The organism is Sellimonas intestinalis (genome assembly GCF_001280875.1).
Lineage (GTDB): Bacteria > Bacillota > Clostridia > Lachnospirales > Lachnospiraceae > Sellimonas > Sellimonas intestinalis.
Genome location: NZ_LGAJ01000003.1, coordinates 403,340 through 518,682, shown reverse-complemented (window position 1 = coordinate 518,682; position 115,343 = coordinate 403,340). Strand labels below are relative to the sequence as shown.

The window sequence follows — 115,343 nt, the reverse complement described above, 5'->3', positions numbered from 1 at the left end:
CATAAAAAATACACTCAGATAGTAGATGATCGGCGCCGTGAAAATCACGCTGTCAAACCGGTCCAAAATCCCGCCGTGTCCCGGAATCAGTTTTCCATAATCCTTGATTTCATGATTTCTCTTGATGGCGGACGCCGCCAGGTCTCCGACCATAGAGATCAGTCCTCCGGCTCCACAGATCACCGCATACACTACGGGACTTGCAGACGCATCCCCGAAATGGCTGACTGCCGCCGCATACACTGCTCCCAGAAGCGCTGCTCCCACAACGCCTCCGACAGCGCCCTCCACAGATTTCTTCGGACTCAGTTTCGGAGACATCTTATGCTTTCCAATCAACATACCCACACAGTAAGCACAGGTGTCGCATCCCCAGGAAGAAAGAAATACCAGCCACACCAGATAGACACCTTCTTCCGGAATCATTCGTGTCTGATAAACATAGGACAACATCAGCGCCACATAGAAAATCCCAAAAAAGACGAGCATCATTTCTTCCGCCACATATTTAGGATAGGAAAAGACATAGACTGCCATCAAGATGATCAAAATCGCAATCACCAAAAGCCCAAGTCCCTGTCTGTCAAAAAAAGCAAGTACTTCGCTCTCTCCTGATCCTTTCACCTGGAGACGGATCAGCACGTAACAGGCGGCGGCAGCAGCATATCCCACAATACCAGGAAGCGAGACGTGCAGATTCCGTACTTTATAAAGCTCGCTCATTCCGATCAGGCTGACCAGAAGAAGTAGAGCAAGCAATATATCATTCCCGGGAATAATCGTGGCAAGAGCAATCACCACAAGCAGAATCCCACTCAAAAGCCTTGTCTTAAACATCCGCCTCTTCCTCCTTTACCTTTCCGTATCTACGCTCTCTTTTATTATATTGCAGAATTGCCTTTTCTAATTCCTCTTTTGTAAAATCCGGCCACAGAACGTCCGTAAAATAAAATTCCGTGTACGCCATCTGCCAGAGAAGATAGTTGGACAGCCGAAGCTCTCCGCTTGTACGGATTAGAAGATCCGGATCCGGAATCCCATGAGTATCCAGATACGTCTCAAACAGTGTCTCATCAATCTCCTCAGGATTCACTGTTCCCTCTCGAACGTCTGACGCCATCCGTCTGATGGCACGCACCATCTCATCCCGGCTGCCGTAATTGATGGCGATCTGGAAATTCAGCCCATCATTTCCGGCAGAAGCCTCCTCAAGCTCCTCGATCCGCGTCCGGATATCATCATCCAGCCCGGTCTTATCTCCGATGACCCGAACCCGCATCCGGTTTTTCTCTGCGGTCTTCAGACAGGTCTTCATATAATTTCGCAGAAGCTTCATCAACGCATTGACCTCGTCCGACGGGCGGCTCCAGTTCTCCGTGGAGAATGCATAGACCGTCAAATATTTGATCCCCATCTTGTAGGCAATCTCACAGATCCTCTCCACGTTCTTGCTCCCCTGGGCATGTCCGTAATTGCGAGGCATATTTTTCTTTTTCGCCCATCTCCCGTTTCCGTCCAGAATAATGGCGACGTGCTGCGGTATCTTCATCCTTTCTCCTCCTTGACACATACATAAGAGCAAGAAGGAATTCCCTCCTTGCTCTGCTCTTGTTATCTTCTTATACGGTCATAACTTCTTTCGTCTTGGCTTCTACTGCACTGTCGACTTCTTTGATGTACTTATCCGTCATTTTCTGAAGTTCGTCTTCCATATCTTTGATCTCGTCCTCCGAGATTTCTGTGCCTTTTAACTTCTTACATGCGTCGTTACCATCTCTGCGGATATTGCGGATCGCAACCTTCGCCTGCTCACCTTTTTTCTTTACATCTTTTGCAAGCTCTTTACGCCGGTCCTCTGTCAGCTCTGGAAATACAAGGCGTATCACCTGTCCGTCATTGGTCGGATTGATTCCGATATCCGACGTCTGGATCGCTTTGGTAATCTCCTTTAACATACTCTTCTCCCACGGCTGAATCTGAATCATCCGCGCCTCCGGTACGGATACATTCGCCACCTGCTGAATCGGAGTCGGTATCCCATAGTAATCCACCGTCAGCCTGTCCAGAATGTGAGGATTCGCTCTCCCGGCACGAATTGCCGCCAAGTCGCTGTCCAGACTCTTCATGGTCTTCTGCATCTTCTCTTCGTATACTTTTAATTGTTCATGCATAAATCGTTCCTCCTGTCCTCTCTCTTAAACAGTCACTTTCGTTCCTGTAAATTTCCCGCTCATAGTATTGACAATACTATTCTCCTCATTCAAACCGAACACCAGCATCGGCATCTTATGCTCCAGGCACATGATGGACGCTGTCAGATCGACTGCCATCAGCTTCTTGTCAATGATCTCCTGAATGGAAATCTCATCGTACTTCTTCGCCTCTGGATTCACTTTCGGGTCACTGTCATAGATGCCGTCAATCGCTTTGGCAAGCAGCATCGCATCTGCCTCAATCTCAATCGCTCTGAGTACAGCTCCGGTATCTGTGGAGAAATACGGATGTCCGGTTCCTCCCGCAAAGAAAATAACCTTGCCCGTCTCAAGCGCCTTCACTGCTGCGTCCTTGGAAAAAAGTGTTGTAAATGCACCGCAGGTAAATGGTGTGAACACTTCGGTATCCATCCCCGCATAACGAAAAATCTCAGAAACATAAATGCAGTTCATTACCGTGGCAAGCATACCGATCTGGTCTGCCTTCACCCGGTCAATCGTCTCACTTGTACGTCCTCTCCAGAAATTTCCGCCGCCTGTCACAATGGCAATCTGAATACCCTGATCCACCAGCTTTTTCACCTGGCCTGCCACTTCAAGGCAAGTCGCCTCGTCAAAGCCTGTCTTTTTATCGCCTGCAAGAGCCTCTCCGCTCAGTTTTAGCAATACTCTTTTCATGGTATGAACTCCTTCTCCCGAGCCGTTTCCCCCGGCCCGTATTCTATCTTTTATTATATCTGGATCACTACCTTGTGTCAATTTGCATTTTCCACCGGAATCCGGACACACTTTAACGGAACGCTCCGCCTTTTTGTTTTTCCGACTATTCTTCTGTCAATGCAGCAAAGGAAGTATCCGCAAAAAACGTGTCCGCACTGTACAGATACAGAACCTCATTGATTTCTTCTGTATCCATCAACTCCTGAATATCACCATAATAATACCGCGGATCCACCACTACGATCTCCCTGTAGTACGGAGCCAGAAACGGGAGGAAACAGTTGGCGTAAGAATCCTTGAATACAAGCAGACGCTTGTTTTCTGTCGTTGGTGTCTTGATCTTTAACAAGCCATGGTTTCCGCCGAAAAAGACTTCGTACGCATTTTTTTGATCCAGCTTATCGGTATTATAAAAGCTGCCCGTCTTTTTCTGCTCATCCGTATATTCCACAATGGACGAAACCTGTTCCTGTGTCGTATTTTCATTCTTCTTCGGAAGAAATACATCTATTTTCTCTTTCATACCCGTTCGACAGCCGCTCTTTGCGGAAAGCGTCCCCTGGAACTGATCCGTCACCGGGATCTTTTCATATGTCAGAGCGGACGTGTCAAGCTCGGCAAGCTCGGCAAATTTCTGGAATGCAAGATATGCAGCGGACGTCGTCCAGTGGTGATCCGTCTTATAATATAGCTGCTGTTCCGTGTTTTTCCGAAACGTACTTTCTACGTCCACTGTCGTCAATCCTGCCCCTGTCAGTGTCTGGTATGCCTGATCGATATAGGAACCCTGATCCGCTGTCAGAGCCAAAGCCGGAAGCTTGTCCTTTAAAATCTCGGAAGCTGTCGGAACAATCATTACATAATGGTGGATGTCCTTATAAGACTTCTGAAATTTCTCCATTGCTTTCAATGTCTGGTTCACTACCGACTGCTGCGGACGGTCAAATTTTTCAATCAGATAGCCGCTCTTTCCGATATAAACTCCGTTTTCTTCTACTTTCCCGAGAAGACGGTCAAATCCAGTCTTCAATTTGATCCAGGAATCCCGAAACACAAACTGATCGTTAAAGTATTCCTGATATTGCTGTGCATAACTTCCATTCCCCACGGCTTCTGCTGTCAGCTCCGGCTTCTGCGCCAGCTCTCTGTTCTCCGTCTCCGAAATCTTCTTCGTCCCGGAAAAGAGATTGACAAGGGAAAGAATAAGAACCAAAATGGCAAACATAAATCCCACAAAATATGCAGTTGGAAATGCTGGTTTCTTCATGTCTGACACCTCCCTTAAAACTGCATGTACAGGAACGGCTGGTAGGAATTAAATACCAGTCCTCCAATACTGAGTAAAAATAAAATCAGATATACAACAACCGTGGTGATTGCGGAAGACTCCACAAACCGCTCGGAAAACTTTTTCAAAACCGGTCTCGCTGAAAGAATACAGACTGCAAACAGGAGAAATCCTGTCTTTAAATAGTAGCCTGCTGTCAGGTCAATGAAAGAAGAGGCACCAAATCCAAGTAATGCTCCAAGGATTTTGCCCACTGCATCCAGGGATGAGTTCATAAAAATCAACCATCCGAACATTACAAGAAGCATGGTATATAGATTGGCCGCCCATCCCGGAAGTCTTGAAAGCAGGTTCTTCCATACATATTTCTCAAAAATCAGAATGACACCGTAATAAAGTCCCCAGAGCGGAAAATTAAACGTTCCACCGTGCCAGATTCCTGTCAGACACCAAACAATCAGAATATTTCTGAGATGTCCGGGAACAGATACACGGTTCCCCCCAAGCGGAATATAAACATAATCCCGGAACCATGAACTCAACGACATGTGCCACCTTCTCCAGAACTCTGTCACACTTTTTGCAATATACGGATAATCAAAGTTCTCCTGAAAATCAAATCCAAGCATCTTGCCGACCCCGATTGCCATATCCGAGTAACCGGAAAAATCGAAGAAAATCTGCATCGTATAGGCAAACAGATAAATCCAAGCCGTCATCATAGACATCGGCGTCCCTGCATCCTGAATCTGAGAAATCATCATAGAGAGTTGATCTGCCAGGAGCACCTTCTTTGCCAGTCCCAGAATAAAACGCCTCGCTCCTTCTCCAAGTCTGGACATGTAGACATTGTGTGTATATAAATCTTCCCGAATATCCGCATACCGGACAATCGGCCCTGCGGACATACAGGCAAACAACGACGCATAAGCAAGAAACGCAATCGGATCCCTCTCCGGCTCACATTTCTTCTTGTAAACATCAATAATATAAGAAAGATTCTTAAAGGAATAGAACGAAAGACCGATCGGCAGCGACAAAGCGGACGTAGAAAATCCGGTTCCAAGCCACTCATTGACAGCCCCGCTTAAAAAACCATAGTACTTAAAGAATCCCAGAATAAACACGTCTATCACGACAACGAATACAAGGGATGGAACCGCACTTTGGTTCCTCTTTCTCTTTCTTCCGATATCGATACCCATCATATAATGCAGTACCGCGCTAAACAGCATGAGCACCACATATACCGGCTCACCCCAGGCATAGAAAAAAATACTGGAAAGGGCAAGCACGACATTTTTCCATTTCCCAGGTACAACATAAAACAAAATCAAAACGACCGGAAGAAACGCAAATATAAAATTCAGACTGTTTAAAAGCATGTCATTTTCCCTCCACCAATTATTTTATCGCACTTTCAAAAGCGGCTTTCCAGTCGTCCGCCCTGTCTCCAGCCATATAGATCACATAGACTCCCTCCGTCTGTGCGTACGCCTTCTTCAACTGTGCGCTCTGCGTGACCCCATATCCTTCAAAACTCTCCAGTTGATTATCCAGGCGGGTATCCACAGCCTCCCCGAACTGCTCGGCATCATGGGCACTCTTGGCTTTCAGAACAAGGAGCTCATCCACTGCCATCGGTGACTCCGCTTTATAATAGAAATATCCATCACACTCCTTACCATCTATTCCAAAGTATCTCCGCAGATCCTTGTCTTTTCCCTCATCCATTCCATCCAGAAGCTTTGCACTTTCAAACTCCTTGTGCATTGCGCCAATGGATACGTCCTTTGCGTATCCCCTCATACAGAGAATTCCCAGATATACAAGAAGAAATGCGGCAAAGCAGACTTTGATAATCATCCCGTTCCAATCTCTTCTTTTCTTTTTCATAAGTTAAAGCCCCGCCTTTTCTACAATATAAGATAGCCACTGTTCATAGTAGGCCTTTTTCATATGGATTCCGTCCTGCTCATAAAGGCTACTGTCAGCCTCTACAATGAAACAACTGTCGATGTAAAGATATCCCTCATCTTCACACATCTTCTGAATTGCCTCATTATACTGCGGCTGCTTCTCGCGGCCGGCTTTTTCCTTTATGCTTGCTTCCGTCATCGGAAGAATGGAATTCACACAGATCATCGTATCCGGAAGCGCGTCCTTAATCTTCCGGATCTGAGACTTATATTTTTCAATAAATCCATCGATGTCGGAATTATACATCTGCAAATCATTGCAGCCAAACTCCATAATGACAGTAGACGGTTTCATAGAGATGACTTTTTCGATCAGCTCATCAATCCCGTTGACAGAAGCTCCACGCTTATAAACAACAGATCCTGCATCCAGTATCCCATACACATCCAGTGCCTCAGAGAAAGAATCTCCCACGACCAGAACACCTTCAAAGGCCTTCTTGAGCGTCGCACTGTCAAGCTCCACAACTCCATATTGATTTCGCTTAGATGCATCAATCTCCGTCTTTTGATTTGCTCCTTCCAGAGCCTCCCATTGCTTCTCTGTATCGGAGATATCTACTTGCTCCAGTTTTTCCAGTTGCTTACGATTCTTCTTATATTCGTCCGGGCGGCTTTTCTTTATCTGAACACAGACAATGATCCCGATTATAATGGCAATCACACAAAGAGCCACAATCAGGATCCGTCGTCTTAAAATTTTTTCTCTTGCACTTTTCATGTATTTATCCCCTTAGTATTGTCGTAAACTCTATTTGTATTATAAGAGGTTTCTCCCTCTTTCGCAACACAAGGATTGGAAATAACGCTCCAGCGCTTCCAGATTCTCATCCGAGTGTTCGATCTCCCTGGCGTAGCGCCAACTAGACTCCCAAACATCCGCTTTTTCTAATCTTCCCCCCTGTCGAAGCCATCTTGCCATACACAGGTCATAAATCATAGCAGTACTATAGATACCAAAGCTGACTTTCGTATCGATCCTACCGTCATAAACTGCTCCGCAAAAATAGGTATAGAAGAAAAACATCATCAAATTCTCCCCGTACTGTTCCCACTTCTTAAACAGAAAAGATTCCACAATCTTCCGGTAGGATGCCTCTCCATCCTTATAGAGAATTTCAGCCACTTTAGAAAGCTCGTCTTCCCAGCTCTGATGCAGAAATTCCATCCGAAGAAGCTCGTCCAAAAACCTTGTCCTTTCTATGAATTCCAGACTGTCTCCTGAACAGGCGGCACTTTGAATCTCTGCAAGCCTCCCATCAACCGCAAACAGATTTCCCTCCTCCAGCGCCCTCTGGCATACCTGCCCCGCTATCAGACATCGTTCCATGCGGACAGAAACAGGCTCCTTCCGGTTCTGTACGGTCGCGAACAGCCAATCCCGGATCTCGTTTAATATCGAATACATCAGGAAGTCAAAGTTCTCATCCGGTTCCGGCTCCTTCTCTTTTGTCTCTTCGCTTAGGAAGATAAGCGGCTCCGTACATTCCAAAATAATCCTGGCCGCTTCCGGACAAGAAAGGGACAGGGAAAGCTCCCTCACATTCTCAAACTCCTCCGTATGTCTTGGATACTCCCGACAGGTTCGGCAAAGAAACTCCTCTCCCATCTCCTCGTAGAGATCACAGAGCTTCTCCTCATTCAGGAAGCTGCACCTCCTGTCAAACTGCAAGAACGCACCCTCCTCCCAGTCAATGGATGTCAACATCCGGTTTCCAAATCCACCCTCGATGCTGCTGTACTTTTCAAGAGATTCCTCATCAATCAGAATCTGCCATCCAGCGCAGCAGGTGTCCGGGCATCGGTCTGCAATACAGTGAAATTGATCGTAAAAATGTGGCTTGATATAAAGCATACGTTCCCCTCTTTTTACTTTATTCGACATTTATTTATCTTACCGGATTTCTGACCCATTGTAAAGCTTTGACAGGAAAAACCGGGTGCAACTTTTGTCACACCCGGTAACTTCAAATCGTTCTCTATGCCTGCGGTCCTGCACTGACAAGTGCTTTTCCCGCTTCGTTTCCTTCGTATTTCTGGAAATTTTGGATAAATCTCTGTGCAAGATCCTTTGCCTTTGTCTCCCATTCTGAAACATCTGCATAGGTATCTCTCGGATCCAAAATATTGGTATCTACACCCGGAAGCTCTGTCGGTACTTCAATATTAAAGTACGGAATCTTCTTTGTCGGTGCGTTCAGAATATCACCGTTTAAAATTGCGTCAATGATACCACGTGTATCTTTAATTGAGATACGCTTTCCTGTGCCGTTCCATCCGGTATTGACAAGGTATGCCTTCGCTCCGCTCTGCTCCATTCTCTTAACAAGCTCTTCCGCATATTTTGTCGGATGCAGCTCCAGGAATGCCTGTCCGAAACATGCGGAAAAGGTCGGCGTCGGCTCCGTGATACCACGCTCTGTACCCGCAAGCTTTGCCGTAAATCCGGAAAGGAAGTAATACTGTGTCTGTTCCGGAGTCAAAATGGAAACCGGAGGAAGTACACCAAACGCATCTGCTGACAGGAAGATTACTTCCTTTGCTGCCGGCGCTGCGGAGACCGGACGTACAATCTTCTCAATGTGATCGATCGGATAAGAAACACGAGTATTTTCTGTCACACTCTTATCCGCAAAATCAATCTTACCCTCTGCATCAAGAGTAACATTCTCAAGAAGCGCATTTCTCTTGATCGCATTGTAAATATCCGGCTCGGATTCCTTGTCCAGATTGATGACCTTCGCATAGCATCCACCTTCAAAATTGAAGATTCCATTATCATCCCATCCATGCTCGTCGTCACCGATCAAAAGACGCTTAGGATCGGTAGAAAGAGTTGTCTTTCCTGTTCCGGAAAGTCCGAAGAAAATCGCTGTATTTTCACCATTCATATCTGTATTTGCAGAACAATGCATGGAGGCAATTCCCTTAAGCGGCAGATAGTAATTCATCATGGAGAACATCCCTTTTTTCATCTCTCCGCCGTACCATGTGTTGACAATAACCTGCTCACGGCTTGTGATATTAAACATAACGGCCGTCTCAGAATTCAGCCCAAGCTCTTTATAATTTTCCACTTTCGCCTTGGACGCATTATATACGATGAAATCTGGCTCGAACTCTTCAAGCTCCTCTTTCGTAGGCTGGATAAACATATTGGTAACGAAATGTGCCTGCCATGCAACTTCCATAATGAAGCGGATCGCCATACGGGTATCCTTGTTTGCTCCGCAGAATGCGTCCACAACGTAAAGCTTCTTTCCAGAAAGCTCATCCAGGGCAATCTTCTTTACTGTCTCCCACGCTTCCTGTGTAGCAGGATGATTATCATTTTTATATTCGTCAGAGGTCCACCATACTGTATCTTTGGAATTCTCATCAATTACAATGAACTTGTCTTTCGGGGAACGCCCGGTGTACTCACCAGTCATAACATTGACTGCGCCAAGCTCGCTCACCTGTCCTTTTTCAAACCCTTCCAGACCCGGTTTTGTCTCCTCTTCGAATAGCAATTCATAAGAAGGATTATGCACAATCTCTGTGGTTCCAGTAATGCCGTACTTGCTTAAATTCATTTCTGCCATCTTACATCAAACCTCTTTTCTTTCATTTTTTGCGGGAAATCTTATCCAACGACTCCCTTTTACCATTATACATGATAAGTCAATGAAATCAACTAAAAATTTTTCTATTTTAACGCAGGAAAGCGCGTTTTATCGATATGCACAGATTTTGCCCGAAAAATGATTTGATATTTAGTCATTTTTTTAACAATCCATGCCATCCTCCTAAAATTCTCTGCTCACACACTTTCTTCTGAAATCATCTTATAGGTGATTTTCCTGGCAGATCCATGCAAGCAACGCTTCGCAGCCTTCTCTTACGTCCCGGTATGTAGTATCAAAATCACCTGTATACCACGGATCCGCAATATCCTCGCCTTTACGCTCCGTGAAATCCAGGAGCCGGAATACCTTTCTCTCCGGATCGCTGTTTCCGATAATCCGTCCAATATTACGAATATTCCAGGAATCCATTCCAATGATATAGTCAAATGCATCGTAATCTTCTCTTCTCATCTGACGTGCCCGGTGATCCCCACACGGGATCCCGACTTCCTTTAATTTATGGCGAGTGCCGTGGTGAACCGGATTGCCAATCTCCTCCCGGCTGGTAGCGGCAGAATCAATGTAAAATGAATCAGTTAAGTTTATTTTATGAACCATGTCCTGAAAAACGTACTGGGACATAGTACTACGACAAATATTGCCGTGGCAGATGAATAGTATTTTAATCATATCTCAAAAACTCCTTATATTTGCTGTATTTCCTTGATTTATCGGCTTTTCCTGTCGTCTATTGGTATCCTCTGTTCTTGGCATATCTTTTACCTCAAAAGTAGTAAATTAAGAGAGATTATGCCATTTTACTACTCGACTTTTGTCATCCGTTCCAACTCCTCTTTCGCATCATCGTAACCGATGTGCGTATAGGTATTCATTGTCACTCCAATATCAGAATGTCCCATAAGGTATTGGAGCGTTTTCGGATTCATACCGCTTTTTGCCATGTTAAAACAAAATGTATGCCTACATACATGAGGTGTAACTTTAGGCATCTGCACTTTGTAGATACTGTTGTACTTCTTGCAAATATGTTGAAAGTATTTCTCCCAATGCAGAGCTACCATCGGCATATCATTTTTATCCAGATACAGGAATCCACATTTACCATCTATCATAGGCTCAGTTTTCACTTTCTTCCTGTTTTCGATAATTCGCTGAAAACAAGCATATACCTCGTCTGACATAGGAATTTCTCTTGTACCGCTTGTGGTCTTTGTGTTCTCAATCACATACTCCATATTCCTTTTTCTCTGTAATTGATGGTTGACATTGATTTTTCTATTCTGCATATCAATGTCATTCAGCGTTAATCCTACAAATTCAGAAATCCGAAGCCCTGTTTAAAATAAAATATAGATTCCATCATAGTATCTGCAAAAATGCTTGTCCTGTGCTACAAATTCAAGGAAAGCTCGCTCCTGTTTTCTTGTAATAGCTTCTCTTGTCACGCTGTCATTCACGACAACGGTGGCAAGCTGAAACTCAAACGGATTCTTGCGTATCAAATCATCGTCAACTGCCATCTGGAATGCAGGTCTTATAACACCCCTTATAGAATGAATGGAACTGTAACCTCTCCCATCTCGCTGCATTTTGATAAGCCAGCATTTTGCGTCCGACAGTTTCACCTTGTCGATTCGCTTCTTACCAAACACTTCTTTTTTTATAATATTAACTACAAATTTATAGTTGGCTTCTGTATTGTGCCGCACGCCTGTTTTCTGTAAGAAATACTTTTTCACCAGTTCCAGAACGGTCATTTCTCCACCACGGGGAACTATCTCATCATCAATATCTTTCAATATCAGTTTTTCTTTCTCTCTTAATGAAATATCATCCCTTTTTCCCTGTGGTGTCTTATCCGTCTTTTCCAGTTTCCAACTGTACACAAACTGCTGTTTTCCTGTGGCATCAATGTATTTGAATGCGTATCGTCCGTCTTGACGTTGGCTCTCTCCGTTGCGGAGAATACGATTTTTGCTGTCCCTTCTTTTTCCGCTCATATTCATGCTCCTTTCATACAAAAAGAGCCCCGTCACGATATAGCGTAGTATATCATAGGCGAAGCCCTTTTTCCATCTTAAAAATAAAAGTAACATTTAAAATAAAGTATCCTTTGTATTCATCCGCAAGGCTACCTGCATTGTAATTTATTCAAAAATATTCAAATAGCCGTTAAACCCTCTAAAAAACTTCAAACTGTTTTCTCTTGATTAAAAACTTCACCCCATTCTGAATAATAAATCCTGTATCTATATTATCTGCAACAATCTTTCTTAATTTCTTTTCTCCTATATTAAAATAGACAGATGCCTCATCAATCGTAAGACAGAATTTATCTTTTATTTCAACCTGTGTCTGCTCTATCATTGCTTTTCCTTCATAAATTTAAAGCAGATTACTATGGGAAATTTTAATACTAATGACAAGAGCCTTATCAACCCTTGCCATTGCATTGTCAGGTATTTTACCTATCTAATTCCTAAGTCGCTGTTTATCAATTGTTCGTATCTGTTCAAGTAGAATAACAGAATCCCTGTCAAGTCCTTCAACATTTTTTACTTCAGTATGTGTTGGTAATTTTGCTTTTGTCTGTGTTTTCCCCGTAATTGCCGCCACAATAACCGTAGGGCTGTGTTTATTGCCTATGTCGTTTGAAATGATAAGTACAGGTCGTTTACCTCCTTGCTCCGAACCGATAACGGGATTTAAGTCTGCGTAGTAAATATCGCCACGCTTAATCGTTTTTTCCATTGTGTTTGACCTCCTATCTAAATTTAGGCAGGAGTGTTCCACCTATGTAGGCAGCCAAACACAAGGAAGTATTTAGGTCGGGAGAGCATAAAACAAAACTCTGTTTCCATAAGTCGCCTTGTGTTTGGCTTTATGATAGAAGCATCTCTATTTGTCCTCGACACCCCGAAGATGCAATGCGTTGTATCACGCAGGGAAGTCACCAAACGGTCAGCAGCGAACTGACGCCACGGGAGTTTCACCCCCAACTGTCTCGTTCTGACAGAGCCGCCCTCATTGCCTGCGGTGGACTGGCTACCACTCGGACTGTGACTGGACGGGAGTATCATTATCCTCTTTGTGGGTTACGGCGAAATCGGGAGCTGCCCGATATTTTGAGTCGGTAACGAATGGCTCACCACCTTTCATATCGCTCACTGCTTTTTAGCAAGTCTTGGCGTACCGCTGCACACGCTTATGCTCATCACAATCACAAAGAGAAAATATTTGGCGAATGATTATTCGGTTGTCAAGGAGCCATCCCGTTTTCGCCACACAAAGGAAAACAGGTGAAGGGGGAGTGATGCCCCTTCACCTGTTTGCTCACTAAAAAAGAATTCGTGTAGTGTAAAATTTAAAAAGTCCCAAAATCTTTTTTCAACTTCTCAATAGCAATATCAACACTAAATTTGACTGCTCTTTTCGTACAGCCCTCTATGGCTGCAATTTGCTCATAGGTCATTTCACCGAAAAAGTACAGTAACAATCTACGCCGTTGTACTTCGGGCAGTTTTTCGATTACTCTATGTAACAACTCGTATTCCATATTTCTTGATACTTCTTCCTCAATACTTTCCGGCTTGCAGAACGCACGTTCATTCAATGACGCTTCTGTCAGCTCCGAATGTTCAATATGCCTACTTAGCTTGTTGAAATATGATATATCCTCAAGCTCAAAGCGATTAAACAACTCATACAGTACTTCATCAATCTCAATGCTCTGCAATGCACCTCGACTGTCCTTAAACGAGAGGTAATAACGCCCGTCTAAAATAATCAATGTATATGGATTGTACTTGTCCTTTTTACGATTTTGATGCTTTTCATCCATTGTCTGTTCCTCCTATCAATCTGAAATTTGAAAAATCCAGATTGATAGGGCGGCGAACGGCAACCAACGCCAGAAGCTGACTTATTCTGCGTTCCAGTAAAAAAGGCACAAAAAAATCCGCAAAGATTTTGTAATCTAAGCGGATATAAGAATATTCAATTCTATAATATAGAAATATAACCTCTATTTTTCGGCTATACGAGTACCGTAAGCACGCAAGGATTTTTTTAACGAGATGTCCTTGCAGATTGCTGAAGTATTATATGTAATTGCCGCTTCTGATAAGCAGCAGTGCCGTCATTTCAGACCAACACATAAAAACCCTCCAAACCTTAAACGGGTTTAGAGGGTCAAATTTTCATCTGAGCGTAACAAAACAGCCCACCCAAAACACCGTTTTTTTATTAGGTGGGCTATCTTACCTACAGATTCTCTTTCAAAATACGAGTTTTAATCTATATTTTCTTTTCTACATTTATAACCTTTTGAACCCAATCACGATAAAACGCTTCTTCATGTGATACTAATATTACTGTACCTTCAAATTCTAAAAGTGCAGTTCTTAACGCCTCCTTCGCCAGTGTATCAAGATGATTTGTCGGCTCATCCATAATTAGGAAGTTACATGGTTTCATCATAAGCAAACATATTTTAACTTTTGCCTGTTCACCACCACTTAAAGTACTAATTTCCTGCATAGCATGTTTGCTTGAAATACCACAACCTGCAAGGCGCTTTCTTACATCTTTTATAACAAGTGATGGATAAGCATCAGAAACAATTTGTATCGGTGTTTTCGTAGTATCTGACCATGTTAAATCTTGTTCAAAATACCCTATCTTTACTTGCTCCGAAAAATGAAAATTACCTCCTAACGATGGAATTTGATTTACAAGAGTTTTAAACATTGTAGACTTCCCTATACCATTAAATCCCGTAATAACAACTTTTTCTCCACCTTTTACGGAAAAATTGATATCAGACAAGACAGGATAATGATAACCAACATCCAGATGTTTCACCCTTAAATGCTCCGTTGTAGTTAGGGGAGCGGCAGGAAATTTGAAATGTGGCTTGATTTCTTTTTGTTCCATCGCTTCCATCTTGTCCATTCGGTCAAGTTGCTTCTGTCTGCCACGAGCCATTTTTGATTTTCTCCCTGCAATATTTTTGCGAATAAACTCCTCTGTCTTTTTTATTGTTTTCTGTTGTGCCACATACTGTCTAATGTAATCTTCTCGAAGTAACGCTTTTTTTCTTCTAAACTCATAATATGTTCCAAAATATTTTGTAATTTTCTGATTATCAATGTCACAAATCCTTGTGGATATTTTTTCTAAAAACTCATAATCATGTGAAACTACCATAAAGGCATTTTGCAAACTTGAGAGATACTCTGCAAGCCATACAACATGTTCCTTATCTAAGAAGTTTGTTGGTTCATCCAGAAGCAAAATGTCTGGTTTTTCTAATAATAATTTTGCTAATATGACCTTTGCTCTCTGCCCGCCACTCATCTGCTCTATAGGTCTATCCAGTCCAATAGCCATTAAGCCCAATCCTGTCGTCACTTGTTCTATCTTTGTATCAATCAAATAAAATTCATTACGTTCTAACTCCTCCTGATACCTTGCAGCCATATCTAATTTTGACATATTCCCATCTACAGACTGACAATACAACTGATTCATCCTATTTTCCATCTCATATAATTCAGAAAATGCTGATTGCAGAAATACCCTCATAATTGTACTTTTTTCAATTTGAGCATATTGGTCGAGATATCCTATTTTTGTGTTTGGTTGCCATACTATCCTGCCAGAATCAGGGATAAGTTGCTCTGTACAAAATTTTATAAATGTACTTTTTCCTGCTCCATTTTGACCGACAATCCCTATATGTTCCCCTTTATTTAATGAAAAATCTGCATTTTTAAACAGATAATTATCACCAAAAGAATGTGTTAATCCTGTAACTTCTAACTAAACTCATAAATAAAACCTCTCTTTTTTACATCTAATTTTCTAAAATAGGCAAAAAAATAGCAGAAGTTAGATACTCATAGTATCAGTCCTTCTGCTATATACATTTCATTATAAACTTCTTAAATGAAATAACCCATATACAACAAAAGGCTACAGACAAAACATTGCCCATAGCCTGCTGCACAAAAATTTGTACGAGAAAAGAAACAATATATGAAAGAAAAAACTCTCATGTATTGCTACGTTTCCCGATGAAATCTTTACGTGTTATATTATGCTATACTCTGCACAATGTTTCATCGGATTTGATTGTACAGAGCTGATTTTCTTTTTAGGTGGTAGTTCATTCGTTATATAAAAACTCATAAAACCATTCTCCTTCAAGTTATGATTTTTTAGAGTACCACAAAATCAGCCCTTTGTCAAATCAGCTTTTTATTAAGTTTTTAGTCTTTTGCTTAAAAAATTTGTTATTGCAAAAAGAGAGGTTTTATATGCAATAAAATCCAACATATAAAAAAGTAAGCCGACAAACTGTGATTGCTCACAAGTTCATCGGCTCTGCGTCTAAAGCGTCTGGCTCTTTGATAACGACTATATGTAAATTTTTTGCATTGATTAAAGTTTCCTGTTTGCATTTGGAGCAGTAAAGAGGATAGTTCTTCAAAATTGTATCCTCTCTCAGTCTGTCACGGGTTTTGCTCCCGCAGATAGGACATCGTATCCAATCAACGCTCATTACTCTCACTTCGCTGCTTTGTACAGTAAGCCTCGATTGCCTTACTAAAAAACATTGCTAAATTTTCACCGCCAAAACGATTGATAAACTCTGAAAATCTTTCGTCAGTAATATATAAATTTCCTAAATAGGAGAGCATCTGACTATCGCATTGATAAAAATGCTCGGATATATATTCTTGCCATTTCTGCACAATCTGTTGAACCTCTAAACAGCTTGGAGTCTTTCCTTCATACGTTGCTAATTTTTCAAAGAGTTCCTGTGCCGTACAATAGAATGAGCTTATCTGCTCATTTTGTATTTTGCGACTTTGTGATGAGAAGATTTCCTCAAATTGTCTAAAGCTTTCCGTATTGCCCCAACGCTCGATGATTTCATCTCGAAATTGTGTTTGCAGTTCAATCACTTTAGATTGCGAAAAAGCAGTAAAAGCAAGATTTTTTCCTCCATTAATTTCATTTTTTATAAGAGCAATAATTGCGTCAATACGCTCTTTCTGTGCCTCTAAAATGGAAAGATGTCTTTCTAAGGCTTCGCTGCGATTATAATGTGGGGCATCTAACAGTTTTTTTATTTCTTTTAACGCAAACCCAACTTCCCGAAAAAACAATATTTCTTGTAGTCTAATTAAATCTTCCTCGGTATATAATCTATATCTTGCTTCTGTAACAATCGAAGGTTTTAAAAGCCCTATCTCATCATAGTAATGAAGTGTTCTTGCAGTAATTCCTGTCAAATTTACGACTTCGTGTACTGTCATAGGTTTTTTATTCATTCCAAAAATCCTCCGTGGCTTTCAAAATCTCATTTGCAGGCAATAATGTTGCTTCTACAATACTTTTCCCTGTTTTTTTCAAATAGTGTTTTACTAAGTGATACCCACAAGCGTATCCGGCACAATAGGGCAGTCCAACAGCAGGATAATTTTGTAATGCTGCCATTTCATCACCATACAAATAAGCATTAAGCTTTTCAAGTCCTTGTACGCTCAAGCCATCAAAGATAATTGGTTTAATATATTCGTTTAAGGTTTGCATATCGGTTTTTGTAACCCACGGGCCTGCTTTATCCTCCCCATACAAATGCGTTGCAAAATTTTCGGCAAGTCCCTCGCTGACCATCATTTCACCAAGAGTAATATCGTTTTTCCACTTTATAAATTGGAAACGCACATTGTGATTGACTTCATGGGCAAGTGCAACATGTAAATGCGTTAATGTGTATTCATTAGGAATAAGCCAAGAAAAAATATATCCAGGTATTCCTCCATCACCACAATACCCCTCATTCATTTTGATATAAGGACTTTCAGAATTCGCTAATAAAATGGTGAATAGATAATCTTTGACAGGCAATTGTATTCCTTTATCAATAAAACAGTTTAAAGAGTTTTCTATTGATAGCTTACAATCACTCCAGAGCTCATTTGACGATAATGCCTCGATATTGGCTCGTTGACTCTCATCAACTTTTGTAGGAGCAATGTGACCAAGCATACAGCTTGCCATTATAACATCATATCCATTAGGAGTAGTAGCTTTCATCGGTACGCTGTAACATGCCCACTTTTTTTCAAAAGGCATCATCATTTCATAACGGTAAATATCATTTTTCTTTTCAGACGGTGCTTTCATTATTTTTTTGTAAATTCCGTCTGAGCGAATTGGAATTACTTTCATTTTCTCTCTTCCTTTCTCGTTTTTCTAAATCTTACACTATGACGCAACGTGAAAGTCAAGAGAACAAGTAAATATTTTTATGGCAGGTCAATTAAAAATCTTATTGATACTGTGCCTTTGCGTCTGGCTCTTTGATGACGGTTATCTGCAATTCTTTTGCGTTTATCAAAGTTTCCTGTTTACATTTCGGGCAGTAAAGAGGATAGTTTTTCAAAACTGTATCTTGTCTAAGTCTATCACGAGTTTTACTGCCACAAACAGGACATATAATCCATTGAGATTCATCCATTTTATTCACTCCAGCGATTTTCTTAAAGAAGCAATCCATTCTTCTATCGCCCCTGCCAGTATATATTGCTGTTGTAAAACTGCCATACCAGTAGTCGGAATGTCATCATCACTTTTTTTCAAAGCGATATTTTCTTCCAGATATGTTTTTAAAACTGCCATACTGCTTTCAATATTATCCAGACATTCTTGTTGTCTTTCTTTTGGCATACTGTCCAAATTTACGATAACAGCATTAAAGTCTAAAAAAATGTTGATAGGCTTACAAGATATTTCAATCATCAGTTTCTCAAACTGCTGTTTTCCTTTTTCCGTCAAAGTATAAACTGACTTTTCTGGCATTTTACCTTCTTTTTCAATATGACTTGAAATGTATCCTTTTTCCTCCAACTGAATAACCTTTTTATAAATAGAAGGGGTGCTGATTTTTACCCACTTTGAAATATTACGGTACTCTACCAACTTTTGAATGTCATATGCACTCAAGGGTTCTTTCTTTAATATTCCCAAAACAATCAGGTCAATGGTCGCCATATCATCTTCCTCCTTTACTCTCTTGACAACTACTATAAATTATAGTAGAATACCTCTTGCGTTTCAATTACTGTAATTTATAGTAGTATATTTTATTTCATTAGTCAAGTGAAAGGAGAAACAGTACAATGGACAAGCAAAACAAAAAACTGGAGTTACTGGGCAATGCTCCAATTCCAAAAGCCCTTTTAGCTATGGGTATTCCTACAATGATTGGTATGCTTATCAATGCTTTATACAATCTTGTTGATGCCTATTTTGTCGGTGGGTTGGGGGAAAGCCAAATGGCTGCTATCTCGGTAGTATACCCACTCGGTCAAGTAGTTGTCGGCTTAGGATTACTTTTCGGTAACGGAGCAGCATCTTATATTTCCCGATTATTAGGGCAAAGGAACAGAGAACAAGCAAACAGGGTTGCAAGCACTGCACTGTACAGCAGCCTTGTTGTAGGCACAATTATGATAGTTCTCTCAATCATCTTTTTGGAACCCATTTTAAAACTGTTGGGTGCAACAGAAAGTATTCTTCCTTATGCTGCCACCTATGCGGGTATTTATATCATTTCCTGTATTTTCAATGTTTTTAATGTAACAATGAATAATATCGTAACAAGTGAGGGGGCAGCGAAAACTACAATGTGCGCTTTGCTGTTAGGGGCTGTTCTCAATATAGGGTTAGACCCTTTATTTATATATACTTTTCATTTAGATGTTGCAGGAGCAGCTATTGCAACAGCAATCTCTCAGATAGTATCGACTATGGTGTATTTGCTTTATATCTTCAGAAGGAAAAGTGCTTTTCAATTCAAGATAAAAGACTGCACTTTTTCTAAGGAAGTTCTTTCTGAAATTTTTAAAATCGGCATTTCGACACTTGTATTTCAGCTATTGACAAGTATTTCTATTTCCTTGATAAATAACGCAGCAGGTAATTACAGCGATGCAGCCATAGCAGGAATGGGAGTTGTAACTCGTCTTATATCTATGGGCAGCTTAACAGTATTTGGTTTCATCAAAGGATTTCAGCCCATTGCAGGATATAGTTATGGTGCAAAGAAATTTGACCGTCTGCGTACCGCAATCAAAACCTCTGTTTTATGGTCAACCATTTTCTGTGTAATTGTAGGTTTATTGTTCAGCCTGTTTTCTGCAACTATTGTTTCACAGTTTACAACTGGAAATGTAGAGATGATTAAAATCGGAGCTTCCTCATTAAGAATAAATGGTATTACCTTTATGCTGTTTGGATTCTATACGGTATATTCCTCTTTATTCCTTGCTCTTGGAAAAGGAAAAGAGGGATTTATTCTTGGAGCTTGCCGACAAGGTATCTGCTTTATTCCTGTTATCTTAATCTTACCCTTTGTATGGGGATTAAATGGTATTTTGTACGCACAGCCGATTGCTGATGTCCTCTCCGCACTTATCACGGTATTTATGGCAATCCCTTTGCACAAAAGCCTGACTGTTGAAGAGCGAATAATGAAAGGAACATCTTCTATCTCCTGTGATGAACAATCGCACTAAACATACTATTACAAGCAGAGCCGATGAGCTGTGGGATAACCCACAAGTCCATCGGCTCTGCGTCTATGCGTCTGGCTCTTTAATGACAGCTATGTGCAATCTTTTGCGTTAATTAAAGTTTCCTGCTTACATTTCGGACAGTAAAGAGGATAGTTTATCAAAACTGTATCCTCTCTAAGTCTGTCACGAGTTTTACCTCCACAAACAGGGCATAAGACCCATTCGCTTTTTGCTATCATACACTTATTTCTTCTCCCATCTTTTCAATCTCCTTCTGCAAATTCTTCAGAAATTTGCCTGCGTGTGCACCATCCATCTGCGTATGATGGAATTGAAAAGAGATTGATAAAAGAGCCTTATCGCCATCAATGCGATACTTCCCCCATATCATAAAAGGATTGTTGAAAATTCCGCTATTCATACCCACAGCACCGTCCAGTTCTACATTTACAATAGCAGAAGTACCTATAACCATATATTTTTCCGATAGGTCGTGGTCAATACAAGTGTTGTGTACTGCTGTTGTATATTTCAGGTAATCTGCATTGAACTTTTCAAGACTGTCCGTATATGCAATATCACAGGAACTAACTTCACCATCTTTGTTCGCAACAATAGTGTTGACAGCAAGTTTATCATATTGCATTAGCTTATTTCCTACAGGCAATAAATAAAATTCTTTTACAGAAGCAGCAGCTTTTCCTATACAAAAGTCAAGAAGCATATTGAATTTCATACCACGATTTTTACTTACTTTAATCAATGGAATTACATCGTATGTCTTGAAAAAGGTGACCATAGGATTAGGAGCTTTCATCCAAAGCCCAAACGCCGATGCTCTTGCAGTTTCTTTAGGATTGATTTCTCTTACGCACATTGTTATTACCTCACACTATTTGCAAATCAGATTTCTGTTTTATTTGAACTCAGTCGTTTATCATTTGTTTCTGAACATTTTGCAGTAAGCACAAAGCGTTGTGTAGGATAACCAAATTCTATTAGAAGTTCTCGTTCTGCAAAACCAAGTTTTTGTAGTTCTTTACGGTATCCTGTATCGGCTCTATCACCCTTCCTATAAGTTGTTATACAAATATCTTGTTCTGGATAATAATCTTCTATTAACGCATCCAGAAAAAGTTTTTGAATGCCTCTTTTGCGATATTGAGGATGTATACCCAAAAACTCAATGCAGCATGGTGGAATGCTGAAAGCCAGAGCACCAATTAACAAATCCCCATCTTTCAAAACCAATGCCTGTTTATTTTGGATACATATTTTTAATTTATGTAAGTAGTCTGTTTCATCTAAAACAGGGTATCCATCAACCACTAATCGAAGTAGCTCCATCCAAGAAGGAATATCCTCTATCGTAGCAAACCGTATATCGTTCTTTGTCAATGTAGTATTTACCTTTTTATTATGTATAACAACCTGCAACAACAATGGATAAAACTCTTGTTTATCACGATACTGTGCAGGTGAGGTCTTATACATAGCTGTAAAAGCAGTAGTAAAAGATTGTTGACTTTCATATCCACAGATAAAAGCAATTTCAATGATTGGTTTATCTGAAAACACCAATAACTTTGCCGCTTCCGTGAGTTGCCTTCGTTGCACATAATCGTGAATTGTCAGCCCGACTGTTTCGGTGAACATTCGATGTAAATGATATTTTGAGTAGTTGACCGTCGTAGAAACTGTTTCAAGGTCAATCTTTTCGCTAAGATGATTTTCGATGTAATCAATAACCTGTTCAATACTAATAACTGCATTATTTTCCATACAAAACGCCTCCTTTCTACTACAATATAAATTGGTTAATATACTTAACAACCAGTTAGGTTGTTAGCCATCTTATTGCTTAAGCTGTATAATGATGGGGCAATCGGTATATCGGCTTCCTTTCTTGGACTTACACGTCCGTTTTTAAGACTGATAACCAGCTCCTCATTCGCAGCGTTCGTTTTATGCAGGTTGAACCACTTTCAGTGCGTTCGTGTCACACCACAGTAGCTTGAATAGGCAATGAGTAAAGTTGGTATTTATCTTTTGCACTATAAATCTTAAGGAGTGACAAATTTATGAACATGAACGCAGTTGGTATTGATGTTTCTAAAGGTAAAAGTATGGTTGCCATCCTTCGTCCTTTTGGTGAAATTGTTTCCACACCATTTGAAGTCAAGCATACAGTCAGCGGTATTCGCTCTCTTATCGGGCATATCAAAGCCATTGATGGTGAGTCACGCATTGTAATGGAACATACGGGGCGTTATTACGAACCCCTTGTCCGTGAACTCTCACAGGCTGACCTTTTTGTATCTGCCGTAAATCCCAAACTTATCAAAGACTTTGGAGATAATTCCCTCCGCAAAGTGAAGTCTGACAAAGCAGATGCTGTAAAAATTGCTCGCTATACTCTTGACAGTTGGACAGAACTCAGACAGTATAGTCTCATGGACGAAATTCGTAATCAGCTTAAAACCATGAACCGCCAGTTTGATTTTTACATGAAACACAAAACCGCCATGAAGAACAACCTTATCGGCGTTCTTGACCAGACTTATCCCGGTGCAAATACCTATTTTGACAGTCCCGCCCGTGAGGACGGAAGCCAGAAGTGGGTTGATTTTGCAACAACCTATTGGCATGTGGATTGTGTTCGCAAACTGTCTCTTAACGCATTTATCAACCACTATCAAAAGTGGTGCAAACGTAGAAAGTACAACTTCAGCCAGTCAAAAGCTGTTGAAATCTATGAGGCATCTAAGGAGATCGTTTCTGTACTTCCAAAAGACGATTTGACAAAACTAATTATCAAACAGGCTGTAGAGCAATTAAATATGGCTTCTCAGACCGTGGAACAGCTTCGTACCATGATGAATGACGCTGCTTCCAAACTGCCTGAATACCCTGTTGTAATGGCTATGAAAGGTGTCGGTAAATCACTTGGTCCCCAGCTTATGGCTGAGATTGGTGATGTTTCCCGCTTCACTCACAAAGGGGCTATCACCGCCTTCGCTGGTGTCGACCCCGGCGTAAATGAATCCGGTTCTTACGAACAGAAAAGTGTTCCTGCTTCCAAAAGAGGTTCTGGCACTCTTCGTAAAACCTTATTTCAGGTAATGGATGCTCTTATCAAAACCAAACCGCAGGATGACCCCGTATATCTGTTTATGGATAAGAAACGATCACAAGGCAAACCTTACTATGTCTACATGACTGCCGGTGCGAATAAGTTTCTTCGCATCTACTATGGACGGGTAAAAGAATATCTTTCATCGCTTCCGAAATAACCATCTCATACTTACCTTTATTTTAGACCAGCGAATATCGGTGGTCTTATTTCAATGTTCAAAATCCTACATAAACCTTTTTGCCTGAAATAATCAATTTACTATTGACTTTTTATTTGCAGGCTTACAATTATAGTAGCAAAAAAATTTGCCCGTGTTTTCACAATTCTTGCTATCTTTTAGAGATGTCCTTTTAGCCTTACCGTTCACTTCCATTTGCTTATTTTTCGCTGTTTATATACCGTAATGTCATTTTTGACATTAGCTTGCCCATCTTGATTGGAAAAAGATAGCAGGCAATCGTCTGGATTTTTTGCACGAAACCATGGCAAATAATAAATCTTTTAGATGTGATATGCTTTGCAAGTCCATATCCTACTTTTTGTGGGTCAGCCATAAATTCTTTTGGAACAGGTAACGGCTCTGCCGACTTTGTTCGAGTTAATGGCGGGTGAATAATATGGAAGGTAACACCGACAGAAGCATATTCTAAATTAAGGCACTTTGCCAATGCTTCCAATGCGCCTTTAGTCGAAGCATAGGGAGATATTCCTATAAAACCTGTTACTCCTACACCAGAGCTTGTAAAAATGACTTTTCCGTATTTTTGTGCCTGCATATACGGCAATACACTTTTTACTAAACGAAGTGCGCCATAATAATTCACATCAAAAGCCCGTTCATATATATTGAAATCAGTAGTCGTTTCTTTACCAAAGGTACAAAGGCAGGCATTATGAATAGCAATATCTATTCGTTGAAATTTTTTAATAATATCTGCAATGGCGATGCGTATCTGCATCTCATCACATACATCTGCCTTATAATAGAAAAGTTTATTCGGAAATAACTGTGCCAATCTTTCAAGGCTTTCTGTATCAACATCTAACACAGCTACTTTGTTTCCATCCTTTAGAGCCTGCTCAATAAAATAATATCCAATTCCTTGATTTGCACCAGTAATTACAATGTTAGACATTATTCCACCTCCATCTCTGCAAAAAATTTCTTGATATGTTGATAAGCAGCATTCCGAAAAGAATTTTTTTGTTCTTCCGATAATTCTCCGCTGAATAACCATCTTTGAGCAAAGAAATAAATGGGTGCATAGTATTTAACAGCTAGATATCCACTATCTGATTTTGGAATTATTCCTATTTCCATTAGCGTACCAAAAACCTTACTTTGAAATTCAAGTGGCTCTGCAAACATCCAACGGTCATATATCTTTTGGACTTCCGAATTACCAAATTGCTCAATCAGAAGAAGCCTCATTATTTTGTTGCAAAAATCGTCCATAAAATAGCTTTCAAAAAAGGTATCGCAAACAGTTTGGTAAAATGGCTTCTCCATTGAACAGGATTGGACTGACAAAGATTGTTCTAACCGTACCATCATATCGGTCGCCACTTGCTCAAAGTGATAAAGCAACTCATCAAAAATAGCTTGTTTATTTTTAAAATGATAATAGACAGAACTTTCTTTAATCATTACCTGAGCACAAATATCTCTAATAGAAACTGCTGAAAATCCCTTTCGAGAAAAGAGGTCTAAAGATACATCTAATATTTTCTGCTTTGTATTACTCATCATTTACGCCAACCTTTCTAACGACTGTTAGATAAATTATACCTAACAATCGTTAGAAAGTCAATGCTACTGAAATATGGATAGGTAATTTAATAGAAAACGCAGAATAAATGACTGTGATTGCTCACAAGTTCATCGGCTCTGCGTCTGTGCGTCTGGCTCTTTGATGACAGACATATTAAATTGTTTTATACTAATCAAAACTTCTTGTTTGCATTTCGGATAAAATAAAGGAAAATTTTTCAATTCTGTATCTTCACGAATTTTCAACCTTGTTTTATTTCCACATATTGGACATAGTAACCATTCTTCTTTTTGCACAACACCACTTCCATTCTTCGTAACTACTTCAGGCTTTTTTCTACTAATGCTTTAATTTCTTCTTCAAGTATTTTTGGTTCAGTAAATCCCTCATTAAATCCGTCTATTTTTTTCAATGACTGAAACAATCTTCTATAAAGAAAATTCATCTTATCATAGTTCATTTCCCCACCTATACAAGTTACATAAAATGCGTGATTTAACAATTCTAATGGAAATAGTGTTTCAAAAAATCCATTTATTCCATTCGGAGTATAGCAACATACAAATAATCCTACTCGCTTTTTCAATAGCTGCTTTAAGTTATGTTTACAAAAACGAGTTATTTCTTTTTGAATTTTTCCCATATAGACCGAACCACCTATTAAAATGGTATCATATTGTGATACATCAATTTTGGAATTTTTAGCAGAAAATACTTTTACGTCACTTTGTAAATAAGATTTTAAGATTTCCACACACTTTTTTGTGCAGCCATATTTAGTGGCATAAATGATTGCAATTTTCATTTTATTTCCCCCTCACGATAAATCTTGTCAAACTGTTCAATATGTTTTCCCAAAATTTCTATTGCCTCCGCTTCCTTCTCGGCAATACCGTCATATCTGTTCAGCAAAAGAAAAATGGGAGCGAAAAATTGTAATGCCATAATTTTAGGGTCTGCTTTCCGCATATAACCTTGCTTTATCATTTCTTCAAAAATTTGAGCTTGATTAGAAATCGCAGTATCAATATACACTTCCCGATAGATACGGTCTATTTCCTTGCTTTTATATTTTTCAATAGAAAGCATCTTTCGGAATTGAGAAGCATAGGGGTCTTTTAAGTAAACAGGCTATCAAAAAGGCTCGATTGGCAAAAGGGATGACCAGAGATGACTTTTTCAAATATTAGTTCAATTTCTTCCATGATAGATTGGCTGTCATTTTTCATACATAATAGCATAGCCAAGCAAGCTTGCATATCTGACATATTATCTAAATTAAAAGAAGATTTTCCATTTTCAATATCCGGAAAATGCTTTAAAATAATTTGACGTATTTGCTCCAATTCTTCCTTAAAACATTCCCAAGGGGTACTAAACACCCTGGCCCTATAATAAACTTCATCAGCATGTATTTCATGAACTGCATATTTCTGTATTCTTTTCAATTCATCTAATATCTGACTTTTAGGAAAATACCGATTATTATATTTAATTTCTGTTTCAAATTCTCTCCATTGTCTTTCTGTTTGGTGAAACAGGAAAAGTAAAAGCATCATCCACTTATTATTTTCATCCATAAATTTACTGTTCTCTCCTCATCCATTGCTTTCCTTAGTATATCAAAATATTCCCTCTTTTACTAGCTTCTACATGCTAGATTATAAGAAAAACGCCCTGCCAAAAGGCAGAGGAGCATAAAGAAGTATTGTAAAAATACTGACCTATGCCAAGTGAACGGGAAATAAGAAAACTCTATGTGAATGGATTAACCATTTGTATAGAGTTTTTCTTTTGTTATGGAAAAATTTTCAGCGTCCGCAGGACGCGCAGCCGTCACCGCAGGTGGCGATCTTGGGGGCTTGGGGGATTATCCCTCAACAAGCGTTTTGACGGGTAGAAAACCCGCCAAAATCGCAAACATGTACATGTTTGCATTGCTTGCCAGTATGTGAAATCAAATATTCGCAAACCATTCGGAGTATTTTCAAACTATTCAGAGTAGCGCACCCGATCGGAGTATGATAAATTAAATACATGCGAATTTCATGTCGCTATTTTTTAGCGGCACAGGTTAGCTATAACTAACAATATCATGGAGGAACTAAGCTATGGAAGTAAAAAGTAAACGGCTGCAAGCCAAAGACCTTATCAATGTGGGGATTTTTACCGCAATCTACTTTGTCATTTTCTTTGCCGGTATGATGTTAGGATATATCCCCATCTTCATTCCACTGCTGGGGCTTGTATGCCCGATTTTGTGCGGGATCCCATTTATGCTGTACTTAACGAAAGTCAAAAAATTTGGAATGGTTACTTTGACGGGCGTTATTCTTGGCCTGCTTAATCTAATCATGGGAAGCGGCGTTTTGGTACTGGTTGGCGGTATAATCTTCGGTGTTGTAAGCGATCTGATTTTAAGAGCTGGTAAATATCAAAGCTGGAAATGCGTCTTGCTCGGAAATGGTGTTTTTTCTCTTTGGATTATGGGATATGTAAGCCGCATGTTTTTGACCCGGGACGATTTCTTTTCCTCTCTTGTGAGCAGTTACGGGCAGGAATATGTGAATACGCTGATGTCCTATACTCCCGGCTGGATGTTCCCTGTTCTATTCGTCGTGACCTTCATCGGTGGCATCTTGGGAGCCTTGCTTGGAAAAGCCGTATTGAAGAAGCATTTTGAAAAAGCGGGGATTGCTTAATGGATGCGGCGCTTTCATTAAAATTTGAGAAGAAAGCCATTCTCCCTGCTGACCCTCGAACGAAACTTTTTTTAACGATTACAGTTAGCACTATTATGATAACCGGAGGCACGGGCGGGTTTATGAATTTTGTCCGTCCGTGTCTGATGGCTTGTCCTATCGTTTTTCTATTGCTTTCAAAGAAATGGAAAGCGGCTGCCAGATTTACGGTTACATATGCTATCTTGTTTGCCTTGGAATTGACGGTACTGCCTTTCCTTGCGGGTACATGGAACTTTATCTTAGGCGCTGCTGTTGGAATTTATACGCACATGCTTCCCGGATTTATTATGGGATATTATTTAGTAAGCACCACAACAGTAAGCGAATTTGTAGCGGCTATGGAACGAATGAGAATCCCGCAAAAGATTGTTATTCCTGTATCGGTAGTGTTTCGTTTCTTTCCTACGGTAAAGGAAGAATACGCAGCAATTCGAGACGCAATGAAAATGAGAGGCATTACGACGCTGCGCAGCCCGATGAAAATGCTCGAATACCGTGTTGTACCCTTGATAATGTCTATAGCAAAAATTGGGGAGGAACTATCTGCTGCTGCTTTAACCCGCGGCCTTGGCGCACCGCAAAAGCGGACAAATATTTGCACAATCAAATTCGGCCTGCTGGATGTATTTTTCTTTCTGCTGGCTATTCCTTGCTGGGTAGGATTTTTTATCTGTTAAAAAAGGGGGTGGCTCTTGATTGAATTGAAAAATATCAATTTTCGTTATACCGGTGGAACGGATGCCGGTGGTTTGGAAAACATTGATCTTACTCTCCCAAACGGGCAAGTGATTCTTTTATGCGGACAATCCGGCTGTGGAAAAACCACCTTGACCCGTCTTATTAACGGTCTTATCCCCAATTATTATGACGGTGAATTGACGGGGGAAGTCTTATTAAATGGAGAGAATATCAGCCAGCTTCCCCTTTATGAAACCGCTAAATACGTTGGCAGCGTATTTCAAAATCCACGGACACAATTTTTTACAGTGGATTCTACAAGTGAGCTGGCTTTCGGATGCGAAAACCAAGGTTTATCAGAAAATGAAATTGTAGAGCGCATTAAGTTTACCGCCGAGCAATTCGGTATTGAGGCGCTGATGGGCAAAAACATATTCTGTCTATCCGGTGGAGAGAAGCAGAAAATAGCTTGTGCCTCCGTATCGGTAAGTGACCCGCCGATTATAGTTTTAGACGAGCCTTCTTCTAATTTGGATATATCTGCGACCGAGGATTTACGCCGTATGATTCAGCTTTGGAAAAAACAAGGCAAAACGGTTGTTATTGCAGAGCATCGACTGTATTATCTACGCAATCTGATCGACCGAGTGTTATATCTTAAAGATGGAAAAATTGAAAAGGATTTTTCGGCACCGGAAGCTCTCGCTCTGTCCGCTGAACAGCAGATTAAAATGGGGTTACGCCCTTTTAATATTTTTGAATTTCCGGTATCTATCCATCCTTGTGCAGATCAACAGTGCTTTGAGTGTACGAGTTTTCGTTTTTCTTATATAAAGCAGCATGACGCTCTCCATATTGATTCCCTTTCATTACCACAAGGCGGTATTATTGCTGTGATTGGCCACAATGGAGCTGGAAAATCTACTTTTGCCCGTTGCCTTTGTGGACTGGAAAAGCACTGCAAAGGCATTGTGAATATTAACGGAGGACAGTATAATAGAAAGCAAAGATTATCACGGTGCTACATGGTTATGCAGGATGTGAATCATCAGTTATTTACAGAAAGCACCGAAGAAGAAATGCTTTTGAGTATGAAAGAGCCGGAGCCTTCCAAAGCTGAACAGATGCTAAAACGGTTGGATTTACTTCCATTCAAAGACCGCCATCCAATGGCCTTATCCGGCGGTCAAAAACAGAGGGTAGCGATTGCCACCGCTTTAATTTCCAATAGAGAAATTTTAGTGTTCGACGAACCGACCAGCGGTTTGGATTTACAGCACATGAAAGAAGTGGCGAAAGAGTTGACCGCCATACAAGATATGGGAAAAACCTCTCTCGTAATTACTCATGACTATGAATTGATCGTTAGCTGCTGTACTTATGTTTTACACTTAGAGCATGGTGAAATTCAGGAACAGTATATATTGGACGAAAAAGGGCTCCAGCGGCTAAAGGAGTTTTTTATGGAAACGAGGTGAAACAGCATGAATGGGAACGATCATTTTTTTATGCAGCAGAATATGAATCTGATTTGCCGTGACGAATCTTGTTCCGTCTATCAGATGAAAAATGATACCGGAGATGGAACCAGTACATTTTATGAGGTCTATCCCGGCATTGGCGTAATGTATAATGATTTCCATATGGAAAGCTGCCCTTCAAGAAAGTTTGAAAATAGCACTCATACTTTTGCTATCCACCATTGCAGGGAAGGACGAATTGAATGGGAAGTGAGCAACGGCGCTTATCTTTATCTCGCTTCTGGTGATATTATGCTGGACAGTTCCACTACCGAAAATAAGTATTGCAGTTTTCCGGTAAGCCATTATCACGGGATTACTATAACCATCTCTGTGCCGAAGGCTATTGCGGAAATCAGCGAATTACTTTCTATGTTTTCGATTGATCTCGAGCAGTTAGAACAGCTATTTGCGTTGAAAAACCGGCCTTTTATTATGCACGGCGATTCTGTTTCCGATCATGTGATTTCGGAACTTTATCACATTCCCGATTCTATTCGGCTTGAATATTTGAGGGTGAAGGTGCTGGAGCTGCTTGTCACCTTAAAAACAATCGACCCTTGCGCCCTTGGAGAGGAACGACCTTATTTTTATAAAACACAGGTAGAAAAAGTCAAGGCGATTATGGCTTTTATGACAAGTAATCCAGATCGCCGCTTCACAATGGAGGAACTTTCTGCAAAATATGATATATCTGTTTCGGCCTTGAAGCAATGCTTCAAGGGTGTTTACGGAACAGCCATTTATACTTATATGCGGAATTATCGGATGGATTTAGCAGCCTCCCTTCTCGCACAGACGGACGAGCCAATTACGGTTATTGCAGGTAAGGTAGGATATACCAACACCAGCAAATTTTCCGAAGCGTTCAAAAATGTTAAGGGAAAAACCCCTTTGGAATATAGAAAAGTTAAAATCTAAATGGAGCAAAACCCACCTTTCCAGAGTGGCAGCCGCCTTAAAAAATTGCAATAATTAGAGAGTGTCTAATGTAAGATACTCTCTAATTTTTTATTTAAGGAGGAAGCAAAATGAAGCAAAAAAGCTGGATTTCTATTGTATTCTCCTTTGCTTCACAGTGCCGGATAAAAATTATCTTATCCGTGCTTTGTGCAATCATCAGCGTTGTTGCCGGTCTGATACCCTATTGGAGTGTTTATCAGATTATATCCCTCTTTATCGGCGGCTCTCCTGTGATGGCAGAGGTTTGGAAGTGGTGCCTGATTGGACTTGCTGCATATGCAGTGCGGTTCCTGCTCTACGGGATTTCAACCAGCCTATCCCATTTTTCAGCATATACCATTCTGGAGAATATACGGCTCGGCCTTGCAAAAAGATTGATGAAAGCGCCCCTTGGTACTGTGTTGGGGGAATCCGTTGGGAAGTTAAAGAGCGTTCTTGTAGATCGTGTGGAAACAATAGAGCTTCCCTTAGCTCATATGATACCTGAATGTATCTCCAATCTTCTTCTGTCAATCAGCGTGTTTATCTATTTGGCTTTTATTGATTGGAGAATGGCATTAGCCATGCTGGTAACAGTTCCCTTAGCATTTATTGCCTTCGCCATAATGATGAAGAATTTTAATAAACTGTATGCGGACTATATGGAGTCAAGCAATTATGTGAATGGTGTTATTGTGGAATATGTGGAAGGGATTGAGGTCATTAAAGCATTTAACCAGTCATCCACTTCCTATGAAAAATTTTCAAAGGCAGTGCAGTCATTTAAGGATTACACTTTGAAATGGTATCAGAGTTCATGGAAACTAATGAATTTTATTTCCGCTGTGCTACCTTCCACTTTTTTGGGAACACTGCCGATTGGCATGTATTTGTATTTAACCGGAAGTCTTGCGCCGCAGGATCTTGTGATATGCTTGATTCTTTCTCTCGGCATTGTAGGACCGTTGATGAATTTTACCACCTATGTAAATGAAACAAAAGCCATAGAATATGCGGTGCATGATGTTGACAAGCTGCTCCATGCAGAAGAATTACCGGACGTACAGCAGATGGTACAAGTGAAATCACAAAATATTGAATTGAAAAACATATCGTTCTCTTACGACAAAGAGAATGGGAAGCAGGTACTTTCCCATATCAATCTTAAAATTCCAGAAGGAAAATTTACCGCCCTTGTCGGCCCCTCTGGTGGTGGAAAATCTACGATTGCCCGTCTCATTGCCCGATTTTGGGATGTAAATGAAGGTTCCATTCAAATTGGTGGTATAGATATTCGCACGATACCATTAACCCAGCTTGCCGATCTTGTAAGTTTTGTTACACAGGATAATTTCTTGTTTAACTGTTCCATCAAAGAAAATATTCGACTTGGAAATCCGCAGGCCACCGATGATGAAGTCTATGCTGCGGCGAAAGCGGCTTGCTGCGATGAATTTATAGAGAAGCTGGAAGATGGATACGACACGGCAGCCGGTGATGCTGGAAACCGTTTATCCGGCGGTGAGAAGCAGCGTATTTCCATTGCCCGTATGATTTTGAAAAATGCTCCCATTGTAATTTTAGACGAAGCTACCGCGTTCACCGACCAAGAGAACGAAGAAAAAATACAACGGTCTATTGCGGCTTTAACAAAAGGTAAAACTTTACTGGTAATTGCCCATCGTCTTTCAACCATTAAAAATGCCGATCAGATTATCGTGTTAAAAGACGGACAGATAGAAAATACAGGTACCCATGAACAGCTTTTAAGTAAAGATGCTTTGTATAGAGATATGTGGGAAGCTCATATTGGAGCGCAGAATTGGTCTGCCGGCTCCAGCGAAAGGAGGTAAAAGATATGTTTCGTATTGTAAAGCGTTTAATCCATTGGACGGGAAAATATAGAAAACGTATTTATATTGGGTTTGTTTATGCTTTTTTTCACAGCATTTTTACTGCAATTCCAATTATGCTGGCGGCTAAAGGATTGAGCGCCGTTTTAGACGATTTTCATGGAGCGGCCGTTTTACAGGCGCAGGATATATGGTTTCTGCTTGGTGCTATGGTATTGGCCGTGTTAGGCAGATATATATTCTCCTACCTGCGTGCTAAAACACAGGAAAGCGTAGGTTATGAGGCTACGGCTGATGAAAGGATCCGGCTTGGCGATATTATGAAAAGAGTGTCGTTAGGCTTCTTTAGTAAAAATAATATAGGAGAACTCTCCGCTGCCGCGACAACAGATTTGTCTTTTTTAGAAATGTATGCAATGAATATGGTGAACACAGTAGTCAACGGCTATATCACTGTGATCGTCCTGATTCTGTTTCTTGCCTTTTATAGTCCGCTTGCAGGTATTGTTGCGCTGGCTGGGGTTTTGCTTTCCGCACTCTTTCTGCACCTATTGGAAAAGCAAAGCCGGAAAAACGCCCCTGTTCATCAGAAAGCACAGGACGATATGGTGGAAAGCTCGATTGAATATTTGCGTGGTATGCAAATTGTGAAAGCCTTTAAGCAGGAAGGCGTTTCGATTGCGGGAATCCAAAAGGCTTATAGGGACAGTAAAAAAATCAATATCAAAATCGAATTAGAGTATATGCCCTTCAACTGTCTGCACCTATTTTCCCTAAAAGCCGCTTCGATTGTCATTGTAGCGGTTGCCGCCCTTCTTACCTTTAACGGAAGTATGGATTTGCCGACTATGCTCATGCTGGATATGTTCTCGTTTATGCTGTTCGGCAGTGTGGAAACCATGAACAATGCGGCGCATGTGTTAGAGGTGATTGACGCAACACTGGATAAGCTGGAACACATTGAACACGCTGAAATTATTGATAAGAATGGCAAAGATATTGCACTAAAAAATGCGGACATTGAATTTCAAAATGTCACATTTTCCTATGACAAAACTCCGGTCCTTAGAAATATCAGCTTTTCTATTCCACAGGGCAGCACAACGGCTATTGTAGGACCCTCCGGCAGCGGCAAAACTACAATTTGCAACCTGATTGCCCGTTTCTATGATATAGACAGTGGAAAGGTTCTCGTCGGCGGTGAAAATGTAAGAGATATGACCTGCGACAGCCTGCTTCGCAATATTTCAATGGTTTTTCAAAAGGTTTATTTGTTCCATGATACGATTGAAAACAATATCCGCTTTGGAAATCCCAACGCTTCACAGGAAGAAGTGATTGCAGCCGCTAAAAAGGCTCGCTGCCATGATTTCATCATGGCGCTTCCAGATGGGTATCAAACCGTTATCGGAGAAGGCGGCTCTACACTTTCTGGCGGTGAAAAGCAAAGAATATCTATCGCCCGTGCCATTCTGAAAAATGCGGACATTGTTATCCTTGATGAAGCTACTGCAAGTATCGACCCGGAAAATGAGCATTTGATTCAACAAGCAATCAGCGAATTAACTGTAGGAAAAACGGTAATTGTTATTGCCCACCGTTTGGCTACGATTGAACATGCAGATCAAATTTTGGTAGTAGATAACGGTCAAATCGTACAAAAAGGTACTCATGGGCAACTTATCCGGCAAGAAGGAATTTATAGGAAATTTATCAATATTCGTGAGCAGGCCGAAGGCTGGAGTATTGCTTAAAAGGAGGTGTGTCAATGGCTTTAACACCAGCGATGGAGGATTATCTGGAGGCTATCTTAATGATAAAACAGCAGCACGGTTATGTTCGATGCGTAGATGTTGCAGAGCAGTTAGGGGGAAAAAAGCCTTCCGTAAGCCGGGCAGTCAAGGAATTGTCCAAATCCGGCCATCTTGTTAAAAACGCTGACGGTACACTTTCCTTAACAGAAACAGGATTGCAGCTTTCCGAACAGATTTATGAAAAGCATCGTTTTTTTACAGAACGGCTCATAGCGGCAGGTGTAGACCCCAAAATAGCAGAAAAAGACGCTTGCAGTATTGAACATGCAGTTAGTGCGGAATCCTTTCAAAAATTAAAGAAAGCATTTAATGAAGGCTAAGGAGGTGGTGATATGGGAAATTAGCTGTACTTGATTTAGCCGAAAGCGGCTGGCAGATTGGAGAAAAGTTGTTTGCCCTGCTATCCGCAGATCAGCAACGGGAGTTGACACAGTTTGTTCTCAAAGGTACAACAGATCATGTCAACATAAACGACATACCATATCAGGCCATCTTTCGAGGCAGATATTCTATCCCCAAAAAGTCTAATCATCCCCTAACGGAAGTTCAGGCAGGAGATTTATACTTCTGCTTAGAACAGAGACTTGTTACAATCCGGGAACAGCCAATAGAACTAACCGTCAAGGAATTTGAAATCTTCTCCCTGCTTATCTTAAATCCGAAGCGGGTATTCACCTATGAGATGCTAATGGATTTGATATGGGAAGAAGATTACACGTATTACTCTCGTAAGGCGGTCAACAACCATGTAAGCAATCTGCGAAAAAAGCTTAGGGTTGCTCCTGACCTGCCGGATTATATCAAAAGCGTCTACGGTATCGGCTACAAGTTTGAAATATGAAAGGCAGAAATGCCGTCATGATTTTCATATCATGGCGGCGTTTTTTAATTCCCTAAAATTTTTCCACTTACCCATGCAACAATCCCCCGAAAAATGTACTGGTATATGAAAGGTGTTTTTTGACTGCCACAAATTTATTTTCAAAAAGGGGTGTCATTTTGCTTTCAAAATGTGCAGATAGATAGAGTTTTTTAACAGCCTGAAAGGAGGCGATGAAAATTAAAGAAAAAATCCCCATCATGACTTATTCCCAGTACCGCAGGGCAAGAAAGCTGGTCCATCAGTGCTGCAACTATGAGAGCGGGAACTGCCTTGTCCTTGACGATGGAGAAGAATGCGTGTGCGTGCAAAGCATTTCCTACTCCCTGCTGTGCAGATGGTTTTGCGCCGCTGTCCTGCCTTTGGATGAGCCTTTGGCGGCTGCTTTGCTTTATCGGAAGAAACACAAACGGTGTGCTGTCTGCGGCCAGCCCTTTCTTCCCGGTTCCAACCGGGCGAAATACTGTAAGTCCTGCGCCACTACCATCCACCGCAGGCAGAAAACTTTAAGCGACCGGAAAATGAGGGCTGCCTGCGGACAATTAGAGACGAAAAACCCATGATTCTATAGGCTTTGTAAACGCCGGTCAACGGGATAGAGGGATAAATCCCTTATACCCGCCCAAAACGGGCTTCTAACCGTCCGCACAGGCCTTTAACCTAAACGGGATTTTCCCGAACAGGCGGCAGGTTGAGTACATATAGGTTCCCGCTATATTTTGTCCGCCTAAACGGAAATATCCAGGATTGGTTTTTCAGGACATGGCAAAGCTGACGCTCTGGAGCGCCCATATCCTGTATTTCAACCCGTGGCTTTCCCGTCTCTCTGACAGCCCGGATTTAGACGGTAGTTAATAAGAAAGAGTTAATGTTAAGACAGTCAATATCAATCAATCTATCATGTCGATGGATAGGAAGGAGAATTTATGATTCCATACAAGACAGATACCGAAATTTCATCTTACATCATTTTCCCACGTTTCCTAATCCCCCTGGACTTATCCAATGACGCCAAGGTGCTGTACGCCTTGCTTCTGGACCGGGCGGGGATTTCCAAAAAGAAAGGTTATATCGAAGCGGACGGGACTATCCGCATGTACTTCACTGTGGAGGACGCCAAAGCGAAACTCCGCCGAAGCAGACAGGTAACGACGCGGGTGTTTCACGAACTGGAATCCTGCGGTCTGATCGTCCGCCGGAAACAGGGCCTCGGCAGGCCAGCTATTATCACGTTGAATTTGCCTGTTGACAAAAGGAGGGGCGCCCATGATTGATGAGCAAAAACTGTATGAACTGCTAAAAGATTTTGACCCCGCTGTGGGGGAACGAATGGAAAAGCATTTCAAGGACGGTGCGTATCACTTTGATTTGGGAAACAGCAAATATACATACTTTGAAGGTGCCTCCGTCTACACGGTCATTCCCTATTTTGCGGAAAAAGGCTCGGAAGGGATTGTGAAGAAATTAAAGCGGCTGATGGAAAAGGATTTACAGGAAAAAGATTCAGAGACATAGCTGAAAAATCTAAGTCGGAGCGTTATAATAAGGGCAACCGTTTACTTGGCTGCCTGAACAGAAAGGAGAAGCAAATGAACCAGCAGCCAGAGAAAATCACCGCATTATACTGCCGCTTGAGCCAGGACGACGCCCTGGATGGGGAAAGCAATTCCATTACTAACCAGAAAGCCCTGCTGAGCAAATACGCGGCCGACCATGGATTCCGGAACATCCGGTTCTTCGTGGACGATGGATTCTCAGGGACCAGCTTCCAGAGGCCGGGGTTTCAGGAGATGATGCGATATGTTGAGGATTACAGCGTATCCGCTGTGATTGTCAAAGACCTGTCCCGGCTGGGCAGGGAGTATTCCTATATGGGGCGGCTTCAGGATTTCATCTTTCCTGCCTATGACGTCCGCTTTATCGCTATCAACGACGATGTAGACAGCGCCAAGGGGGAAAATGATTTTGCGGTGTTCAAAAATGTATTCAACGACTACTACGCCAAGGATACCAGCAAGAAAATCCGGGCGGTGGTAAAAATGCGGGGCGAAGTCGGGGAGCATCTCGCCAGCAACCCGCCTTATGGGTACATAAAAGACCCGCAGGACAAAAAGAAATGGATTGTGGATGAAGAAGCGGCAAAGGTGGTGCAGCGTATCTTCAACCTCTGCATTGCGGGGAAAGGCCCCATGCAGATCGCAAAAATCCTCACAGCCGACAAGGTGCTGACCGTGACCGCCTATCACGCAAGGCAAAAAGGCTGGGCCATGCCAGACAACCTCTATCAGTGGTGCGCTAAATCCGTCGCCGGGATATTGGAACGGCGGGAATATACCGGCTGTACCGTGAACTTCAAGACCTATACCAAGTCTTTGAAATTCAAAAAGCGGATGGAAAACCCGGTTGAGAACCAGAAAGTCTTTGAGGACACTCAGCCTGCCATCATTGAGAAAGTCCAGTGGGAACGGGTACAGGAGCTCCGGAAGAACAAGCGCAGGCCAACAAAAACAGGAAGGACCAGCATTTTCTCCGGCCTTCTCTACTGTGCCGACTGCGGAGCCAAGCTGTATTTCTGCGCCTGCAACACTTACAAGGACGACAGCCAGAACCATTTCGTCTGCTCCAATTACAAGAGCAACACCGGCTCCTGTAAAATCCATTATATCCGGGAACAGGTGCTTTACCGGATCGTGCTGGAGACTATCCAGCGGACATTGGTTTACGTCCGTATGTTCCGAAAGGACTTTAAACTGGAAATGTTAGCACAGGACGAGGAAAGCCGCAAGGCGGAGCTGGCGGAAAAGCAGAAAGCCCTCTCCGGGGCGAAGAAGCGGATGGAGGATTTGGACAGGATTATCCAGCACATCTATGAGGACAATGTGCTTGGCAGGCTGTCCGACAGCCGGTACTTAAAATTATCCCGCCAATATGAGAAGGAGCAGGCGGAGATTGAGCAGCTTGCCGCCGTATTGGAACGGGAAATTGAAACACAGGCCGGGCAGGTTTCCGATGTGAACAAGTTTCTGAAGCTGGTGGACAAGTACCTGGATATTCCGGAACTTGACGCTGCCATTCTCAATGAGCTTGTAAGCAAGATCGTGGTGCACAGCCCGGTAAGGGAGAACGGGAGGAAGCATGTACAGATCGATTTGTATTTTACCTATGTGGGGCAAATCCGCATCCCTTTGAAGATTGGAAGGGAATCCTTAAACGAATCGGAACCGGCGTGACTTAACACACCGGTTCCGACACCGATTTTTTTACTTCCTTATGGGACACTGTCTAAGCAGAGCGCCTTCATCCTTTCCATATTATACTATCCGAAACATTTTCTGTGAAACTGTCCCTTCTCCATTTATCTTTTACATTTCCTTCCTGGCATTCTCCAGTTCTTCCACCCGCTTTAACTCATATACGGCGTCCTCCAGCCCCAGATGGGTATAGGTGTTCAGCGTTACTCCGATATCGCTATGCCCCATCAGATACTGGAGCGTCTTTGGATTCATACCTGACTTCGCCATATTACTGCAGTAAGTATGGCGGCAGACATGGGGTGTAATATTCGGCATCTGAACCCGGTAAATGGCGTTGTATCGTTTTACCATATGGTTAAACCGATGCTCCCAATGCATTGCCACCAGGGGAAGCCCCTCTTTATCTGTAAACAGGAATCCTGTGTATTCGTCCACCACTCTCTCATACCTTGGTGCTTCCCGGTCCTCGATGATGGCCTGGAAACACCGGAATACGTCTTCGGACATCGGCAGCTTCCTGGTTCCAGCATTGGTTTTCGTTGACTCGATAACCAGCCACATATCAGAAGTTGTCGCCTACTACCACCGCAGCAAACTCAAAACATCTGCGCCAATCCGTCAATGATGCTGTTTCTTCGCCCGCTGATACTTAAACTCCAGTTGTTCACCAAATACAGCCTAAAAGTAAGTAATCGTAGCCGTATTCGCCAAAGTTTTCTCGCATTATTTTACAAAAAGGGGAATCCCTATTTAATTTTCTATTTTTGTTCATTTGTTCCCATGCTTATCATTTCACTGTTTCTTACTAAAAATTTTGAACTCCCCTTTCTATATTTTTTCGAAAATAGGTTGAATTTATCCTATTATTGGATATAATAAAAGTAAATAGCAAAGGAGGTCTCGTTATGAATATCAACACAAAAAATCTAGTTTCCATCACTGATGCCAATCAAAATTTCTCTAAAGTAGCCCGCCTCGTAGATGAGAACGGTTCTGTTATCATATTAAAAAACAACGTCCCCCGATATCTAGTCATGGAATTCAGTTCTGCTGAAGAAGAACAACTTGCCGCCGATGAAGATGTCATGTCTATTTCCAAACGTCTCATTGAAAAGAACCGGCAGGCTTACGAGGTACTTGCCAAATGATCCGATTATCCAAGCCACAGATACTTTTGCTGCATGAACAACTCATTGCAGAAACCGGAGGGTCATCGGGCCTGCGCGATGAAGGAATGCTGGACTCTGCACTGAATACCCCCTTCCAAACCTTTGCTGGAAAAGATGTCTACCCATCACTCCAGCAAAAGGTAGCCCGTCTTTGCTTTGGCCTGGTAAAAAATCATCCCTTTGTAGACGGGAACAAACGTATCGGCGCACATGTTATGCTGGTGTTCCTCGCCTTAAATGGGATCGAATTACAGCATACGCAGACAGAACTGTCCGAGGTCATCCTGCAATTAGCGGCAGGCACCCTTCAATCCACTGATTTACTGGACTGGATACTCTCACATCAGATATAGTAACAAGCGATGATACTCTTTTTTAAGAATATCATCGCTTTATTGTATCATCTATAAAAACTTGTCACATCAAGGCTCTTTCGAAAATGGTGTAGTAGTGGTGTAGTAAGCGCCTTTCTGTTTCGTAAACCCATTGATTTTACTGGCTTTTCCGGGACTTTTCAAGATACTGCCGTGGCAGATGAATAATACTTTTATCATGTTCGCATTTCTCCTTATATGTTGGTTTTTTTCTGAGAAATTATATACTTCATTTCGCTATGTTACACTGAACTACATTTTTTACAATTTACCGAAAGCATTATAATGTAAACTCTATGATTACTTTTCCTTTTCATATACAATTTTACACTGTTGGCAAACTTTCTTTGTTAGTAACAGATTCCATGCATGCATTCTACTATGCCAGCGTTTATTCTTCAGAAATGTATTCCAATCCATTTCTAATACTGTTTGTAACTCATAGTTATCATCAAACTTACATACAATAACATACTCAAACTTCTGATTATCTGGTATATTTGATTCTGGTTCTTCTAATCCATAAAACACACTTGTTGTATTGCTACTCGTTGATTTTATACTGTATCTATCACCTTTTCTGCTAATCGCATCAATATTTTCTGTTCCTACTGGTGCGGGTGAAAGATTAGGCAAACCAGGTGTATTATTATATAGTTCTATTGCCAAATATTCGCCAAGTTCTCCAACTACATTATTTGTTCTAATAACCCCACGGTGTTTTAATTCTTTTATGGCCATACTATACAGTTGAATTATTTCTTTAGTTTCTTTTTCTTGCAAATTAATCATTTTATCCTCTGTTCCTTTTAATATTCAATCTTTACCATATTCTCTTTTCAAAATGACTATCTATTCTAAAATCTATTCTTTATTCTCATGTAAAGTTGGATGTTGCATGTAAAAGATTTTTTTCTGCCGTTCAATTTCTGTTTTTAACTGCTCTTTTGTAGGCAGATAAGTCAAATATTTTGACATAAACAGTCGGTCGTTGTCATGAAGTACCGAATATCTGGCAATATCCTCATCTGTTTCTGAACACAGCAGAATCCCAATGGTAGGGTTATCTCCCTGCCCTCGCTTTAAATCATCATACATACGCACATACATATCAATCTGTCCTACGTCTTGATGAGTAATTTTGCCCATCTTCAAATCGATTAGGACATAACACTTAAGTTCAATATTATAAAAAACGAGATCAAGATAGTAATCCGAGGTTTCCGTTACAATGTGCTGTTGACGAGCCACAAAGGCAAATCCTCTCCCCAGTTCCATCAAAAAATCTCTAATATGTGAAAGAATGGAGGACTCTAAATCTCCCTCTAAATAGGTATCTTCATTTTTAAAACCGAGAAATTCCGCAATCATTGGACTTTTAATCAATTCAAATTGATTTTTCTGAAATTCCGCAGTTTTCTGTTTCATTTCTTCAATTACAGCCTCTTTTTTCGGCGTCTGAAGAAGTCTGTAATAATATTGCGTACTAATATTACGGTCTAACGTTCTTGAGCTCCAACTCTCGTCAACCGCCTCTTTCATATACCAATAGCGTGCATTTTCATCTGTAACACGAAGAAGACTCCTAATATGCGTCCAGTTAAGATTGTGAACGCATGCGTTCATAATCTGCTCATCGGGAAAGTACTGATAAAATTTGATGTAATAATGCAAGTTTCTTTTGGAATAATTTTTACCAAACTCCTTTGTCAAATCCTCTGCCAAGGCAGAAATCAAACCTCTACCGTACTCTGCACGTTCACTGCCACCCAGTTCTTGCTCTACAATTCGTTTACCTATATTCCAATAGGTAAGCAGCATTGCCTTACTGGAAGCACTATAGGCAGCCTCTTGTCCAGAGGAAATAATGCTTTTAATTTCTGTAATAACTGACTGGTATGGAGTCAAATGTTTTTCCATCATGTCACCTCGATTCCCCATAATAATTATATTTTAACTTGCTTTTCCTGTCGTATCAAGGCTCTTTCGAAAATGGTGTAGTAGTGGTGTAGTAAGCGCCTTTCTGTTTCGTAAACCCATTGATTTTACTGGCTTTTCCGGGACTTTTCAAGATACTGCCGTGGCAGATGAATAGTATCTTTATCATCTATTTTCTACCTCTTTCTTTTGAAATGATATGCTGGTTTTTACCCTATTTTATGCGGATGTTTGAGGTTTTTGGATATTTCTTTCTTCACTATATCTTTGGCAAATCATAGCATAAGTTTGCATACTTTTTCTTTCAATCATGCTAAAATGTCATGTTAAATTAGTGTTTTAACATTATCGATTTCTGCTTGATATATCGCTCAACTGATTACTACTACTTTTTTCAATTCCTCTTTCGCATCTTCGAGTCCCAGATGTGTATGTATTAAGAGGACACCAATATCGGAGTGCTTCATCAGATACCGAAGAGTCTTGGAATTCATACTAGATCTCGTCATATTAACTACAATATGTATGCCTGCATACATGTTGTGTTACTTTCGGCATCTCTGCTTTGTATATCCTGTTGTATTTTTCTCTTATATGCTGAAAGTATTTTCCCCAGTGTAAAGCAACCGTAGGTTTATCATTTTACAACAAATAAAAAAGCCTTAGTTGAGGCCTTTTTCTATTGCACTATTGCATACAAGAGAGATAATTTTTTGCCAATACTGTCCACAATCCTTTCTTGCTCTGCTACAGGAGGAAGGGGAGCAGAGCCCTCTTTAACATATCCTGGGTTAGCTGATTAATGGATGTTGAATTTCCATCGTCAAATATACCTCGGAATTGGCTTGAACGCAGATAGTGCAGAACATATTTGTAATAGCTCGTTTTATAAACAGCCATAAATACACCAAATGATGCAGGTTCTTTCAAATTACCAATAAGTGCACATTTTCCAACCATTAGGCAATTCAAATGGCAACTCATCTTCAATACAACGATATTTACCATCAGAGTACATCTCATAATAAAATATTATCGGAACATTCTTGTTAAAATTAAAATCCTATTCGAGCTCTAATGTCATTTAACCACTCGCCTTTATATTTAAAGAACCTTGGTCCTGCAATCGAATATTTCTTTCCAGATATAAGCTTTGCAGCAGCTGTCAATGACATTTCCTTCCCCTTATATTCCACTTTTCTATCACCGACAACCTTGCACTTAATACTCGGATCATCATAATATTCGATTTCTTCTCCTACTGAAATCTGACATTTAATAAAAGAAAAATTCTCCGCTTTTTCATGGCTTTCTGTGTCAATTTCCTGTGCCAACTGTTCCTCCAGTGCCTCTACATCACTTGGAACAACTAATTTCAGATTTTCTTTGCAATCGTGGATTTCTGCCATTGCTTCCAAAATTGCATAGGCTTCTTCCGGCTTCATTGCGTAGAATTCACGAATCCTTTTCTGACCATTAAAGTCATCAATAGAGCGCAATTCTGGATTTAGCTTATCGATAATTGTATGAAGCTTTAAGTCCGATAGTCTTGAGTTCACTTCGTACGTCGCATATACTCGGAATGCAAACGGAATACACTCGCTGCGATTTAATTGCTTCAATCGCTTGTCTATATCATCTGCATATCCTATTTTCACATAATCTGGGAAAGAAGGATTTGTGAGAATGTATATTACACCTTTTTTATCACTCATATACTTTTTCTCCGTTTAATTTAAAATATTTTTAGCTTTCCCAAAATGCAAATTTTGCCCTTTGGCTTTGCACTTTGAAAAATCACTTTAATAAGCAATCCTAAAATAATCCAAATACGCTTTATATTTATCCTGTGCCGTCAAGCATGTATTTGTCAGATTTCCTTTTTCGTTACTCCACTCTTTTAATCCACGATAATAGAACATCTTTAGATTATCCTCTATGATGAATGGAACAATATTATATTTCAGACATTCTTTAAACATAATCAGTCTGCCAACACGACCATTTCCGTCCTGGAACGGATGAATACGTTCAAACTTCACGTGGAAGTCCAATATATTTTCAAAAGTCTTTTCTTCTTTTCCATTATACTCCGTCAGCAGACCTTTCATTTTATCGGCAACTTCTTCCGGAAGTGCTGTATCCATTCCACCTACTTCGTTCGGTATCTTTTTATAATCACCTACAGCAAACCAATCTTTTCTGGAATCACTAGTACCATTCTTCAGAATCAAATGTAACTCTTTGATGAACTTCTCTGTCAGCGCTGCCTTTGCATTATCAATGATCACATCAATACAGCGAAAATGATTGGCTGTTTCAATCACATCATCCACATTCAGCACTTCTTTTTCTACACCTATGGTATTGGTTTCAAAGATATATCTGGTCTGATCATGTGTCAGGCGGCTGCCTTCGATATGATTGGAGTTGTATGTTAAATCAATCTGTGTCTTATGGTAAATCCCGCCAGAATACTTATTTTTTTTCTGCTCCTGCAAAATTTCCAGCAATGTTATCGGCCGTTCTTTCTTCTTGTTGGAACGCTCAGGTTTTTCTGCATTTTCAGGAATTTTCCAAGTCTTTCCGGTAAGAAATGCACCGTTCACTCGTCCCTGAGCACAATAATTTCTAACACTACGCTCTGATATATTCCACTTTTTTGCTATTTCAATAACTGAACGGTATCTCATCTGCTATCCTCCGTCATAAATCAAATCAAAAAAACAACACTCATCTACTGCTTAGTATATCACATTATCGGCAAAAATATCAATCCTTATCTCTGCCACAGTTCTGTTTTTCAGCCGATAAGCAATGTCTTATTTTACTCCACTTCAATAAAAAAATAGTATTTTTATCATATCTTTTATATCCCTTCATAAGCCTTCAAACCTTAATACAATCGAACATTAGCAGTTCGATTGCCATGTATTACGGGCTTTCCGGCACTTTTTCGATTTTTGTTAATAAAGTTGAGCTCGATTTTAGCACCACAAACAAGACAGTACATATAAAGAACGCCATCCGCTGAGGCTATTCATTCCATTTTAGGCTATTCATTCCATTTTGCATGTCAGAAGTCTTCTAACTTTTTCAATTTAGCATTTTACAGAGTCTTTTTTAACATTATGTAATCATCCGTTCGGTATTCTTCGTAAAATCCGTTTTTTAGGAAAAGAGAAACTGCAGGATTGTCAATTACAATATCATCAAACATAAATTCAATTCCATTTTGCTTTGCACATTCACACAGGAGGTTAAGGCCTAGGGAACCGTAACCTTTCCCACGATACTTTGCCATAACAATTATATCCGCAATATATATTTGCCTGCTCTCGTCAAGGTGATATGCTATCTCACCAACAAACATATTATTATCATCGAGAATATATCTATAAAACCTTTTACCATCAGGATTTCTTACCCAGTAATCATACCAACTTTCCCATTTATCTTTTGGAAAGTGAATTGTACCACCCCACTTTTTATTAAATTCTATGGTTTTTTCATCATTTATTAATTGCTCCCGAAACCACATGTCTTCTAATGAAGGAACAACCAATTTAATCATGTTTTTATCTCCTTCTTAACAATTTTTACAATATACATTTTATCAAGAAACCATGAATACTTCCTCCATTCGATAAATTGTATAACCCTTCACACCCACTATGAGAACTGCTACCCTTTTAGAGTATCCTTTTTCTTCTATTCATCTGATAAAAGTTCCGTAAAATCACGCATTACTATCTGTGATAGTAAGAGCAAGTTTTGACTATTGTGAATGTACCGACCCTTACACAAACTGGAAGCTATCGCTACAGGCAGCTACAGATCTCAATAATATTCTTAACAATATAATCTGGCTTTTCATCATCTCCAGTTATTTGCCAATAACCGCCAAAGCCTTGTTTTATCCATATTGTTCGCATTCCCATTTTTTTAGCGGGCATAATATCATTATCTATTCTATCTCCAATCATTATTGCCTTATTAGCCTCACACTTAGCCCTTTGCAAAGCAATTTCAAAAATTTTAGGATTTGGTTTTGACACACCTTCTTCTGCCGAAGCAATAACTAAATCAATATATTTCATAATCCCCCATTTTTCTAATCTGCTTTTTGTTCCCAATGATTGATTAGCTATGACACCAATACGATACTTTTTATTTAATATCTCAAGGCAATAGGGGACATCTTTGTATAAAATTTCATCTTCGATATACCATTTCCTTTTAGGAAGATGATATTTTATTCCTAATTCAATATCGCCTTTTTTATTCTGTTTATAAAATTCTAATGCTTCATCATAAATAAAAGTATAATCTAACTTTGTAAATTCTGCTATATCACGAAAAATGTGTTTATAAACCAAATGCTCATCAACAAGAGTTGAGCCAACATCAAAAAATATCCATTCTATAATTCCAAACATAAATTTTACCTCTCAAATTTGTTTATTGAATGCTTTTCGTAGTTCATTACTTTTTGACAGCACAAACTCAAATACCATTTTTTAAATTTTATCCCAAACCCACGTGATTCTTAGTAAATCTACGCAAATTCACGAGAAAATGGTATAGTAAGATTACTTAGCGTCATTCCTTTTTCAGAATAGCATACTGAGATGCATAGATACGCCTTGCTTGTTTCTTGTTGAAAAAATAACCAAAAAAAGCGTGCGCCGCTTCAAAAGTATAGCCTATCCCCTGATAATCAACATCCAACAAGGACTACATGTATCACAAACTGAACTTTCATCATCCGGCTCTTCTGTTCTTGAATATGCATCTAACTCACTAATCACTTTACCTGCGTGTTGAAGTATAATTGCGGAATAATACTATGTTTCATTTATACGTTTTTCATTTCTTCTTTCACTTCATTCACCATGTACAACTTCAAAAGAGATTTAGTTAATATGTTGGCTTATGAAATTTTTTATCAGCGCTGCGGCTTCTTCCGCATTGGAAAAGAGAGAAGGGTGGCCTCCTTTTGGGAAAAGATATATGGAAGATTCAGAAAGCATAGAAGCCATTTCTCTATACTCTTCTTCAATATTGTTTCGGCAACTTTCATCTTCTCTACTTCCCATGAATAGGATAGGCGTTTTTAATTCTTTCAACGGCTTATGGAATAGCGGACGCTTTTCCTCCGCACACTTCAATAAAGCTTCTGTATCAAGGTCAACTACCTTTTCCCAGTCTGCGCCCTGACACCATTCGTAAAACTGTCTTGACTGTATATCTTCTTTTGCCATTTTCCTTTCAGATAAAAGATTGGTGGAAAAATCCTCATTAAGAGTACGTCCATCAAAGCTGTCCGCAATAACTACATGAAACAAGTCAGGGCGTTCCAGTGCCGCATTAACAGCCGCCCACGCTCCACCGCTTGTTCCGATAAGGCTGGCCTTTCCACATTGTAAATGTTCCGTAAGCGCGACTGTCTGCAAAGCTTCGTCATGCCACATATCCGGTGTAAAGCTTTCTACTCGGTCGGACTGGCCGTTCCCTAAAAAATCAATCAGAATACATCTGAAATTTTCTTCATATAGTGGCATAAGGAGTTCAGACATTTTCGAAGAGGCGGTATTGCCATGCAGGAAGATAAGCGGCTCTCCTTGTCCATATTCTTCATAAAAAACAGACTTGTCCTGGTAGTTAAAATATGCCATATTCGCACCTACCTTTCTTTTGCTTTATCTACCCCTTGTTTTTGATACTCTGGAAGAACAAGCAATTCTGTAATCGTACCAAAAAAATATCCGTCTGTAAGAATACGCAAACATCCTACAAACAATTTATTATCATACGCTGTAATATTCATCGTTCTAGATAATGCGGTTTGTGTGTGCTTCATATCATAGTCTCCTCTCCATATTTGATTTGCAAGGAAAATGAAGGCCGAAGCAACAAGTTTAGTATCATTAACTTTATATTCCATTGTATTCCTCCGTTAGTTACAAGACAGCCTTTTTCAAATCAGAAATAAATTGTGCCTGTTGCTTTTTCAGATAAGATTTTACAAAAGGCTTCATAAAGAATTTTTTGACTGTTACGTATTCTGTAAAATCAATCTCCGTTTTATTATCTTTGGAAGTAAAAAGACCAATCCAATGTCCTTTCATGTTGCTGTTTTCCATATCAAATTCCCAACGCTTATATGGCTCTGTAACAGTGATTGTAAAAGTGGTCGGATAACCTTCTTTGGTATATTCTATAAACTGCCTGCTACTTATGACTTCTGTTTTACTCAAATTACTACGCCATGTGTAATTTTTAACTGCCGTAATAATTTCCCACACTTTATGAATATCGCAGGAAAGTGTCGCTTTTATATTTGCAGTTGTCATCTTCAGCACCTCCACAGATTTCAAATTTTCATTATCTCACATTTTTACACAGCAGTACGGTAATATAAACTTGCCGTTCTTTCTATTTGATTTTCAAGTATCATATTCTATGAAAATACTTTATTTTTTCTGCTGGTTTTTCATCTAATCCTACTGAAGCATATGGATCTGCTATACAGCTATTCTACCAGAAGCCGCCGTCCCTTTCCACACATTATCAAAAGATAGAGTAACTTCTATTTCATTCTATTGTAACCGTCCAAAAATTCTGCGGATTTCCTGATTTTCAGGAACCTCCTATAATTGTAGTCGATATATATTTAGAATGTTTCACTATAATGATGGGGATCAGTTACAGGTATGCTAAAAGGGAGATACACATTTTGTGCTGTCTCCCTTTTACAATAACTGTCATAGCTACGTTCTCTTAATCATGGTAAATTAATGGTAACATAAGCCTTTTCATTTTACGACTTCAATATCAAAGAATTCCACTTTCCCGTCTTGTGCCATAAATCCGATTTCATACTCCGTCTTTTCATATACACGATATGTAAAAGCGGCCCTTTCTCCGATAAATATTTCTACCATATCTTTATCCATAACCACTTTTACATCTATCACTTCTCCTTCCTTAAACAAAAACGGCTTTTCACATACCCGGATGCCATCCGGTCCCGGATTTTTGGGCGTCCCTACATTTGTGCAGGATTCCCTCCAAAACGGGTCCACATCCATCGGAAGATTTACAAGAGAGAGTCTTTTCATTCCACTTTCTATCCGAAGTTCAAGACATCTTGACGCATCCCGGTTTGATTTCAATAGCAGTCCGCAGTAATCACGGCAGTCCGTTATCCGTAATTTACAGCGGAATAAAAATGTTTCCGCTTTTTCTATATTTAAAAACCCATAGGAAAATGTACTTACCGCATCCAGCTCCACTGTCTTTGGCCCGTACATCCGGCTTGTCCCCCATACCGCTTCATACATCCACGGAATCTTTTCACACGCTGCCTCCACATATTCTCGAGGCATCTTTACATCCAGTTCTCCTTCTTTGTTTACCGTTACCTCGTGCGGAATGCAAAACGCCCCGCCCCAATACCATTCTCCCATATCGCTTTTTCGGGCACGGTCATGTGCCCATGCAAAATAAAATCTTCTACCTTCATCATTCTCACACGACTTCGCCGCATAAAAACGCCGTCCTCCGATACCATCCATTTTAGGAGTTCTCCATGGGCCAAACGGAGATTTTGCCACCCGGTAAATTGTATTGACGAATTCCGAAAACCGTGAATAGGATAAATACCAGTTACCGTTTATTTTGTACATTTCACAACATTCCGGACAGTTTGTATGATACGGCTTATAAATTGGGCCGTAATGCTCCCATGTTTTCAAATCCCGAGAACGATAAAGAACAATACATCCTGTTTTTGTAGGCGGGCCTTCTTTTAATCTTCCCGAAATCAAAATCCAGTAACAGTCATCATCTTCATTATAAAATACATACGGATCTCTCCAATCCAACGTTTCATATAATTCCGGTATGGGTTTGATAACCGGGTTTCCCACATCTTTTATCCAGTGAATTCCGTCATTACTTACCGCATGACAGATTGTCTGTTGGGAATCAATGTGATAATTATATCCTGTATAATAAATATGATACTTTCCTTCTCCATAGATAACGGAACCCGTCCAGACTCCATCCGCGTCCGGGTCCGTTCCCTCTCCCGGATACAAAGCCGTTTCCAATTCCTCCCAGTGAATCAAGTCCTTTGAAACCGTGTGGCTCCACGTTGTCCGCAGCCGTTCCGGATATACCGTCGTTCCGGTAGGCGGCGTCAACGAAAAAATATGATATATCCCATCATGATAAAACGGAATCGCATCTCCTGTCGAATCTGCAAAAGACGGCTTTCTAAAAATCTCCATTTTCTTTTTCCTCCTTAGTGTGTAATTTTTTTCTTTTTCAATTTTTCGGAGAGTGCTTCTTTCCTTGAATCTAAAATGACTGCCGCCAAAATGATAAGCCCCTTTACGACAAGCTGCCAAAATGAGCTGACTCCCATCAAGTTTAATCCGTTGCTTATGATTCCAATCACGATTGCTCCGAATACCGTCCCGCTGATTCTTCCCACACCGCCTGACATAGAAACTCCTCCAAGCACACATGCCGCGATTGCATCCATTTCGTAGCCTTCGCCTGATGCCGGCTGTCCGGAATACATACGCGACGCCAGAACGATTCCGGCAAAAGCCGCAAGGACGCCGGTTATGGTAAATACGAGAATCTCTATTTTTTTAATAGGAACACCGGATAGCCTTGCGGATTCCCTGTTTCCGCCCACCGCATAAATATATGTGCCAAATTTTGTTTTTCCCAGAAGAATGGCAAAAACAACAATAAGCAGAATCATATACGCCACAGGAAGCGGAATAATTCCAAATAAATATCCCGTCCCCAGCATTGCAAAGCTGTCATCGGTAATTCGCGTGGACTGACCTTTGCTGTAAATATACGCAATCCCTTTTGCAATATTCATTGTTGCCAGCGTCACGATAAATGCGGGAACCTTAAATGTCGCAACAATTATTCCGTTTACCAGTCCGACAACCGCTCCCAAAAGAAGACCTGCCGCGATTGCCGCCGCCATCGGTAAACCGTTGTTTACCATAAACCCAACCGTAAGAGTGCCGCTCATTGCTACAATAGACCCGACAGAAAGGTCAATCCCGCCGAGAATAATGACCATTGTCATCCCAAGAGCCAAAAACACGTTATTGGAAATCTGCCTTAAAACAGAAATCACGTTGTTCACCGTCATAAATTTCGGTGTAAGCAAGGTAAGTCCTATGGCAATAATAAACATAACGCTTATAATTCCGATATTGGATTTCAGCATGAATACAACCGGATTGTTCTTTTTTATCGTGCTTTGTTTATTCATTTTTATTCCCTCCTGTGGCATAGTGCATAATTGCTTCCTGATTCAGCTCGTTTTTTGCAAGCCTTCCTACAATATTTCCGGAACGTACAATACAGACGTTATCACACATATTCATAATTTCCGGAAGTTCGGAGGATATCAGAATGATTGCCATTCCTTTTTCAGCAAGTTCGTTAATAATTGAGTAGATTTCCGCCTTTGCCCCGATATCCACTCCCCGTGTTGGCTCATCTAAAATCAACACTTTCGGAGCCGTCGCAAGCCATTTGGCAAGGACTACCTTCTGCTGGTTTCCGCCCGAAAGACTGCCGGCGGAAATATCTTTTGACGCAGCTTTTATATTCAGTTCATCCATATAATTTTCTATGACTCGGTTTTTCTTTTCTTCGCTTAAAAGCAGCCCTTTTTTCACTTTATCAAGACTTGATAACGTAATATTAAAACCAACGGAATTAATTAAAGTAAGTCCCTGCTTTTTTCTGTCCTCCGGAACCATGGCAACCCCTTTTGCTATGGCATCGCGGCTATTTTTAAAACGTACCTGTTCTCCATCCAGCCAGATTTCTCCACTGTCATATGTATCTGCTCCGAATACCGCCTGCATGATTTCACTTCTTTTCGCACCGACCAGTCCCGAAAACCCGAGAATTTCTCCTGCCCGTACCGAGAAACTCACATCTGAAAAAACACCTTTTTTTGTCAGATGTTCCACTCTTAAAAGTTCCTTTTCCAGTTTATTATAAGTTCTTGTATAATAATTGGTAAGACTTCGTCCCACCATCATACTTACCAGCTCATCTGTATTTGTTTCCCTGGTTTTTACGGTTCCCACATATGTACCGTCACGCATAACCGTAATTTTATCGGTAACTTCATAAAGTTCTTCCATACGGTGCGAGATATAAATAATGCTTACCTTTTGCTTTTTCAGCTTTCTCATCGTTTCAAACAGCTTTTCAACCTCTTCATCGGAAAGCGAGGAGGTTGGCTCATCCATCACAAGAATCTTAATATGAAAAGAAATCGCCTTGATGATTTCTACCATCTGCTGCTGTGCAATACTAAGCTTTCCCACCGGCATCGTTACATCCACATAAAGTCCGAGTCTTTCCGTCATTTCTTTTGCCTGCCGGTTCATCGCTTTCATATCTTTTGTTCCGAGTTTTGTTTTCAGTTCTCGTCCCAGAAAAATATTTTCCGATACACTTAAATACGGCACCAGCACGATTTCCTGATGAATGATTCCGATACCCGTTTCCTGCGCTTCCTGCACCCCTGCCATTTTGACTTCTTTTCCGTCAATTCTTATCATACCTGTGTCAGGCTGATAAATCCCTCCAAGTATCTTTATAAGCGTCGATTTGCCCGCACCGTTCTCGCCGAGCAGTGCATGGATTTCTCCTTCTTCCAGTGAAAAGCCGATACCAGAAAGCGCCTGTGTCGCCCCAAAGCTTTTACTGATATTTTCCATTTCCAATATCGTCCTGCCCATCTGTAAACCACCTCTTCTTATAATGAAAGGAACCGGTCAAAAAGCCGGTTCCTTTTTTGTATCTTACCGTCTTTTTATCCGCCGGATTACTGCCACTTATCTTTTGTCTCCTTTGCCTCATCCACGGAAACCAGATGGGAATCCAGCCAGATTTCTTTTTCGATTGTATCCCCTTTCATAAGAGAAACTGCTGACTCCACGGCCGTTTCCGCAATTCCAAGAGGCACTTGGCATGCAACGGCTGTAAATGAGCCGTCAATCAATGCGGCTTTTCCATCCGGGGAAGCGTCAATAGAGTACACTCCGATTTCCCCTGTTTTATTTGCCGCCTGAATTGCCGCAGCAGCACCCAGCGCAGACGGATCATTGATACAGAAAAACGCATCAATGTCCGGATTTGCCTGAATAATATCTTCTGCCAGCTTCATAGAATCATCAAGCGCCGCTTTCCCGTCCTGCTGTGCCTCAATGTCAAATTTACTTTTATTGTCTCCAAGCCCGGAAAAGAAACCGTCCACTCTGTCTACACAGCTTTCATTTGACGGGAAATCCAAGACCGCTATTCTTGCTCCATCCGGATAATCTCTTACCATTTGTTCTCCTACCAGTTCCCCTGCCTGATATGCGTTTGTCCCGATTACCGTTTCCACCAAGTCTCTGTCGTCTTCAATTACCGCAGTATCGACATTGATGACCTTAACCCCTGCATCATTTAACTCCTGAAGTCCCTGCCGTATCCCCGCCGAATCTACCGGAATTACAAAGACCGCATCAAATTCCTGATTTGCCGCATCGGATAACTGGCTTAACTGGGTATTCAAATCATAATCCGGATCAAAACACGTATACTCATATCCCTCATCCTTGCATAATTCTTCGAATTTCTCATTCATAGAAGATTGAAACGTATTATTCAACGTGTTTGTCAAAAACGCGAAACTATAATCTCCATCTTTTTTAGCTGCTTCCTTTCTGCTGTCCTTGTTTTCCATCGCTGATTTTGATGTACATCCTACCAGTGTACAAGCCGTCATTACCGTACATAAAAAAATTGACACTAATCTCTTTTTCATCTGTGAATCCTCCTTTGCAAACCCCTATTTTCCACTGCTCTCCTGCAGCTTTTAGTTTACGTAAAAGATATCACACCAAAAAATTAGTGTCAATTATGTGTATCTATTTTCGTTATATTTACGCTCTGTTTTTTTGATTTACGTAAATTAATTTATTTGTCAAAAAAATTTATCAGCTTTTTCGGTACCGGTTCATGCATAATTTCTTTCCACGCCCGTACAAAATTGTTCTTCTGCACAGTATAAGGAGAAACTCCCACATACTTGTACTGCGTATTCCCAAGAAGTGCCTTTGCCGTAGCAAGCGCAACCGCCACTCCCTGTTCATAAGGTCTTTGCGTCCCCATTCCCTTTACCATTTTTTCCTGTACAAGATATTCCCCTATTTCTTCGTCCAAATCATAAGTAAAAATTGCCACGTCTTCCCTTCCCAGCTCCTTAAGCGCACGGATAGCCTGAAGGGCCGGCCTGTCCCAGCAGATATAAAGCGCTTCAATATCAGGGTGGGTTTTCATCATATCCCGACATATCCTGTATGCGTCATCTATGTTGAGAAAATTGCTTACCGCCACAATCTCAATGTTCGGATAATTTTCGCAGATTACCTGTGTAGCTACCATATCTCTTAAATAGGTACCGTAAAACGCCGCTCCGTGTTTAATAAATCCCGCTTTTACATGGTGTCTGCCTTTAAAATATTCCCCCATAAGAGAAGCCGCAATCCGGCCGTTTTCCCGTTCATTTACAGACACACATGTTATGTAATCCTTTGCCTCAAATCCTGTCGGGACATTACTCATAAAGATAAGCTTCGCCTTTTTTGAGAGCTTTTTAAATACCGGCGCCGTAATGGTATCGTCACACGGAATGGCAATGACCGCATCCGGTCTTTGCATACTGATTCCTTCCAACTGCGTAACCTGAAGATAAGGGTCAAAATGTGCATCCGTTACCGCAACTACCGTAATCCCGAATTTTTCCAGTGTTTCCCGTATTCCGTTTTCATGCAGCGTCTTCCATGCCGTGCCGCCATAATGAAAAGAAATAGCAACCTTAAAGTCCCCCTCTCTGATTTTTTCCTTTTCTTCCTCTGTAAATGTTATGTCATCCGGCGAAAACGCTTTTTCTCCAAACGGCCCGCGTCCGATCATCTGCGTTGATTTACGGATAAACAGCTTCGCCGGAATCCTCATCCTTCCAAAGCTGCATTTGCGCTTTTCTATCTTATCCGTTATTTTCAAAACCGCTGCCTCTGCCATCCCTTCTACATCCTGCTTAATTGTCGTAAGCGGCGGGGTAAGCAGCTCGCACCACTCTTCATCTCCAAATCCCACCACGGATATATCTTCCGGACAACATAGCCCCATTTCCTGCATGACTCTAAGCAGTTTCAATGTTAGATGATTACTGCCCGACACAATAGCCGATGGGCGTCTGTCTCTGTAAAAGCATTTTATCTTTTCCCCATATTCTTCATTTCTCATAACCGTAAGAATATTTCTTGTGTCAAACTCCAGCCCGGATTCCACCATTGCTTTCCGATACCCTTCAAGCCGTTCCTTTACCGTGCTTGATTCCATACGTCCCAAAAGAACCGCTATTTTTTCATGTCCGCTTTTAATCAGATGTTTGACCGCCTTATATACTGCCTGCTCATTGTCCGAAAGAACACAGTCATCTTCTCCTTCTACCTTTCTCTCCAAAAAAACAAGCGGAATTTCTCTTGCCAAAACCTTTTCGTAATTTTTCCTGTCCGCAGTACACGGAATCAAAATAATCCCCGCTATATTCCTGTCCCCGCACAGACGCAAAAGGATGTTTTTTTCCAGTTCCGTATCGTAATTACTGTAATATACCGCAGTCAAATACCCTTTTTTTAACAGGCTTTCCGATATATCTCTCACCAGCCTGATATATAAGGTCCCACCCGCTTCAGGCACTACAACGGCCACAACCGTTTTTGTCCCTGTTTTCCATTCTTCTTTTTTCTTACGGTACTTTTCCGTATAACCGGTTTCGTGCATTGCGTTTTCTACTTTTTTTATCAACTCTGGACTTACGTATCTCGTTCCGTTTATGACATGAGACACCGTTGCAATGGAAACGCCCGCTTCTTTTGCAACTTCCTTAATAGTAGCTCCCACACGCACACCTCCTTCGCCTTTAAAATTTACGTAAATAATTCATTGAAAGTGTAACATGATTTTATTTTTATGTAAATATTTCCAGTTAAAACTTTGTTGGATTTTATCCACCCCGGCATGATGTTCTTCGTTTCCATAAAATTTAGGGGCTGTAAAAAAATCGCCTAACTAGAAATCGCCAGTATCGGCAAATACCGCTTCTGGCGATTCTGTTCCTATCCATATCAATATACTACCAGTGAATTTGTTCTTTTTATTTCGCTATAACTCTCTTTATCCGCTATACGTAACCACTCTTTTAACTTTTCATTCTTCTCCAACGGAGTAAGGGAAAAAATCACTTTTGTAGCGTAAGGATTGCGTAGCGATTGAGACAGCGCACTCAACAGCCCTGTTGTAATACTCCCCTGCAAAAACGTAGATTTGGCACAAATGAAAAATTCGTCGCTAAAATTATATGGATTTTTCAAATAGAAATTTGTAACGAGATCATGACAGGACATCACCCCTTTATAAATATATCCCGAATCCACATAATGTTCCAAATCTTCGCAAGAATAATATACCGACACCTGATCTTTATCGTCCCCATCAGTTACTTCAAAAACACAGGCATGAATCTGCTTATCAATTCCAAAGTATTGATACATATAAAACAAATTACTGCGTCTGAAAAAATTGATTGTATTCGTTCGATATTTCTCTTGTTTAACACTTTTTTGATAATCAAGCAGTTGATTTACTGTCACATCCAGAGCTTCCGCAATATGAAATAATGTCCGAATATCTATGGATAATTTTGCGTTTTCATATTTTGAAATAGCAGAAGGACTTAAGTGTACCATTCGTGCTAACTGTGTGACTGTAAGTTTTCGCTTTACACGATAAAACTTAATTTTTCTACCTATATGTTCCAGTAAATCATTTTGCATCATGTACTCCATCATATTCCTCCTAACTACGTTATTGCTTTATATTATCATATTTTTGCTTTTTTGTTTCCAAATTGGAAAAACTTTTCACTTTGTTAATTATTTATCTATATTATACTTGGATTTATAAGAGATTTCGACATGTTTTTTCTGTTTTGGAAAATATGAATTATTTTTATTTCCACAATGGAAAAAATATTGATTTGCATTTATCTATAAATTAAGAGAAAATACCTATAACAAAAAGGAATTCCTTCGGCCAAATATTTAATTATTTATTTTCGAAAGGGTGTGCGTATATGGAAACTCGCAGCTACAAAAAAAATCGCTTTGTCATTATACTAGTGGCAATAGCCGGAATGAGCGTCTATCTCCTTCCATATTTTCGTTACTATTACTACGACGCCTATGTGGCATACTTTGGAATTAATGACCTGCAAATGGGAATGCTCGGAAGTATCTACGGCGCTCTGGCCATCATAGGTTATTGCTTAGGTGGCTGGGTTGCTGACAGAGTATCATTAAAATTAGCTATTTCCGGCTCTTTAATTGTAACCGGTGCAAGTGCTATTATCTTGCTTATGAAACCTGTCTTCCCGATTCACGTTGCAATTTATGGACTTTGGGGCGTTACTTCCATCTTAACATTCTGGAATCCATGCATGAAAGCACTTCGTGCATTATGCAAGCCGGAAGAACAAGGGCGCGGATATGCTTTGTTTGATATGGTAAGAGGTATGCTTAATTTCCTCACCGGACTTGTTGTCCTTGCAGCATATACCGCCGTTGCCAATAAGATTGGGGAAGCTAACGGAATTACCGGACTTATTACTTTCTACGGTGCGGAAGCTATCATTGTAGGTATCATTGTTTACTTTGCCCTCAAGAAAACACTTCCGGATTTCTTGGAAAATAAAAATAAGTCACAGAAAAATACCAGTTTTGCAAAAAATGTATTGACAACCTTGAAGAAACCGACTACCTGGTGTGTTGTCATTATGATGTTCATGACTTATGGCGTCATTATTACTTATAACTATGTCGTACCTTATTGTACCGCTGCATTTGGGATGTCTGCCGCATTAGCAAGCATCATGGGATATGCTGCCAATGGTTTTCGTTTTTGTGGTTGTTGGATTGGCGGACAGATTGCCGACCGGAAAGGGTTATCTAATATGTTGTTAGTTGATATCATATTGATGATTATTGGAGTTTCCGGACTGCTTTTCACACCACGTTCTATGAATTTTATGTGGATGCTTGTTATCTCAATTGCATTGTTATGCAGCTTCATGTATAGCGCTCAGGCATTGCATTACGCAGTCTTAGAGGAAGGCGATTATCCGGTCGAAATCATGGGCGCTACTACTTTTATCCTCTCTCCAATCGGATACGGAATTGCAGAAAGTATTATGCCAATGTATAATGGATGGTGTCTGGAACATTTCAAAGGTCTTGCCGGATATGAAGCTATTTTCAAAACATTTATCGTTATGCTTTGTATAGCACTGATTGCGACCCTTATTTTCCGGAAACTTACAAAAGAAAGACGCTTGGAACTTGCCAGAATAAGAGATAAGAACACTTCTGCCAAATCAGAAACTCAGGAATAACAATATATATTATAAAATCATGATAGGAGGTTGATTTTCATGATGAACAAAGAACGTTTAAAGAGAGTAATTACTGAAATGAAAAAATTAGGATTAAAACAGATTCTTGTGTCTGATGACCCGTCTATCTTCTGGCTCACAGGACGCATCGTTAATCCTATGGAACGTTGCGGAGCTATTCTCATAAAAGATGATGGTGATGTACATGCTTTCATGAATAACTTATTCTGTTTTGCTCCTTTAGATGGTGTAACTATGCACTACTATGCGGATGGTGAAAACCCATATAAACTCATTGCGGATGAATTAGTTCCAGGCCCTGTAGGTTTTGATAAAAACTGGGCAAGTAAACATACGATTTCTATATTAAAAGAACGAAACGATATTATCCCGGAATTTGGTTCTGAACCAATTGATATCTGCAAGTCTCACAAGGATGAATCTGAACGAGAAGCATTGCGCCATGCAGCCAAGATCAATGATATGGCAGTAGAATTTGGCATTAACCATATCAGCCCTGAGTTAGACGAATTAACTCTTTCCAACATGATCGAGGAGTTTTTTGAAAAACACGGTGCTGTTCAAGACATCCAGTTGCAATATGTATGTTACGGAAAAAATGCCGCTGAACCTCATCACGGGGCTGTAGCTGGAGAAATGCTTCATGAAGGTGATGCTGTTCTTTTCGATTTGTGGGCACCTATCAATAATTACTGGTGCGATATGACAAGAACTGTTTTCTATAAGAGTGTTAGTGAAGAACATCGTAAAGTTTATGAAATCGTAAAACAGGCACAGCAAGCTGCCATAGATTTTGTGAAACCCGGGGTAAAAATGTCTGATATTGACGCAGTGGCCCGCAAAGTAATCTCAGATGCCGGGTATGGTGAATACTTCCTTACCCGTACTGGCCATGGAGTCGGTATGACTGTCCATGAGCCACCAGAAGCAAGTCCGTCCTGTGATCTTGTTGCAGAAGTGGGAATGTGCTTTTCCATCGAACCTGGTATTTATTTGAAAGATAATGTTGGTGTACGAATTGAAGATTTAGTTATCGTTACAGAAGATGGATGTGAAGTTTTAACTAAGTATCCAAAAGATCTTCAGGTTGTTGAATAAATTCCAAAAAGTAAGTTTATAAAACAGAGAATCCGGTTGATGCTGATTTCTTCTAATTGTTAGATCATGGCCGTGTTTCACATTGCGAAATTTGGGTTTGTTCCCCAAAACAGAACTTTGAGAACAAACCACCTGCTATGCACAACATCATCAATAATAAAAGAATCTGCTTTGAAACAGGCAGATTCTTTTATTTAGTGGTAAAATTTTTCATTCCATTTATTTCCCTTTTTCTGTCAAAAATGATTGAAATAAAAAAAGTGATACGTTATCATTGATACTATCAAAAATGATATACATTATTTTCTGTGCATTATCAGGATTGGAGTTCAAATATGAAAATTGCAGTTATTTTAACAGAGTTCTTAAATGATTATGCAAAAAACTATTATCAGTCCCTTGCATTAAATTGCGAACTATCCTATTTTATATACAAAGATTTTCAAGATGCAGGAGAGCTTTACCTCGCTCTGGAGCCGGATTATGACGGATTCCTTGTCAGTGGGCCTGTTCCAAGAGCAGCCATCTGCCAACGTGTTCCTTCTCTTCCCAAACCCCTTATTTCTTTTGGAAGCAGCCCCCTGTGTTATTATGAGTCTTTTTTTCAGATTCAATATAATGAGAAAGACTTCTATCTGGAACGAGGCTATTATGACCTGATGGAATGGTATTCCGGAGAGCCGGACCGGCCGTTATATGACTTTCTCAAACGGGGAGAGTTTCACGATCTGATTATGGAGATTTACCAGAACACTTCCAGCTATTCTCTCGAACAGCTTTGTGAAATGGAAGAAAAAATTAAAGAAAGACATATCCGTCTCTGGAGGGAAGGACGAATCCAGTATTCTGTTACACGTTTTAGCAATATTATGCCGGATCTGCTCCATGCCGGGGTCAAAACCTACTTTGTTTATCCTAAATATGAGATTCTGAAAGAAGCCATTACTACATTACTTCAGGAAGTTTCTCTGAAAGCAATGCTTCAGAACCAGACGACAATCGCCGCATTGAATCAGCAGTATTCGTCCCAGTTCCTATTCCAAAGGCAGGCCAGATCCCAGTCTTCAGAGTATGGAAGAGACTATCTGGATGCGCTCTCCAGACGTACCGGCTTTTCTCTTTCTTATGTCCGTCGTTTTGTTACTGCCCTTGAGACGCTTAACAATGAACATGTGACTTCACAGAATCTTGCCTCTGCGCTTGACATCACACCACGCAGTGCCAACCGTCTCTTGAAACGTCTTCTGAATTGTGGCGTAGCAGAAGAAATCACTACGGACCACCTTCCAAACCGTGGAAGGCCGGAAAAAGCATACCGAATCCTGAATTAAACTTTTTACGAAAACAGAGCGTATCTGACGCCAAACACAGATACGCTCTATTCCGTTCCTATATTGATTATGTATGTCACATTGTCTGATGGGCGTTTAGCCATTTCACAGCACAGTACGCAAAGGCCGCAACTGCATTTTTCATTCCATCTTCATTAAAGATTACTTTTGCGTTATGGCTGATATACGGATAACCCTCCTGCTTGTCTCCCAGACTGATCCGAAAAAATACTCCCGGCACTTCTTTTAACACTTCCCCAAAATCTTCTGATCCCATGATAGGAGGAAGTATTTTCGTCTGCTCTTTCCCAAGCAGTTCTTTGACATAACCAAACATCTCTTCTCCCACTGTATCATCGTTGACTGTCGCCGGAAGTTCACTGGTAAATATTACTTCAGCCCGCCCTCCAAACATCTCCGCGGTCTGTGTAGAGATTTCTGCAAGTCTTTGTTTCGCCAGTTCTCTGACGCTCTCTTCGTAAGCCCTTATACTTCCGCACATGTAACCTGTTTCCGGAATCACATTTCCTGCTTTTCCAGCATTGATCTGCCCGATTGTAAGAGCAAGCTGTGCGCTGCGTGGTTTTTCCGCACATTCTATCACCTGTATAGCACTGTATATCTGTGTCAAAATCTGAATTGGATTCACTCCGGATTCAGGACTGGCTCCATGAGCACTCTTTCCGTAAACCCGTATCTGAAATATATCTGCTGAAGCCATCATAGCCCCTTTCGTATATCCCACCGTGCCTGTCGGAAGATGATCCCTTGCCACAACCTGATGAAAGCCCATACAAGCGTCGACTTTGGGATTTTCCAGAATTCCTGACTGGATCATCAATCTGGCGCCTCCGCCTCCTTCTTCTCCCGGTTGAAACATAAATTTGATCTTTCCACAAAATTCATGTCTGTGCTCATGCAAAAGTCTGGCAGCCCCAAGAAGAATTGCCATATGTGTGTCATGGCCGCATGCATGGCTGACTCCAGGTGTTCTGCTTGCATATGGAAGTCCACTTTCCTCCTGTATCGGAAGCGCATCCATGTCGGCTCTTAAAAGCAGAGTTTTTCCCGGTTTCCCACTATCAAGGACAGTTGTAAGACCTGACTGACAGATCCGCTCTGTTTCATATCCCATTTTCTGAAGTTCCCGCTCTACATAAGCGGATGTTTTAGGAAGATCCAACAGTAATTCCGGACACTGATGCAGATCTCTCCTCCATAAGACTACCTGTTGCTGGATTGTTTCCGCTTCTTTTATAAAATCCACCATCCCCTGCCTCCTTTATTCCGGAACTCCGATTTCATCCGGTATCGGACATTTATAGGTTCTTCCTTCCATCTGACGGTCAAACTCTTCCTTTGCCTTTCTTAGAATCTCCGGCTGTTCTATCAGTTTGACGCCATAACATGCCATAACTTTCGCGGCATATATCATTCCTTTTTCACCTATACTGCTTCCTGCACAGGCCGTAAACTGCCAGCTATGAGCCGGTGCTCCCATATTGGTACATGCTGTAAAGAAATAAGCGGTCGGCATCAAATGCATGACATCCCCAATATCCGTGGATCCATAACTATTAAAACAGGTTACTTTTCCTGGTCCTTCATACAGATGGGTTCCTGCCGGCAAACCATATTTTTTTCTTGTCGCTTCTGCCGCCACCGGCATCTGTGCATCCAGCTCGGCCGCAAATGCGATTTCCTCCTGCGTCCATGGTTCTTGTGCGATCTCATTCATAGATTCCGCGACCACTTCCGCAAGAATTCTGTTATTCATCGTATTGTAGCACCCTCCGAGAAATTCCACTTCGACTGAAGTATCTGTCATCATTGCAGCTCCCTTTGCTACCCGTACAAGGCGATTGTACACATCTTCTACCACTTCCCTTGAAAATGCCCGTACATAATACCACACTTCCGCCTGATCCGGTACAACATTAGGAACAATTCCACCGTCCGTGATCGTATAGTGGATCCTGACATCTGACGGAACATGTTCTCTTAAATAGTTGGCTCCTACATTTGTCAGTTCCACTGCATCCAGTGCGCTTCTTCCGTTTTCCGGGGCATTTGCCGCATGAGACGAGACCCCATGGAATCGGAACTTCATCGAATTTACCGCTGTAGAAACTCCGGTTGTTGCTTCATTGATTTTATTTGGATGAAAGTTTATCGCAACATCAACTCCTTCAAACGCTCCGCCTCTTGCCATCAGCGGTTTCCCTGTCAGAAGTTCTTCACCCGGACAGGCAAAAAACAAAATCGTTCCCGGAAGATTTTTTTGAATCATCTCTTCTTTCAGCCCAATGACAGCTCCTACATGTGCCGTACAGAGCAGGTTGTGTCCACATCCGTGACCGTATGTCTGTTCCGGAATTTCTTCTTTCTTGGAAGAAACTTTCTGGCTCAGTCCCGGCAATGCGTCAAATTCTCCCATAAATCCAATCACCGGATGCCCATTTCCATAGGAAGCCTTGATTGCTGTCGGCACACCTCCTGCTCCCCTCTCTACCCGAAAGCCTTCTCTTTCCAGATAGTCAGCTACTTTTTCACTTGCCTTGACTTCTTTAAAACCTGCTTCTGGATTCCTCCAGATATACTGGCTGATTTCATCGAGCTCACCCCTTTTTCGCTCAATCTCTTTTGACGCAATTTCTCCGTCCATGTTACTACCTCCTTTTTCTGTAAAACTTCTCATTAACTAAATATCATCGGACTGATAATACTTGCGAATGCTACGGAGGCAATGGTAACTGTTACAAATCCTCCGATGATCATTTTAGGAAGCATATAGTCCATCGCTCTTTGCCGGTCCTCTCCCTCCCATTCAAAAGAATCTACTGCCTCTGTTGTAATAATCTGTGTTGCAGGATAAGCAAGCATGCAGGTAACGCCGATTGCCGCTGAAGCAAACGGGGAATACCCCAACATCTTTCCTATCAGTCCACAAAGTGCAGTAATTCCAATAGAGCAAAGCAAAAGAATTCCAAATACCGGTACGATCATACTCAACAGGCTGGATGGTGATACCTGGGCAAGGCTGCCCGGAAGCATCAAAAGCAGACCAAACGTAATAATGCCAGAAGATCCGGATTTTGCAAAAATATCCTTTTCGAGAAACCCGATTCTTGCAAAAATCAAGCCAAATAACAGGTAGGAAATATTTGGATTTAAAATATAGTTTTCCGGACTGGATCCCGGAATCAATGTTGCTTTCCCGACAAAATCAGCCAGACAGGCAACCAATGCTACTTTGCAGATATAGATTGTATTTGTCCGTAGATTTTTTGGTGTTTCTTTAAAAATACGCATACTCGGAAGACGCAGCGCTTTCGTTGTTTCCACCTGCTTTTTAAAATAACCTTGCTGTCTTTTTATGCCCAGATCTTTCCGGATACAGAATGTGGAAATCGGAATACCAAAAAATTTTTGAACCGAAAGAACCAAAACCGCAAAAGCTGCCAGTTCCGGCCTGTTAGCCGCTTCCGCCGCACCTGTCACTATGATCCCCGCCACAGTCGATCCTGCCACCGGAGGGGCTGCAATTAACGCATATTCTCTTCCGAAAATCAGAGAGCCTACAGTAAAACAAATCAATGCAATCGCTCCTATACTCACGAGCGCGATGACTACGGTCTTCCATTCCCGTATCATATCTTCCAGGTTAATTAAAGTACCGATATTAGTAATCATAAAAGCGGTACCAAAATTTGACATGACAGTTACTAACCCTGACTGGGTTGTAATATCATCCGGTAAAATTCCACTCCAGAATCCTGCAAGAAACAGTACGCACGCAAACAACAATGAGGAAATCGCCCCTTTTGTCTTTTTTGACAAAATCTCTCCTATTGAATACACGACAAGGCATCCCGTAATACAAGTCAATGGATTCCAAAAACTCATCTTTTCATCCTCCTTCTAAAATCCGCTTTTTCATCTTCTCTTCCTCCTGTGCACAGTTTGAGACTCTACGTCTTTAAATTATCCTGATTAAAAGACGCAAAATTTTCATTTATCTCGTTTAATAATATTATTAATTATGTTTATAATACATTTTATCTATATTAAATGTCAATAGTCAACTGTTTTTTTGTCAATTATGTCATTTCTTAGTCTCTTTTTCGTCTTATTAAAAGACGTTTTTGTTTATTGTGAATGTCCTTTAATCTACTTTTGAGATTCTTCAAAAAAAGTGAAACATGGTCAATCCCATAAGGTACTTCCACATATGTTCTTCTCTGAATGGAAACAGATCATTCTACACAGATATTTTTTCCATTCTCCCGTTGTTATTGACAATTCTTTTCTTAAATGCTAATATTTTCCTGGTAAAATTGCCCATAATAAAAGTGAATGACTTCTATTTCAGAAAGGATTGTTTATTATGAATACATTAAAAAGAATATATTGCAGAACTTTCCAGACTGGTTTAAAGCTTGCTTTGCCCTTTCTTCCCTATCGGAAACCGAAAATTGTAGGCAGTGTCAACGCTCTTCCGGACATAATCAAAAGCAACCATTGCGACAAAGTTCTGATTATTACAGATGCCGGTATCCGGAAACTTGGCCTGACTTTCCGGTTAGAAAAAGCTCTGGATCAGGCCGAAGTTCCTTACTGTATCTATGACAAAACCGTGGCCAATCCTACAACCACGAATGTATATGAAGCTATCGCTCTTTATAAATCCGAATGTTGTGACTGCATCATCGGATTCGGCGGCGGCTCCAGCATAGACTGCGCCAAGGCGGTCGGGGCCTGTATTGTAAAGCCTAAACAACCGCTTTCCAAGATGAAAGGAATTTTGAAAGTACACAAAAAGCTCCCTCTTTTGATGGCGATACCGACCACCGCCGGCACCGGAAGCGAAACGACATTGGCGGCAGTCATCACAGACGCCCATACTCGCCACAAATATGCGATTAATGACTTCCCGCTGATTCCGAGATATGCGGTTCTGGATCCGAAAGTTACAATAAGCTTGCCACCTTTCATAACCGCTACTACCGGGATGGATGCCTTGACTCATGCAGTAGAGGCGTATATTGGCAATTCCACTACTTACGGCACGCGCAAAGACGCCATTCTGGCTGTAAAGCTGATTTTTGAAAATATCTACACCGCATATGAGGATGGACGCAACGTAGAAGCACGCCGTAATATGCTGCGAGCCTCTTTCTATGCCGGATGTGCATTTACAAAGTCCTACGTGGGATACGTTCATGCCGTAGCTCATTCTTTGGGTGGAGAATATAATGTCCCGCACGGCCTCGCCAATGCGGTCATTCTCCCAATGGTCTTAAAAGCCTACGGAGAAGTCATACATCCCAAACTGGCCCGACTGGCGGTTGCGGCCGGACTGACAGATCCAAATACTCCATGTGATGAAGCCGCAAAGTGTTTTATTTCTGCTATCCAGGAAATGAAAAAACGCTTTGGTATCGGCAATCATATTCCGGAAATCCAGGAGACAGACGTCCCGAAACTGGCCCATTATGCAGACAAGGAAGCCAACCCGCTCTATCCCGTTCCTGTGCTGATGAGTGCAGCCGAACTGGAAACCTTCTACTATATGCTGATGCCAAATCCAGAGAATCCCAAAAAAGATTCTGATAGATCCGATCACGGCGAATGATACGAAAGGAGTGACAAACCATGACGGAACACGAAATGAAAGAACTTGTTGTCAGACAGAGAACCTACTTTGAAACCGGAGCAACACTGCCGGTCAATTTGCGGATCACCGCGCTACGCAAACTTTATTCCGCAATTTCCGCAAATGAAAACGCAATCCACGATGCCTTAAAAAAGGATCTTGGAAAAAGTGGATTTGAAAGTTATATGTGTGAAACCGGACTTGTTCTCGAAGAAATCAGTTACATGCTAAAGCACATTCGGCAGTTTGCCAGAGAAAAACGAGTCCATACTCCTCTGTCCCAGTTTCATTCCAGAAGTTTTCAAAAGCCATCTCCTTACGGCGTTGTACTCATTATGAGTCCATGGAATTATCCTTTTCTACTGACGCTCTCACCTTTGGCTGATGCACTGGCGGCAGGAAATACAGCCATTGTAAAACCGAGCGCTTACTCTCCTTATACCAGTGCCATTCTTCAGAAAATTCTGTCCCAGTGCTTTGATCCGCAATATGTAGCCGTTGTGACAGGAGGGCGGGCAGAAAACGCCTGTCTATTGCGGGAGCATTTTGACTATATATTTTTCACCGGAAGCCAAAGTGTCGGAAAAGAAGTGATGCGAAAGGCTTCCGAACACCTGACGCCTGTTACCTTGGAACTGGGCGGGAAAAGCCCGTGTATCGTTGACCAGACATCCAATCTGAAACTGGCGGCAAAACGCATTGTTTTTGGAAAATATCTAAACTGCGGACAGACGTGTGTCGCCCCGGATTATGTCTTCTGTCACCGCGCTGTAAAAGACCAGTTAGTCAAAGAAATCATAAAACAGATTCAAAAGCAGTATGGAAAACATCCCCTTCGTAATCCGAATTATGGAAAAATCATCAATAAAAAGCATTTTGATCGGATTCTGGGACTGATTGAAGCTAAAAAAGTAGTACACGGTGGGGCTTCAGATGCAAATGCTCTTCGCATTGAGCCTACTGTTCTGGACAATGTAACATTTGATGACGCTGTGATGCAGGAGGAAATCTTTGGCCCTGTTATGCCCGTCCTGACATTTGACCATCTGGATGACGTGATCCACATCATCAATACACATCCTCACCCTCTGGCGCTTTACTTCTTTACTTCCGATAAAGCAGCAGTTAAAAAGGTCACTGCACGATGTGGTTTTGGCGGCGGATGTATCAATGATACGATCATTCATCTTGCCACAACAGAAATGGGATTTGGGGGATTTGGAGAAAGTGGAATGGGCGCTTATCACGGAAAGATCGGATTTGATACGTTTTCGCATTATAAGAGCATTGTAGATAAAAAGACATGGATTGACCTGCCGATGCGCTATCAGCCATATCGGAGACTTCACGATAAAATGGTGCGCTTCTTCCTGAAATAACAAGAGAAACAGGCAGACATCCAACCACATTTCATTATAGAAACAGATACGCACAAAAGCCGGGAGATTTCGATTCATCTCCCGGCTTTTTTTCTTCTCCTTTGAATAGTCAAACTTCAAATATCTCCAGGCTTCGCTCCAAAATCCCATGGATAAACGCAATTAAAATTCCATAATTTGTCATCGGAATCCCTTGTCTTTGGGCGCAGGCGTACCGATACCGCATTTCTTTTTCATTCAACATACATCCACCGCAATGTACAATCAAACGATACGGACTCAGATCCTGCGGAAATTCTGTCCCCGAAGTAAAGGAAAACTCCGGGGACTTTCCTGTATAATTTCGAATCCACTCCGGGAGTTTTTCTGTTCCTATATCACCGCATTGACGATGATGGGTACACCCTTCACTGATTAGGATGTTGTCGCCGTCTTTTATCGTTTTTAAGACTCTTGCCCCCTGGACTGTATGCTTCAGATCTCCTTTATATCTTGCGAAAAGGATGGAAAACGAAGTCAGATACACTTCCTTCGGCGTGATCTTCGATACCTCCCTGAATACCTGACTGTCCGTAATCACAAGGGCCGGCTTTTCACCAATACGATCCAGAGCGTCCCCAAGTCTGTCGTCTCTTACGACAAGCATCCTCACTCCCACGTCCAGAAGCTCCCGGATCACCTGCTGCTGCGGTAAAATCAATCTTCCTTTTGGCGCGGCTTTATCAATCGGAATGACAAGTACAACCAGATCCGACGGTCGAATGAGATCAGCCACAAGCCTTTTTTCCGGCTCCTGCACTCTGGCTGCTTCCGCTATAACAGCTTTCAGTTCTTCCATACCCGTTCCGGTCTCGGCACTGACCAGAACAATTCGCTCATCCGGGATTCCCCAGACGTGGAGTCTGCCCTTACCGTTCCACTCATCTACTTTTTCGCCCCAGACATCCCATTTATTCACTGCAACAACATAAGGAATCCCCTTTTCTTGAATTTTCCGCAAGACTTTCTCATCTTCCTCATCCGGATTCCGGGTTCCATCGAGTACCATCACCGCCAGATCCGCCTTACGAAGTGCCTGGTAACTTTTTTCCACCCGGAGTGACCCAAGGTCTCCTTCATCATCCATACCCGGTGTATCCATCATCATTACCGGACCAAGGGGCAGAAGTTCCATCGTCTTATACACCGGGTCGGTCGTCGTCCCTTTTATCTCGGAGACAACGGCCAGGTTCTGCCCTGTTACCCGGTTCATCACACTTGATTTTCCGGCGTTTCGCTTTCCAAAAAATCCAATATGGAGCCGTTCAGCCACAGGGGTTGCATTGATCCCCATATTCTGTCCCTCCTTTTTCACTAAAATCTAAAGTCCCGGTTCCCTTTTTCGATTTCTTCCAGATGCTCTCTGACAATCTGCCTGACTTTCTCTTTTGGAATGTTCTCGATTTCCCGCGCGATCATCGCCTCCCCTTTCTCTCTTGTATCTTGGGAAGCATAATCCATAAGATATTCTTTCAGCGTCATCAGGGCGTTTGGCAGACAACAGTTGTGAATCTGGCCGGACTTACAAAGGGACATAAAACGGTCTCCTGTCCGCCCTTCCCGGTAACATGCAGTGCAAAAGCTTGGAATATACTCCATGTCCATCAGCCAGTTGACCACCTCATCCAATGTCCTCTTGTCGCTCACATCAAACTGTTCGGAGGATTCATCTTCTGCCTCTTCCTCCACATAGCCTCCCACACTTGTCCTGGAACCACCGGAAATCTGCGAAATTCCAAGGTGGAGCACCCGCTCTCTGCATTTCTTACTTTCTCTTGTGGACAGAATCATACCGGTATACGGCACCGCAATCCGGATGCAGGCCACGATCTTCGCAAATGTATCGTCATCGATTCCATTATCAAACATATCCGGATCTATATCGTCCGCTTTTTTGATTCTTGGAACACTGATCGTATGCGGCCCGACACCGTATACTGCCTCCAGATGTTCCGCGTGCATCAAAAGACCGGCAAATTCATATCGGTAAAGCTCCAGACCAAACAGGACGCCGCATCCCACATCGTCAATTCCGCCTTCCATCGCTCTATCCATAGCTTCCGTATGATAGTCATAATTATGTTTCGGACCGGTCGGATGGAGTTTCAGATAGCTCTCCTTATGGTAGGTCTCCTGGAACAGAATATAGGTTCCAATCCCGGCCTCTTTTAGCTTTCTGTAATTCTCCACCGTGGTAGCGGCAATATTCACATTTACCCGGCGGATCGCCCCGTTTTTGTGCTTCATGTCATAGATCGTTTTTATGCTTTCGAGTACATATTCAATAGGACAGTTCACCGGATCTTCCCCGGTCTCAATAGCCAACCTCTTGTGCCCCATATCCTGAAGCGCCGTCACCTCCGCGCGAATTTCATCCTGCGTCAGTTTCTTTCTCGCAATGTGCTTGTTTTTAAGATGATATGGACAGTAAAGACATCCATTCACGCAATAGTTTGAGAGATACAACGGCGCAAACATTACGATGCGGTTTCCGTAGAAATCTTTTTTAATCTGCTCCGCCAGAGTAAAGATCTCCTGATTTTTGTCATCCAGCTCACAGTCCAAAAGCACTGCGGCTTCCCGGTGACTTAAGCCTTTCCGTTTTTTTGCCTTTTCAAGGATCTCACCAATGAGTTCCCTGTTCGTTTTGTTCTTCCGAGCATAATCCAGGGTTTCCATAATTTCCTCGTGATTGATGAAATCCTCTGCATGTTTTGATTTTGGATCGTACATCTTCTTTCTTCCTTTCTTCGGGTCAGTTTTTCTTCCCCTTCAGTGATTGATAATCTCCACGGTCTGTGACCACCTCATAGCCAATCGTACTCACCGCTTCTTTAAGAAGCGCCAGACTTTCCCCAGCCTCCAGTCCCGTGTTTCTTTTGTTGTCGTAGAGGAGGTATTTGCCTCTCACGTTCTGCGGAGACAGATTTGGCATGACGACATTTGCCCCCGCCAGAATTCCCTTCATGGTGCCGTTTTCCGACGCCGTGCCAAGAGCGGTCGTAGCCGGAAGTAAAACACACGGAAGCATCAGCCGCACAAGCGCAAGCAGATAGAGTGTCAATTCCACGCTTCCTGCCTCTTCTCCCGCAAACGGAGTGTCATGGTGTGGGATAAACGGCCCGATCCCTACCATTTCCGGCCGAAATTCCTGCAAAAACTGCAGATCGTCAATGAAACATTCTGTCGTCTGGTAAGGCGATCCAACCATAAAGCCTGCCCCTGTCTGAAACCCCAGACGTTTTAAAGCAGCAAGACAGCTCATCCTGTGTTCTAATGTCTGGGCAGATGGATGGAGTCTCTTATAATGCTCCCGGTTTGCTGTCTCATGGCGCAGCAAATACCGATCCGCTCCTGCCTCACGAAACTTCCGGTAAGCCTTCTCAGATTTTTCCCCAACAGAGAGTGTCAGCGCACAGTCCGGAAATTCGGACTTTACCGCCCGGATCAGATCCTCTATTCTATCCTCTGTAAAATACGGATCTTCTCCTCCCTGCAACACAAAGGTTCGAAAACCGTATGCATACCCGGACTCGCAGCAGCTCAAAATCTCCTCCTTGGAAAGCCGGTAGCGGGACGCCCCTGCACTCCTTCGGATTCCGCAGTAATAGCAGTCATTTTTACAGTAATTCGTAAACTCAATCAGACCCCGAATGTAAATCTTCTTTCCATAGACATGGTCCCGTACAGCCGATGCCTTCTGAAACACCACATCCGCTATCTCTTTGTTTCGTTTGGTCAGCACATGCCGCCATTCTTCTCTTGTCAGCTTCGCCCCTTGTTCCAGCGCATCGATCAGTGCCATTGTCCTGCTATCTGTCACAGTTTCTTATTCCTCTCTTCCTTGTTCTTCGCACGCCTTTTCTCCTGTTTTTGTATAAAGAGCTTTGGAGCTCACACCCCAGAGGCGCCCCAGCTTCCCGGACAGAGCGCTGATAATATCTCCCGGCGCATCCAGTACAATACTGATAATATTAACTTTCTTTTTCTCATAGGGAAGACCCATCCGTCCGATAATATAGTTTCCGTACTGATGGAGAAGTTCATTGACGGCTCCCGCCTGAGACTTATCCTCAATAATAATTCCAATCACCGCGATTCTTGTCTCATTTTCCATGATAACCTCCTGTGTTTCCTTTTTTGCCGTGTTTCCTTTCCTCTGTTTTTCATCCTTACGTATCATCCAGCTCCGGATTGGCAAGTCCGTCAGACTTGCTGAAAAACAAAAAATGGGCCTAAAAGGCCCACCTTTACAGACAGTTTGGTATCGACTGACAGCTCTCATTTTCGTCAGAGCTTCTTTGCTTCTGGTTTCACGGCCTTCCCTTTCAGAACATTCTTCAGGTCAGATTGTGCTGATTTCATCTTACAACTTTTGAAATCAGAAGTCAATCTACTATAATCTAATACTCCCCTTTCCTTCTTTTTTTGATATCAGTCGAATAACTTCTTCTTTTTCAGGTATCGAAACTGACGCCCCTTTTCGTGATACCGCAAGCGCGGCTGCATATGCCGCTTCTTTCAACGCTTCTTGCTTCATGCGCTTTTCCATAACCGCCGCAAGGAAATAGCCGGTAAAGGTATCTCCGGCGGCGGTAGTATCTACCACATTTGTCTTAACCGCATTCTGAATGACTGTCTGCGTCTGATCCTGATATATCGCTCCTTTTTCCCCAAGCGTCAGAACAACTCCGGCTTTCGGATACCGTTTTTGCATTTCTTTTAAAATATGATCGCTCCGCAATTCTCCTGTGATCTGCTTTCCTTCCACTTCATTAATCAGAAAATAATCAACCTTTTCCATCTTGGCATAAAGGAGTTCCCTGTCAAACGGAGAGGGATTCAGGACAATCGTCATTCCCCTTTCTTTTCCTTCGTCAATCAACTCCGATATAAGATTTATCTCATTTTGCAAAAGCAGAAAATCCCCCTTTTCAAAATGTTTCAGGACTTCTTTTATATATTCTTTTGTATTTTTCCGGTTTGCACCCGCAAATAGGATAATGCTGTTTTGCCCTTCTTCACTGACCTGTATCATGGCATTGCCGGTTCTCTCTTCAATGCATTTAATATAGTTTGTATGTACGCCTGACTTTTCACAGACCTCCTTTAAAAACAGTCCATCTTTTCCTATCATACCTGCATGATAGACTTCTGCTTTCGCCTTTGCAAGCGCAACGGACTGATTCAATCCTTTCCCACCCGGAAACACTTCAATCCCATTGGAGGAAATTGTCTCCCCAGGTGTCACAATATGCTCCACTTTATATGTATAATCAATATTCATTGAGCCAAAATTCAGTATCTTCATTTTATTTTGCTCCTTTTCTTATCCGCAACACTTGCCCTTTCTATAAGCACCGGTTGAAATGTAATACATTTTCGGGAACCTCTTTCGCTTTCCACTTCAGCCGCAAGCTGCCTGACTGCTTCTACCCCCATATCGTAAACCGGCTGATGCACCGTGGTAAGCGGAACATCCAAAAGCTCCGAAAAAAAGATATCATCATAACCAATCAGAGAAATCTCTTCTGGAATCTTTATTCCTTTTTGATTCATACGGTTATATGCCCCGTATGCCGACATATCATTAAAGGCAAAAATGGCTGTAACATCCTGCTTCAAAAGATAATCCGCTCCCGTTGCCCCGCTTTCACAGTCATATTTTCCCTCATAAACCAGTTCTTTCCGGAAAGCCACTTCATATTCATCAAGAGCTTTTTTATATCCTGCAAACCTGTCACAGGAATCTTCAAGTTCCCGCGGTCCTGTTATACATCCGATTTTTTTGTGACCGTGATCCAACAAATATTTTGTGGCCGCATATCCTCCCTGCACATGATCGACAACAACGGAACTACATGTCGCTTCTTCCAAAAAACGGTCAATCATAACAAACGGCATTTTTAGTTTTTCGAAAAGCTTGATACTTTCCATTGCTTTCTTTTTATCGCTGTCTAATGACATACAGAATAAAATACCATCTACTCCTTTATCGGCAAGCGCCTGAATATAGGACAGATCCCTTGTATGTTTATCGTTTGTATTACACAGAAATAAATTCCATCCTTTTTTTCTACATTCATCCTCCACACCCTTTGCAAGATTTGAAAAGAACACATTGCTGACGTCAGATATAATCAGTCCGATGGTGTCCGTTCGCTTTTTTACCAGCCCCACCGCAAGCCGGTTTGGATGATAATTGAGCTTCTCTACTGCTTCTAAAATGGTATCTTTTGTGCTCTTTGGTATTTTGTTCGCCTTATTATTCAAAACAAGCGAAATCGTGGTAACCGAAAATCCGGTATAATTAGCAATATCCTTAATCGTAGTTCTCAAAATTTTTCAACCCCATTGTATACTATTCCCATAATCTGATTCCTGTCTTTTGTTATGAGTAAAGTCTCTATGTATACTATACCTCATTTCTTCCATATTTTGGTTAAAATAATTTATTTAAAAACTCAATAAATTGCAAATATTTTTTCAGCTCCACGTATTCATCCGGTTTATGCGCCAAAAAAGGCTCTCCAGGGCCAAGCAAAATGACCGGCAGATCTTTCTTCCCTTCCGCCAGTATAGAAGCATCTGTAAAATAATTAATGCCCGTCTGACTTGCTGACAGGTACATGCATCTTTCCACCCATTCTGTTTTTCTGAGCCATAAGTCATCAGGAGCGGTTTCGATTGCCATTCTTTCATTTTCTACGGTGAATTCTGTTTTCAACATACCATCGGTATTCCGTTCATATGTCTGGGACAGGCAGAGCGCATACCGAAGTATTTCTCCTGCCGAAACCTGTGGAACTGTCCGGATATCCAGCATAAATTCCGCGTCATCCGGAGTCATATTCGGCACGATTCCTCCCTTAATCCCTGTAATCTGTACTGTTGGCTGTCCCAAAAGCGGATGGACAAATTCCGATAGTTTTTCTTTTAGTTTTCGAAAAATTTCAAATCCATATTCCACGGCGTTTATCCCTTCTTGCGGATAAGCGCCGTGGCTCGTTTTCCCTTTTATCTTCATTTTCAGCCAAACACAGCCCTTTTGGGCACTTCCTATCTTCATTCCCGTAGGCTCTCCGACAAGAAGCAGTACCGCATCGTCCATGATTCCTTCTTTTACTGCTTCTTTTGCCCCAAGACCGCCTTTTTCCTCATCACAGGTGCCAAGAAAATAGATGGTCTTTTCCGGGATATATCCTCTCTGTTTCATGTTGCCGAGTGCATAGACCATTGCCGCAAGACCGCTTTTCATATCGCTTGCCCCTCTTGCATAAATACATCCGTTTTTCTTGGCTGGAACGGCCGGATCGGTATTCCATTGTGAAAGTTTTCCATACGGTACCGTATCCAAATGCCCGTTCCATACTACCTTTTCTTTGCTTTTTCCTCCCAGTACCGCAACGACATTCGCATGTCTTTGGTCAATCTCCCGAACGGAAACGTTGACTTTGCAGTCTTTCAGATACTCCGCTATAAAGTTCGCGATTTCCCGTTCATCATCGACTCCATTCACACTTGGAATGGACAACAGTTGTTTTAAAAACTCTTCTTCACTGTAATGCTTCATCTTCTGAGCCTCCGTTTGCACCCGTTACCTTGTCAGCCAGTCCATGATACCCTTCCAGATTTTTGCGTATCCTTCCCATTCGCAAAACTCCGGCGGCGCCCAGTGCGGCGCGCAGTCCGACGTAAATACGGCACTTTTTCCCTTGCCATATTCCGAAAATGCGACAAGCGGGTCATCTCCGATCATGACTGCCACCTCAGCCTCCGGCTTCGGAATCGTTTTGTTATATCCCAGCACATCTGGCCATTTCTCCGGTATTCCTTTTAAGGAAACATGATCCTTTACTACGACCGGAGAAATTCCATCACAATGCTCCTTTCTGTCGTCAACCGTGAGTACTTCTACCGGAAGCACCTCCTGCACTGCCGTGTCATGCCATTTCCCCTTTGCGTCCACTCCTGAAAATGTCAGGTAACCGCCTATCATCAAAAGTGCTCCTCCGTCCATGACATAATCCCGGATTACTTTTGTCCTGTCCGGCATCTTGATACTCTTTGTAAATGTCTGTGACGGAAGCATCAGTGTATTCGCCCCGATATCTGATAAAATTACACAGCTATAAGTTTTGAGTTCTTCCATTGTATATGGAAATTTCTCTGCCGCAAGATGATTTGGGAGAAACTCTACATCGTATCCATTTTCCTCCAGAGCCTTTTTCAGCCATTTTTCTCCGGTTTCATATACAGATGTATAAAAACTGTCAAATCCTTTTACATGGGTCGTATAGCTCATCCATGATTCTCCTGCCAACAACACTTTTTTCATATCGTTTTCCTCCTGATTATTCTTTACTTTTTTCTACATTTTTAACAAATCTGCTCATAAGCTGGTTCAATATAATCGCTGCGATCAAGATCAGTCCAAGCGCCGCAAGCTGCCATACGGAATTTACATTGGCAATCTGCAGACCGGAATTCAGCATCGTGATAATGACGACGCCAATCAGAACTCCTCCCAGATGGCCTGTGCCTCCTGCTACGCCGATTCCGCCGAGTACGGCTACTGTAATCGCCTGCATCTCCGTACCGCTTCCCGCATCCGCCCTTGCCGTCATCAGCCAGGAGTTATTGATGATCGCACTCACCGAGGCTAATACTCCCGCCAAAACATAAACCATCGCTCTTACTTTCATCTCGCGTATTCCCGCATATTTTGCTGCTTCGGGATTGGTCCCCATAAGGTAAACTCTGCGGCCGAATTTCATCTTGTAAACGAGAATAAAAATCAGAACCGATACCGGTATTACGACAAACAAAATCTGGTTTGGTATGCCAAATGTACTTTTCAGTGACAGTAAGGCAAAGCTATCCGGAAATCCACTGATAGGAATACCTCCTGTCAGATACAAAGCCAGCGAACTGTATATATACTGTGTCCCAAGCGTCGCGATCAACGCCGGCACTTTTGCCACCGCAACTAAAACCCCATTTACCGCACCAAATACCACGCCGCCCAGAAGAGTAATGAACGCCGCAATCGGAATATTTGCTCCGTTCATTACCGCAAGCCCGAATATGACTCCTGAAAGACTCATCGTAGAACCGATTGAAATATCAATTCCATCCCGTCCGCTTATCATAACAAGGGCTTCGCCTAATGACAAAAGAGTCAGTGTCGCTCCAAACTGTGTGACTTGCAAAAGGTTATTCATGTTAAAGAAATACGGACTGATACAAGATAAAATAATCATCTCTATCACTAACAGCAAAAGCAGAAATTTGGTCCTGCTTTTCGCTATGGAAAAGGCAAGTTTTTTCATACTGTTACCTCCTTTGCTTTCTTACCAGACTTCTGATTTCCTGTCACAGCGTCAAAAAGGACAGAAAGAACAATCAATGAGCCGATAAAGCAATTTTCAAGCAGAGACGGGATTCCCAGGATTACGATCCCGTTTTTCAAAAACGCGATAAATAACACTCCTGCCAGCGTGCCGATAACGCTCCCCCGTTTTCCGTTTCCCTTTGCTCCTGTACCTCCGATTGTTACCGCCGCAATGCAGGCAATCGGTAAATCTGATCCGATCGTCATTTCCACGCTTCCCATTCTCGCGATATAGAGCATGGCTGCAAATGCCGCAATTCCTCCGGATATACAATAGGAAATAAGCTTGATCTTTTTCACATTGATTCCGCTTAAATTGGCAGACTGTGGATTACAGCCCGTTGCGTAGATGTACCTCCCGAATTTCCTGTACATCAGAAAATAGTAAAACAACGCATAGATGGCAATAATAAATAAAAGAAGCACCGGTATTCCAAATATCTTCGCCCTTGTGATAACCCCATATCCAGGATTTAAACCCGTCAGCCATTTCCCGCCAAGCAAAGCGAAGATTACCGCTTTCCATATATTCATTGTCGCAATCGTTACAATCATATCCGGAATATTGAATTTGGCTACCAGAAATCCGTTCAAAAATCCGACAGCAACACCAATTCCGATAGCTGCCGCGACAATCAGAAAAATATTCATCTCTGCCTGAAGCATATATCCAATCACAATGGCGATGACACCCATCACAGATCCTACCGACAAATCAATCCCACCCAGGAGCATTACTATGGTCATACCGATACTGACCATGGCAATCTCCGCATTATTCTGTATGACTCTTATCAGGTTATCGACCGTCAAAAAATTCGGTGCCAGAATACCAAACAGGATAATTTCCGCAAACAGGAGCAGAAATGTCACATACTCTCTGCGCCCCGGCTTTGGAACATATTTCTTCATCATATGTCATTCCCTCCGTTTATGAATTTTCCTCCGCCCCGCACCAGTCCATTACGATCGAGGCAATCATTTTCGTACATGTGAGAAGTTCTTCTATTTCAATAAACTCATCCGCCTGATGCGCAAGTCTCGGGTCTCCCGGCCCGATATTCAGCGTAGGTATACCGACATTACAGAACCACCCCATATCTGTATGACAGCAGATTCCTTCTACGATAGAATCCGGATTGACCTTTCTTGCGCTGTCCCTTACTGTCTTGAAAAACGGCTGGTCATCCAGTGTTTCTCCACAGTCTGCGTCAATCAGCCATTCCACTTTTGGCTGATGATCTGTAAGCCATGCGTCTGTAAGGGCCACATGCTTCACAAACTCTTCGATTTCCTTTTTTACCTTTGAGCCAAGTCCGTTTTCATCCTTCTCCGACGGAAGATACTGCGCGTTGAATGTAAGCTCTGCCCGGTTCGCAAATGTCGTCGGATATTCTCCGGCCTGAAACTGTGCAATATGGATCTGACATGGTATGGGCAGATACTTATGCTCTTTTGCCACGCTCCATTCTTTATTCAGCCTTCTAAACTGTTCCAAATAAAGCGACGCTTTATCGATGGCATCAACCGCTCCGCCTGTCCTGAAATCTCCCTGCTTCAGTTCAATATGTCCCGCTCTTCCTTCAATCGTCAGTTTTCCCCATAGAATCCCTCTGCAAAGCGGCGCTATTTTCAGATGTGTCGGTTCCGTAATCAGACAGCCGTCCGCACGGTATCCTTCCGCTACCAGGGCAAGTGTTCCCATTCCTCCCGCTTCTTCATCCACAACGGTTCCGATTCTTATATCACCCTTTAATTTCATTCCACTTTCCTGAATCGCTTTTACTGCACAGGTCATGGCGGCAATACCGCCTTTCATATCTACCGCACCTCTTCCGTAAAGCCGGTTCCCTATGATTTTTCCGCCAAATGGATCTTGTGTCCACTTACTGCCCCGCTGTACCACGTCAATATGCCCTGAAAGCATTATGGAACGTCCTCCGCCTGTTCCTTTTAATTCCGCATACAGATTCGGTCTGTCCTCAAATGTATGGTCAGCATAGTACCCTGGCTTTCCCTCATAGGAAGCAAGCTTCTTCGCATCCGGATATGTATACTCTGTCGTCATTCCCATATCCTTTAGATAAGCCTCCAGAACTCTCTGTGCATCTCCTTCTTTCATATATATGGTTTCTTCATCAAAATACGGATTGACGCTTGGCGCCTGTATCAGTTTCTGCAAAAGTCCTGTGACTTCCTCCCTGTTTTCCTCAATCCATTTGTAAATCTTTTCTTTTGCCGTCATAGATATCCTCCTCTTCTTACCGGTTTTCATTTAAGTTCAGCGCATTCTTTAAAATCGCTTCTTCCGTTACCGTCTTCCTGTCAAACCGGGCCGTTATCTTTCCCTTGTAAAGCGTAATAATATTGTCGCTTAATTCCATTACTTCCGGAAGGTCGGATGAAATCACGATAACTGCAACACCGTCCTTTGCCAATTCCATAATATACCGGTGTATTTCCGTTTTTGTCATAACATCGATTCCTCTTGTCGGCTCATCCAGTATCAAAACTTTCGGCTTTTGAAGAAGCCATCTGCAAAACAGCACTTTCTGCTGTCCTCCTCCGCTTAAGCTGTTGACACTGATTTCCTGGTTCGGCGTCTTGATGCTGTATTTTTCTATATTCTCCTGTACTACCTGTTTTTCTTTCTTTTTGTGGATCATACCGCTTTTTCCGGAAAGGCTGTCCAGAAAGGCGACGCTCATATTATCCCTGACCGAATGAATATCAAAAAGCCCCTGTGCGCCTCTGTCCTCCGGTACATAAAAAATCCGTCTTTCTACTGCCTGATTAATATTGATCCTGCTTATATCCTCTCCTTCAAAAAATATCTGTCCACTTTCCGCATTGGTTTCTCCGAAAATGGCTCTTGCTATCTCTGAGCGTCCTGCTCCTACCAGACCGTACATTCCAAGTATCTGCCCCGGTCTTACATCAAAACTCACGTCTTTATATACCGGTTTCAAGGAAAGATGTTTCACCTCCAGAATCGGCTTTTCACTCTGTTTTCTCTCCTTATAAACACTCATGTTGATTTTTCGTCCCGACATTGCCGTAATAATCGTTTCCTCAGAAATCTCTTTCGGTGAAAGCGTGCCGGTAAGACAACCATCCCGCAAAACAATAATATTATCTGAAATCCGGAGGATCTCCGGTATTCTATGACTGATATACATGATGCTGACGCCCTTATTCTTTAAGTCCGCAATAATCTCAAACAACTTTTCCGATTCATTATGGCTTAGAATCGAAGTCGGTTCGTCCAGAATCAATACCTTACATTTTTTATAGATTCCACGTGCAATCAGTACAAGTTGTTGGTTCCCGATGGAAAGTTCACTCATGGTAAGATGCAGAATCTTTCCGTCAAGTCCGACGAGCCGAAGCGCTTCTACCGCCTCGTCATACATTTTCGTCCACTGAATCGTTCCTCCTCTACTTACCGTTTCATTTCCCATAAAAATGTTTTCCAGAACCGACATATCAGCAAAAATATTCGGCTCCTGATACACAATGGAAATCCCTGTCTTTACCGCATCCAGAGGCGAATGAAGGGAAAGCTCTTCTCCCTGGAAATAAATTTTTCCTTCATCGTTTTTCAGTGCTCCGGCTACAATTTTCATCAGGGTTGACTTACCAGCCCCGTTTTCTCCGATTACAGACAGCACTTCTCCTTTTTGCAGCTCAAAACTGACATTCTGAAGTGCTTTTACCCCTCCAAAGGATTTGCTTATCGATTCGGCTTTTAATAGGATTTCTTTTTCCACGCCTTTCATCCCCTTTCAGAAATCAGAAAAGGAAGTATATTCCCGGTTCAAACAGCCGAATATACTTCCCCTTCATCCCACTTATATTGAAACCTTAGAAATCGTAATCATTTACATTATCCTTATTAATAATCAATGGTTCTCCTAAAAGGAGTGTTTTTGTCTCTTCATCCCAGGTCACTGGATTATCAATGCCTTCGATTTCATTCACTTCTTCAAATTCTTTTCCTTCTACAACCTGAACTCCTGCCCACACGTCAAGATATCCAAGCGCTTCCGCATCCCACATGATCGATTCTTCCATCACGCCTGAATCGATAAATGGTTTTACCGTTTCCGGAGAACCGTATCCGATCACAGCTACCTCCCCCGCTTTTCCTTCCTGTTCTACCGCCTGTGCCACTCCCGGAATCGTGGAGGACGCAACCGCAACCAGTCCCTTCAAATCCGAATATCTTGTCATGAGTTCCTGCGCCTGTTTCAGAGCCTGCTCGCTGCTTCCGCCCTGCGTATACCGGATATCCACAATTTCAATATCCGGATATTTTTCTTCCTGCTGTTTTTCTATCCAGGAAATCCATGAATTCAGATTTGTTGCTGTGGATTCTCCTGATACAATGCCGATTTTTCCTTTCTCTCCTATCTGTTCTGCCAGTCTGTCCATCAGCGTTCTTCCTAAATCTTCGTCAGAGGCTTGCGCGACATAAAATTCTCTTGTACTGTCTGGAGCATCAGAGTCGGAAGTATACACGTGGATTCCTGCTTCCTGCGCCTTCTCAATGTACGGATTTGTAGATGAACTGTCAAGAACGGACAGGGAAATCGCATCCACGCCCTGTTTAATCAGGCTGTCCATAATTTTTACCTGTTCCGCTGCGTTCGCCTGTGTTGCGCCGGTATATAAGTAGTCTACGCCCAAATCCTCCGCCGCTCTTTCTCCACCTTTTTCCATTGCAGAGAAATACGGGATCCCGACTAGCTGAGGGATAAAGGCGATTTTGGTTTTTCCGCTGTCTTTTCCGGATTCTGTCTTTTCTCCGCCTTTATTTTCTCCCGAATCCGTTCCTCCTGTTTGGCACCCTGCCAGAAGCCCGAACGTCATCGCTGCTGTAAGCAAAACTGCCGTAAGTGTCCCTGCCTTTTTTCTCATAAATTGTTCCTCCTCTTTTTGTCCTGTAAGATTCATTGGTAAAACGTTTTTCCAATTTTGTTAATTCGATTATATACCCCACTAACATTTATTTCAATCGTCACATTTTTACTAAATTCTAAAATAATTTTCATCATATTCTCTAATTCTTTTTTATTTTATCGTCATTTTGCATAATATCCTTTTGTTTTTTTGTTACTTTTTATATTTAGTAAATCGTTTTATTAAAGTTATCTTCTTTATTTCCAATAGACAATAAAAAACGCAGCAGTTTTAATACTATTGCATTAAAACCACTACGTTTTTCATATTGTATCATTTTTATATTTCTATCTCTTTTCTACGGAAAAGAACGTTTCTTCCTCCAGAAACCGCTTCACGACCCAGTTAAAGATTTGTGGTCGTTTTGCGGCAAGAAAATGATCTCCTTTCAGACAAACAAATGTGGCTCCGGGAATCTGATCCGCCATAAAACGGGAATGACGGTCCCGGATCATATCGTGGGTTCCAACTATTACCAGCGTCCTTGATCGGATCTTCCGAAGATCTGACGGCCGGATATAGGGATCTTTTATCATCAGACGCAAGAGCTCCTGCCGCCGCTTTCCTCTTCCACAAAACCTCGTAACAAGAGACAGGAGGCCGTATTCCATCCAGACCGGAAAGACCGCCCAAAGCTTCATCCCGGCAGGATACAGATTGGCTCCATTCAGGATCAAATTTTCAACTTTCTCCGGAAACCGTATCGCAAAAATGATTGCAATGTTGCCGCCATCACTGAAACCTATGATATCTGCCTTATGGATCCCTTTTTCTTTCAGGAAAACGGCAAGATCCTCCGCAAACTGCCGGATCGTAAAAGGCTTTGTCCCTCTTTTCGTTTTTCCGTGTCCTCTGGTATCCACCGCCAGTACTCTGCGGCTACGGGAAAAAAAGCGGATCTGATGCTTGAAATACCGGCTGTCCTCCCCGTTTCCATGTAAAAGAATCAACGGCTTCCCGCTTCCCTTCTCGATATAATGCAGATGAATATCATGCATATTGACCGCTCCTTTTCTGAACCCCTACTGAAACAACACAGTTGCCCGTTTCATCCGCTCCACTACAGGAACATCAAACGGACATCTGACTTCGCATCCTCCACAAGCGATACAGTCTTTTGCGCCGGCCGAAAGACTTTCGTAATGCGCCTTGATTGTGGATGGCACCTCTTCCTGCATCGTAGCCAAATCATACAGCTTGTTGACCATCGCGACATCGATCCCAGCCGGACATGGCGCACAGTGCCCACAGTAAGTACACTGACCTGTATAAGCATGATGCGGTGCATGTGCCAGCACGCTTGCATAGTCCTTTTCTTTCGACGTAGCTGTCTCGTAAGCCACCGCCTGCGTCACATGCTCCGTACTGTCATATCCTGCCAATATGCTTGCCACTCCAGGTCTTGTGAGTGCATAGTGGATGCACTGAACCGGGGTCAGGGCGACACCAAACGGGGAGGTCTGCGGTGAGAACAGACGTCCTCCTGCATAACCTTTCATAACTGTAATCCCAATCCCACGCTGCTCGCAGACCTGGTAGAGTTCTGCCCGCTCCGGATCAATTCCGTTTAGATCTTCCGCGTAAGAATCGGCAAAATAGGTGTTCAGGTCTTCACTTGCAGGAAGCAAATCAAAGGCCGGATTGATGCTGAAAAGAATCATCTCCACAACGCCGCTTAAAGCCGCAAGCTTTGCCACTTTCGGATTGTGTGTGCTCATTCCGATATGGTGAATGATCCCCTGCTTCTTTTTCTCTTTCACGTAATCAAGGAATTCTCCCTCCATAATTTTGTGGAATTCCGTCTCCTCATCCACAAAGTGGATCATGCCAAGATCTATATAGTCCGTTCCGAGGCGTGTCAGCAGATCCGAGAAAGCCTCCTCCACCTTCGCAAGATCCCGCGTGCGGACATACTGACCATTCTGCCAGGTAGAGCCGATATGCCCCTGGATGATCCAGCGCTCTCTTTTGCCTCGAATGGCTTTTCCAATATTCGTACGCACGTTTGGCTCGGACATCCAGCAGTCCAAAATATTGATCCCATAACTTTCACAACAGTCGATTATCTCTTTGACTTCTTTCTCGTTATGACGCTCTAGCCACTCCGCGCCCAGGCCAATCTCGCTGACCTCAAGCCCGGTAGTCCCTAATTTCCTATATTTCATCATCTTGGCCCTCCATATTCCTATCTTTCTTCGTTTCCCATCCGGTAGATCCGTTCCTCAAAACCGCCTCCCCCTCTCTATCCCAACAAAGTCCGTACCATACCTGCGTCAAATACGACAGATTTTACATGTTCTACCTCGATCCGGTATAAAGCGTTCGCTGCAAGGTGCTCTGCCGCCTGCTCCAGATCCCGGATTCCACTTGTATTACGGTGCAGATCGATAACAGCCTCCAGCCCATCGTCTGTCAGAGTACATTCTTCTTTTTCCATTCCAATGCGCTTCAATACTTTCGGAAGGGCATACTGGGAGAAAATCACCTTTTTCTCCTCCGGCGCATAATCCGGAAGCTCAATCACCGCAAAACGGGACATCAGCGGGGCACTAATCTGAGCCTTGTCGTTCGCTGTCGCAATCGGATAAACTCCAACCGTCGGGATCATACATTCTATGTAATTATCTGTGAATCCAAGATTATCTAATAAAGTCAAGAGGACATCTGCCGGATTTCCATTCCCCTTTCCAGACGCTGCCTTGTCAAGCTCATTGATAATAAACACCAGATTTGATTCTCCTGCCATGGAAAAAGCATCCATGATAATACCCGGCTTCGCATTGGCATAGATTCTGGAACTTCCTGTAAGCTGTTCCGGGTCATTGATGGAACTCATGTCCAGTGTTGTCCACGGCAGTTTCAAAATCCGTGCCACCGCATAGGCAATCTGTGATTTTCCGGTTCCCGCAGGGCCCACCAACAGAAGCCCATAAGCCGGGAGGGTATGAGTCCGATTGATCTGGATGATCGTCTCGATAATTCTCTGCTTGACCTGCTCCATCCCGTAGAGCTCTTCATCAAGAATTTTTCTGGCCTCCTTTGGATCAATTGCCTGAAAATAATTTCCTTTCCATTGAATATTCATCATTATGGAGAGCGCTCTCTGTGCGTGCCGCCGCTCCTCCGCGGACACTTCATGAGACTTTGCTACAGCCAGATTTCTTCTGGCCCAGAGACGGATATTATCCGGCAGTGTCCTTCCTGCGCAAGTCATAAAATCCGTAATACTCTGGATACTGGTAAGTTTCATACTGTCCCCGGTCTCCTCTTCCTCTTCATCCGGGACTTCCCCGGACGGCGCATCGCTTGTCAACAGCCGCTCGATCATAAACTGTAAAAATCCATCCTCAGCAGAAAGTTTGGAGCCTCCCCCAAAAGCAATCTCCCGGATTTTATAAACCGCATAGCCGTTTTCTGTGTCTGCGCCGGAGAGGCGGACATTGATATGGTTTTCACCCATCCATTTTAAGAGACTTATAAACCGGGCGTCAATCTGCAATATATCAACGCTTTTTGTTCCTTCTTCTTCCTTCCACTCAAAGGCGGTACCACGAACCGGATTGGTAAAACTCCCACTGGAATGGTGTTGTAATAATCCCTCACGATTATCAAGAAGAAGTATCGGATCTTCCAAAGAAGCTTCGTGCTTATTGGAATAAAATACGGTATACGTACACTCCGGATCTTTTTCTGCTTCCGGTGTGTGATTAAAATCAAAAACTGGCATTGTCTGCACTCCTATCTCGTCGTCCATTTTCTTTAGTTTACCACAAAACGTACCCGGATACAATCTGCTGAAATACTGCTTGACAGATGAGGTCTGACCAGTACTATAATATAGAAATCATAAAACAAAGGAGGTCGCACTATGACGGAAAAAGAACTGATGCTGTCAGAACATTTATATATCGCAGACGATGAAGAGCTTGCCAGAGATCATCAGAACGCAAGGCGCCTGACCCGCCTGATCAATACTCTCACGGAAGAAGATGCCAAAGAACAGATGGCGCTCTACCGCCAGTTATTCGGCCATGTAGGTGAACGCTTCTGGGTGGAACCGCCTTTCCGGACGGATTACGGATGCCATACCTACATCGGGGAAGATTTCTACGCCAACTATGACTGTATCTTCATCGACGTAGCGGAGATTCATATCGGAAACAATGTCATGTTTGGTCCACGGGTCTGCATCTTCACCGCCGGCCATCCCATTGATCCGGTGATCCGTAACAGTAAGTTTGAATATGGAAAGGAAGTTCACATTGGGGACAATGTCTGGATCGGCGGCAACACAGTCATCAACCCCGGTGTCACCATCGGAAACAATGTCGTGATTGGATCCGGCTCCGTTGTAACCAAAAACATCCCTGACAATGTAGTAGCCGCCGGCTCCCCTTGCCGTGTGATCCGGGCAATCACGGACGCGGACCGGACCTACTGGGTACAAGAGGCAGCAAAATATCACGAACTTCGTAAAAAGGACCAGCCGTAACCGGCTGGCCTCCTCTTCCATACTTTGCCCTTCCTTCAAGTATTTACGGTTTACATCTCCCACAGGGCTCATACCCCCTTCTGATGATATCTTCTCTGATTCCGCTGTACTCACTTAGGTTGGAACTCCTGATATCCCCCACACTTGCACAGTCCGGCTTATGGAATTTCTTTGTGTTGGTGTTGAGCACATACGTCTGCTCCATTGGACTGTCCTTCCCAGATCCGTCCTCTTTCCCGGCTCCTTCACTCTCTCGGCTTTTTCCGGTCTCATAGTCAATTTCAATTCCCGGCTGCACGTTGTACACATACACATAGAAGGAGATTCCTTCTCCGCCGTCCTCTACAGACTGCGCTTCCATCAGCACGCCCGATGCCACCAGATTGTCGTCCTCAAATACCGGAGTCACCTCATAAAGTACATGGTTGTCCGTCTCCCGAATATAATCCGCCACCATATTTTCAAATGGGAGCATCCCCTCGGTGTTCATATAACGGGTTCCGGTGATAAGGTTTCTCTCATTGGCATTTTCCGCCGTCAGTTGAAAGCCGATCAGATGACAGCGATTATAAAGATAGCCTCCGTCCACCTCATCATATTCCTTATTCATCCACCCGGACGGCTTCACTTCAGAAATACTCTCCCGATCTTCAGTGGGCATCAGATCCTCCCCGATATTAGCTTTCGCAGTCCGGCATCTTCCTAGATGATCGAGAGGGCTATATATTTCGTAGGAATCGTTCTGAAGCTCTTCATCTGAAAAATCCGGCTCGTTGTTATCCACAATCGTATAAGGCTCGCCACTGTACTCCGGCAGTACTGCCACGATCGACTCGGTTTCTTCCGCCTCCTTACGAAGCTCCTGGGTTTCGGAATTTCTCCCGAAATCGGAATACCTGCTGTCTCCTGAAATCTGACCGCAGGAAGTAAAGAACAGACTGAATACAAGAACAAACAGAGGAAACAACGTCCGTTTTCTTCGCGTCATGCTGTCTTCACCGGGCAGGTCAGAACTGCAATCTGGCGTACCATATCCGGACGGATCATCAGCTCATTGGACTCATATGTCACTACCGGATCTTCCTTATGCAAAAAAGCATCCAGTGTACCAATCACATCATAACCAAAACGTTCACTCCGATAATGCATCGGAATGATCATTTTGGGACTCAGCTCTTCCAGAAGAACCCGTATCTGGTCCGGCTCCATCGTATAGAATCCCCCTGCCGGGGCGAATACTGCATCCAGATGGGAAAGAGCCCTCTTCTGTTCTTCTGTAGGCATACATCCGATATCACCGAGATGGGCGATCCGCAGTCCCTCGGACTCCAGAATCGTAATACAATTCGTACCACGCTTCTTTCCTTGACAGTCATCATGGAACGACTCCAGATGCGTTACTTGAAATGGAGTTTCTCCGTACGCTTTTACAAGCTTCACTTTTTCTCTGGCATTGTGATCCCCGTGCTCATGACTTGTAAACACCTCGTTTGCTGTCAATATTTCCAATTTCAATCCTGGCACATTATCATCTTCATAAGGATCAAAGACAATGGCATATCCATCTTTGCTGATCCGAAAACAAGAATGACCAAACCATTCTACTTTTATTTCCCGCATGTATTCTTCCTCCCTTCTGTCATTTCCCGGAACAACTGATCCAACTGGGGAAACTGCTTTTTCATACGGATCGGAATTCCGGACCGATCCAGAAAACAATGTCCGGAATGTCCTACTGCTGCCAGTTCTCCCCGGCAATACATTTCATAACCGATTGTCATTCTTACTCCATTATATTCTTCAATCCGCACCTGAATCTCCACTACATCCTGGAACGTCGTCGTCTTTTTAAAATCACAGTCCACATGGGTGATTGGAGAAACAATACCGTCGGCCTCCATCCGGTCAAATCCCCATCCGGCCTGATCCAGAAAATTCACTCTCGCTTCTTCCATCCAACGAATATAGTTAGAATGATGGGTAATCCCCATCCGATCCGTCTCATAATAATGTACTTTATGTATATAAGTGTTCATACTGATCCCTCCTGTTAAATAATTCCGGTCTTCTTATGTTTGTAGTAATAATAGCCAATAAAAATCAGCGCCGTCAAAATCCATGTCACCGGATAACTGAAAATAATCACCGAGATTGTCGGACTGATTTTCAGCGCTATGGAAAGCCAGACAATCCTCAGTACACAGATACCGCCAAGTGTAATGATGACCGGGACAATCACATCCCCGATTCCCCGCAGTGCCCCCGCCAGAATCTCAATAAACACGTAAACGATATACCAAGGAGCAATCAAAACGAGCATATCGCTTCCGATCTGAATAACGTTGGCATCCGACGTAAACATCCGGAACAAAAAACCTCTTGTAGCAATCAAAAATACGACCATTACGGTAGCCGCCACCAACTCCATCCCCAGACATACCTTGACGCTTTTCCTGATCCTGTCTGTCTTACCCGCGCCAAAATTCTGCCCGACAAAAGTAGTAATGGAAATGCCAAAAGCCGAATTGATCATCCAGAAAATTGCGTCCAGCTTTCCATAAGCCGACCATGCCGCTGTCGTATCCGTCCCGAAAGAATTTAAAGACGCCTGGATCGCGATATTTGTGATCGCAAACAGGATGGACTCAATACCTGTCGGAATTCCAAGCTTAATCTGACTGATGAGCGCACTTTTATAAAAGCGGATTTTGGAAATCTTGAGCTGTAACATTCCTTTGGACTTCATCAGCTTCCATGTTACAAGCACAGCACTGAACGCCTGGGCCAATAAAGTCGCAAGCGCTACCCCAAAAACTCCCTCATGGAATACCACCACAAAAATAAGATCCAGCACAATATTCACAATACAACAGGCAATCAAAATATAAAGCGGCGTCCGGGAATCCCCGATGGCACGTAGAATACTGGATCCAATGTTGTATACAAAAGTAAACAGAAGTCCGGAAAAATACACTCTGAGATACAAGGTAGAGTCTGCCACGATTTCTGACGGTGTATTCATCATACGGAGCATGGCCGGAGCCAGCGCAATTCCTACGATACTTAAAAAGATGCCGCCTGCCGCGGCGATAGCGTAGGCATTGTGAATCCCCTTTCGCACAAACTCCTCATCTTTCGCTCCGTAGTACTGGGCAATGATGACGGACGCACCGGATGAGAGTCCTGTAAAGAATCCAACCACCAGATTAATCATCTGGGAAGACGATCCACCGACGCTGGCAAGGGCTTTCGTCCCCACAAACTGCCCCACTACAACGGTATCGATCGTATTATAAAGCTGTTGAAAAAAAGTTCCGATCATAATCGGAAAAAAGAACATCAAAAGCTGTTTCCAGATCACACCTTCCGTGATCTGATTTTTCATCTGAGCTGTTTCCATGTGACCCCTCTCTCTTTCCTGCCGCCATTTTTTCTCCCGGAACGGGACGCAGCCGTCCTTGCACAGACAAAGCTTTTCCGCTCTAATGGCATCCTTGCATCAGTTTTCATAGATTCTCTTTCTATTCTACACGATCCGGCCGAAATGTAAAATATTTTTTCCTGACTTTTCCCGCATTTCTTTTGTATTTCCTCCTGTAATTTCTCTTCTCTTTCCTTCATTGTACTTTTCTCCCGTCTGTGCTATAGTAAAACAAAAAAAGGAGAAATTCAGTATGAAAGTGATTATTTACGGCTCTGACATCTGCGGTGACTGTCTTGAAACAAAAGCATATTTAAAAGAACATGCGGATGAATCCATCCAGTACAACTACTTCGATATTACAAAATCAACCGGAAATTTGAAGCGCTTTTTAAAGCTTCGTGACACGATGAATTTGTTTGCCGGGGTTCGCGAAGGACATACGATCGGAATTCCGCTCTTTCAGTTTGAAGACGGAACTTTTACGTTAAATCAGCAGGAAGCCTATCAGAAAATGGGAATTTAGCAGAGTCCATCAGACGGACTGACTTATGAAATATAAACGGCAAAAATGAGAGGAGGCTCTCTCTAAATATCCCCCTCTCATTTATATCGTTTATATGTTTTTTATTCTATTTTTATGCTCCAACAGTTACAGTACTCCTCCTGTTCTTTCAGACGGATCAGATCCGGTTTAAACCGGATATCTTCGATAATCCCCTGCCGCGACGGCAAAGAAGTCCATGGCTCCACACATACATAGGGAGCCGTTGTTTTCGGTACATGCCAAATGCCCAAATACGGAAGCTGAGGATAATACAAGGTGACTTTACGGCTTCCTTGATCCGTTTTTAACGTGACACGATCCGCCATAGATTGTAATACGATTGCATCTTCATCGAACAATTCGTGGCGCAGCCGTAATCTGCGGTTTTCTTCCAACGGATAGCGCTTATTCTCTCCGCTCAAAAAACATGCCTCTGTATGTCCTATACGATCCGGATAACACTCTTCTCCAAATTCGAGATAATAATCTTCAAATTTCACGCCCTCTTCCATCGGCAGCCGAAAACCAGGATGCCCGCCCATTCCAAAATACATCCAGGAATCCGACAAATTATAAACCTTGTATTCGATCCGAATCTCCTGATCCACAAGAGTGTACAGTACCCGCAAACAAAACTGAAACGGATAAAGCCGATATGTACATTCTGTATTACACAATTCCAACATCAACTGATCTTTCGTCTGTTTTATAAGGGAGAACTCACTGTTTTTGGCAAATCCATGGATCCCCATCTCGTACTCTTTCTCTCCAATTTTATATTTCCCATCGGTAAATCTTCCCACATAAGGGAACAGCAGCGGAGACCGGTCTGCCCAATATGTCTCATCGCCATTCCAGAGATACTCCTGACCATCCTTTATCATCGATTGCATTTCAGCACCTTTCGACGCCACTGTTACTATAATCTTTTCATTCTGTAACTGATACTTCATAAACTACCCTCATTATTTCGCACACGGATATTCTGTACATAGAAGCCGGTATGGGGCTTCATCTTGCTTTTGCATAGATGAAATACACCTGCTTTTTATATCTGTTATTCTACCATATAAGTTCTGTTTTGTCATAAATAGGAGTTCTGTTTTTCAACAATTGTTATTTTTTTGTCTCATATTCCGTGGTTTTGTATATTCTATAGGTACTATTTTAGGTAATATTGACAAATCTAAAATATTTCACACAAAAGGGTTCATTTTTTTGACAAAATGTATTACATTAAAGGATAGTTAAAAACTTGTCAGAAAGGGGATTATTATGGCAAAAATTACAGAAGGCTACATGCCATATTTAGGCTATCAGACTTATTACAGAATTGTTGGGGAAAGAAAAGATAACGGGAAGGCACCTTTGATCTGTCTTCACGGTGGACCGGGTTCTACCCATAACTATTTCGAGGTACTGGATAATGTTGCAGATGAAGATGACCGGATGATCGTCATGTATGACCAGATCGGTTGCGGGAATTCTTATCTCGACGGACATCCGGAGCTTTGGAACCAGAAAGTATGGTTGGATGAGCTTGAAGCTCTGAGAGACCACCTTGGATTAGACGTTTGTCATATCATCGGACAGTCCTGGGGTGGAATGATGCAGATCGCTTACGCGGTTGATTATGATCCAAAAGGCGTAAAGAGTTTCATTATTTCCAGTGGCCATCCAAGTAGTTCACTCTGGGAAAGGGAAGGTCTTCGCCGTATTAAAATGATGCCGCAGGATATGCAGGACGCGATCAACCATGCGCTTGAAACCGGAGATTTCACAGGCGAGGCTTACGACGCCGCAGTTGCTGAATATATGGACAGATATTGTAACTACTGGCTCGGAGAAGACGCGCCGGAATGTTGCACAAGACCGAAAAAATCCGGCTCTGAGTCTTATGTAGAAGGATGGGGACCAAATGAGTTTGCACCTACAGGAACACTGAAAGACTTTGAATACATTGACAGACTTGGAGAAATCAAGATACCTTCTCTGATCTGCAGCGGTATTTCTGATCTTTGCTCTCCACTTGTAGCTAAGACAATGGCAGATAGAATCCCGAATTCCAAATGGATTCTCTGGGAGCGTGCAAGACATACCTGTTTTGTAGACAGACACGATGACTACTGTGTAGAGCTCATCAAATGGATGAATCAGCATGACTAAAATAGCTAATTTACATATGAGTAAATAGACGTTACAAAAATCAGGAGAACATCCTCAGACATGCGGATATCCTCCTGATTTTTCTATAAAATGAGGATATCGCCACGTGATCAGATCTTTTTGCGATACCCTTTAGCTCTAGCAGGAAACCGAATCCTGCTCCTGTTCATATTCTTTCACTCTGACATCCTGAATCACGAGAAGTGCCGCTCCTGCAAGCAACGGAACACTTCCAAACCAGACGCTGTGAAGTCCGTACTGCAGCCAGATAAGATAACCGAATCCCACTCCCAGGTGGAAACTCAAAAGAGTCCCTCCAAAGAAAGCTGCTTTCCTGCCCTTTTCTTTCCTGATCTCTTCCTCATCCTTATAGAGCAGATACTCTGCCGCAGATAGAACTGTCTGCTTTAGATTGTTGGTGGAAAATATCGTTGAACTCACATAACCGTTCGCTCCTTTGAACACGCACCACTGAAAAGCTGTAACAAAGAAAATCGGATAAAGCGCCTTCACCGGATCCATCTTCGCAGGTAGAAATCCGACCACACAGATCGCCGCAAAATCAAAGAGCACAGCGAGATATTTCACATTCCAGCGTACATTTTTTGCAAGCACTGCTGAAAGGGCGATCGCCCCGATAAAGATCACAAGAGCGCCAATCCGGATCAGAACTTCTTCCGGATCTCTTCCCAGAATCCCACATACAAGCTCGATCATATTGGCCGTCTGGGCAGAGCCAAACACCTGCATTCTGGCAAGAATCGCATACGCTCCTATAAATCCACCGAATATCGCCATGGTATAATGTACAGGTACATCAAATACAGTTTCTCTTTCCACAAAAAGCGCCTCCTGACTTCCCTTATTATAATCATCTTTTTTTCATTTGTAAAGTCTCTGCGCATATTTTAAGGACGTGTCCTGATTCATCCGAACACGCCCTTATCGCTGTACTTTTAGTGCCAGCTTCCTATCAGCTATGAGTTTCAATGTAAAAGGCGAACATATCTATGAACTCTGCGTTTGTTGGAATTTTTGTCATCTTACAGCCGGATATCCTGCTGAAGCCCTCCGGCCCGGTCTGTCTCCAGCATACTTCGATCGCCGTCCGTATATTTCGTTCCACACTCTGCGGTGTCGTTCTGACCCGCAAAGCCACCTCCGGGTAAATGTTTTTTGTCACATTCAGCATAAAATCTTCATGCTCAAGTACAATTTTTGTCGCCTCCGCAAGCTGCTGATATCCTTGATATTTAGAAGTCAGTCCCAGACCTCTTAATGTTTCGTAAATCAGCTGCATATGTTCCTCCTTCCAACCTCCGTTAATATCATAACGAATTTATATGGAAATAACAGGAAAAACTACAGATATCGACAGATTGTTACCTAAAAAAGACAAAAACCTACATTTCCTTTTTCCACTGTCTCAGAAGCCCCGCTCCAAGTGGATAAGGCCCGGTATGAACCCCTATTGTGGCACCAATCTGAATATCCTCCCATTCCCTCACACGGAAACCCGAAGTCCCCAGACGCTCCCTCAGGCGCATCTTGAATTCATCGTATTCCGGAACCCAGAGCCCGACTCCCGTCACAAGAAAATAATCCTCCGGCTCAATCTTCAGGTCCTGTATATAAGACTCCATCTTATCTATGATTTTCTGTAATGATTTTTTGCGGCCCCGACACAGCTCCGCTGATCCAAGTTCGCCATCATAGAATTGAATCAAAGGCTTGATTTTGAGGACACTTCCAGCCACAGAAGCCACCTTTCCGATTCTTCCTCCATGCTCCAGATATTTCAAATCGTCTGTAGTAAAGAAAATATGTCCACTCTGTCGGAGCGACCTCAATGCTTCTGCCGCCTCGTCCAGCGTCTTACCCGCATTTCTCATTTCTACCGCGTTTTTTACAAGCATTCCCTGAAGAGCTGTCGCAAGACAGGAATCCACGACTTCGATCCTTGCCCCCTGAAACTGCTCTTCCACCACCTGTTTTGCGTTGACCGCCGCCTGCAAAGACCCACTCAGCTTTCTGGAAAGACAGATACAAAGTACCGGTAATCCTTTCTTCACAAAAGATAGAAAGGCGTCCACATAGTCCTGAATCGACGGCATGGAAGTCTTAGGGAAACAATCCGGGTTCTCTGCCATCCGCTGATAGAACTCCGGTATGGAAATCTCCTTTCCCTCCCTGTAATACTCTTCTCCGTCAAATGAAAGATAAAATGAAACAATCTCCACCTGCTCTGTCTGGACATAGCTTTCCGGCAGATCGCAGGAACTGTCGCTTACAATCCCAAAATTCATGGTTTCTCCTCCCGTTCTCCATTCTTTCCCATCTCTAATCCTCGTCAAGTTGACTTAATACATCCGAAAGATCGACGGAAATGATCCGGTCCACACAGTTGACAGGAATCCCACGGTAGGCATAGGCTCCTGATTCAAAGAGCAGATAAAGCTTTCCTCCCTGAATACAGATCTGTTCCATTCGGTTCGGAAGCGTAAAACTTTTAATCTCTTCTTTCTTTTTCAGACTGTACTTTTCTGTCTCTACAACAGACCGGTTATAAATCCTAAGCTTGGAATCCGCATATCCGTAAGACTGAGATAAAAACAGATAATTTCCAAACACTTCCAGTCCCTGCACTTGGGAAAGAATATCTGCCCACTCCTGATCGATTGCCACATTTCCAAAAAACTCTCTGTCCTCATCCATCTCTTCATATGCTTCTTTATTCTGCTCGTTCAGCTCAAAATCTACCGAATACCGGTTAATAATACTGTCCCCGGAAAGCGAAAAATATCCTGCATAAAGATTTCCTCCCCTGAACGCCATAAAGGAATTTCTGGCGAGTCCTTCCAGAATATGTGTTTCCAAAAACGGGAGCGGCTTTTTCGTTTTATCATACTGATAGTTTTCCAGCGCTTCCATTGTGTACAGGCTGACTGCTGCCTGTCCGTCTACATAGTCCGATACCCATAGCATCTGTTTCAGATTATCGTATGCAATTCCTCCTGCATGTGTCTGATTTGGCATAATAATCTCTTTCACGAAGCGTCCGGTTTTCTTATCAATCTCAAAAAGTACAGAATTATGCCGCTTCGTATGGCAGTATGCGCTTACATAAATCGAGTCCTCCGTTACATCCATCCCTTGCGGCGTCATCGATGTGCAGATATCTGTGATTCCTGTCTTACTATCTACGGTTTTTGCGGCTTTCAGCCCCGGAATGACATATGTGCCAAAGCTTCGCTCCGCCGAAAGATGCTTCACCATGTCCTCTGAAAAAAACTCCTTATAGCCGGTAAGTATCTGCCGGATCTCCGAGACAGTGTGAACAGCCGGTGAAGTATTTGTACGTTCCAGCCATGTAACCGGCTCATTGACGCTGCGGTATACGACAATATAAAACCAAAAGCAGCCCGCCAGGAGAATCCATGCCAGAAGCAGATGCATCCAGATGCGCACGCCCTTTCTTTTCTGTGATCTCAATTTTTTCCCTTCTTTATTCCAGCCACCACTTCAAAATCGTCTGGATTTCCTGATCCCAGTACTTCCACTGATGGTTTCCTTTGCCGCTTCTGGTCTCCACAATATAGCCAAGACTTTTCATTTCCTGCCACATGTCAATATTATTCTGGTAAAGGAAATCTTCCTCCCCACACCATGAAAACAGCCGAGGGACCGGCTTTCTTTCTTCTTTCAATCTCCTTGCAAGGTATTTCAGATCATTGAAAGATCCTTCAATCCCATCCGGATCACCAAAAATTCCTTCCCAGAATCCAGACGGTTTTTGAACGGGATTCGCTGTCTTCTCCTTTAATCTTCTTGATACGTCCAACACGCCTGACAAAGCCGCTGCCGCGCCAAACGTCTCTGAGGCTCCAAGCCCGAGCTTCCAAGCTCCATAACCCCCCATAGACACTCCGGCTGCCAGGGTATCCTCTTTTCGATCTGACATCTGCGGAAAAAACTCCCTGCAGATTTTAGGAAGCTCCACTGAGAAAAAGGTCCAGTAAGGGAGCCCATAGCACATATCCGTATAAAAACTAAGACCTCCGTCCGGCATTACGACAGCGATCCCATACTCACTGACATAACGCTCAATGGAAGTCCGCCGCTGCCATATCGTCTGGTCGTCGCTCATTCCATGAAGCAGATATGCCGTCTTATATTTTCCGTTTCGGGCATTCCCTTTCAGCCCGATCTGATTCTTTGTATTCTGTGGAAGAATCACGTCCATACTCGTACATTTTTCAAGAACCTCCGAGAAAAAGTCCACATGTAACAGCGCCATTTTCTTCTTCCTCCCTCCATTCATCATTTTCTCCCCCTATTATAACGCAAAACTAAGAACAGGGACACAGCAAAATGCTGTATCCCTGAAGAATCTTCCTTGCATCTAGCATGTTGCTCCACCTTTGAGATGTTTCTGCGCCGCCAGATTTTCCTGCTTTCTTCTAAGCAGTTCGTCGGACAGAAGCTGCTTCTGTACATTCTCAAAGCCGATCCTGTCGATCGTATCCGCAAAACGTTCTCCTGTGATTCCCTGCTCCCGGAACAGAAGAATCGCTTTTTCCACGATATCGAGTACTTCTTCTTCACTCGTAAAGATTTTGTCAATCGCATGTCCGTGGGCTACTTTTTTACCCCAGCGTCCACCAATGTAGACTTTGTATCCCTCCATCTCTGTAGCCACTGCTCCGAACGGACACTTTCCGTCACAACGTCCGCAATGGTTACACTGACCCGAATCCAAATGCAGCTTTCCGTCTTCCATCTTCGCCACACCGATTGGACAGTTGTTTTCTACCTGGCAGATCTTACATCCGCGGCATTTCTCCAGATCCACAGACGGCACTCTTTGTCCAATGATACCAAGGTCATTCAAATCCGGCTTTACACAGTTGTTCGGACAGCCGCCCACCGCAATCTTAAACTTATGTGGTAGTTTCACCTGGCCGTAACCATGGTAAAATCGCTCGTGAATCATTTCTGACAGATGGAAGGTGTCAATCAGACCATACTGACAGGTTGTACCCTTACAGGAGACAACCGGGCGAACCTTGGATCCGGTACCTCCCGTTTCCAGTCCGGCGTTGGCAAGGAATTCCCTCAGAGGCTCAATGTTCTCATAAGGTACTTTCTGGATCTCGATCGTCAGGCGGGAGGTCATTGTGATTTCTCCACTTCCGAATTTCTCCGCCGCTTCCGCAATGACACGGCTTTCTTCCGCTGTAATCTTGCCGTTTCTTGTAATAACACGGCCGTTGAAGCAGTTGCTCGTTCTCTTGTCCTGCAAAAAGCCCAGGGCTTTCACTCTTGTAATCTCTTCCGGAGACACCTGGAATTTCACACCCTCTACCTTGACGTCATTAAAATACTGTGCGCCCTCCAGCACGACAGTGTTTGTATAACCGTATGCCTTTAATCGGTTTTGAAGAAAATAGCTTCGTTTGCCTTTCAGACAGACAAGCAGAATCTTCTCATCCTTTGCAAGTCCCTCTATGGCACCATTCACGGTAGAAAGATCCACATAGACCGCCCCCGCAATCTGGGGATTCGGACAAACGTCTACGACTTTGTAACCTTTCGCCTTTCCCCGTGCATATTCAGCCGGCGTCATGCTTACCATTTCTCCGCTGATTTTATTCTGGAGAATATAAGCTGCCTGCACGATTGGATGAATGGCGGTAGAGAATGGCGGTGCATACGCCAGGTCCAAATTCTCCAAGTCTTCCAGGCGGGCGTCCATAGCGATTGACGTAGCAGCAATATCCGTCATTTTATCTACCGCACCTGCACCCACAACCTGAATTCCCAGAAGCTTATGTGTTCCTCTATCTGCAATCATCTTGGTGGCAAAAGAGTCAGAATCAGGATAATAATGTGCCTTGTCATCTGTTACAGCGAGCACGGTCTCCACATCATATCCTGCTTCTCTTGCCTGAGCTTCCGTCAGCCCGGTTCTTCCTACGTTCATTCCCGGAAGTTTCACAACTCCGGTTCCCAACACGCCCGGATAGGTCTTGTCCTTGCCCGTGAGGACCTGAGCCAGTGTTCTTCCCTCATAGTTGGCAGAAGATCCCATGGCAGACCACTGGGACATTCCTGTGATTCGGTTCTTCACAACAACGCAGTCTCCCGCTGCGTATACATCCGGCAGACTCGTCCTCATCTGCTCATCTACCACAATCGTACCACGATCCATTTTTATTCCGGTGTCCTTTAAAAATGCGGTATTGGGACGGATCCCGATGGAGACAACGATCAGATCAGACTGGATCGTACCTTGATCTGTCTGGATTCCTGTCGCCTCATTCTCGCCGAGCACCGCTTTTAAAGCAGTTCCCGTCTGAATCCGGATCCCGCTTTTTTGCAGATGCTTCTTTACATAGGCCGCCATTTCTGGATCCAGCACGTTCGGCATGATCTGTGGCATCATATCGATTACAGTCACAGAAACCCCTCTCACCTGAAGGTTCTCCGCAATCTCAAGGCCGATAAATCCGCCTCCCACCACAACCGCACGTTTCACCCGATGCTCCTCCACATACGCCCGCATTGCATAAGCATCCTGCGGAGTCCGCATCTGGAATACTCCCGGAAGCCTCATTCCCGGCACATCCGGAACAATCGGAGATGCACCGACCGCAAGAATCAGATTGTCGTAGGAATATACTTCTTCCTCGCCGTTTGCCAGATTCCTCGCCTGTACATATTTTGCTTCTGCATCCAGATGGAAAGCCTCTCTCCCAGTCAGGACGCGCACTCCGGTGAGTCCTTCAAATTTCTTCGGTGTATTGACAATCAACTCCTCTTCTGTCTCGATCAGTCCTCCTACATAATACGGAAGACCACAGCCTGCATAGGAAATATCACTACTTTTTGTTATCAGTATCACCTCTGCGCTGCGGTCTTCTCTTTTCAGTTTTGCCGCTGCCTTAGTACCGGCTGCGACTCCTCCGATCACGAGTGTTCTCATTTTTTCTTCCTCCTGCTGATAAATGTAATCAGTTACATTGTTATATCCATTATATACCGGATTTTCACTCGTGACTTATTATGATTTTTAATAGTATAATAAATTTTTCTTATGATCTATCAGATACTCAGTTTCCTATCCGCAATCCAACCGACCAGAAGGTAAACCAGAACCGTCATCACAATATAGAAAACATAGTCAAACAGGCCGATTCCTCCCCATCCGCTAATCGGAGCCAGATCGAACAACTGGCCGAGGATAATATAAATCCGGTCAATTACAAAATTGATGACAAAGAAAAGAATCACCGCAATTACCCCACCGAATTTTGTATTGAGCAAAACGGTTCTTGTAAGGATGACGGCCAGAAATCCTACAACCATGACATTCATCCATGCAATCAAACAGAGAAGGCACATCCCAAATACCAGCCCCCAGTCTACCTGAATATTAACGCCTCTCTCAAAGAATTCTCTTACCGCCCGGAGAAATTCTCCAAGACTTCCATCGCTGGCTGCTGTAATAGTCAAAGTAGCAGCTCCGGCTATAAAGAAAGCCATGAACACAAATGCCATCTGCAAAATCCCAGCAATAATCTTGCTTGCAAGAATTTCATAAGTAGAGTGCGGCACCATCCAAAGCATATAGCTCTGTTTCGTCTTTAGATCCCGGTTTAAAATTACAATGTTCTCGATACCGACATACAAGATCCCGAACATTCCCGCAAAGGTCATAATCAGAATACTGATTGCCACCAGCGTATCATTACGGAGCACTGCTCCGGCCACAAACAGGACTACAAATGCCAGGAGACAAGCCAAAATCAGGATCCTCGTCATCCTTTGCTTTCTCCATTCATATTTAATCAGATTTCCCATGTTCTTTCCTCCCTACATGAACTCTCTGTACAGATCCGCTGCACTCCGTCCGGAACGCATCCGTTCCTCTTCCACATCACATTCGTAAATCACGCTGCCATCTTTCATATAAATCGCGTGATCGATGATCGATTCAATCTCCTCAATCAGATGCGTGGATATAATGACCGCGTTTTTTTCACTGGTGGTCGTCAAAATTACATCAACGATTTCATCTCTCGCTTTGAGATCGATTCCGTTGAGAGGTTCATCCAACATATAGAGAAGCGCTTTTCTCGAAAGCGTCGCAATCACCTTGAGCTTTGCCATCATACCAGTAGACAACTCACGGATTTTCATCTCCTCAGATAATCCCACTTTTCGCACGAGCTCTTGGAATTTTTTTTCATCAAATCCCTCAAAGAAATCGCTGTAATATTTTCCTACCATCCCGATATTCATAAAATCATAGTAGAATGGCTCTGTCGACATATAGGCCACCTGATTCTTTGCCCGGTAATTCCAAGGGGCGCCGTCAAAAATAACTTCTCCCTGCGTCGGCTTGACAAACCCGGTCATCATCTTCATCCAAGTCGTCTTACCGCTTCCGTTGGGTCCAAGCAGTCCGTAAATAGATCCGCCGCAGATTTTTATGGAGACCTCTTTCACCGCTTTCTTTCCCATGTACGCTTTTGTCAGTCTTCTGCTCTCTGCTATCATACTTCTTCCTCCTCATCAAAATGCTCAATCCGGGATATGATTTCTTCTCTGCCAAATCCGAGATCCTTCATCTCTTTCAAAAAGCCCTTCAACAGTGCTTCTGCCATTTCCTTTCGTAATTCTTCCTGCATCTGTTCGTCCTCCGTAATGAATGTTCCAAGTCCCCGCTTCGTGTAACAGTATCCCTCTGCCTCCATCTCCTTATAGATCCTCGCCGCTGTGTTCGGATTGACCTTATATAATACGGCAAGTTCCCGGTTGGAAGGCAGCTTCTCTCCGGGAAGCAGCTGCTTGCGTACGATTCGCTTTTTAATATCTCTTACGACCTGAACATAAATCGGTACTTCCACATTGTATTCCATTTTCGTCCTCCTTTCTGTATCAGTGAACTAGTTAAATAGTACACTAGTATATTCATTTTGTCAACATATTTTCCGCATCTTTCGTTTTTCTTAATAACTCTTCATCCATAGGCGAAGATTTCGCTGCACAAGCAACGAAAAAGCAGTATGAGCTGCGTATCTGAGCTGTCTGGCTGGATCGCTACTTTTCTTAATCAACTTCATAAGGTCGAAAAAAGCTCCGGTTTTACTTTCCCATAAGGAACATGAAAAAACCGAAGCTCTTTATCCTATCTTCTTCTAAAAAGAATAAAGCCAGTTTGCTTTTTTGTAATAAATGAAAAAAGCAATGGAACTTAATGTCCAGGTCAGCGGATAAATCCAGTAGACTACCGCAATAGACGGGATCAGCGCAGAAACTGCAGTTAGAACTGCCACACGAATCACGCACCAGAAAATCATCATCACAAACATCGGAATCACTGCTTTCCCTGCCCCACGTAGAACCGCTGCCACAGAATGTGAATATGCCAGCAAACAGTAAAACAGAGCAGCCGTTCTTGCTCTTTCTGTTCCAAACAAAATGACTTCCGGCGTCCGGTCGAAAGCGGCTGTAAAGACCGGTGCTGCAATAAAAATCACAATCCCGATCAACTCGGCCAGAATCATTGCACACGCAATCCCAAACCGTGCTCCCTTTTTCGTACGTTCATAGTCTTTTGCCCCCAGATTTTGTCCCACAAAAGTAGTAAGTGCCATCGTAAAACTTGTGATCGGCAAAAATCCAAATCCTTCGATCTTGGAATAAGCTCCACATCCTGCCATTGCCATCTCTCCAAAAGAATTGATATTGGACTGAACTACAACATTTGCGATGGAAATGATAGAGTTTTGGATTCCGGATGGAAGGCCAAACTGAACCACCTGTTTGAAAATATCCCATTCAAAACGGATTCTTCGAAGCCTAAGCCGATATTCTGCCTTCGAGCGTATAAGCTGAATCATACAAAGAATCGCACTGACCAACTGTGAAATGTCCGTAGCTAGGGCCGCCCCTTCTACGCCCATTCCAAATACTGTGATAAAGGTGATATCCAACACCACATTGACCACAGAGGAAAGAATCAGGTAATAGAGCGGATGTCTGCTGTCTCCCACTGCCTGCAGGATGCCTACAAACATATTGTACATGACAAAGCCCAGAGATCCCATAAAATAGACCCGGAAATATGCAGTGGATTCCGGCATGACATTTTCCGGAGTTTTCATCCACACCAGAATCTGCGGTGCAAAAAATACTCCTACAATCGTCAGAATGATACCTGCCACGATTCCAAAAGCAACTGTCGTATGTACCGCTTTCTCAACGTGTTCCGAATCTCTCGCCCCAAAGTATCTTGCAATCACCACACCGGCTCCCAGCGCGATGCCATTAAAAAATCCAATCATCAGTTGAATCAGGTTCCCCGAAGAACTGACTGCCGCAAGTGCGTTACTCCCAAGAAAATTCCCCACAATCAACGAGTCCGCCGTATTATACATCTGCTGAAACAGATTCCCCAGAAAAATCGGTATTGCAAAAAAGATAATCCGTTTCCAGATGGGGCCTTCTGTCATCAGTGTGCTGGATGTCTTCTCTTCCATCCTACGATTCCCCTTTCTCTCTCCATATCCTTTCGTATGCTTCATATTTCTTCTGCATCTCGTCCCGCCTGCTCTTTGGCAGACGTGGGATCGCTTTTCTTAGTTGGAAAAGTGTTTCTTTCAGTGCGTCCCACTGTTTTGTCTGCCTGAGGGCTTCTGCCTCCCATACCAAATAATAGGCTTCTTCTTCCGGCCTTTTTTGCATACATGCCAGCAGCTTTAGCGCCCTGTTATAGTCCGAAAGCTGGCATAATGCAATCGGCAGATAAATCTGGAGTGTCGGGATCATGCTCTCCCATCTTCTGGCTGCTTCTTGATAATAAAGCAGAAAAAAAGTCACCACGTCCTGACTCTCCCCTTTCTCTACCAATTCTGATAAGATGCGCGCAGCGTAAATCCGGTCCCGCCCGGAGATCCAGACAAATCCTGATGTCACAAACAAGGCCAGCGCCCATGGCTGCCACATTCCTTTCAGATTGACACTCAGCCCTGCAATCAGTGCTGTACAAATCATTCCCAGGCACCAGCGAAGCTCCCAGATTTCCCTCTTGACAGCCAGAGTCTTATGGACACGGTCCCGTAACCCGTCTGTTTCCATGATCTGCTTTTGATCCAGATGCTCAAAAAACAACTCCCGGATTTTGTCTTGAAGAGCCTTTTCCCGAAGCTGTCTGCTCTTCTTACTGAAAAGACTTTGCCAGAGAAATACCAATACCGCACTCAATACAATTCCCGTAATCCGGTATTGCAATCTCGGATCCTGATACCGGCAGACATACAATGTACCACCTGCGGCCAAAAGCGCCGCAGCCCCCTCAACCAGTATCATCTTCCAGACTTTAACTTTTGTTTCTCCCTGCTCTCTTCCGGACCTTTGAAATGCCGCCAGATAAAACACTGCGGCACATCCTCCCGCAAAGCAGGTCAAAAGCCCCTCCCTCCTTGCCTGAAAGCGGAAAACCAAAACACCGCCTTCATATAACAATATCCCCGCAAGAAACACAGAGAAAATGCAAAGTAATCTCCAAATCTTCTTCGTCATATGATCCTCCTAGCCTGCTTCCTGCAAAGTTTCCGTAATTTCCTTCTCAAAGGTGAAGTGCTCTCCGTCCTCGGAAGAAAAGAGTGCCTTGATCATTTGTCCGTTATCCGCATAATCGCCATCTTCTCCCTGGCCGATCACCATGTACCACATACCATCCTCCATGTAAAACCGCTCCACTTGGTCAAATGGGTTGAATCCTAGTTTCTCCACAGCCTCTGTTGCCTGCGGCAATGGAATCTCCCGGAACGTTGTTCCTCGATCTGTCGTGCGGTAAAAGACACTCTGCTCCTGTCCTGCGGCATAGCATCCGGTCTGATCATCCGCCCAGAAGGCGGCACTTACATTGCTCATTACCTGGTCTTCTGTAGAAATCAGTGTCCATGTCTTGAGGTCGTCACTCATCCACGTCCCGTAATAGTCGTTTCCAAGTGCGCGATCCACGGCAAAAACAGCAGCATAACCTCCTTCATTCCTGGAAAGAAAGGTGTTTGCCTTGTATCCTCTGTTGGTGATCCGGCTCTCATTCCAGGATGTACCCTGATCCTCACTATAGATCAGAACCGTTCCCTCACTGTCAAATCCCAGAAAAGCGGTAAAATCCGGGGATATCAGATAACTACCATCTTCCAGGCGTTCATCGTATCCTCCATTTGGCTTGCCGCAGACTTTCTCATATCCGTCTGGTACTTCTACAAAAGATTCTCCCGCGTCATAAGTAACAAACAGCCCTCCATCCCGAATGTAATACGTCTCTTCTCGGTCAGTCTGCATCGCAAAATGCTCTGTCTGAGGTTTACGCACCTCCTTCTGAAACTCCGGCGACTGAATCTGATATTCCACAGGCCGCATCTTCTCTGTGATAGTAGATATGCCATCCCTCTCTTCAAGCCTGACTACCATCTGCCCCTGGTATATAAATCTGTCTGCGGTACCAGAAAGTGTTTTGTCCGCTCCCTTGCTGCCTAGAAAAACAAGCTCCAGATTTTGGATCATCCTGCTGTTGACACAGGCAGGTACAATCGTGTAATTCAGCTGAACATAGCCATTTTCATCCAGCACTTCCACTTCGTCCAAACGTGCTTCCCTGATCCGGTAATCATAAGGAACATTCATTCCGCCAAGAGCGTCCGCATAGTCCGTAAACCATTCCCGGCATACTTCCGCTTCTGACTTTCCTACACTGGCAATCTCTGCCCCGACGGCCGCAGGACTTTCAAACTGGCGCCACCGGAACTCTGTCCAGGCTGCACAAAGTAACACTGCTCCCACAAGCCCCAAAAGACTCACAGCCAATCGCTTCATACTTCACTCCTTCTCGTTCCAAATCACTGTCTTTGTCTATTATATCACCTTTTGTCGCACAGGAAAAGAGAGGACACGCTTATTCCAGCTTCCCCTCCCTCTTTGCAAATTCTATGATATCTTTCAGGCCGGCCACTTCTCTAGCCGTTTCTTTTAGTTTATCTGCACAGTACACCTTCCTGCAGCGCTGAATCCATTTTTTTGCTTCTTCTACATGCTTTTCTTCCATTTTCCGAAATGGCGGTACACTCACGACAACAGATGAAAGTGCCGATGCAGCAGTGTAGTCCAAATCATTTTCCCAGAGAATCCCCGCCGCAAACGGGATCCGCTGTCTTTGCAGATATCGAAAGTACATGGTGCCCGTTCCCATGCCTGCGATCACAAATATTTCCGGCTCTCCCTTTATTGCGGAAAGCTCCAGATTTCCTGTCAGCTCATCGTATAATCCTGTTGTCATCTGATAAAGTCTTTGGATATACCCCTCCGTAAAAATCTCCTCCGGCGTACCAAATCTGTCAATCCTGTCCTCATATACACAGGCAATCTTATCCGAAATTCTGGCCGCCAGATCAAGTTCATGCAAAGACATCAGGACACAAAGTCCTGTTTCTTTGGCCATCTTCTGCAGAATCGAAAGAAACTCCAACTTATACCGAATATCCAAATAGGAAGTCGGTTCATCCAGAATCAGAAGATCTGGCTCCTGACAAAGAGCCCGCGCTAACATTACCCTCTGCTTCTGTCCGTCACTGATCTTCTGAAAATCCTGCTCTTTCCACTTTGCTATTCCGACCACTTCCATACTCTTGTCGACAACAGACCAATCTTTCTCCGATAGTACTCCAAATCTACCGGTGTACGGATACCGCCCAGTAGACACAACGTCCCGGCAGGTCATCCGTTCTGTACGCACCCGGTCTGTCAGCACAACCGAGAGCTTTCTGGCCAGCTCGTTTCTCTGCATTTCATCTGTCTTCTTTCCATCAAGATATACAAGGCCGCAAAGTGGTTTCATCTGCCGAATCACGCTTTTTAAAATCGTCGTCTTACCAGCTCCATTTGGCCCGATCAGCGTCAGAATTTCTCCTTTTTTCATCTGGATGCAGATATCCCGGATCAGGGGAACTCCCTGGTATCCAACCGTCAGTCCCGCTGTTCTGAAATAGATCTCTTCTTTCATCAGACTTACCTCATTCTTTCCTTCTTTTGATGGATCATAATATAGATCACTACGGGCGCTCCCCAGATTGCGGTCACAGTGCTGATGGATAATTCTACGGGAGCAAAAATCGTTCTGGCAAGCAGATCACAAAACAGGCAGAATACTCCACCGCCCAAAAAACAAGCCGGAATCATCAGAATCGGACGCGCCGTCCGGAAAAAGCTTTTCACCAGATGTGGTACCGCAATCCCGACAAAAGAGACCGGTCCCGCAAACGCGGTCACACTGGCAGACAAAATGCTGGATAGTAAAACAAGCATCATCCGGAAAACCGGGACATTCAGTCCCATATTTTTCGCGTAGGCCTCTCCCATCTCATAAGCACTGATCTGTTTTGACAAAAGGAATACTCCAAGGGACGTAATAAGCACTACAACTGCCATTACCGCTACATTCTCCCAGCTAATACCGGAAAAACTGCCCTGTGACCAGTTATGCAGATTGACGATATTCGCATCATCCGCAAACGTGACGATAAAATCCGTGACAGCCGAACAGATATATCCGATCATAACTCCACTTACAATCAGCATGGACATCTGGTCGATCACTCTCGCCGTAAGAAGGACAAATCCCATGCAAAGCATGGAGCCTGCAAAGGCCGCCATAATCAGCATCCATGAACTGAGCTGTACGGCATACCCAAGGGATACAACCATCGTCAGCGCAACGATCAGTTTCGCTCCGGATGAAATTCCTAAGGTAAACGGGCTGGCGATGGGATTGTGAAAGAAAGTCTGAAGCAGATACCCGGACAGAGCCAAAGCCCCTCCAAGAATCACTGTCCCGAATGCTCTAGGCATCCGGATTTCCATGAGAATTTCCCGGTATGTCGCGTCTCCTTTTTCTCCTTCGATGATCAGTTTCGGGATATCTGTGAACGGAATTCCCACGCTGCCAATACAAATATTCAACAGGAAGAAAAACAGCGTAAGTACAATTAAAACAGCGAACGCTGCCACACATCGTTTTCGCTTCATCTTAGTATCACTCCAGTCGATAGATATAGGTGAGAGTATCTTCCTCCCCGTGCAGGATCTTGTACAGATCCGATATGATCGATCCTAGTTTCATAGTAGACTGATACAAATTTTTGCTTGTACAGTAGACGTTTCCTTCTTCCACTGCCTTAAAATGCTCCAGAAGACCGCTCTTTTCCGTCAACTCATCTACTGTGGAGATTTCTCCGTCCACTGTACTATTATAGATAATATAATCCGCATCTTTTGCCGCCGCATAAAAGCTTTCCATATCCATACTCATAGTTGAAGATACGCTGTCATCCTCCTCATCCTGTTTCAGAATATAGCTCCCTCCTGCCATCTCAATCATCTTTGGCAGATAGTCTGAAGCTTTGCGTACATTGACTTCTCCGTTAGACGTAATATAGAAAAACGCAACCGTCTTTCCGGTAGCTTTGTCCTGACTGATCTGCTCAAACGCTTCCTTCTCCCTGTCAAACGCCGCTGTAGCTTCCTCTTCTTTTCCGCTCAGCAGCCCGTAAAGCTTCACCCATTCCGTTCTTCCCAGTGGTTTTTTTTCATAACTGGAATAGTCCACGAAAACCGGGATTCCTGATGACTCCAACTGTTCTTTCACCTCTGGCGTATGATAGATCATTGTATTTTCTATCGCCAGTCCGCATGATTCATCCAGAATCTGCTCATAATCCGGAGCAGAATATTTTCCCGCGTACAGAATGGAGCCTCTCTCCATCGCCGTCCTTGCTTCCTCCACATACCAGGACTCTGTTTTCAAAGAACTAAACCGTATCCTATCTAAGGCGTTGATTGATACAAACATATCCATAACCGCCGAGGCCGCAAGATAGATATGGTCAATCGGCTGATACAACAGGACAATCCCCTCGTCCAGTTCTTGGGGTGTCTTTTTTCCTTCCGGTATGACCAGATACCTGTCTCCATTGGATATTGTAATGAGTACATATCCGTCCTTATAATAATCTACCGCAAACTGCTCTGCGTAGGAAAGCTCCATGCTATGATCAAATTCCAGTTCCTGACTGATTTCCTTATCCCGGTCTTTCAGTGTTTCCTCTTCCTCAGAAGGCTTCTGACAGGCCGCTATGGAAACCGTCAGGAAGGTACACAGAAACACTGCAAGGCACTTTTTTCTTATACTAATTGTTTTCATCCGTTTTGTTTCCTTTTCTTACAGTAAACGGCCGCTCCTACCGCCACGATCAGAACGCCTGCGCCAACTGCCGTCATAACCCAGATACCGCTTCTTTTTTCAGACCGGATTTCTATTGTCTTTTCCTGAAACGTCAAGGTATACTCGATCTCATGGGACGTACTCATCGCAGTCGTATCTGCTGTCACTGTCACTGGTTCGTCAAATGCCAAAACCGGAATTTCAAAAGTTGAATACTCCTCTCCTTCGATTGGAAGAAACTTCTCTCCTCCGACAATCATATAATCATAATGTGAGCTGCTCCATTGAATTCTGGCGTATGCACGCCCATCCTTAACAGTCAGAACCGCCGGAGACGTAATAGATGCTCTCCCGCTTCCACCTTTCATAGTAATCTCGATCGTATATTCTCCGTCTTTTTTGTCTGTGCTTCCTGCCGCCTCTGCTGCCTTTCCAGAGAGTACAGATGAACACACCAGGAAATATCCTGCTGCCAGCAAAAGGACGCCTGTTTTTATCCATTTTCTTTTCATTCTGATTTCCTTCCCTGATATAGAATTCCCCCGCTGTAAAAGCGGGGGCTTCTATCATCGTGATTTTATTCGGTCTTTTCCGGATTAGCAACACTGACCTTATGATCGTACCATTTTCCCTTCGTTCCAATCAAGGCAAGATCAAATTCTTTCTCAAGCTCAGGTACCGGGACATCATATCCATAAACCTCTTCCGAAAGCCCGTCATCGTATGTAACCGTATCTACGGTCGGTTCCAGCAATTCTGCCCCCTCTTTCTGTGCGTCTTCTGCCAGTCCCGGATAGAGATTCACAATATTCTTTGATGTCAGGGAAATATGGATCGTCATTTCTCCATCCTTGACGGTAAGAGTTCCTTTCCCTTTGCATGCTTCACTGACATGAAACATGCTGCTGTCTGTTTTAAAATCTGCCGTATAGATACCATCTTCCAGTACATTCTCTTTCTTCTGAGTCTGCTCCGTCTCTTTCTTTGTCTCTGACTTATCATCTGTGCCACCGCATCCTACTGCCATTACAACAATGCAGACCATCACACACAGAACTGCTGCCATCCTTTTCAGTCGTTTTCTCATCCTGTCCTCCTGTTATGCTCCGATTGCTGCTGCGGTATGTGCAATGTAAAGCTGCTGGATCGCGTTAATTGCTCCAAGGCCGCTGATCTGCGTATCAACTGTTTCAAATTTTCCGGAATTTTCAAACATGCTTTTCCAGGAATCTTCCTCGTTTCCTGCCATATCGTTATTGGCATGATCTCCGGCCACTACCATCAGCGGACGAAGAACAACATTTTTATAGCCTTCCTGCTCTAAACTGCTCATCACTGCCTCGCAGGATGTCTCTTCTGGTTTTCCTTCTACGGTACCGACCAATACATTATCATATCCAAGCACTGTCATCTGCGTCTGCATCTGGCTATAGGATACCTTTGCGGTATGGGATGTTCCGTGTCCCAGAAATACAAACGCTGTTCCGGCTTCTTTTGCCGCATCCAGACTGTCAAATCCGGCCTCGCTCACAGCCACAGAAGTCACGGCCTCCGCTACCGCTTTCTTATCGCTGTTGATTGTCGTGGCATCAGAGCCTACCTCACCGAGAAGCGGCTCTGCAATCCTGACGGACGTAAACTGATCCCGATATTCTTCCACCGCACTTACGAGCTCATCGTATTCTGCCCCGTGCATCAGATGGGTCGGCTGTACAACCAGCTCCTTCACACCGTTATCCACTGCACGCTGCAATGCCTGCTGCATATTGTCGATTTTCTCTCCGTCACGTGCCTGAACATGGTTGATAATGATCTGTGCGGTAAACGCCCTTCTTACCGACCATTCAGGATAAGCTTCCTGAAGAGCATCTTCGATTCCCTTGATATCCTCCACACGGCTGTCGTTGAAAGATGTACCGAAGCTGACTACGAGCAGCTCCTTTTCCCCGATGCCATCTGCATTTCTCGGATCATCTTTGGATGCGTCCCCGGTATCTCTGCCAAAATAGTCTGGATCTGCATTCTCACCAGATACCAGCTCTTTCTGAGCGTCTGTCAGTGCATCCCAGGCTTCCCTTGCCTCTTCACACTGGACGTCCGTCTCATCTGTTCTCTCCTGAACATAGATTGTATCGATCAGATCCGCCACATGGTCTGCCGCCTCCTGATCCGACGTCCCCTCCGTCTTCTCTTCCTTTGTCTCCGTCTTGGATACCGGCTCATCTGATCCTAAACCGGAGCATCCCGAAATCAGCGAACATGCCAGAACTGCGGAGCAAAACATTGCTGCAACTTTTCTCTTCTTCATTTTTCGTATCCTCCTTTTTTTCTTCCAGATTCTGTGAATGAATAAAAAGTGATACGAAAAAGAAAACCCAACGCATATGGATGCAGTTGGATTGTCGAAATATAATTCGGTACAATCAAACCTCGTGATCTGGAATTCTACATTCCCGTACCACAGCTCTGGCAGGTCTCCTGGCTCACAGTCATTGCATATTGCAGCCTTCCCGATTTCACAGTGACATTTTTGCAATACGCTCCTGCATACAGTGACGAGATCGCACAGGCCTCTCACCTGTTTCCCTATTATCCGCAGCCTATCCTGCGGCACCATCTGTTTTATTCTGTTTTCAGTCAAATCTGTTCTGATTTAGTATAGCATGAAACGAATAGGTCATCAACCCCGTTTTCCTACCCGTGTTATCTTACTCTGTATGCCTGAATTTCACCAATAGCTGAATGATATTTATAACTCTTTGTGAATCATCAGGAAACCACCGCCATTGCAACCGTTCCCGCTGTGAGCAGCAGTAATCCGGCTAGGGCTTTGCCTGTTAATTTTTCTCCAAACACAAAATAGGAAAAGACTACCGTAACCAGAACACTCAGCTTATCAATGGGAGCAACCACACTTGCAGGTCCCTCCTGCAATGCTCGGTAATAACAGAGCCATGAGACTCCTGTAGCAATCCCAGAAAGACAGATAAATACCAGTTCTTTCCTGTCAATCTTCTTTATGTCTTTTTCTTTTCCTGTAATAAAAACCATTCCCCATGCCATAATCAGCACCACAGCGGTACGAATTGCTGTTCCCAGGTTAGACTCTACTCCGGAAATCCCTATTTTCCCAAGAATAGCGGTCAAACTGGCAAAAAAAGCGGAGCCTGCCGCATAAAGCATCCAGCCGCTCTTCCCATCTGCTTTCTGGTCCTTAACGTCTTTTTTCTCGATCATCAGGAAAATTCCTGCCGCAATCAGAAATACAGCCACCATTTTCCGCAGACTGATCCCTTCCCCAAGAAAAAGCAAAGCCAGAAGGATGGTCAATACAGTACTTAATTTATCAATAGGGACAACTTTGTTAATATCCCCTGTTTGTAATGCCCGAAAATAGCACAACCATGAAGCCCCGGTTGCGGCTCCGGATAAAACCAAAAACAGTAAGGTTACGCCACTGATCGCAGCAATCTGCGATCCCGATCCCACAATCCAGACAATCAACCAGGAAAATAGCAGGATTACCATCGTCCGCAGGGACGTGGCCACCGTAGAATCTGTCTTTCGAATCCCGCATTTTGCAAGAATCGACGTAATTCCCGCAAAAAAAGCAGAACCTGCCGCATATAATATCCACATCTTTCATTCCTTCTTTCTACTGAATCTCGATCTGATATTCCTTTGTTGTCTATTTAGCTATACATTTCCCGCGAATATTTCAGGGGCAGGTGTGACTCATATGAGTGAGTCACACCTGCCCCTGTTTAAGTCTGCCTGCTTTCCGGCAGCACCTCGTTTTTCTGATCCGTAAACTTACATTCCTGCCTGAGCAGCCACCTCTGCCGCAAAATCGTCAACTTTCTTTTCGATTCCTTCACCTGTCTCGAAACGTACAAATTTCTTAACAGTAACTTCTGCGTTGTTCTCTTTTGCAACTTTTTCTACATATTTTCCAACAGTCAGATCGCTGTCCTGAACATATACCTGATCTAACAGGCAATACTCTTTCAGCTCTTTGTTCAGACGTCCAACGATCATCTTTTCGATAATATTGTCCGGTTTATTCGGATTTTCTTTCTTTGCCTGTGCAAGAAGAATTTCTTTTTCGTGATCCATGAATTCCTGAGATACTTCATCACGGGATACATATTTCGGGGACATCGCTGCCACCTGCATTGCTACGTTCTTTAAACATGTTCTGATCTCATCGTTTACTACATTTGTATCAGCTTCTACAAGAACACCAATTCTTCCGCCGCCATGAATGTATGCAACCACACAACCTTCGGATGTGATTTTCTCAAATCTCCGGATATTCAGTTTCTCACCGATCACAGAGATCTTCTCTGTCAGAGCATCCTGAACTGTCTTGGATGGATCCGCATTCCATGCCTCAGCCATAAATGCATCCATATCAGCAGCACTTGTTCCCAGAGCCTGCTCTACAACAGCGTCAACAAATCCCTGGAACTCTGCGTTCTTAGCAACAAAGTCTGTCTCAGAATTTACCTCTACGATTGCAGCAACTTTGTCTTCCTTTACAGATGCCTTAACCAGACCTTCTGCCGCAATTCTTCCGGCTTTCTTCTCAGCTTTTGCCTGACCGTTCTTTCTTAAAAATTCAACGGCTGCATCCATATCACCGTTTGTTTCACTAAGAGCTTTTTTACAGTCCATCATTCCTGCGCCTGTCATTTCTCTTAATTCTTTTACCATGCTTGCTGTAACTGCCATTTTGCTTTCCTCCTGAATCATTGTAAGAAATGGATTATTCTTCTACCGTTTCTACTGCTTCTTCTACTGCCTCTGCGTCTTCGCCTTCAAATACTTCCTCGCCGGTAGCGCCCTGATTTGCTTCTACCACAGCATCTGCCATCTTAGAAACAATCAGTTTAACAGCTCTGATCGCGTCGTCATTTCCCGGGATTACATAATCAAGCTCTTCCGGATCACAGTTTGTATCAGCAATACCGATCAGCGGGATTCCCAGTGTGTGAGCTTCCTGAACACAGATTCTTTCTTTCTTCGGATCTACTACAAAAATAGCATCCGGCAGCCTCTTCATATCTTTGATACCGCCAAGGTTCTTTTCCAGTTTTTCCCATTCTTTCTTTAATGCGATGACTTCTTTCTTCGGAAGAACGTCAAATGTTCCATCCTCTGCCATTGCTTCGATCTCTTTTAAGCGGTTGATTCTGCTCTGAATCGTCTTGAAGTTTGTCAGCATACCGCCAAGCCATCTCTCGTTTACATAGAACATTCCACAACGTTCCGCCTCGGTCTTGATAGCATCCTGAGCCTGTTTCTTTGTTCCGACGAACAGGATGGTGCCGCCTTCTGCCGCAATGTCAGATACTGCCTGGTAAGCTTCATCTACTTTTCCAACAGACTTCTGTAAATCGATGATATAGATTCCGTTTCTTTCTGTGTAGATGTACTCTGCCATCTTAGGATTCCATCTTCTTGTCTGATGTCCAAAGT

At 42.9% G+C, this 115,343-nt stretch carries 116 protein-coding genes, 3 pseudogenes and 1 riboswitch (2 of these 120 running past the window's edge); of the genes and pseudogenes, 24 read left to right on the top strand and 95 right to left on the bottom strand.

From position 1 onward, the window contains the following. From AOA56_RS03415 to AOA56_RS03320, 21 genes and pseudogenes are all read right to left on the bottom strand, one after another. Nucleotides 1-837, bottom strand: the 5' portion of a protein-coding gene (locus tag AOA56_RS03415) for a phosphatidate cytidylyltransferase (protein WP_053768956.1). 6 nt of this gene lie to the left of the window's left edge; 837 of the gene's 843 nt are visible here — the first part of the coding sequence; its start codon is at nt 835-837; its stop codon lies beyond the left edge, outside the window. Next, nucleotides 830-1,549 (bottom strand): isoprenyl transferase, encoded by a 720-nt coding sequence (locus AOA56_RS03410; protein WP_024732648.1) that lies wholly within the window; start codon nt 1,547-1,549, stop codon nt 830-832. The genes AOA56_RS03415 and AOA56_RS03410 overlap by 8 nt, the downstream gene beginning before the upstream one ends. Before the next feature lie 70 nt (nt 1,550-1,619). Next, on the bottom strand, nt 1,620-2,171 hold the full coding sequence (gene frr, locus AOA56_RS03405) for a ribosome recycling factor (RefSeq protein ID WP_053768955.1): 552 nt from the start codon (nt 2,169-2,171) through the stop codon (nt 1,620-1,622). A 24-nt stretch (nt 2,172-2,195) separates the two neighbouring features. Next, nucleotides 2,196-2,891, bottom strand: a complete 696-nt coding sequence (gene pyrH / locus AOA56_RS03400) for a UMP kinase (protein ID WP_024732650.1) — start codon at nt 2,889-2,891, stop codon at nt 2,196-2,198. Between the two features lie 145 nt (nt 2,892-3,036). Continuing rightward, nucleotides 3,037-4,200 carry a DHHW family protein gene (locus tag AOA56_RS03395; protein WP_048621845.1) on the bottom strand — a complete coding sequence of 388 codons (1,164 nt, stop codon included), beginning with the start codon at nt 4,198-4,200 and terminating at the stop codon, nt 3,037-3,039. A gap of 14 nt (nt 4,201-4,214) precedes the next feature. After that, nucleotides 4,215-5,606 carry an MBOAT family O-acyltransferase gene (locus tag AOA56_RS03390; protein ID WP_024732651.1) on the bottom strand — a complete coding sequence of 464 codons (1,392 nt, stop codon included), beginning with the start codon at nt 5,604-5,606 and terminating at the stop codon, nt 4,215-4,217. 19 nt (nt 5,607-5,625) lie between these two features. Further along, on the bottom strand, nt 5,626-6,117 hold the full coding sequence (locus AOA56_RS03385; protein ID WP_024732652.1) for a DUF4358 domain-containing protein: 492 nt from the start codon (nt 6,115-6,117) through the stop codon (nt 5,626-5,628). Between the two features lie 3 nt (nt 6,118-6,120). Then, nucleotides 6,121-6,921 (bottom strand): GDSL-type esterase/lipase family protein, encoded by an 801-nt coding sequence (locus AOA56_RS03380; protein ID WP_048621846.1) that lies wholly within the window; start codon nt 6,919-6,921, stop codon nt 6,121-6,123. Between the two features lie 39 nt (nt 6,922-6,960). Then, nucleotides 6,961-8,055 (bottom strand): flagellin lysine-N-methylase, encoded by a 1,095-nt coding sequence (gene fliB, locus AOA56_RS03375; RefSeq protein WP_053768954.1) that lies wholly within the window; start codon nt 8,053-8,055, stop codon nt 6,961-6,963. Nucleotides 8,056-8,179: 124 nt separating this feature from the next. After that, nucleotides 8,180-9,784 (bottom strand): phosphoenolpyruvate carboxykinase (ATP), encoded by a 1,605-nt coding sequence (gene pckA / locus AOA56_RS03370; RefSeq protein WP_024732655.1) that lies wholly within the window; start codon nt 9,782-9,784, stop codon nt 8,180-8,182. Nucleotides 9,785-10,027: 243 nt separating this feature from the next. Beyond that, a complete protein-coding gene (locus AOA56_RS03365; protein ID WP_053768953.1) occupies nt 10,028-10,498 on the bottom strand; it encodes a low molecular weight protein-tyrosine-phosphatase in 471 nt (156 codons plus the stop codon). Between the two features lie 131 nt (nt 10,499-10,629). After that, nucleotides 10,630-11,829, bottom strand: a pseudogene (locus AOA56_RS16700) (integrase DNA-binding domain-containing protein). Between the two features lie 181 nt (nt 11,830-12,010). Then, on the bottom strand, nt 12,011-12,196 hold the full coding sequence (locus AOA56_RS03355) for an excisionase (protein ID WP_053768952.1): 186 nt from the start codon (nt 12,194-12,196) through the stop codon (nt 12,011-12,013). Between the two features lie 18 nt (nt 12,197-12,214). Further along, a pseudogene (locus AOA56_RS03350) lies at nt 12,215-12,580 on the bottom strand (type II toxin-antitoxin system PemK/MazF family toxin). Between the two features lie 613 nt (nt 12,581-13,193). Continuing rightward, nucleotides 13,194-13,670 carry an RNA polymerase sigma factor gene (locus tag AOA56_RS03345; protein WP_024732663.1) on the bottom strand — a complete coding sequence of 159 codons (477 nt, stop codon included), beginning with the start codon at nt 13,668-13,670 and terminating at the stop codon, nt 13,194-13,196. A 455-nt stretch (nt 13,671-14,125) separates the two neighbouring features. Continuing rightward, nucleotides 14,126-15,610, bottom strand: a complete 1,485-nt coding sequence (locus AOA56_RS03340; RefSeq protein ID WP_053768951.1) for an ABC-F family ATP-binding cassette domain-containing protein — start codon at nt 15,608-15,610, stop codon at nt 14,126-14,128. A gap of 589 nt (nt 15,611-16,199) precedes the next feature. Then, a complete protein-coding gene (locus tag AOA56_RS15480; RefSeq protein WP_082349840.1) occupies nt 16,200-16,394 on the bottom strand; it encodes a cysteine-rich KTR domain-containing protein in 195 nt (64 codons plus the stop codon). Further along, the gene (locus AOA56_RS03335) at nt 16,384-17,169 is read right to left on the bottom strand and encodes a MerR family transcriptional regulator (protein ID WP_053768950.1); all 786 of its coding nucleotides are present in this window, start codon (nt 17,167-17,169) and stop codon (nt 16,384-16,386) included. The genes AOA56_RS15480 and AOA56_RS03335 overlap by 11 nt, the downstream gene beginning before the upstream one ends. Continuing rightward, nucleotides 17,162-18,073: a DUF2268 domain-containing putative Zn-dependent protease gene (locus tag AOA56_RS03330; RefSeq protein WP_048621868.1), complete on the bottom strand. Its 912-nt coding sequence runs from the start codon at nt 18,071-18,073 to the stop codon at nt 17,162-17,164. Before AOA56_RS03330 ends, AOA56_RS03335 begins: the two co-directional genes overlap by 8 nt. A 100-nt stretch (nt 18,074-18,173) precedes the next feature. Beyond that, nucleotides 18,174-18,362, bottom strand: a complete 189-nt coding sequence (locus tag AOA56_RS03325) for a cysteine-rich KTR domain-containing protein (RefSeq protein WP_053768949.1) — start codon at nt 18,360-18,362, stop codon at nt 18,174-18,176. Between the two features lie 5 nt (nt 18,363-18,367). Then, on the bottom strand, nt 18,368-18,895 hold the full coding sequence (locus AOA56_RS03320; RefSeq protein ID WP_048621870.1) for a PadR family transcriptional regulator: 528 nt from the start codon (nt 18,893-18,895) through the stop codon (nt 18,368-18,370). 128 nt (nt 18,896-19,023) lie between these two features. On the opposite strand from AOA56_RS03320, the gene AOA56_RS03315 reads away from it, so the two are divergent. Beyond that, complete coding sequence (locus AOA56_RS03315; protein WP_024732666.1) at nt 19,024-20,421, top strand: MATE family efflux transporter; 1,398 nt, start codon at nt 19,024-19,026, stop codon at nt 20,419-20,421. Between the two features lie 89 nt (nt 20,422-20,510). On the opposite strand, the gene AOA56_RS15475 is transcribed toward AOA56_RS03315, so the two are convergent. Genes AOA56_RS15475 through AOA56_RS03305 form a run of 3 tightly spaced genes read right to left on the bottom strand, consistent with a single transcriptional unit; the run spans nt 20,511 to nt 22,203 of the window. Further along, nucleotides 20,511-20,660 (bottom strand): cysteine-rich KTR domain-containing protein, encoded by a 150-nt coding sequence (locus tag AOA56_RS15475; protein WP_082349838.1) that lies wholly within the window; start codon nt 20,658-20,660, stop codon nt 20,511-20,513. Beyond that, nucleotides 20,657-21,298: a CatA-like O-acetyltransferase, family 2 gene (locus tag AOA56_RS03310; protein WP_053768948.1), complete on the bottom strand. Its 642-nt coding sequence runs from the start codon at nt 21,296-21,298 to the stop codon at nt 20,657-20,659. Before AOA56_RS03310 ends, AOA56_RS15475 begins: the two co-directional genes overlap by 4 nt. Nucleotides 21,299-21,324: 26 nt before the next feature. Continuing rightward, entirely contained in the window at nt 21,325-22,203 is an 879-nt protein-coding gene (locus AOA56_RS03305; protein ID WP_053768947.1) for a helix-turn-helix domain-containing protein, read from the bottom strand. 305 nt (nt 22,204-22,508) lie between these two features. Between AOA56_RS03305 and AOA56_RS03300 the strand changes: the two genes are divergently transcribed. Then, complete coding sequence (locus AOA56_RS03300; protein WP_205694927.1) at nt 22,509-23,714, top strand: IS110 family RNA-guided transposase; 1,206 nt, start codon at nt 22,509-22,511, stop codon at nt 23,712-23,714. A gap of 220 nt (nt 23,715-23,934) precedes the next feature. Here AOA56_RS03300 and AOA56_RS03295 read toward each other — a convergent pair whose 3' ends face one another. The 6 genes from AOA56_RS03295 to AOA56_RS15785 all read right to left on the bottom strand — a co-directional run bounded on the left by AOA56_RS03295 (nt 23,935) and on the right by AOA56_RS15785 (nt 26,909). Next, nucleotides 23,935-24,693, bottom strand: coding sequence for an SDR family NAD(P)-dependent oxidoreductase (locus AOA56_RS03295; RefSeq protein WP_048621873.1), 759 nt, complete (start codon nt 24,691-24,693; stop codon nt 23,935-23,937). Continuing rightward, nucleotides 24,693-25,307: a TetR/AcrR family transcriptional regulator gene (locus AOA56_RS03290; RefSeq protein ID WP_053768946.1), complete on the bottom strand. Its 615-nt coding sequence runs from the start codon at nt 25,305-25,307 to the stop codon at nt 24,693-24,695. The genes AOA56_RS03295 and AOA56_RS03290 overlap by 1 nt, the downstream gene beginning before the upstream one ends. 129 nt (nt 25,308-25,436) lie before the next feature. Further along, a complete protein-coding gene (locus AOA56_RS15470) occupies nt 25,437-25,625 on the bottom strand; it encodes a cysteine-rich KTR domain-containing protein (RefSeq protein WP_082349837.1) in 189 nt (62 codons plus the stop codon). A 23-nt stretch (nt 25,626-25,648) separates the two neighbouring features. Next, the gene (locus tag AOA56_RS03285) at nt 25,649-26,134 is read right to left on the bottom strand and encodes a flavodoxin domain-containing protein (protein WP_053768945.1); all 486 of its coding nucleotides are present in this window, start codon (nt 26,132-26,134) and stop codon (nt 25,649-25,651) included. Then, nucleotides 26,131-26,418: a hypothetical protein gene (locus AOA56_RS03280; protein ID WP_242843431.1), complete on the bottom strand. Its 288-nt coding sequence runs from the start codon at nt 26,416-26,418 to the stop codon at nt 26,131-26,133. The genes AOA56_RS03285 and AOA56_RS03280 overlap by 4 nt, the downstream gene beginning before the upstream one ends. A 29-nt stretch (nt 26,419-26,447) precedes the next feature. After that, nucleotides 26,448-26,909: a hypothetical protein gene (locus AOA56_RS15785; protein ID WP_024732671.1), complete on the bottom strand. Its 462-nt coding sequence runs from the start codon at nt 26,907-26,909 to the stop codon at nt 26,448-26,450. Nucleotides 26,910-27,440: 531 nt separating this feature from the next. Between AOA56_RS15785 and AOA56_RS03270 the strand changes: the two genes are divergently transcribed. The 12 genes from AOA56_RS03270 (at nt 27,441) to AOA56_RS03215 (ending at nt 38,990) form a co-directional block, all read left to right on the top strand. After that, nucleotides 27,441-28,031 (top strand): MptD family putative ECF transporter S component, encoded by a 591-nt coding sequence (locus tag AOA56_RS03270; RefSeq protein ID WP_053768944.1) that lies wholly within the window; start codon nt 27,441-27,443, stop codon nt 28,029-28,031. Then, complete coding sequence (locus AOA56_RS03265; RefSeq protein ID WP_053768943.1) at nt 28,031-28,750, top strand: energy-coupling factor transporter transmembrane component T; 720 nt, start codon at nt 28,031-28,033, stop codon at nt 28,748-28,750. Before AOA56_RS03270 ends, AOA56_RS03265 begins: the two co-directional genes overlap by 1 nt. Before the next feature lie 15 nt (nt 28,751-28,765). Further along, on the top strand, nt 28,766-30,229 hold the full coding sequence (locus AOA56_RS03260) for an ABC transporter ATP-binding protein (RefSeq protein ID WP_053768942.1): 1,464 nt from the start codon (nt 28,766-28,768) through the stop codon (nt 30,227-30,229). Nucleotides 30,230-30,235: 6 nt separating this feature from the next. Continuing rightward, a complete protein-coding gene (locus AOA56_RS03255) occupies nt 30,236-31,192 on the top strand; it encodes a helix-turn-helix domain-containing protein (protein WP_053768941.1) in 957 nt (318 codons plus the stop codon). A 110-nt stretch (nt 31,193-31,302) separates the two neighbouring features. Next, nucleotides 31,303-33,066, top strand: a complete 1,764-nt coding sequence (locus AOA56_RS03250; protein ID WP_053768940.1) for an ABC transporter ATP-binding protein — start codon at nt 31,303-31,305, stop codon at nt 33,064-33,066. A gap of 5 nt (nt 33,067-33,071) precedes the next feature. Beyond that, nucleotides 33,072-34,820: an ABC transporter ATP-binding protein gene (locus AOA56_RS03245; RefSeq protein ID WP_053768939.1), complete on the top strand. Its 1,749-nt coding sequence runs from the start codon at nt 33,072-33,074 to the stop codon at nt 34,818-34,820. A 14-nt stretch (nt 34,821-34,834) separates the two neighbouring features. After that, nucleotides 34,835-35,200 carry a metal-dependent transcriptional regulator gene (locus AOA56_RS03240; RefSeq protein ID WP_053768938.1) on the top strand — a complete coding sequence of 122 codons (366 nt, stop codon included), beginning with the start codon at nt 34,835-34,837 and terminating at the stop codon, nt 35,198-35,200. A 68-nt stretch (nt 35,201-35,268) separates the two neighbouring features. Beyond that, nucleotides 35,269-35,721 (top strand): winged helix-turn-helix domain-containing protein, encoded by a 453-nt coding sequence (locus AOA56_RS03235; protein ID WP_242843430.1) that lies wholly within the window; start codon nt 35,269-35,271, stop codon nt 35,719-35,721. 212 nt (nt 35,722-35,933) lie between these two features. Beyond that, nucleotides 35,934-36,323, top strand: a complete 390-nt coding sequence (locus AOA56_RS03230) for a cysteine-rich VLP domain-containing protein (protein ID WP_053768937.1) — start codon at nt 35,934-35,936, stop codon at nt 36,321-36,323. A gap of 363 nt (nt 36,324-36,686) precedes the next feature. After that, a complete protein-coding gene (locus AOA56_RS03225; protein ID WP_053768936.1) occupies nt 36,687-37,034 on the top strand; it encodes a replication initiator protein A in 348 nt (115 codons plus the stop codon). Then, complete coding sequence (locus tag AOA56_RS03220) at nt 37,027-37,275, top strand: hypothetical protein (RefSeq protein WP_053768935.1); 249 nt, start codon at nt 37,027-37,029, stop codon at nt 37,273-37,275. The genes AOA56_RS03225 and AOA56_RS03220 overlap by 8 nt, the downstream gene beginning before the upstream one ends. A 74-nt stretch (nt 37,276-37,349) precedes the next feature. Then, nucleotides 37,350-38,990, top strand: coding sequence for a recombinase family protein (locus AOA56_RS03215; RefSeq protein ID WP_053768934.1), 1,641 nt, complete (start codon nt 37,350-37,352; stop codon nt 38,988-38,990). 132 nt (nt 38,991-39,122) lie between these two features. Here the strand turns inward: AOA56_RS03215 and AOA56_RS03210 are convergent. Further along, nucleotides 39,123-39,584: pseudogene (locus tag AOA56_RS03210) on the bottom strand (tyrosine-type recombinase/integrase); the annotation flags it as partial. 335 nt (nt 39,585-39,919) lie between these two features. On the opposite strand from AOA56_RS03210, the gene AOA56_RS03205 reads away from it, so the two are divergent. Next, entirely contained in the window at nt 39,920-40,162 is a 243-nt protein-coding gene (locus AOA56_RS03205; protein ID WP_053768933.1) for a type II toxin-antitoxin system Phd/YefM family antitoxin, read from the top strand. Beyond that, nucleotides 40,159-40,536, top strand: coding sequence for a type II toxin-antitoxin system death-on-curing family toxin (locus tag AOA56_RS03200; protein ID WP_024732672.1), 378 nt, complete (start codon nt 40,159-40,161; stop codon nt 40,534-40,536). The genes AOA56_RS03205 and AOA56_RS03200 overlap by 4 nt, the downstream gene beginning before the upstream one ends. Nucleotides 40,537-40,605: 69 nt before the next feature. On the opposite strand, the gene AOA56_RS16485 is transcribed toward AOA56_RS03200, so the two are convergent. The 19 genes from AOA56_RS16485 to AOA56_RS03120 form a co-directional block, all read right to left on the bottom strand. Then, nucleotides 40,606-40,737, bottom strand: a complete 132-nt coding sequence (locus AOA56_RS16485) for a hypothetical protein (RefSeq protein ID WP_270672109.1) — start codon at nt 40,735-40,737, stop codon at nt 40,606-40,608. Between the two features lie 120 nt (nt 40,738-40,857). Then, on the bottom strand, nt 40,858-41,349 hold the full coding sequence (locus AOA56_RS03195; RefSeq protein WP_024732673.1) for a hypothetical protein: 492 nt from the start codon (nt 41,347-41,349) through the stop codon (nt 40,858-40,860). A gap of 72 nt (nt 41,350-41,421) precedes the next feature. Further along, nucleotides 41,422-42,480: a PDDEXK nuclease domain-containing protein gene (locus tag AOA56_RS03190; RefSeq protein WP_053769093.1), complete on the bottom strand. Its 1,059-nt coding sequence runs from the start codon at nt 42,478-42,480 to the stop codon at nt 41,422-41,424. Between the two features lie 52 nt (nt 42,481-42,532). Beyond that, nucleotides 42,533-42,664: a hypothetical protein gene (locus AOA56_RS16480; protein ID WP_278277134.1), complete on the bottom strand. Its 132-nt coding sequence runs from the start codon at nt 42,662-42,664 to the stop codon at nt 42,533-42,535. A 202-nt stretch (nt 42,665-42,866) separates the two neighbouring features. Next, the gene (locus AOA56_RS16860; RefSeq protein WP_053768932.1) at nt 42,867-42,989 is read right to left on the bottom strand and encodes a hypothetical protein; all 123 of its coding nucleotides are present in this window, start codon (nt 42,987-42,989) and stop codon (nt 42,867-42,869) included. Between the two features lie 253 nt (nt 42,990-43,242). Beyond that, nucleotides 43,243-43,503, bottom strand: a complete 261-nt coding sequence (locus AOA56_RS15780; RefSeq protein WP_024732674.1) for a restriction endonuclease subunit S domain-containing protein — start codon at nt 43,501-43,503, stop codon at nt 43,243-43,245. Between the two features lie 47 nt (nt 43,504-43,550). Next, a complete protein-coding gene (locus tag AOA56_RS03180) occupies nt 43,551-44,210 on the bottom strand; it encodes a GIY-YIG nuclease family protein (RefSeq protein ID WP_024732675.1) in 660 nt (219 codons plus the stop codon). Nucleotides 44,211-44,297: 87 nt separating this feature from the next. Further along, a complete protein-coding gene (locus AOA56_RS03175; RefSeq protein WP_053768931.1) occupies nt 44,298-45,188 on the bottom strand; it encodes a Fic family protein in 891 nt (296 codons plus the stop codon). A 416-nt stretch (nt 45,189-45,604) separates the two neighbouring features. Beyond that, a complete protein-coding gene (locus tag AOA56_RS03170) occupies nt 45,605-46,069 on the bottom strand; it encodes a GNAT family N-acetyltransferase (RefSeq protein WP_053768930.1) in 465 nt (154 codons plus the stop codon). A 247-nt stretch (nt 46,070-46,316) separates the two neighbouring features. After that, the gene (locus tag AOA56_RS03165; RefSeq protein ID WP_053768929.1) at nt 46,317-46,934 is read right to left on the bottom strand and encodes an HAD family hydrolase; all 618 of its coding nucleotides are present in this window, start codon (nt 46,932-46,934) and stop codon (nt 46,317-46,319) included. 477 nt (nt 46,935-47,411) lie between these two features. Continuing rightward, nucleotides 47,412-48,173: an alpha/beta fold hydrolase gene (locus AOA56_RS03160; RefSeq protein WP_024732678.1), complete on the bottom strand. Its 762-nt coding sequence runs from the start codon at nt 48,171-48,173 to the stop codon at nt 47,412-47,414. Nucleotides 48,174-48,181: 8 nt separating this feature from the next. Continuing rightward, nucleotides 48,182-48,442, bottom strand: a complete 261-nt coding sequence (locus AOA56_RS03155) for a GNAT family N-acetyltransferase (protein ID WP_024732679.1) — start codon at nt 48,440-48,442, stop codon at nt 48,182-48,184. Nucleotides 48,443-48,458: 16 nt separating this feature from the next. Then, nucleotides 48,459-48,851: an SRPBCC family protein gene (locus AOA56_RS03150; RefSeq protein ID WP_053768928.1), complete on the bottom strand. Its 393-nt coding sequence runs from the start codon at nt 48,849-48,851 to the stop codon at nt 48,459-48,461. Between the two features lie 462 nt (nt 48,852-49,313). After that, nucleotides 49,314-50,792 carry a glycoside hydrolase family 32 protein gene (locus AOA56_RS03145; protein ID WP_053768927.1) on the bottom strand — a complete coding sequence of 493 codons (1,479 nt, stop codon included), beginning with the start codon at nt 50,790-50,792 and terminating at the stop codon, nt 49,314-49,316. 14 nt (nt 50,793-50,806) lie between these two features. After that, nucleotides 50,807-51,808, bottom strand: coding sequence for an ABC transporter permease (locus AOA56_RS03140; protein WP_082349833.1), 1,002 nt, complete (start codon nt 51,806-51,808; stop codon nt 50,807-50,809). After that, nucleotides 51,801-53,300 carry a sugar ABC transporter ATP-binding protein gene (locus tag AOA56_RS03135; RefSeq protein ID WP_024732682.1) on the bottom strand — a complete coding sequence of 500 codons (1,500 nt, stop codon included), beginning with the start codon at nt 53,298-53,300 and terminating at the stop codon, nt 51,801-51,803. The genes AOA56_RS03140 and AOA56_RS03135 overlap by 8 nt, the downstream gene beginning before the upstream one ends. 86 nt (nt 53,301-53,386) lie before the next feature. Continuing rightward, on the bottom strand, nt 53,387-54,373 hold the full coding sequence (locus AOA56_RS03130) for a sugar ABC transporter substrate-binding protein (RefSeq protein ID WP_024732683.1): 987 nt from the start codon (nt 54,371-54,373) through the stop codon (nt 53,387-53,389). A 152-nt stretch (nt 54,374-54,525) separates the two neighbouring features. Further along, nucleotides 54,526-56,517, bottom strand: coding sequence for a LacI family DNA-binding transcriptional regulator (locus AOA56_RS03125; protein ID WP_053768925.1), 1,992 nt, complete (start codon nt 56,515-56,517; stop codon nt 54,526-54,528). A gap of 224 nt (nt 56,518-56,741) precedes the next feature. Then, nucleotides 56,742-57,464, bottom strand: a complete 723-nt coding sequence (locus AOA56_RS03120) for a helix-turn-helix domain-containing protein (RefSeq protein ID WP_082349831.1) — start codon at nt 57,462-57,464, stop codon at nt 56,742-56,744. Nucleotides 57,465-57,748: 284 nt separating this feature from the next. Between AOA56_RS03120 and AOA56_RS03115 the strand changes: the two genes are divergently transcribed. The 3 genes from AOA56_RS03115 to AOA56_RS03105 all read left to right on the top strand — a co-directional run bounded on the left by AOA56_RS03115 (nt 57,749) and on the right by AOA56_RS03105 (nt 61,512). Further along, on the top strand, nt 57,749-59,062 hold the full coding sequence (locus AOA56_RS03115; RefSeq protein ID WP_053768923.1) for an MFS transporter: 1,314 nt from the start codon (nt 57,749-57,751) through the stop codon (nt 59,060-59,062). A 39-nt stretch (nt 59,063-59,101) separates the two neighbouring features. Beyond that, nucleotides 59,102-60,181, top strand: coding sequence for a M24 family metallopeptidase (locus AOA56_RS03110; protein ID WP_048621900.1), 1,080 nt, complete (start codon nt 59,102-59,104; stop codon nt 60,179-60,181). A 335-nt stretch (nt 60,182-60,516) separates the two neighbouring features. Further along, nucleotides 60,517-61,512: a hypothetical protein gene (locus tag AOA56_RS03105; RefSeq protein WP_024732687.1), complete on the top strand. Its 996-nt coding sequence runs from the start codon at nt 60,517-60,519 to the stop codon at nt 61,510-61,512. Between the two features lie 76 nt (nt 61,513-61,588). Here AOA56_RS03105 and AOA56_RS03100 read toward each other — a convergent pair whose 3' ends face one another. The 3 genes from AOA56_RS03100 to AOA56_RS03090 are packed head-to-tail and all read right to left on the bottom strand — an operon-like array spanning nt 61,589 to nt 65,418. After that, nucleotides 61,589-62,782, bottom strand: coding sequence for a M20 metallopeptidase family protein (locus tag AOA56_RS03100; protein WP_024732688.1), 1,194 nt, complete (start codon nt 62,780-62,782; stop codon nt 61,589-61,591). A gap of 12 nt (nt 62,783-62,794) precedes the next feature. After that, nucleotides 62,795-64,177: a M20 family metallopeptidase gene (locus tag AOA56_RS03095; RefSeq protein ID WP_053768922.1), complete on the bottom strand. Its 1,383-nt coding sequence runs from the start codon at nt 64,175-64,177 to the stop codon at nt 62,795-62,797. Between the two features lie 32 nt (nt 64,178-64,209). After that, complete coding sequence (locus AOA56_RS03090) at nt 64,210-65,418, bottom strand: hypothetical protein (RefSeq protein ID WP_024732689.1); 1,209 nt, start codon at nt 65,416-65,418, stop codon at nt 64,210-64,212. Between the two features lie 481 nt (nt 65,419-65,899). Between AOA56_RS03090 and AOA56_RS03085 the strand changes: the two genes are divergently transcribed. Together AOA56_RS03085 and AOA56_RS03080 are read left to right on the top strand one after the other, a co-directional pair. Further along, nucleotides 65,900-67,147 carry an iron-containing alcohol dehydrogenase gene (locus tag AOA56_RS03085; RefSeq protein WP_053768921.1) on the top strand — a complete coding sequence of 416 codons (1,248 nt, stop codon included), beginning with the start codon at nt 65,900-65,902 and terminating at the stop codon, nt 67,145-67,147. A 20-nt stretch (nt 67,148-67,167) separates the two neighbouring features. After that, entirely contained in the window at nt 67,168-68,547 is a 1,380-nt protein-coding gene (locus AOA56_RS03080) for an aldehyde dehydrogenase (RefSeq protein ID WP_053768920.1), read from the top strand. A gap of 109 nt (nt 68,548-68,656) precedes the next feature. Here AOA56_RS03080 and hydF read toward each other — a convergent pair whose 3' ends face one another. From hydF to AOA56_RS03000, 16 genes are all read right to left on the bottom strand, one after another. Further along, nucleotides 68,657-69,880 carry a [FeFe] hydrogenase H-cluster maturation GTPase HydF gene (gene hydF / locus AOA56_RS03075; RefSeq protein WP_053768919.1) on the bottom strand — a complete coding sequence of 408 codons (1,224 nt, stop codon included), beginning with the start codon at nt 69,878-69,880 and terminating at the stop codon, nt 68,657-68,659. Between the two features lie 20 nt (nt 69,881-69,900). Next, nucleotides 69,901-71,319: a [FeFe] hydrogenase H-cluster radical SAM maturase HydG gene (gene hydG, locus AOA56_RS03070; RefSeq protein WP_053768918.1), complete on the bottom strand. Its 1,419-nt coding sequence runs from the start codon at nt 71,317-71,319 to the stop codon at nt 69,901-69,903. Between the two features lie 22 nt (nt 71,320-71,341). Further along, on the bottom strand, nt 71,342-72,391 hold the full coding sequence (gene hydE / locus AOA56_RS03065) for a [FeFe] hydrogenase H-cluster radical SAM maturase HydE (RefSeq protein ID WP_156316906.1): 1,050 nt from the start codon (nt 72,389-72,391) through the stop codon (nt 71,342-71,344). A 24-nt stretch (nt 72,392-72,415) separates the two neighbouring features. Next, nucleotides 72,416-72,703 carry a TM1266 family iron-only hydrogenase system putative regulator gene (locus tag AOA56_RS03060; protein ID WP_053769092.1) on the bottom strand — a complete coding sequence of 96 codons (288 nt, stop codon included), beginning with the start codon at nt 72,701-72,703 and terminating at the stop codon, nt 72,416-72,418. 279 nt (nt 72,704-72,982) lie between these two features. Further along, the gene (locus AOA56_RS03055; protein ID WP_053768916.1) at nt 72,983-73,897 is read right to left on the bottom strand and encodes a ribokinase; all 915 of its coding nucleotides are present in this window, start codon (nt 73,895-73,897) and stop codon (nt 72,983-72,985) included. Then, entirely contained in the window at nt 73,894-74,925 is a 1,032-nt protein-coding gene (locus tag AOA56_RS03050; RefSeq protein WP_024732696.1) for a LacI family DNA-binding transcriptional regulator, read from the bottom strand. The genes AOA56_RS03055 and AOA56_RS03050 overlap by 4 nt, the downstream gene beginning before the upstream one ends. A gap of 103 nt (nt 74,926-75,028) precedes the next feature. Continuing rightward, complete coding sequence (locus tag AOA56_RS03045; protein ID WP_053768915.1) at nt 75,029-76,159, bottom strand: M20 family metallopeptidase; 1,131 nt, start codon at nt 76,157-76,159, stop codon at nt 75,029-75,031. 24 nt (nt 76,160-76,183) lie between these two features. Beyond that, nucleotides 76,184-76,924, bottom strand: a complete 741-nt coding sequence (locus tag AOA56_RS03040) for a glutamine amidotransferase (protein ID WP_053768914.1) — start codon at nt 76,922-76,924, stop codon at nt 76,184-76,186. A 16-nt stretch (nt 76,925-76,940) separates the two neighbouring features. Then, complete coding sequence (locus AOA56_RS03035; protein ID WP_024732698.1) at nt 76,941-77,918, bottom strand: ABC transporter permease; 978 nt, start codon at nt 77,916-77,918, stop codon at nt 76,941-76,943. Beyond that, the gene (locus AOA56_RS03030; protein WP_024732699.1) at nt 77,915-78,895 is read right to left on the bottom strand and encodes an ABC transporter permease; all 981 of its coding nucleotides are present in this window, start codon (nt 78,893-78,895) and stop codon (nt 77,915-77,917) included. The genes AOA56_RS03035 and AOA56_RS03030 overlap by 4 nt, the downstream gene beginning before the upstream one ends. A 16-nt stretch (nt 78,896-78,911) precedes the next feature. Beyond that, nucleotides 78,912-80,225, bottom strand: coding sequence for an ArgE/DapE family deacylase (locus AOA56_RS03025; RefSeq protein WP_053768913.1), 1,314 nt, complete (start codon nt 80,223-80,225; stop codon nt 78,912-78,914). Between the two features lie 16 nt (nt 80,226-80,241). Next, a complete protein-coding gene (locus AOA56_RS03020; RefSeq protein WP_024732701.1) occupies nt 80,242-81,750 on the bottom strand; it encodes a sugar ABC transporter ATP-binding protein in 1,509 nt (502 codons plus the stop codon). A 94-nt stretch (nt 81,751-81,844) separates the two neighbouring features. Beyond that, a complete protein-coding gene (locus tag AOA56_RS03015; RefSeq protein ID WP_048621918.1) occupies nt 81,845-82,900 on the bottom strand; it encodes an autoinducer 2 ABC transporter substrate-binding protein in 1,056 nt (351 codons plus the stop codon). 329 nt (nt 82,901-83,229) lie between these two features. Next, nucleotides 83,230-83,940 (bottom strand): alpha/beta fold hydrolase, encoded by a 711-nt coding sequence (locus AOA56_RS03010; protein WP_024732703.1) that lies wholly within the window; start codon nt 83,938-83,940, stop codon nt 83,230-83,232. A 24-nt stretch (nt 83,941-83,964) separates the two neighbouring features. After that, the gene (locus AOA56_RS03005) at nt 83,965-85,107 is read right to left on the bottom strand and encodes an aldo/keto reductase (protein WP_053769091.1); all 1,143 of its coding nucleotides are present in this window, start codon (nt 85,105-85,107) and stop codon (nt 83,965-83,967) included. A 77-nt stretch (nt 85,108-85,184) separates the two neighbouring features. Continuing rightward, nucleotides 85,185-86,669, bottom strand: coding sequence for an AAA family ATPase (locus AOA56_RS03000; protein WP_053768912.1), 1,485 nt, complete (start codon nt 86,667-86,669; stop codon nt 85,185-85,187). Nucleotides 86,670-86,810: 141 nt separating this feature from the next. Between AOA56_RS03000 and AOA56_RS02995 the strand changes: the two genes are divergently transcribed. Continuing rightward, complete coding sequence (locus AOA56_RS02995) at nt 86,811-87,434, top strand: sugar O-acetyltransferase (protein WP_053768911.1); 624 nt, start codon at nt 86,811-86,813, stop codon at nt 87,432-87,434. A 43-nt stretch (nt 87,435-87,477) separates the two neighbouring features. On the opposite strand, the gene AOA56_RS02990 is transcribed toward AOA56_RS02995, so the two are convergent. Genes AOA56_RS02990 through AOA56_RS02975 form a run of 4 tightly spaced genes read right to left on the bottom strand, consistent with a single transcriptional unit; the run spans nt 87,478 to nt 90,834 of the window. Then, the gene (locus AOA56_RS02990) at nt 87,478-88,422 is read right to left on the bottom strand and encodes a DNA/RNA non-specific endonuclease (RefSeq protein WP_053768910.1); all 945 of its coding nucleotides are present in this window, start codon (nt 88,420-88,422) and stop codon (nt 87,478-87,480) included. Further along, complete coding sequence (locus tag AOA56_RS02985) at nt 88,419-89,054, bottom strand: MBL fold metallo-hydrolase (protein WP_048621923.1); 636 nt, start codon at nt 89,052-89,054, stop codon at nt 88,419-88,421. Before AOA56_RS02985 ends, AOA56_RS02990 begins: the two co-directional genes overlap by 4 nt. Further along, nucleotides 89,042-89,470: an acyl-CoA thioesterase gene (locus tag AOA56_RS02980; protein ID WP_024732709.1), complete on the bottom strand. Its 429-nt coding sequence runs from the start codon at nt 89,468-89,470 to the stop codon at nt 89,042-89,044. Before AOA56_RS02980 ends, AOA56_RS02985 begins: the two co-directional genes overlap by 13 nt. A gap of 14 nt (nt 89,471-89,484) precedes the next feature. Continuing rightward, nucleotides 89,485-90,834 (bottom strand): MATE family efflux transporter, encoded by a 1,350-nt coding sequence (locus AOA56_RS02975; protein WP_053768909.1) that lies wholly within the window; start codon nt 90,832-90,834, stop codon nt 89,485-89,487. Nucleotides 90,835-91,108: 274 nt separating this feature from the next. Here AOA56_RS02975 and AOA56_RS02965 point away from each other — a divergent pair, with 274 nt between their 5' ends. Then, a complete protein-coding gene (locus tag AOA56_RS02965) occupies nt 91,109-91,381 on the top strand; it encodes a hypothetical protein (RefSeq protein ID WP_024732711.1) in 273 nt (90 codons plus the stop codon). A 101-nt stretch (nt 91,382-91,482) separates the two neighbouring features. Here the strand turns inward: AOA56_RS02965 and AOA56_RS02960 are convergent, their stop codons facing one another. After that, on the bottom strand, nt 91,483-92,355 hold the full coding sequence (locus AOA56_RS02960) for an aldose 1-epimerase family protein (protein ID WP_024732712.1): 873 nt from the start codon (nt 92,353-92,355) through the stop codon (nt 91,483-91,485). Between the two features lie 322 nt (nt 92,356-92,677). On the opposite strand from AOA56_RS02960, the gene pepI reads away from it, so the two are divergent. After that, complete coding sequence (gene pepI / locus AOA56_RS02955) at nt 92,678-93,568, top strand: proline iminopeptidase (RefSeq protein WP_024732713.1); 891 nt, start codon at nt 92,678-92,680, stop codon at nt 93,566-93,568. Nucleotides 93,569-93,706: 138 nt separating this feature from the next. Here pepI and AOA56_RS02950 read toward each other — a convergent pair whose 3' ends face one another. The 21 genes from AOA56_RS02950 to rpsB all read right to left on the bottom strand — a co-directional run. Then, complete coding sequence (locus tag AOA56_RS02950) at nt 93,707-94,408, bottom strand: YoaK family protein (RefSeq protein ID WP_024732714.1); 702 nt, start codon at nt 94,406-94,408, stop codon at nt 93,707-93,709. A 133-nt stretch (nt 94,409-94,541) separates the two neighbouring features. Next, nucleotides 94,542-94,868: a sporulation initiation factor Spo0A C-terminal domain-containing protein gene (locus tag AOA56_RS02945; protein WP_024732715.1), complete on the bottom strand. Its 327-nt coding sequence runs from the start codon at nt 94,866-94,868 to the stop codon at nt 94,542-94,544. Between the two features lie 103 nt (nt 94,869-94,971). Beyond that, nucleotides 94,972-95,874 (bottom strand): DegV family protein, encoded by a 903-nt coding sequence (locus AOA56_RS02940; protein WP_048621928.1) that lies wholly within the window; start codon nt 95,872-95,874, stop codon nt 94,972-94,974. Nucleotides 95,875-95,908: 34 nt separating this feature from the next. Beyond that, a complete protein-coding gene (locus AOA56_RS02935; RefSeq protein WP_053768907.1) occupies nt 95,909-97,060 on the bottom strand; it encodes a YncE family protein in 1,152 nt (383 codons plus the stop codon). A 13-nt stretch (nt 97,061-97,073) separates the two neighbouring features. Further along, nucleotides 97,074-97,865 (bottom strand): alpha/beta hydrolase, encoded by a 792-nt coding sequence (locus AOA56_RS02930; RefSeq protein WP_053769090.1) that lies wholly within the window; start codon nt 97,863-97,865, stop codon nt 97,074-97,076. 105 nt (nt 97,866-97,970) lie between these two features. Further along, complete coding sequence (locus tag AOA56_RS02925; RefSeq protein ID WP_053768906.1) at nt 97,971-100,553, bottom strand: FAD-dependent oxidoreductase; 2,583 nt, start codon at nt 100,551-100,553, stop codon at nt 97,971-97,973. A gap of 119 nt (nt 100,554-100,672) precedes the next feature. Further along, on the bottom strand, nt 100,673-101,431 hold the full coding sequence (locus tag AOA56_RS02920) for a hypothetical protein (protein WP_024732719.1): 759 nt from the start codon (nt 101,429-101,431) through the stop codon (nt 100,673-100,675). Between the two features lie 12 nt (nt 101,432-101,443). Further along, on the bottom strand, nt 101,444-102,130 hold the full coding sequence (locus AOA56_RS02915) for an ABC transporter ATP-binding protein (RefSeq protein WP_048621931.1): 687 nt from the start codon (nt 102,128-102,130) through the stop codon (nt 101,444-101,446). Next, a complete protein-coding gene (locus AOA56_RS02910; protein WP_024732721.1) occupies nt 102,127-102,492 on the bottom strand; it encodes a GntR family transcriptional regulator in 366 nt (121 codons plus the stop codon). The genes AOA56_RS02915 and AOA56_RS02910 overlap by 4 nt, the downstream gene beginning before the upstream one ends. 279 nt (nt 102,493-102,771) lie before the next feature. After that, nucleotides 102,772-104,115, bottom strand: coding sequence for an MATE family efflux transporter (locus AOA56_RS02905; protein ID WP_053768905.1), 1,344 nt, complete (start codon nt 104,113-104,115; stop codon nt 102,772-102,774). Nucleotide 104,116: 1 nt separating this feature from the next. Beyond that, the gene (locus tag AOA56_RS02900; protein ID WP_024732722.1) at nt 104,117-105,157 is read right to left on the bottom strand and encodes a hypothetical protein; all 1,041 of its coding nucleotides are present in this window, start codon (nt 105,155-105,157) and stop codon (nt 104,117-104,119) included. A 9-nt stretch (nt 105,158-105,166) separates the two neighbouring features. Next, nucleotides 105,167-106,462, bottom strand: coding sequence for a WD40/YVTN/BNR-like repeat-containing protein (locus AOA56_RS02895; protein WP_053768904.1), 1,296 nt, complete (start codon nt 106,460-106,462; stop codon nt 105,167-105,169). A gap of 79 nt (nt 106,463-106,541) precedes the next feature. After that, nucleotides 106,542-107,645 carry an ABC transporter ATP-binding protein gene (locus tag AOA56_RS02890; protein ID WP_053768903.1) on the bottom strand — a complete coding sequence of 368 codons (1,104 nt, stop codon included), beginning with the start codon at nt 107,643-107,645 and terminating at the stop codon, nt 106,542-106,544. Nucleotides 107,646-107,650: 5 nt separating this feature from the next. Beyond that, nucleotides 107,651-108,667 (bottom strand): FecCD family ABC transporter permease, encoded by a 1,017-nt coding sequence (locus tag AOA56_RS02885; RefSeq protein WP_053768902.1) that lies wholly within the window; start codon nt 108,665-108,667, stop codon nt 107,651-107,653. Between the two features lie 7 nt (nt 108,668-108,674). After that, nucleotides 108,675-109,841, bottom strand: a complete 1,167-nt coding sequence (locus AOA56_RS02880) for an ABC transporter substrate-binding protein (protein ID WP_053768901.1) — start codon at nt 109,839-109,841, stop codon at nt 108,675-108,677. Then, entirely contained in the window at nt 109,838-110,374 is a 537-nt protein-coding gene (locus AOA56_RS02875; RefSeq protein ID WP_024732727.1) for a hypothetical protein, read from the bottom strand. The genes AOA56_RS02880 and AOA56_RS02875 overlap by 4 nt, the downstream gene beginning before the upstream one ends. Before the next feature lie 65 nt (nt 110,375-110,439). Continuing rightward, complete coding sequence (locus tag AOA56_RS02870) at nt 110,440-110,949, bottom strand: hypothetical protein (RefSeq protein ID WP_053768900.1); 510 nt, start codon at nt 110,947-110,949, stop codon at nt 110,440-110,442. Between the two features lie 12 nt (nt 110,950-110,961). Further along, entirely contained in the window at nt 110,962-112,170 is a 1,209-nt protein-coding gene (locus AOA56_RS02865) for a sirohydrochlorin cobaltochelatase (protein WP_024732729.1), read from the bottom strand. Between the two features lie 144 nt (nt 112,171-112,314). Beyond that, a riboswitch (cobalamin riboswitch) is annotated at nt 112,315-112,495 on the bottom strand. A 136-nt stretch (nt 112,496-112,631) separates the two neighbouring features. Continuing rightward, complete coding sequence (locus AOA56_RS02860; protein WP_024732730.1) at nt 112,632-113,501, bottom strand: EamA family transporter; 870 nt, start codon at nt 113,499-113,501, stop codon at nt 112,632-112,634. 174 nt (nt 113,502-113,675) lie between these two features. Next, nucleotides 113,676-114,596, bottom strand: coding sequence for a translation elongation factor Ts (gene tsf, locus AOA56_RS02855; RefSeq protein ID WP_024732731.1), 921 nt, complete (start codon nt 114,594-114,596; stop codon nt 113,676-113,678). Nucleotides 114,597-114,630: 34 nt separating this feature from the next. Further along, nucleotides 114,631-115,343, bottom strand: partial view of a 30S ribosomal protein S2 gene (gene rpsB / locus AOA56_RS02850; RefSeq protein ID WP_024732732.1) — the 3' portion only. The gene runs 43 nt beyond the window's last position; 713 of the gene's 756 nt are visible here — the last part of the coding sequence; the start codon falls outside the window, past its right edge; the stop codon is at nt 114,631-114,633.

What these genes read in the sequence shown, in the direction of transcription:
- AOA56_RS03410 (WP_024732648.1), bottom strand. Translation starts at nt 1,549, where the DNA reads ATGAAGATACCGCAGCACGTCGCCATTATTCTGGACGGAAACGGGAGA.
- frr (WP_053768955.1), bottom strand. Translation starts at nt 2,171, where the DNA reads ATGCATGAACAATTAAAAGTATACGAAGAGAAGATGCAGAAGACCATG.
- pyrH (WP_024732650.1), bottom strand. Translation starts at nt 2,891, where the DNA reads ATGAAAAGAGTATTGCTAAAACTGAGCGGAGAGGCTCTTGCAGGCGAT.
- AOA56_RS03395 (WP_048621845.1), bottom strand. Translation starts at nt 4,200, where the DNA reads ATGAAGAAACCAGCATTTCCAACTGCATATTTTGTGGGATTTATGTTT.
- AOA56_RS03390 (WP_024732651.1), bottom strand. Translation starts at nt 5,606, where the DNA reads ATGCTTTTAAACAGTCTGAATTTTATATTTGCGTTTCTTCCGGTCGTT.
- AOA56_RS03385 (WP_024732652.1), bottom strand. Translation starts at nt 6,117, where the DNA reads ATGAAAAAGAAAAGAAGAGATTGGAACGGGATGATTATCAAAGTCTGC.
- AOA56_RS03380 (WP_048621846.1), bottom strand. Translation starts at nt 6,921, where the DNA reads ATGAAAAGTGCAAGAGAAAAAATTTTAAGACGACGGATCCTGATTGTG.
- fliB (WP_053768954.1), bottom strand. Translation starts at nt 8,055, where the DNA reads ATGCTTTATATCAAGCCACATTTTTACGATCAATTTCACTGTATTGCA.
- pckA (WP_024732655.1), bottom strand. Translation starts at nt 9,784, where the DNA reads ATGGCAGAAATGAATTTAAGCAAGTACGGCATTACTGGAACCACAGAG.
- AOA56_RS03365 (WP_053768953.1), bottom strand. Translation starts at nt 10,498, where the DNA reads ATGATTAAAATACTATTCATCTGCCACGGCAATATTTGTCGTAGTACT.
- AOA56_RS03355 (WP_053768952.1), bottom strand. Translation starts at nt 12,196, where the DNA reads ATGATAGAGCAGACACAGGTTGAAATAAAAGATAAATTCTGTCTTACG.
- AOA56_RS03345 (WP_024732663.1), bottom strand. Translation starts at nt 13,670, where the DNA reads ATGGATGAAAAGCATCAAAATCGTAAAAAGGACAAGTACAATCCATAT.
- AOA56_RS15480 (WP_082349840.1), bottom strand. Translation starts at nt 16,394, where the DNA reads ATGAGCGTTGATTGGATACGATGTCCTATCTGCGGGAGCAAAACCCGT.
- AOA56_RS03335 (WP_053768950.1), bottom strand. Translation starts at nt 17,169, where the DNA reads ATGAATAAAAAACCTATGACAGTACACGAAGTCGTAAATTTGACAGGA.
- AOA56_RS03330 (WP_048621868.1), bottom strand. Translation starts at nt 18,073, where the DNA reads ATGAAAGTAATTCCAATTCGCTCAGACGGAATTTACAAAAAAATAATG.
- AOA56_RS03325 (WP_053768949.1), bottom strand. Translation starts at nt 18,362, where the DNA reads ATGGATGAATCTCAATGGATTATATGTCCTGTTTGTGGCAGTAAAACT.
- AOA56_RS03320 (WP_048621870.1), bottom strand. Translation starts at nt 18,895, where the DNA reads ATGGCGACCATTGACCTGATTGTTTTGGGAATATTAAAGAAAGAACCC.
- AOA56_RS03315 (WP_024732666.1), top strand. Translation starts at nt 19,024, where the DNA reads ATGGACAAGCAAAACAAAAAACTGGAGTTACTGGGCAATGCTCCAATT.
- AOA56_RS15475 (WP_082349838.1), bottom strand. Translation starts at nt 20,660, where the DNA reads ATGATAGCAAAAAGCGAATGGGTCTTATGCCCTGTTTGTGGAGGTAAA.
- AOA56_RS03310 (WP_053768948.1), bottom strand. Translation starts at nt 21,298, where the DNA reads ATGTGCGTAAGAGAAATCAATCCTAAAGAAACTGCAAGAGCATCGGCG.
- AOA56_RS03305 (WP_053768947.1), bottom strand. Translation starts at nt 22,203, where the DNA reads ATGGAAAATAATGCAGTTATTAGTATTGAACAGGTTATTGATTACATC.
- AOA56_RS03300 (WP_205694927.1), top strand. Translation starts at nt 22,509, where the DNA reads ATGAACGCAGTTGGTATTGATGTTTCTAAAGGTAAAAGTATGGTTGCC.
- AOA56_RS03295 (WP_048621873.1), bottom strand. Translation starts at nt 24,693, where the DNA reads ATGTCTAACATTGTAATTACTGGTGCAAATCAAGGAATTGGATATTAT.
- AOA56_RS03290 (WP_053768946.1), bottom strand. Translation starts at nt 25,307, where the DNA reads ATGATGAGTAATACAAAGCAGAAAATATTAGATGTATCTTTAGACCTC.
- AOA56_RS03285 (WP_053768945.1), bottom strand. Translation starts at nt 26,134, where the DNA reads ATGAAAATTGCAATCATTTATGCCACTAAATATGGCTGCACAAAAAAG.
- AOA56_RS03280 (WP_242843431.1), bottom strand. Translation starts at nt 26,418, where the DNA reads ATGCTTTCTATTGAAAAATATAAAAGCAAGGAAATAGACCGTATCTAT.
- AOA56_RS15785 (WP_024732671.1), bottom strand. Translation starts at nt 26,909, where the DNA reads ATGGATGAAAATAATAAGTGGATGATGCTTTTACTTTTCCTGTTTCAC.
- AOA56_RS03270 (WP_053768944.1), top strand. Translation starts at nt 27,441, where the DNA reads ATGGAAGTAAAAAGTAAACGGCTGCAAGCCAAAGACCTTATCAATGTG.
- AOA56_RS03265 (WP_053768943.1), top strand. Translation starts at nt 28,031, where the DNA reads ATGGATGCGGCGCTTTCATTAAAATTTGAGAAGAAAGCCATTCTCCCT.
- AOA56_RS03255 (WP_053768941.1), top strand. Translation starts at nt 30,236, where the DNA reads ATGAATGGGAACGATCATTTTTTTATGCAGCAGAATATGAATCTGATT.
- AOA56_RS03250 (WP_053768940.1), top strand. Translation starts at nt 31,303, where the DNA reads ATGAAGCAAAAAAGCTGGATTTCTATTGTATTCTCCTTTGCTTCACAG.
- AOA56_RS03245 (WP_053768939.1), top strand. Translation starts at nt 33,072, where the DNA reads ATGTTTCGTATTGTAAAGCGTTTAATCCATTGGACGGGAAAATATAGA.
- AOA56_RS03240 (WP_053768938.1), top strand. Translation starts at nt 34,835, where the DNA reads ATGGCTTTAACACCAGCGATGGAGGATTATCTGGAGGCTATCTTAATG.
- AOA56_RS03230 (WP_053768937.1), top strand. Translation starts at nt 35,934, where the DNA reads ATGAAAATTAAAGAAAAAATCCCCATCATGACTTATTCCCAGTACCGC.
- AOA56_RS03225 (WP_053768936.1), top strand. Translation starts at nt 36,687, where the DNA reads ATGATTCCATACAAGACAGATACCGAAATTTCATCTTACATCATTTTC.
- AOA56_RS03220 (WP_053768935.1), top strand. Translation starts at nt 37,027, where the DNA reads ATGATTGATGAGCAAAAACTGTATGAACTGCTAAAAGATTTTGACCCC.
- AOA56_RS03215 (WP_053768934.1), top strand. Translation starts at nt 37,350, where the DNA reads ATGAACCAGCAGCCAGAGAAAATCACCGCATTATACTGCCGCTTGAGC.
- AOA56_RS03205 (WP_053768933.1), top strand. Translation starts at nt 39,920, where the DNA reads ATGAATATCAACACAAAAAATCTAGTTTCCATCACTGATGCCAATCAA.
- AOA56_RS03200 (WP_024732672.1), top strand. Translation starts at nt 40,159, where the DNA reads ATGATCCGATTATCCAAGCCACAGATACTTTTGCTGCATGAACAACTC.
- AOA56_RS16485 (WP_270672109.1), bottom strand. Translation starts at nt 40,737, where the DNA reads ATGATAAAAGTATTATTCATCTGCCACGGCAGTATCTTGAAAAGTCCC.
- AOA56_RS03195 (WP_024732673.1), bottom strand. Translation starts at nt 41,349, where the DNA reads ATGATTAATTTGCAAGAAAAAGAAACTAAAGAAATAATTCAACTGTAT.
- AOA56_RS03190 (WP_053769093.1), bottom strand. Translation starts at nt 42,480, where the DNA reads ATGATGGAAAAACATTTGACTCCATACCAGTCAGTTATTACAGAAATT.
- AOA56_RS16480 (WP_278277134.1), bottom strand. Translation starts at nt 42,664, where the DNA reads ATGATAAAGATACTATTCATCTGCCACGGCAGTATCTTGAAAAGTCCC.
- AOA56_RS16860 (WP_053768932.1), bottom strand. Translation starts at nt 42,989, where the DNA reads ATGAATTCCAAGACTCTTCGGTATCTGATGAAGCACTCCGATATTGGT.
- AOA56_RS15780 (WP_024732674.1), bottom strand. Translation starts at nt 43,503, where the DNA reads ATGGTAAATATCGTTGTATTGAAGATGAGTTGCCATTTGAATTGCCTA.
- AOA56_RS03180 (WP_024732675.1), bottom strand. Translation starts at nt 44,210, where the DNA reads ATGAGTGATAAAAAAGGTGTAATATACATTCTCACAAATCCTTCTTTC.
- AOA56_RS03175 (WP_053768931.1), bottom strand. Translation starts at nt 45,188, where the DNA reads ATGAGATACCGTTCAGTTATTGAAATAGCAAAAAAGTGGAATATATCA.
- AOA56_RS03170 (WP_053768930.1), bottom strand. Translation starts at nt 46,069, where the DNA reads ATGATTAAATTGGTTGTTCCTTCATTAGAAGACATGTGGTTTCGGGAG.
- AOA56_RS03165 (WP_053768929.1), bottom strand. Translation starts at nt 46,934, where the DNA reads ATGTTTGGAATTATAGAATGGATATTTTTTGATGTTGGCTCAACTCTT.
- AOA56_RS03160 (WP_024732678.1), bottom strand. Translation starts at nt 48,173, where the DNA reads ATGGCATATTTTAACTACCAGGACAAGTCTGTTTTTTATGAAGAATAT.
- AOA56_RS03155 (WP_024732679.1), bottom strand. Translation starts at nt 48,442, where the DNA reads ATGGAATATAAAGTTAATGATACTAAACTTGTTGCTTCGGCCTTCATT.
- AOA56_RS03150 (WP_053768928.1), bottom strand. Translation starts at nt 48,851, where the DNA reads ATGACAACTGCAAATATAAAAGCGACACTTTCCTGCGATATTCATAAA.
- AOA56_RS03145 (WP_053768927.1), bottom strand. Translation starts at nt 50,792, where the DNA reads ATGGAGATTTTTAGAAAGCCGTCTTTTGCAGATTCGACAGGAGATGCG.
- AOA56_RS03140 (WP_082349833.1), bottom strand. Translation starts at nt 51,808, where the DNA reads ATGAATAAACAAAGCACGATAAAAAAGAACAATCCGGTTGTATTCATG.
- AOA56_RS03135 (WP_024732682.1), bottom strand. Translation starts at nt 53,300, where the DNA reads ATGGGCAGGACGATATTGGAAATGGAAAATATCAGTAAAAGCTTTGGG.
- AOA56_RS03130 (WP_024732683.1), bottom strand. Translation starts at nt 54,373, where the DNA reads ATGAAAAAGAGATTAGTGTCAATTTTTTTATGTACGGTAATGACGGCT.
- AOA56_RS03120 (WP_082349831.1), bottom strand. Translation starts at nt 57,464, where the DNA reads ATGATGGAGTACATGATGCAAAATGATTTACTGGAACATATAGGTAGA.
- AOA56_RS03115 (WP_053768923.1), top strand. Translation starts at nt 57,749, where the DNA reads ATGGAAACTCGCAGCTACAAAAAAAATCGCTTTGTCATTATACTAGTG.
- AOA56_RS03110 (WP_048621900.1), top strand. Translation starts at nt 59,102, where the DNA reads ATGATGAACAAAGAACGTTTAAAGAGAGTAATTACTGAAATGAAAAAA.
- AOA56_RS03105 (WP_024732687.1), top strand. Translation starts at nt 60,517, where the DNA reads ATGAAAATTGCAGTTATTTTAACAGAGTTCTTAAATGATTATGCAAAA.
- AOA56_RS03100 (WP_024732688.1), bottom strand. Translation starts at nt 62,782, where the DNA reads ATGGTGGATTTTATAAAAGAAGCGGAAACAATCCAGCAACAGGTAGTC.
- AOA56_RS03095 (WP_053768922.1), bottom strand. Translation starts at nt 64,177, where the DNA reads ATGGACGGAGAAATTGCGTCAAAAGAGATTGAGCGAAAAAGGGGTGAG.
- AOA56_RS03090 (WP_024732689.1), bottom strand. Translation starts at nt 65,418, where the DNA reads ATGAGTTTTTGGAATCCATTGACTTGTATTACGGGATGCCTTGTCGTG.
- AOA56_RS03085 (WP_053768921.1), top strand. Translation starts at nt 65,900, where the DNA reads ATGAATACATTAAAAAGAATATATTGCAGAACTTTCCAGACTGGTTTA.
- AOA56_RS03080 (WP_053768920.1), top strand. Translation starts at nt 67,168, where the DNA reads ATGACGGAACACGAAATGAAAGAACTTGTTGTCAGACAGAGAACCTAC.
- hydF (WP_053768919.1), bottom strand. Translation starts at nt 69,880, where the DNA reads ATGGGGATCAATGCAACCCCTGTGGCTGAACGGCTCCATATTGGATTT.
- hydG (WP_053768918.1), bottom strand. Translation starts at nt 71,319, where the DNA reads ATGTACGATCCAAAATCAAAACATGCAGAGGATTTCATCAATCACGAG.
- hydE (WP_156316906.1), bottom strand. Translation starts at nt 72,391, where the DNA reads ATGGCACTGATCGATGCGCTGGAACAAGGGGCGAAGCTGACAAGAGAA.
- AOA56_RS03060 (WP_053769092.1), bottom strand. Translation starts at nt 72,703, where the DNA reads ATGGAAAATGAGACAAGAATCGCGGTGATTGGAATTATTATTGAGGAT.
- AOA56_RS03055 (WP_053768916.1), bottom strand. Translation starts at nt 73,897, where the DNA reads ATGAAGATACTGAATTTTGGCTCAATGAATATTGATTATACATATAAA.
- AOA56_RS03045 (WP_053768915.1), bottom strand. Translation starts at nt 76,159, where the DNA reads ATGAAGCATTACAGTGAAGAAGAGTTTTTAAAACAACTGTTGTCCATT.
- AOA56_RS03040 (WP_053768914.1), bottom strand. Translation starts at nt 76,924, where the DNA reads ATGAAAAAAGTGTTGTTGGCAGGAGAATCATGGATGAGCTATACGACC.
- AOA56_RS03035 (WP_024732698.1), bottom strand. Translation starts at nt 77,918, where the DNA reads ATGAAAAAACTTGCCTTTTCCATAGCGAAAAGCAGGACCAAATTTCTG.
- AOA56_RS03030 (WP_024732699.1), bottom strand. Translation starts at nt 78,895, where the DNA reads ATGATGAAGAAATATGTTCCAAAGCCGGGGCGCAGAGAGTATGTGACA.
- AOA56_RS03025 (WP_053768913.1), bottom strand. Translation starts at nt 80,225, where the DNA reads ATGACGGCAAAAGAAAAGATTTACAAATGGATTGAGGAAAACAGGGAG.
- AOA56_RS03015 (WP_048621918.1), bottom strand. Translation starts at nt 82,900, where the DNA reads ATGAGAAAAAAGGCAGGGACACTTACGGCAGTTTTGCTTACAGCAGCG.
- AOA56_RS03010 (WP_024732703.1), bottom strand. Translation starts at nt 83,940, where the DNA reads ATGCATGATATTCATCTGCATTATATCGAGAAGGGAAGCGGGAAGCCG.
- AOA56_RS03005 (WP_053769091.1), bottom strand. Translation starts at nt 85,107, where the DNA reads ATGAAATATAGGAAATTAGGGACTACCGGGCTTGAGGTCAGCGAGATT.
- AOA56_RS03000 (WP_053768912.1), bottom strand. Translation starts at nt 86,669, where the DNA reads ATGCCAGTTTTTGATTTTAATCACACACCGGAAGCAGAAAAAGATCCG.
- AOA56_RS02995 (WP_053768911.1), top strand. Translation starts at nt 86,811, where the DNA reads ATGACGGAAAAAGAACTGATGCTGTCAGAACATTTATATATCGCAGAC.
- AOA56_RS02990 (WP_053768910.1), bottom strand. Translation starts at nt 88,422, where the DNA reads ATGACGCGAAGAAAACGGACGTTGTTTCCTCTGTTTGTTCTTGTATTC.
- AOA56_RS02985 (WP_048621923.1), bottom strand. Translation starts at nt 89,054, where the DNA reads ATGCGGGAAATAAAAGTAGAATGGTTTGGTCATTCTTGTTTTCGGATC.
- AOA56_RS02980 (WP_024732709.1), bottom strand. Translation starts at nt 89,470, where the DNA reads ATGAACACTTATATACATAAAGTACATTATTATGAGACGGATCGGATG.
- AOA56_RS02975 (WP_053768909.1), bottom strand. Translation starts at nt 90,834, where the DNA reads ATGGAAACAGCTCAGATGAAAAATCAGATCACGGAAGGTGTGATCTGG.
- AOA56_RS02965 (WP_024732711.1), top strand. Translation starts at nt 91,109, where the DNA reads ATGAAAGTGATTATTTACGGCTCTGACATCTGCGGTGACTGTCTTGAA.
- AOA56_RS02960 (WP_024732712.1), bottom strand. Translation starts at nt 92,355, where the DNA reads ATGAAGTATCAGTTACAGAATGAAAAGATTATAGTAACAGTGGCGTCG.
- pepI (WP_024732713.1), top strand. Translation starts at nt 92,678, where the DNA reads ATGGCAAAAATTACAGAAGGCTACATGCCATATTTAGGCTATCAGACT.
- AOA56_RS02945 (WP_024732715.1), bottom strand. Translation starts at nt 94,868, where the DNA reads ATGCAGCTGATTTACGAAACATTAAGAGGTCTGGGACTGACTTCTAAA.
- AOA56_RS02940 (WP_048621928.1), bottom strand. Translation starts at nt 95,874, where the DNA reads ATGAATTTTGGGATTGTAAGCGACAGTTCCTGCGATCTGCCGGAAAGC.
- AOA56_RS02930 (WP_053769090.1), bottom strand. Translation starts at nt 97,865, where the DNA reads ATGGCGCTGTTACATGTGGACTTTTTCTCGGAGGTTCTTGAAAAATGT.
- AOA56_RS02925 (WP_053768906.1), bottom strand. Translation starts at nt 100,553, where the DNA reads ATGAGAACACTCGTGATCGGAGGAGTCGCAGCCGGTACTAAGGCAGCG.
- AOA56_RS02920 (WP_024732719.1), bottom strand. Translation starts at nt 101,431, where the DNA reads ATGGGAAATCTGATTAAATATGAATGGAGAAAGCAAAGGATGACGAGG.
- AOA56_RS02915 (WP_048621931.1), bottom strand. Translation starts at nt 102,130, where the DNA reads ATGATAGCAGAGAGCAGAAGACTGACAAAAGCGTACATGGGAAAGAAA.
- AOA56_RS02910 (WP_024732721.1), bottom strand. Translation starts at nt 102,492, where the DNA reads ATGGAATACAATGTGGAAGTACCGATTTATGTTCAGGTCGTAAGAGAT.
- AOA56_RS02905 (WP_053768905.1), bottom strand. Translation starts at nt 104,115, where the DNA reads ATGGAAGAGAAGACATCCAGCACACTGATGACAGAAGGCCCCATCTGG.
- AOA56_RS02900 (WP_024732722.1), bottom strand. Translation starts at nt 105,157, where the DNA reads ATGACGAAGAAGATTTGGAGATTACTTTGCATTTTCTCTGTGTTTCTT.
- AOA56_RS02895 (WP_053768904.1), bottom strand. Translation starts at nt 106,462, where the DNA reads ATGAAGCGATTGGCTGTGAGTCTTTTGGGGCTTGTGGGAGCAGTGTTA.
- AOA56_RS02890 (WP_053768903.1), bottom strand. Translation starts at nt 107,645, where the DNA reads ATGAAAGAAGAGATCTATTTCAGAACAGCGGGACTGACGGTTGGATAC.
- AOA56_RS02885 (WP_053768902.1), bottom strand. Translation starts at nt 108,667, where the DNA reads ATGAAGCGAAAACGATGTGTGGCAGCGTTCGCTGTTTTAATTGTACTT.
- AOA56_RS02880 (WP_053768901.1), bottom strand. Translation starts at nt 109,841, where the DNA reads ATGAAAACAATTAGTATAAGAAAAAAGTGCCTTGCAGTGTTTCTGTGT.
- AOA56_RS02875 (WP_024732727.1), bottom strand. Translation starts at nt 110,374, where the DNA reads ATGAAAAGAAAATGGATAAAAACAGGCGTCCTTTTGCTGGCAGCAGGA.
- AOA56_RS02870 (WP_053768900.1), bottom strand. Translation starts at nt 110,949, where the DNA reads ATGAGAAAACGACTGAAAAGGATGGCAGCAGTTCTGTGTGTGATGGTC.
- AOA56_RS02865 (WP_024732729.1), bottom strand. Translation starts at nt 112,170, where the DNA reads ATGAAGAAGAGAAAAGTTGCAGCAATGTTTTGCTCCGCAGTTCTGGCA.
- AOA56_RS02860 (WP_024732730.1), bottom strand. Translation starts at nt 113,501, where the DNA reads ATGTGGATATTATATGCGGCAGGTTCTGCTTTTTTTGCGGGAATTACG.
- tsf (WP_024732731.1), bottom strand. Translation starts at nt 114,596, where the DNA reads ATGGCAGTTACAGCAAGCATGGTAAAAGAATTAAGAGAAATGACAGGC.